The organism is Erythrobacter sp. WG, from assembly GCF_026586795.1.
GTDB lineage: Bacteria > Pseudomonadota > Alphaproteobacteria > Sphingomonadales > Sphingomonadaceae > Erythrobacter.
Genome location: NZ_JAPFGY010000010.1, coordinates 1 through 103,216, shown reverse-complemented (window position 1 = coordinate 103,216; position 103,216 = coordinate 1). Strand labels below are relative to the sequence as shown.

The window sequence follows — 103,216 nt, the reverse complement described above, 5'->3', positions numbered from 1 at the left end:
CCCCCCCCTTTCTTGTGCCGCTGTCTGGCGATCAGAAGCGGAAGGTCGCCGTCCCGCGCACAACCTGCGCATCGGCATACTGGCGGCCGATGGTGGTGTCGTAGCCTGCGGTGAAGGTGAACGGACCCTTTCCGAAGGTCGCGCTCGCCCCCACTTCGCCCCACGCCTGATCGGGGCTGCGGAGCGTGAAGTTGGCGAACGGGCCGATCCCTTGCGCGAAGTTGGCGGCGAGCACGTTCGGGCCGTTCTGGAACTCCCACACCATCTTGGCGGTGGCGTTGAGCGTCAGGACCTCGCCGCGCTTCGCATAGTCGAAGCCGAAGCGGGCCTGGGTGCTCTTGAAGTTCCGGCGCGCGACCGCAAGGCCGAGCGTGCCACCATCTTCGTTGATCGTCTCGAGGTTGATGCTCGCGTAGCGGCCCTCGATGCCCGGCGAGATCGTGCCGATGCCGGTCACGATATCGTAGGACAGGCCGAGCGCACCCGAGATCAGCAGGTCGTCCGACGACGAGCGCAGGTTCTGCGTCGCGCCCAGGAACTGCACCGTGCGGCGGGTGTCGAAGCCGACGCTGCCGATGCTGAACTGGCCATCGAAGTTGACGCCGCCCTCGAGCTGGTGCCGCGCGTAGATCGAGGCCGCATAGGTCGAGCTTTCGGTCCGCTGTGCAAGCGGGGTATCGGCATCGAGCGAGCTGTAGTAGCCCGAGAAGCCCAGCATGGTGCGCTCGCCCGGATAGTACTCGACGCCGCCGGCGATATAGAAGCCTTCCATGTCGCGGCGCTGGTTGTAGCCCGGAAGCTCACCAACGTTGCCGGTGACATAGCCGCCCGACAGGAAGATCGCGATATTGTCGGGCAGGTTCGCTTCACGCATCTCGGTGTTCTCGGCCCCGTCCTGCAGCGCCATCACCGCGCCGCCGAGCGGCTGGCCCATCGGCGAAAGGCTCATCTGCGCCAGCTCCAGCGGCCGGCCGGTGATGGCGATCTTGCCGCCGGCCCGGTCCCGGTCGGCTTCGCGCAGACGGGCGTCGTTGAAGTTCTGCAGGAAGTTGACGCTCTGCGCCGAGATCGACAGCACCGCCTGCTCGTTCACCGGCGCAAGCGCGTTGAAGGTGCCGCGGATGGTGTCGACCGAGGCGAAGTCGAGCGCGTAGAGCCCGGCCAGCGCCGCGTTGGAGCGGTTCTGGTCGAACAGCTGCGCATAGGCCCGCTGCACCGGATTGTTGCCGTCGATCACCGTGCCGTAGCTCGCCGCGCGGATCTGCATCAGCACCGCGTTCGCCTGATAGGTGAACTGCTGGCTGAGGATCGGCGAGAGGCTCTGGGCGGCGAAGGTGCCGGTCACCCCGCCGGTGGCGGTGAGGATGGTGAACTGGCGGCCAAGGCCGTTGACCTGTCCGGCGATCCCGGTGCCGACGACCACTTGGCCCCCGACGCTGGCGCGGCCGGTCACCGCGATCCGGTCGGAATCGGCGCCCGCCACGTCGAGCAGGTAGGTCGTGCCCGAGGCGAGGACGAGGTTGCCGGCCACCGAAAGCGTACCGACCGTCCCGTTGGTGCCCGGTGCAATCGTGCCCGCGACGCTGTTGACGAACGGCGCGGTGATCGTGCCCGTGCCTTGCAGCATCCCGGAGAGGATGAAGATGTCGTTGACCGAGTTGAGGCGGCCGTTGACGTTGATCATGCCGCCGAGCTGCGTCACGTCGTTGAGCGCGGTCAGCTGGCCGTTGCTGGCGATGGTGAGGCCGGCAAGGCCGCGCACCGTCAGCTTGTCGATGGTCACGGCGCTGCTGAGCGTCGTCGTGCCGCTGTTGGCCAGCGTCACGTCGAAGTAGCGCGGCAGCATGCCCTGGAGCCGGTTGCCGGCGGTGTTGTTGGGCACGAAGTTGGTCGCACCCGGCAGGCCGTTGGCGATGGTCGGTGCGGGCAACGTGAGGGCGGTGTTGAACGACGTCTCTTCCGAACCCGTCAGCGTGGTGCCGCCGAGGGTGCCATTCGCGATCACCGCTCCGGTGCCGTCGATGGTGTCGGTGCCGAAGTTGTTGGTGATGTCATCGCCCATGCCGGCGCTGTCGCCGGTGGAGACGTTCCGACCGCCGACGCCGCCGGTGGTGTTGACGGTGCGGCCGGTCGCGAGGTTGCGACACTGGTTCGGGCCGATCGCCGCGGTGATCGTCCCCTGCACACAGATCTCGCCGAACTGGCCCGACGAGCCGAGGCTTTGTTCGCCGCGCAAGGACGGGGTGCCGTTCACCAGCTGACCGTTGGGGCCGATGATGAAGTAGTTGGGATCCTGAAGCGAAACCCAGCGGGTCGGATCTTCCCAGTTGCCGTTCCCGGCAACCGCGCCGACGTAGCGGTAGGGGTTGTTGGCCGCGATCCAGTCCCAGTAGAGGTAGAGCGGCTGGTAGAACGACGCCGTGCCGTAGCTCGAGAAGGGCTGCGTCCCGAAGAAGCGCGAGCCGCCCGACAGCACGCCGATCACCACCTGGCGGTCGAAGGTGCGGTCGAGGATCAGCGGGCCGCCCGAGTCGCCGCCTGCTGTCGTGCCTTCTCTCGGCAGCGGGTTGTCACGGAAGACGTTAAAGTCGAGGGTCGTGGCCGCGGCCGTACCGCGACGCGGATCGTCGAAGTCGACCCAGTAGAGGTTCTGCGGACGATTGACCGAGAACCCGCCGAACAGGACCGTGTCGCGGGTGTTGAACGAGGTCAGCGCGCCCAGCCAGTTCTCGGCCACGCGGCGGCGGTAGTCGACCGCGCCCGTGTCCCCGAGGTTGCCGACGCCGTTGCGCCCATAACCGCTCAGGACCACGTGATAGCCTGTGCCGTTTTCCGGCGTGGAGTTGGTCGGCGGAGTCAACGCGGACAGCAGCAGCGCCCAGGTCGGAATGTTGCGCGCCGGCGTGTCGAGCGAGGCGATTGCCACGTCGCCGTAGAGGAAGCCTTGCGCCGCCGGTTCGAGCGACAGGGGGTTATAGACGAGCCCGTTGACGGTGTAGAAGTTTTCCGCCGTGCTCGTGGTGAACGCCGCACGGTTCTGCGCGGTGGAGCCGAACAGCCAGTTGAGCAGCGGCGAGGTGCCGGCCGGCTGGCCGGGCTGCGTCGTGTTGTTCGAGTTGTTGAAGCCGAAGCCGATCGCCACGCCGCCCGACGCCGAGCCGTAGGCGGTGGCGGCGCGCGTGTTGACGCAGTGCGCGGCGAACAGCACGGTGCGCGGGTTGATCAGCGACCCGGTGCACAGGCCAAGGCCGACACCGCCCGCCGGGTTCGGGGTGGCGACGATCATCTGGCCGATGCCGTTGATGTTGACCGGGTCGAGCGCGGTGGTCGGCGTGCCCGGCTGACCGATGACGATCTGCGGCCGGTCGACCGTGATCTCGCCAACATAAGTTTCGAGCGTGGTCGAGAGCGCAGTCTGGCGGGCGCGGACCGCTTCCTCGGCGACAGCGAAGTCGGCCGCCGTCATGCCGTGACGGACATCTTCAACCTCGGTGATGTCGAGCCGGGGGTTCGTCGCCGGAGCGTTCGTCTCGGCATGAGCCGCGCCCGAGCCCAGCGCCACACCCAGCATTGCCACGCTCGTCATAAGCGCCGGACGCAGCCGGCGATCGTTCTTGATCATGATATACCTCAACCCTGTTACGAACCGGAATCATAAGGGGAAATCCGGTAAGGCTGCGCACACTAATCAGCAGCGATCACAGGGCAAGAGGCACAGAACATTTACTTCCGGGCGTGGCAATCCTGCATCATGTTAGATTCTTGCGGTGGCGTCAGCATCCGAGCGGGCTGAGGTTGTTGCCGAAACGGTGCTTAGCGAAGCACGAGAAACGTGGTGTATGCCGCGTAAAGCGCCACCAAGAGGGCACCTTCGACGCGCGACAGCCGCCATCCGCTGCGCAGTTGCACCAGCAGCAGCGCAGTGACGCCGAGCATGACCCAGATATCGAAGCCCGCGATCTCGGCCGGCACCGCGATCGGCTCGATCAGCGCGGTGATGCCGAGGATCCCGCACAGGTTGTAGATGTTGGAGCCAACAACGTTGCCCAGTGCCACGTCCTCGTGCTTGCGCAGCACCGCGACGATGCAGGCGATGAGTTCGGGCAGGCTGGTGCCGACCGCCACCACGGTGAGCCCGATGACGCTTTCCGAAACCCCCGCCGCGCTCGCCAGCACCACCGCACCCTCGACCAGCCACCCGGCGCCGAAGATGGCAGCGGTGAGCCCGGCCACGATCATGGCGCCGAGCACCAGCGGGCCGGCCTGGGGCGGAACCGACACGTCGGCCGCCTCGTGTTCGTGCCGCTCGCCTTCGGGGCAGGGCGCGGCGCTCTCCGATTTGTAGGCCCACCAGATGTACCCGACGAGGCAGGCGATCAGCGTGATGCCGGTCAGGGCGCCGAGCACGCCGTAAACGACCGCCCCCGTGCACAGCAACGCCGATCCCCCGAGTGCGATCGAATCCCTTCGGAACGACGCCGGATTGACCGACAACGGCAGGATCACTGCCGAGAGCCCGAGGATGAACAGGATGTTGGCGATGTTCGAGCCGACGACATTGCCGATCGCGATCCCCGGCGAACCCGCGAGCGCGGCCTGCACGCTGGTTGCGAGCTCGGGCGTCGAAGTGCCGAAGCCGACGATCGTGAGGCCTGCCAGCAAAGGCGAGATGCCTAGCCGAGACGCCATGCCCACAGCGCCGCGCACCAGCAGTTCCCCGCCGATGGCGAGCAGCACGAGACCTCCGGCGACTAGGGCTATCGATGACATCATGCCTGCGGTCATGGCAGCGCCCGTCCGTCCGCGCAAGCACAGGGTCGGGCGGTGGCGAAACGACTTTGCGCAAGGGGCGCGACAGGATATTCTGGCTCCGCGAAAGGCGGTCCGATGGCTGGCCGCCCGGAGACCTCGCGGGGGCGGGGAGGCAAGGGGGGACATCATGCGCACATCTCTTCTGGCGGCGATCTCGGTCGGCGCGCTCGCGGCAGGCAGCCTGTTCGTGGCCGGCACCGCGTCCTCGCAATCCTCGGGCAGGGCGCCGCTTCGTTATGCGATGGATGCAGCGACCATGAGCGGCTTCGGCGCGATGGGCGCAGGCGGCGGGGGCATGGGCGCGATGATGAGCATGATGCAGGGCGGCGCGCCCAAGCCGATCCGCACGCTCAATCTCCATCACGGGGCGAGCACGGCGCCCGCCGCACCCCTGACCGCGGGACAGGCGCAGGCCGACCATTTCATGCCGCAGGGCGCAGGTCTCGGCACCTCGGTGCGCCTCCTCCCGCTTCTGCGCCAGCCAGGCACACCGATGGAGGGAAGCTTCGAGCAGCCCAGCGGGCGGCTCCTCCTCTACTGGGGCTGCGGCGAGCGCGCGGCGCCGGGCCAGCCGGTGGTGATCGACTTTGCCAAGCTCGCCAAAGGCCAGGTGCCGCCCGGCCTCTACATGAATCCCATCGACCTGCCCGACGACTGGCGGATTACCGACACCAACAGCCGGACCTACACCTCCTGGCCGAGTGGACGGGAGACCCGCCAGGTGCCGTCGGCCGCCTCGCTGCTCGGCGCGCACCGGATCGCGTCGAACTATTCCAAGGAGATCAGCTTCAATCTCGCCGAGGACTTCATGCCGCCGCTCGCCGCCACCACGCGGGCGACCCGCGCGGGGGGCTACAACCTTGCTTGGGGCGGTCTCGACCGCGCGACCGGATACTATGCCTGGGCGATGGGCGCGAAGGACGAGCGCGGAGGACGGCCGGTCGAGATGGTGTGGTGGGCGTCCTCGCAGCAGCAGGCCTTCGGCGGGCCGCTGTGGGACTGGATCTCCCCGGCCGGCGTCCGCCGCCTCGTCGAGGCGGGGACGGTGATGCCGCCCGAGCAGCGCGAATGCGCGATCCCCGCCGAAGTCGTCAAGGCGGCGGGCGATGCCATGATGGTGAACCTTCAGGCCTACGGACCGCAGGTCGACTTCGCCTATCCGCCGCGCCCCGCCGATGCGAAGAAACCCTGGAACCTCGAATGGATCGCCCGCGTCCGGTTCCGCTCGGCGACCACGGTGCTGCCGGGGATGGACATGGGCGATATGGACGCGGGCGAGATGCGCGAGGCGCGCGGCGCCGCCGCGCCGCCGCCCGCGCCGCGCAAGCCCAAGTGCCGCGGTCTCAAGGGACTGGCGGAGCGCGCGGCTGGGCTGTGCGAATAGCCGCGCTGCGGCTCAGATCGTCAGGCCCAGGAACTCGGCAATCAGCGCATTGAAGCTGGCAGGCTCCTCGAAATAGGGCGAATGCCCCGCGCCAGGGAGCACCGTCATCCGCCCGTCGGCAAAATGCGGCAGCAGCCCGGCAAGCGCCGCGGGCGGCCAGATCGGATCGTGCTCGCCAGCGATGATCAGGACCGGCGCCGCGATCGCGGCGAGCTGGTCAAGCGGTACAAGCGCGTCAGGCCCGAACAGCTTCTCGGCCAGCGCGGGATCGGCGGGAGGATTGTAGGCACCAAGCTGGCTGTAGAGCGAGGTCATCAGCGGCGCGGCGGCGATGAACCCCTCCGTCAGCGCGAGCGCAGCGGGCCCGCGCTGGCCCATGCGAACGCGCGCCTGCGCGAAGGATTGGAGGCCGGGCGGGTGGGCGATCCCGGCGAGCGTGCAGCACAAGACAAGGCTTTCGACGAGATCGGGCCTGGCGAGGGCGAGGCGCACCCCGGTCCATCCGCCGAGCGACTGGCACACGACCTTGGCGCGCGTCGCGCCGGCAGCGGCGAGCACCGCCACGGCGGCCTCGATCATCTGCTCGGGAAGTCGGGCTGGATCGGCGGCATCGGATTCGCCGAAGCCGGGCAGGTCGTAGGCGATCACGTGGTGTGCTGGCGCGAAGGCGGCGAATTGCTGCCACCACGCCGCCCGGTTGGCGCCCGCGCCGTGGATGAACAGCACGCTCGCCTGATCCTCGTGCGGGCGTCCCTGTGCCGACCAGCGAATCCCGTTTGCTACCCCCTCCACTGCCCCAATCCTCCCGACGCGGTGCGACCCCGCGAATCACGTAGCAGGCGCTACGTCGGTGCGCCAGCCTTTCGCGCAGGAAAAAGGGGCGGGAGGATCCGATCCTTCCGCCCCTTCGCAAACATGCCCTGCGGGCCGGATTACATCGAGTAGTACATGTCGAACTCGACCGGGCAGGGGGTGGTCTCGGTGCGGATCACCTCTTCCCACTTGAGCTCGCAATAGCTTTCGATCTGGTCCTTGGTGAAGACGTCGCCCTTCAGCAGGAATTCGTGATCGGCTGCCAGCGAGTCCAGCGCCTCGCGCAAGCTGCCGCACACGGTCGGCACTTCGGCGAGTTCGGCCGGAGGCAGATCGTAGAGGTTCTTGTCCATCGCCTCGCCCGGGTGGATCTTGTTCTCGATCCCGTCGAGACCTGCCATCAGCAGCGCCGAATAGGCAAGATAGGGGTTGGCCATCGCATCGGGGAAGCGGAATTCCACGCGCTTGGCCTTGTCGCCCGCACCATAGGGGATGCGGCACGAGGCCGAACGGTTGCGCGCCGAATAGGCGAGCAGCACCGGCGCCTCGAAGCCCGGCACCAGCCGCTTGTAGCTGTTGGTGGTGGGGTTGGTGAAGGCATTCAGCGCCTTGGCGTGCTTGATGACGCCGCCGATGTAGTAGAGGCACATTTCCGAAAGGCCCGCGTATTCGTTGCCCGCGAACATCGGCTTGCCGTCCTTCCAGATCGACATGTGGGTGTGCATCCCCGAGCCGTTGTCCTGCTTGATCGGCTTGGGCATGAAGGTCGCGGTCTTGCCGTAGGCGTGGGCGACCTGGTGCACGACGTACTTGTAGATCTGCATCCGGTCGGCGGTCTGTACCAGCGTGCCGAAGGTCAGACCCAGCTCGTGCTGCGCGGCGGCGACCTCGTGATGGTGCTTGTCGCAGGGCAGGCCCATCTCGAGCATGGTGGTGACCATCTCGGCGCGGATGTCGACGGCGCTGTCGACCGGCGCGACCGGGAAGTAGCCGCCCTTGGCGCGCGGGCGGTGGCCCATGTTGCCCTGCTCGTATTCCTTGCTGGTGTTGCCCGGCAGCTCGATGTCGTCGATCGCGAAGCCGGAGCCGGCGTAGCCGTCCTCGAAACGCACGTCGTCGAACATGAAGAATTCGGCCTCGGGGCCGACATAGACCGTGTCACCGATACCGGTGGATTTGAGGTAGGCCTCGGCGCGCTTGGCGGTGGTGCGCGGGTCGCGGCTGTACCAGTCGCCGGTCGAAGGTTCGACGATGTCGCAGTTGATGACCAGCATCGGGGTGGCGCTGAAGGGATCGATCCAGGTTTCGGACAGGTCCGGCTTCAGGATCATGTCGCTTTCGTTGATGACCTTCCAGCCGGCGATCGACGAGCCGTCGAACATCAGGCCATCCTCGAGCTCGTCCTCGCCCATCACGCTGGCGACCATCGTGAGATGCTGCCACTTGCCCTTCGGGTCGGTGAAGCGCAGGTCGACCCACTCGATCTCCTCGTCCTTGATCTTCTTGAGGACGTCTTGCACTTTCGACATTGGTTTTGCCTCCGAGGTTGTTCTTGGCCGGCCCGCCACCGCGGCGCGCCGGAAACGGGAAGGGTCAGATCGCGTCGTCGTTGGTCTCGCCCGTGCGGATCCTGAGCGCGCTCTCGATCGCGGTGACGAAGATCTTGCCGTCGCCGATGCGGCCGGTCTGCGCCGCGGCGGCGATCGCCTCGACCACGCGCTCGGCCTGATCGTCGGCCACCACCACCTCGAGCTTCACCTTGGGCAGGAAGTCGACGACATACTCGGCGCCGCGGTAGAGCTCGGTATGGCCTTTCTGCCGCCCGAACCCCTTGGCTTCGGTAACGGTGATGCCGGACACGCCGATCTCGTGCAGGGCCTCCTTCACCTCGTCGAGCTTGAAGGGCTTGATGATCGCCTCGATCTTTTTCACGTCGTCCCCGTCCGTTCGGCCCGGTGCGCGAGGGGCCTTGGATGCTGACCGCTTCTTAACAAGAACCGTGCCAAGCTCTTAGATGATGGCTGCGTACGATCCTTGCCGCCCGAAGACTCAGGGGCCGGGAAGTCTTTCGCCGTTGCGGATCGGGTAGCAAGATTATGGTGCAGTGCGCAATGGTGCACAGCAACTCAGCGCATGCTGCCTACATTTTGGGCAGAGGTGAGGGATTCTACAGGGAGAGACCCGTCGCCTCGGGCAATCCGCACATCAGGTTGAGGTTCTGGATCGCCGCCCCGCTCGCGCCCTTGCCGAGATTGTCGAGCACCGCCACCAGCCGCGCCTGCGTGCCATCGGCAGTGCCGAAGACGTGCAGCCTCAGGCCGTCCCACGGCACTGCGTCCTTGCTAAGCAGCAGTTCGGACGGCGCGGGGGCAAGGGGCGCGACGGTGACGATCACGCTTCCGGCGTAGAAAGCGCAAAGAGCGCCGTGCAGCGCCTCAGCCTGCGGCTGTCCCGGCAGCGCGGCGAGCGGTAGGGGCACGTCGACCACCATCCCGCGGTGCGCCGGGATCACGCTCGGCGAAAAGACCGGCGCATGGGCGAGGCCGGCACAGGCCTGCATTTCGGCGAGGTGCTTGTGCCCGAGCTGGAGACCGTAGGCGCGAAAGGCGATGTCTGGCTCGGCGGCGAAGCGGTCGATCAGGGCGTTGCCGCCCCCGGAATAGCCGCTGACGGCGTTGACGGTGTAGGGCCAATCGGCCGACAGCAGCCCGGCGCGGACGAGCGGCGCGACCAGCGCAAGGAAGCCGGTGGGGTAACACCCAGGGTTGCTCACAAATTGGGCAGAGGCGATCGCCTCGCGCCCGATCAGCTCAGGAAACCCATAGGTCCAGCCCTCGGCCACGCGGTGTGCGCTCGAAGCGTCGATGAGCGGCGTGCCCGATCCTTGGGCAAGCCGCACCGCCTCCTTCGCCGCCTCGTCGGGCAAGCACAGGATCGCGATGTCGGCGGCATGGAGCGCGTCCCGGCGGGCGGCCTCGTCCTTGCGCCGGTCGTCGTCCAGAAGGATCAGGTCGAACTCATCACGCCCCTGCAAACGCTCGCGGATCTCGAGCCCGGTGGTCCCCACGGCCCCGTCGATGAACAGGCGTGTCGCCACGTCCTCAGCCTTCCGCCGGGGCGAGTTCGGCCGCCCGGCACCAGCCGCTCGGGCCCTGCGGTCCGGGGCAGCCCCACACCCACTCGCCCGCGACGTCGAGCAGTTCGAACCGGCTGCCCGCGGGAAGCGTCGCGAAGACCTCGGCATCGCCGCGCGGGGTGAGCCTGAGGCCCGCCCCGGCGGGGCCGACGGCGTGGACATGGGGGATCACGTAATGCGCGGCGAGGTGGCTTCCTGCCAGCGCGATATGGGCCAGGTCCCCGCGCAGCGGCAGCGTGCCGGGCGCAGGCTTCTCGACCGGGCCCTTGAGGCCCAGCACGCCCGCCGGCACTGCATACTCGCTTTCCACGCGGCTCGCGCTCATTCCCGTTCCGTCGCCTTCGCTGCTCGCCGCCCGCTCTCCCCGGAGCGCGGCGTGGCAGGCCCGTTAGCGGCAAGCGGGACGCGGGGCAAGGTCAGGCCCCACTCTCACTCGGCGTAGCGGGCCCGGATCGCATGCCATGCGGCCCTCAGGCCGAGACCGCGCCCGCCGCGCGCGCGGCCGGGCTTGGGGGCGGGGGTCCAGGCGAAGGTGTCGAAATGCACCCAGTCGATCCCCTCGCCCACAAAACGGTCGAGGAACAGCCCGGCGACGCTTGCCCCGGCGAAGGGGTTGGCGGCGGAGTTCGCCATGTCGGCGACATCGGAGGCGAGGTATTCGCGGTAGGATTCCGGCAGCGGCAATCGCCAAGCCGGGTCGTCGTGCGCCTTGCCAGCGGCAAGAAAGGCCTCGGCGGTTGCGTCGCGGCGGGCGAAGAGGGCGGGGAGATCAGGGCCCAGCGCCACCCGAGCCGCCCCGGTCAGCGTGGCGAAATCGACAATCAGATCAGGTGCTTCCTCCGAGGCGCGGGTCAGCGCATCGCCGAGGATCAGGCGCCCTTCGGCATCGGTGTTGTCGATCTCCACTGTCAGCCCCTTGCGGCTCCTGAGGATGTCCCCGGGCCGGAAGGCGCTTCCGGAGATCGCATTTTCCACAGCCGGAACAAGCAGATGCAGCCGCACCTTCAGCCGCGCCTCCATGACCAGCCCGGCGAGCGCGATGGCATGGGCGGCGCCGCCCATGTCCTTTTTCATCAGGCGCATGCCCGAAGCGGGCTTGATGTCGAGCCCGCCGCTGTCGAAGCACACCCCCTTGCCGACCACCGCCAGCACCGGGTGCGTAGGATCCCCCCAGGTCAGATGCATCAGCCGCGGCGCATGGTGGCGGGCGGCCGCACGGCCGACGGCGTGGACCATCGGGTAGTCCTGCTCGAGCTGATCGCCGCGCACCACGGCGAGCTGGGCCTTGCAGGCTTTCGCGAGCCGCTCGCACTCGGCCTCGAGCGCGGCGGGGCCCATGTCCTCGGGCGGCGCGTTGACCAGCTCGCGCACCAGCAATTCCGCTTGAGCTTCAGCAACTTGGCTCTCGATCTGCGCCACCTGCGCGGTCAGCAGCACGCGCGGGCCGGCGCCCTTGTCCTCGCTCTTGTAGCGCACGAAGCGGTGCTGGCCGGTGATCCAGCCGAACATCGCCGGGCCCGGCCCCGAACCGCCGGACTCGCTCGCCAGCCGATAGACCCCCTCGGGCAGGTCCTCGGCGAGCTTGGCGAGGCACCACGAGGAGAGGCTTTCGGGGTTCGCCACCCCGCTCACCACGAACCAGGAATCCCCATCGGGAACAATGGCATAGCTGTAACCCGCGCCCTCGAACTTCTGCGCCGCCAGCGCCGCGCGCTGGCCCGGGGAGAGCCCCTTGGCGAAGGCTTCGAACCCCTCCTTGTTCACGAGATGGATGGCAATGGCGTCCTCGCCGCGGTCGGGGCGGATCAGTGCTTTGGCTTCGCTCATTCCCGTTCCATAATCACGCGCTGCACGATGTCACCAGCAGATTCGGGGGATGAGGGGAGAGCTGCGATGTTTCACGTGAAACACGAAGGAAAGGCCGGGCTGGCGGGGGTCTGGCAGGGGTCTGGCAGGGGTCTGGCGCCCACTTTGCGGCGGCTGGGACGGGGCGAAGGGGCGCTTTGCGCGGGCTGGCCCGCGCTTGCCGCCATCGCGCTGCTTGCGGCCTGTTCGAGCCCGGACGAGATCGCCGACAAGGCCGGGCTCGCCGCCACCCCGGCGGCCGACGCCGCCGCCACGCCGGCCGCGCCGCCATCCCCCGCCGCGGGCGCCGTCGCGTTCACCGACAACGAGAGCAAGGGCAGCGGCGACAATGCCGCCAAGCGCGACTTCGCCTATTCCTGGCCCGCCGAGGTTGCCGCCGTGCCCGAGCTGGTCACGCAGTTCACCGCCGAGCGCGACAAGCTCCTCGCCGACCAGAAGGCCGAGTGGCAGGATGCGCTCAAGGAATTCGGCGACAGCGACTGCGTGGCCTGTGTCAACCGCGACCTCCAGAAGACCTGGGAGGTGGTCGCCGACCTGCCGGGCTACCTGTCGCTGTCCCAGGCCTTCTACGAATATTCGGGCGGCGCGCACGGCAATTCCGGATCGGGCGGGCTGGTGTGGGATCGCACCGCAAAGCAGGCGCTCACGCCCGAGGACCTGTTCGCCTCGGAAAAGGCCATGCAGGACGCGCTCGGCACGCGCTTCTGCAAGCTCCTCAAAGCCGAGCGGCGCAAGCGGCTGGGCGCGGACGTGGGCGAGGACAGCGTCTTCCCCTGCCCGCCGATCAAGGACCTGACCGTGCTGCTCGGCTCTGCGGGCAAGACCGGGTTCGACCGCATCGGCCTGATCGCCGATCCCTATGTCGCCGGGTCCTATGCCGAAGGGCAGTACGAGATCACGATCCCCGTCACCGCCGAGGTGCTGAGCGCCGTGAAGCCCCGCTACCGCGACGCTTTCGCCAAGGGCGAGTAGCTTTTTCGTGCATCCGCGCTATATGGCGCGGATGCACGATTACCAACTCGTCGACGGCGATGAGACCGTCTATCGCGACGGCTCCATCAAGCTGCACACCGCCGCAGGCTTCGAAGGGATGCGCAAGGCGGGGCGCCTCGCCGCCGAGATCCTCGATGCCTGCGTGGAGCTGGTGCGGCCTGGGGTGACGACGGGCGCGATCGACGATGCGATCCGGGGCATGATGCTCGATGCCGGCGCGATCCCCGCGACGCTCGGCTACCGCGGCTATGCGCATTCCTCCTGCATCTCGATCAACCACGTGATCTGCCACGGCATTCCGGGCGACAAGGTGCTGAAGGACGGCGACATCCTCAACATCGACGTGACCCCGCTGGTCGACGGCTGGCACGGTGACACATCGCGGATGTTCTACGCGGGCGAGCCGACGCTGAAGGCGCGGCGGCTGGTCGAGGTGACCTATGAATGCCTGATGCTCGGCATCGCCGCCGCGCAGCCCGGCGCGCGGCTCGGGGATATCGGCGCGGCGATCGAGGCCCACGCGGCGCAATATCGCTACGGCGTGGTGCGCGAGTTCTGCGGCCACGGCCTCGGGCGCCTGTTCCATGACGCCCCCGAGGTCGTCCACGCCGCGCGGGCGGGGACCGGGCCGGAGCTGAAGCCGGGGATGTTCTTCACCATCGAGCCGATGATCAACCTCGGCAAGCCCTGGGCCAAGGTGTTGGGCGACGGCTGGACCGCGGTGACGCGGGACAAGAGCCTCTCGGCGCAGTTCGAGCACTCGATCGCGATTACCGAGACGGGGAACGAGATCTTCACGAAGAGCCCGACCGGGCGGGACTGCCCGCCTTACGTGTGAGGACGGCCTCGCCGTATCGTCTCCCCGGGCTTGACCCGGGGCCCCGCTTGCTTCTTCCTGACTCCATGGATCGCTACCAGCACGGCGGCTGGGTCTACATCATGGCCAACCGCTATCGCGGGACGCTCTACGTTGGATCTACCGCCGATCTGGCGTCGCGCGTCTCCCTGCATCGCGAGGGGCATGGTTCTCGCTTTTGCGCCGAGCATGGCCTGACCCGCCTTGTCTGGGCCGAACGCTTCCCGACGATGCAGGAGACGATGGACCAGGAGAAACGGCTGAAGCGCTGGCATCGCGCTTGGAAGATCGAGCTGATCGAGAAGGCGAACGCGAATTGGCGCGATCTTTACGACGATCTGCTCTCCTGAAGAAGCGGGGCCCCGGGTCAAGCCCGGGGAGACGCGCAAATTCTAAGGCACTTCATCGCCTCCCCGGCCTTGAGCCGGGGCCCCGCTTCCTTTCTTCCCGCCGGGAGGCCTAGTTCTCCCGCGCAGCCCTGATCGCTGCCCCTGCCGCAAAGGGCGCTATCGCCACCAGCAGCAGGCTGATCGCGCCGACGAAGCCGAGGCTTGCCGCGTCCTGCCGCGCCAGCGCGCCTGCGCCGAAGATCAGGATGGGCAGGGCGAGCGGGATCAGCATCAGGCCTGAGAGCGCCGCGCCCGCGCGCAAGGACGCGGTGAGGGCGGCTATCATCAGCCCGATGGCGGCGAGGCCGGGCGTGCCCGCGACGAGGCCCCCCAGCAGCAGGCGGAAGGTCTCGCCCTCGATCTTGAGGAGGGCGGCTGCCGGGAAGGTCGCCAGCAGCAGCGGTGGGCCGAAGCTCAGCCAGTGGGCGAGGAGGCGCACCGCCATCATCGCCTCCTCGGCAAGGCCGCGCAGGCGGAGCTGATCGAAGAAACCGAGCGCGATGTCGCGGGCCACCAGCTTTTCCAGCGGCAGGATCGCCGCGAGCAGCGCCGCGATCCACACCACGCCCCCGCCGGTCTTCGCCATGAGGTTTGCATCCGGCCCGACCGCGAAGGGGAAGAGCATCGCCACCGCGACGAAGAACACCACCGGCAGCGCCGCGCCGCTCCCGGTGAAGGGGAAGAACTGCGCAAGGTCGCGGCGGAGGAGCGGGACGATCATGCCTCCTCCTCCTCATCTGACCCGGCGGGGGCGAAGTCCTCGATCGCGAAGCTGGTCATGCCGGGCACGTCCATCGGCTGGTGCGAGGCGATCAGCGCGATCCCGCCACCCGCACAATGCGCGCGGACCAGATCGGCGACGAGGGCCTGCGAGGCGGTGTCGAGACCCGATAAGGGCTCGTCCAGAAGCCAGATCGGCGCTGCCTGCCCCAGCACCCGGGCGAGCGCCGCGCGCTTCCTCTGGCCGGTCGAGAGGTAGCGCACCGGCACCTCGGCAAGGCCCTCGAGCCTGAGGCGCGCCATGATCGCTGAGCGCGCGCTCGCCCCGTCCATGCCGAACCAGAAGGCCAGCGCCCGGCCCAATGGCAGGTCGGGATCGAGCCCGGTGCGCTCGTCGAGGAGGGCAAGGGCGCCCTCGCGCCGCACCTCGCCCGCAAAGGGCCTGGTCAGCCCAGCGAGCGCGCGGATCAGGGTCGTCTTGCCCGCCCCGTTCGCGCCCGTGACGTGGCACGCCTGGCCGGGCTCGAGGCCGAAGGACAGCCGCCGGAACAGCAGCCGCTCGCCCCTGCGGCAGGCGATGTTTGCGGCGATCAGCGATGCGGGCGAGGCTTGCATTGGCCCGCAGCCTTAGGGAAAAGCCCCCGAGCCGACAAGCGAACCCCTTTTTGCAGGAAGTGCCCTCATGTCCGTTGCCGAACTGACCCCCGACGACGTCGCCGCGCTGCTCGCCGCGCACCCCGAATGGATGCTCGCCCGCGAGGGCAAGGCGATTGCCCGGACCTTCCGGTTCAAGGACTTCTCCGAGGCCTGGGGCTTCATGAACCGCGTGGCCCTCCTCGCCGAGGCGCAGGACCATCACCCCGAATGGTTCAACGTCTACAACCGGGTGGAGGTGACGCTTACCACCCACGACGCGGGCGGGCTCTCGGCGCGCGACGCGAAGATGGCGGCGGCGATGGATGCCTTACTGGCCTAGCGGCCTGAGGCTGTTCCTGAGCTGCTTCCTGACCTTGCCCGGCATCCACCGCTTGGCGAAGGCCATGCGCCTGGAGGTCGGGCCCACGAAGTAGTCGAGCTTCGTGCCGTGCACCGCCTCCCAGACAGCCTCGGCGACATGGCTGACAGGGCTGATCTCGAGCCCTGCGGCCTTGACCCGGTCGCGGATCTGCTCGTTCGACTTGCGATTTCCCGTGCCGTTGAGGAGCGGGGTGTCGATGAAGGCGGGGCACACCGAGGCGACGGTGATGCGGTCAGGCGCCCATTCGGCATCGAGGCTCTCACTGACCGCGCGCACCCCGAACTTTGTGGCGCAATAGACGCTCATCCCCGCCGATCCCGCGATGCCCGCAGCGCTCGCCATGTTGACGAGGGCCGAGCCGGGGGCGGTGGCTTTCAGATAGGGGTAGGCCGCCTGCGCGCCGTAGAGCACGCCCTTCAGATTGATGTCGAGGCAGCGGTCGATCTCCTCGGGGTCGAGCTCGGCGAGCGACCCGCCGGTGCCGATCCCGGCATTGTTCACCACCGCGTCGATCCGCCCGCCTGCCGCCGCGGCGAAGGCGGCGAGGCTCTCGTCCCACGCCGCCCGGTCGCGCACGTCGAGGCGGCCCGCCCACTTGGCTTCGCCCGCGATTCCGACGAGCGTCTCCTGCATCCCGGCCTCGTTGATGTCGGCGACCCCCACGAACCAGCCCCGCGCCGCGAACAGCTGCGCGCTCGCCCGGCCGATTCCCGACCCGCCGCCGGTGATGAAGATGGAGCGCTGTGTCATGGGGTCCCCTCTCGGATTGCTGTTTGCAACTTACCTAGAGCGGACTGACAGGCTTGTCAGCAGGGAGAGTGGGGCGATTGCATAGCGGCAGGTTTCGGTGCGGTGCAAATGGGGTGCGAATGACCGCAACGGGGTGGTTTTCTGCCGTTCTCGTCATCCCGGCGAAAGCTGGGACCCAGGTCGGCAAGCACCGCATTTTGTGGCCCTAGGCCCCAGCTATCGCTGGGGTGACGGGGAATGCTGGATTGGGCTCGGTTCCTGAACGGCAGCTTCCGGGCTGCAAACGCGACCAGCGGACCCGCCATCACATCGCCGGGTTGGCGTAGTAGTGCCAGGTGAAGATCGCCATCGCCCCCCTCTGCGGCGACCAGCCTTCGGCCAGCGCGCGCGTCGCCTTCTCCGCCGGGCGCTCCTCCAAGCCCAGCAGCCGCTTCACCCCCTCCTGCACCGCGAGGTCGCCCGCGGGCCAGATGTCGGGGCGGCCTTCGGCGAAGAGCAGGTAGATTTCCGCCGACCAGCGCCCGATGCCCTTGATGCGGGTGAGGAGCGCGATCGCCTCCTCGTCGTCCGCGGGCAGCGCGTGGAGGTCCAGTTCGCCGGCTGCCACCAGCGCGCACAGCGAGCGCGCATAGGACTGCTTCTGGCGCGACAGCCCGCAGGCGCGCAGGGTGTCGAAGTCGCGCTCCAGCAGGCATTCCGGCGTAAAGCCCTCGCCCAGCTCCGCCTCCAGCTTCCGCCACATCGAGGCCGCCGCCGCGACCGAGACCTGCTGGCCGACGATGGTGCGCAACAGGGTGATGAAACCGCGCTCGCGCAGACGCGGCTCGGGGTAGCCGACCCGCTCCAGCGCCGCCGCCACCGCCGGCTCTCGCGCGCCCAGCGCATCGAGATCGCCGCGCAACTTTTCCGCCGTCAGTCCCATGGGCACTTTCCTCAACTTGCCTTGCGCGGCCAAGTCCCTTAGCAGCCGTGCCGCAAACGCACAGCGCCTTGTCGTGCGCTCAATCCATCGAAGAGGAACCGAGCTCCATGCCCAGACTGGTCGTCACCACCCGCGAAGGCGCCACCAGCGAGATCGAGGTCGCAGACGGCCTCACGGTGATGGAAGCGATCCGCGACAACGGCTTCGACGAGCTTCTGGCGCTGTGCGGCGGGTGCTGTTCGTGCGCGACCTGCCACGTGGTCGTCGACCCGGCCTTCGCCGACAGGTTGCCGAAGATGAGCGAGGACGAGGACGACCTCCTCGAATCCTCCGATCACCGCGTGGCCACCAGCCGCCTGTCGTGCCAGATCCCCTTCACCAGCGATCTCGACGGGCTGCACGTCACCATCGCCCCGGAAGACTGAGCGCGTCGGGACGTCGGTTTTGGACGCCGAGCTCGCCCGTTTCCTGCGCGACGAGCTGGGCCACGTGCCGGAGGGCTCCGCCGCGGCCGGGCCGTGGACGGTGAAAGGCCCGGTCTGGCTGTGGCAGGGCAGCGACGGCGCGCCGGCCAAGGGCTCGTGGTATTTCCTGATCATCGCCGGCGAGACCGCGCAGGCGATCCGTTCGGCGGCGGCGAGGGCCGATGCCTGGGGCTCGGTGCGGATCGAGGCGACGATCGGCGCGACGACCTGGCGGACCTCGCTGTTTCCCTCCAAGGCGCATGGCGGCTGGATGCTTCCGCTCAAGGCCGCGGTGCGCAAGGCCGAAAAGCTCGCCGAGGGCAGCGACGTGGAGGCGGTGCTGGCGCTGGCTTGATGCGGCCAGCTGCGCAAGGCCTCCTTGCCTAGGTCATTGCCCCGCGCGGCCTCAGCGCCTACCTTCGCCCCCATGAACATCACCCGCCCCTTTGGCGATACCCTCGCGCTTATCGGCAACACCCCGCTCGTCCGCCTTGCGGGCCCTTCCGCAGAGGCCGGCTGCGACATCTGGGGGAAGTGCGAATTCGCCAATCCCGGCTCTTCGGTCAAGGATCGCGCCGCCCTGTGGATGATCCGCGACGCGGAAAGCCGGGGCGAACTGAAGCCCGGCGGCACGGTGATCGAAGGGACGGCCGGCAACACCGGCATCGGCATCGCGCTGGTCGCCAATGCGCTGGGCTACCGGACGATCATCGTCATGCCCGACAACCAGTCCAAGGAGAAGATGGACACCCTGCGTGCGCTGGGAGCGCAGCTGGTGCTCGTCCCGCCGACCAAATATTCCGATCCCGGCCATTTCCAGCACGTCTCGCGCCGCATGGCAGAGGAGATGCCGGGGGCGGTGTGGGCCGGGCAGTTCGACAATGTCGCCAATCGCAAGGCCCATATCGAGGGCACCTCGCAGGAAATCTGGGAGCAGACCGGCGGACGGATCGACGGCTTCACTTGCGCGGCGGGCACCGGCGGGACGATCGCCGGGGTGGGCATGGGGCTGAAGGAGAAGAGCCCCGACATCCGCATCGCGCTTACCGATCCGCACGGGGCGGCGCTCTACAACTACTTTGCTCACGGCGAGCTGCGGGCAGAGGGCTCCTCGGTCGCCGAGGGGATCGGGCAGGGGCGGATCACCGCCAATCTCGAGGGCGCGCCGATCGACACGCAATACCGGATCAGCGACGAGGAGGGCCTCGTCTGGGTCGCCCGGCTGCTGCGCGAGGAGGGGCTGTGCCTCGGCCTCTCCAGCGGGATCAACGTCGCGGGCGCGGTGGCGCTGGGCCGGGAACTGGTCGCCGAGGGGCGCGAGAGGCCGCAGGTGGTGACGATCCTGTGCGACACGGGCTTCCGCTACCTGTCCACCCTCTACAACCCCGAATGGCTGGCGGCGAAGGGCCTGCCGGTGTTCGACTGGCTGGCGCGCACCCCCGCGCCCGGCGTGGAGGCGGCGGCATGAGCCGGCTCTCGCTGCGCGAAAAGCTGTTGCGCCTCAACCAGCGCACCTTGTTCCATTCGGCCGCGAGCGAGGCGCCTGCCGCCGAGGTGGAGCTTCCCGCCGCCGGCCTCGCCCGGGCCGAGGCGGTGCAGCGCGTGCAGGTCGGGCTGTTCGGGATCGGGGCGATGGTGCTGCTCGTCGGCCTCGCCAGCATCATCGGCGGGCAGGTCGAAAAGACCGACCGGCTGGCCGTGCCGGAGGCAGCGCCGACCACCGAGCCGGGGCCGCCCGCCGCCGGGGCCAACCCGCTCGCCGATGCGGGCGTGGTGCCCGACATGGCGATCCCGCCGAGCCCCTCGCCGAGCGTAGCGCCGCTCGACCTGCCCCCGCCGGGCGCGGCGCCCGGCAATGTCGCCCCGTCGCGCTAGCATCGCCGCCGCCGCGCTGATCGCGCTGCTGGCAGGGTGCCGGGCCGCGCCGTCGGAGACGGGCTCGGCCGCTGCCGCGCCGGCCGAGACGGCGCCCGCGACCCGCCCCCGGCTCGGGCTGTTGACGGGCCTTCCGCTCTATCATCCGCTCGGCGCGGACGTCGCCGCGATTGCCGCCGGCACCGCCGCGGTGCCATGGCAGCGCGCAGCCCTGGAGCGCGCCTTCACGCTCGAGCCGCTCGACACCCTCTCGCGCATTCCCGCGCTTGCCCCCGGCGCGCCGCCGACCGATCCGCTGGCAGGCCTTGCGCGCCTCGCGGTGATCCAGCCGCGCGGGCTGTCGCCCGCCGACAATGTCGCGCTCGACGACTGGGTGCGGGGCGGGGGGCGCCTGCTGATGGTGCTCGATCCGCTGCTGACCGGGGACTACGACCTGCCGATCGTGGACCCGCGCCATCCGCCGGGAAGCGCGATCATCCCCCCGGTGGTGGCGCGCTGGGGCATGAGCATCGCGGCGCCGCTTCCCGACACCGACGACGCTGCGGCAACGGGCACCGACACCCTGCCGGGCGGGGCGGGGCTGCCCTATGCCTGGCCGGGGAGCATCGCACTGCTGCCGGGCGCGGCGGGCAAGGCCTGTGTGCGGCACGCGGCGCGCATCGCGGTGTGCCGGGTGGGCAAGGGGCAGGTGACGCTGATCGCCGACGCCGCGCTGTTCGAACATCCCGAGCTCGCCGGCGAAAACGGCGCCGTGCTGCGCGCCGTGGTGCTGGAGGCGGTCGGATGAACGGTCTGCGGGAAATCGCGGGACGCCGGGGACTCGGCGGCCGGGGACGCGCGGGAAATCGCGGGGAAACGGCGGGACGATCCGGATTCGCACGGGGAGTCCGCAGGGCAGCAGCGTCTCTCGAAGGCGCAGCGGGGAGAATAACCTGATTTAATAACAGGCACTTACCGAAATTTCCCGCGAAATCCCTCAAAAAACCCTTCCATCCCCGCGCCTTCCCCGATATGACCGGGGTCCATCAGACACGCCTGAATGTCTTTCGCTGGGTCCGAGCGACCGGGCGACCGTGCCGCACACGTGCGGCCGGTGCGGGGGAGGCGTGTCCGGGGGGAAAGCGAGTGCATCAGTGCGCGCGAAGGGGCTGGTGGGCCCCTCGCGGGGGATAGAGGGGACGGCAGGCACGTGTCTGCATTTGTGGGATATAACGGCCAAGCCTACTCGCCCGCGGGCGAGAAGGGCCGTTTTGTCCTCCCTTCCGAGTTCCGCAAGGCGGTCAAGGAAAGCTCGGGCGGCAACCGCATCCTGTGCCTCACCTCGCACGGCAAGTTCGACTGCCTGATCGGCTTCGGCCTGTCCCGCCGCGACCAGTTGAACCAGCAGCTCGACCGCGAGGAGGAGCGCGCGATCCGCCTCGGCGATGCCTCCTTCGACCGCGACGTGCGCGCCCAGCAGCTGTTCGGCTTCCTCCAGGTGACCTTCGACGACAGCGGCCGCTTCGTCATGCCCGAGCACCTGCGCGGGCTCGGCCAGGTCGACGACGGGCTCTATTTCCACGCTGCCGGCGACTTCTTCTTCGTCTGGGCGCCCGAGGCGCTGAAGCGCATGGGGCCGGAATGGAAGGGCGCGCAGGCCGCCTGCGAGGCGCTGATGGCAAGCGCCCGGAAGGGGGCGGCGCAATGAGCCAGGAAGCCCCGCACATCCCCGTGCTGCTCGACGAGGTGCTCGCCGCGCTGGCCCCGCGCGAGGGGCTGACCATCGTCGATGCGACGTTCGGCGCCGGCGGCTACACGACCGCGCTGCTCGAGGCGGGCGCGCAGGTCCATGCCTTCGACCGCGATCCCGATGCCGTGGCCGCTGGCGGGGCGCTCGTCGCCCGCTACGCGGGGCGCCTCGCGCTCCACCCGGCGCGCTTCTCGGCGATGCGCGACGAACTCGCCGCCATCGGCATCGCCCAGGTCGATGGCGTGGTCATGGATATCGGCGTCTCCTCGATGCAGCTCGACCAGGGCGAGCGGGGCTTTGCCTTCATGCACGACGGCCCGCTCGATATGCGCATGAGCCGGGAGGGGGAGAGCGCGGCGGATTTCCTCAACACCGCCGACGTCGAGGTGATCGCCGACGTGCTCTACCGTTACGGCGAGGAGCGCCAGTCGCGCCGGGTCGCCCGCGCGATCGTCGCCGCGCGCCCGCTGGCGACCACCGGCGAGCTTGCCCGCGTGGTGCGCCGCGCGCTCGGCCACCGCCCGCACGACAAGAAGGACCCGGCGACCCGCACCTTCCAGGCGGTGCGCATCCATGTGAACGACGAATTGGGCGAGCTCGAGGCGGGCCTTGCCGCCGCCGAGGCGCTGCTGGTGCCCGGCGGCGTGCTGGCGGTGGTCAGCTTCCACTCTCTGGAAGATCGCATCGTCAAGCAGTTCCTGCGCAGCGCTTCTGCGGCAGGCCGAGCCGTCTCGCGCCATCTGCCGGGGGAAATCCCCGGTCCCGCGCCTACGTTCGCACAGGTTTCCAAGGCTATACGCCCGGGTGAGGCAGAGATCGCGCGCAACCCGCGCGCCCGGTCGTCCACCTTGCGTCACGCCGTTCGCACTCACGCAGCCCCGAGGAGCCTCGCCGCATGATGAACAGCTCTCAGGCCCGGTCGCTGGGATGGGTCGCGGTTCTCGCGATCTGTCTCGTCGTGGTGATCGTGCTCAGCTTCAAGGTGCACGCGGTGAAGAGCGAGGTGCTGCTCGCCGAACGCCAGCTGATCGCCTTGCAGCGCGAGAAGCTGCTGCTCGAGACCGAGTTCGAGACCCGCGCCAGCCAGCGCCAGCTCGCCGAGTGGAACCAGGTCGAGTTCGGCTACGACGCGCCGCGCGCCGGGCAGTTCCTCGACGGGGAGCGCCAGCTCGCGAGCCTCGGCGAGGTGCGCGGCCCCGGCGGGCCCGCGCCGATCCGCCTGGCCCGCGCCGAGAGCAGCGACGCTGCCGGCGGCCCGGCCGCCGCCGCGCCCGATGCGCCGATGCGCTCGCCGGTGTCGGGCGCGAAGGTCACGCTTGCCTCGGCGGGGAGCGAGAAGGATGCGGGCGCGGTCTTCACCCAGGCCTTCGGCGACTTCCTGATCGAAGCCTCGCCGATCCGTCCGGCCCGGGCCGAAACGCCGCGCTTTGCCAACACCGCCCCGGCCGCGGGCAAGGGTGGCGGCGAATGAACATGATGGCGGCCTTCCCCGCCCGCCTCTCCGCTCCTGCCCATCACGCCGCGATCCCTGTCGTCCCCGCCGGGCGCCTGCCGGGCGTCACCCTGCGCGCCCAGCTGCTGTGGTCGGCGCGGCTGCGGGTGCTGTGGCTGATCGCCGGCTTCGCGCTGATCGCGCTGATCGCGCTCCTGCGGATCGTCTCGCTGGGGCTCGGCGGGCAGGCCCCGCAGCGCACCAGCCTCGAGGAGGCGATGGTGCCGCCGCGCGGCGAGATCACCGATCGCAACGGCGCCCCGCTGGCCCGTGCCTTTCCGGCCTATGCCCTGTGGTTCGAACCCTCGGCGATGGGCGACACGGGCTCGCCGCTGGTCCATTCGCCCGAAGAGGTCGCCGCAGGCCTCAAGAAGATCTTCCCCGATATCGACGAGGCGCGCATGGCCCGCCGCCTCGCCTCGGGCAAGCCCGGCTATCTGCGCCGCCGCATCCTGCCCGAAGAGGCCAACCGCGTCTTCGCGCTGGGCGAGATCGCGCTCGAGATCCCGCGCGAGAGCGACCGCTACTACCCGCAGGGCACTCTGGCCGCGCATGTGCTGGGCTACGTGGTCGAGAACAAGGGCGGCAAGATCGGCATGGAGGAGGTGCTCGAGGAGCGCCTCAGCAGCCGCGCCAGCCGCACCGATCCGGTGGCGCTGTCGATCGACGTCAGGGTGCAGGGCGCGCTCGAGGACGAGCTGCGGCGCGGGATGCTGGCGACGAATGCGCTGGGCGCGGCGGGCATCGTGCTCGATGTCGACACCGGCGAGGTGATGGCGATGGCCTCGCTCCCCGAGTTCGATCCCAACACTGCCGGCGCGGCCGGGGCGCCCAATGTCTTCAACCGTGCCACCAACGGGGTCTACGAGCTCGGCTCGACCTTCAAGCCGCTGACCGTCGCCGCCGCCATCGATGCGGGCGTGGTGCGCGATCTCGGCCGCCAGTGGAACGCCGCGCCCGTCCCGGTCGGGCGCCGCACGATCAAGGATTCGCACCCCTTGGGGCCGAGCCTCAACGCGCCCCAGGCGCTCGTCCATTCGTCCAACACCGTGACGGCGCGGATCGCCGATGAACTGGGCCCGGAAAAGCTGCGCCGCGCGATGATGGACCTTGGCATGGACCGCCGCCCGTTCATCGAACTACCCGGCAAGGGCAAGCCGCTGTGGCCCAAGGGCGCCTGGAGCCGGGTCACCAACATGACGGTCGGCTTCGGCCACGGCCTTGCGGTGACCCCGCTGCACCTCGCCTCCGCCTATGCGGCGATGGTCAACGGCGGCATCTGGCGCCCGGCGACGCTGATGAAGCTCGCACCGGCCGATGTTCCGCAGGGGCGGCGCGTGTTCAAGGAATCGACCTCCTCGAAGATGCGCCAGATGCTGCGGATGATCTCGCTCTACGGCACCGGGCGCAGCGCCAATGCGCCGGGCTACCGGATTGGCGGCAAGACCGGCTCGGCCGAGAAGGCGGGTGCGGGCGGCTACAACAAGACCGCGCTGGTCTCCTCCTTCGCCGCCGCCTTCCCGATGGATGCGCCGCGCTACGTGGTGGTGGTGGTGGTCGACGAGCCCAAGGGCACCGTCGCTTCGAGCTTCCAGCGCACCGCCGCCTTCACCTCGGCGCCGATCGTCGGCAAGCTGGTGCCGCGCATCGGCCCGATGCTCGGCGTGCAACCCGACGACACGCGCGACGTCGATATCTCGGACCTGCGCTATCTGGTCGACCGGAGCGGCGGGGAATGAGGCTGGGGGACCTGCTGCGGACCGCCGGGCTGGCGGGGGACGGCGATACGCCGGTGACCGGCTTCGCCATCGATCACCGCAAGGTCGCGCCGGGCACCGTGTTCGGCGCCTTCAAGGGCGCGAGCGTCAATGGCGAGGACTTCATTCCGGCAGCGATTGCGGCGGGCGCGGTGGCGGTGGTCGCCCGCCCGGAAGCGCAAGTCGAGGGTGCGCTGCACATCGCCGACGCCAACCCCCGCCGCGCCTTCGCGCGCCTCGCGGCAGGCTTCTTCGCGCCCTATCCGCAGACCATCGTCGCGGTGACGGGGACCAACGGCAAGACCTCCACCGTCGAGATGACCCGCCAGATCTGGCGCATGGCGGGGGAGCGCGCGGCGAGCATCGGGACGCTCGGCGTCACCACCCCCGACGGGAGCGTCTCGACCGGTCTCACCACGCCGGACATCGTGACCTTCCTCGCCAACATGGCGGGCCTCGCGCGCGAGGGTGTCTCCCACGTTGCCTACGAGGCCTCGAGCCACGGGCTGCACCAGTACCGCAACGAGGGGCTGACGCTGGCGGCTTCCGCCTTCACCAATTTCAGCCGCGACCATCTCGACTACCACGGCACGATGGAGGCCTATTTCGCGGCCAAGATGCGGCTGTTCACCGAAGTCGTCGCACCCGGCAGCCCGGCGGTGATCCATGATGCGGGTGACGGGTCGGAATGGACCGCCAAGGCGATCGCGCAAGGCCAGGCACGCGGCCTCAGGGTGCTGACGGTCGGCGAGGGCGGCGCCTTCCTCAAGCTGACCGCCCGCGAACCCGGGCAGTTGGGACAGGTTCTTCACATCGAACATCAAGGTGAGGCGCGGAAAGTGAACCTGCCGCTGATCGGCGCCTACCAGGCCGCCAATGCGCTGGTCGCGGCAGGACTCGCGCTGGCGACAGGCGTTGCGCCTTCCGCCGCCTTCGACGCGCTCACCCGGCTCCAGCCGGTGCGCGGGCGGCTGGAGCGCGCCGCGCTCAACGCCGCCGGGGCGCCTGCCTATGTCGACTACGCCCACACGCCCGACGCGCTCGAGGCCGCCATCGCCGCGCTGCGCCCGCACGTCGCCGAAGGCGGCCGCCTGATCGTGGTATTCGGCGCAGGCGGGGACCGCGACGCGGGCAAGCGCTCCGAGATGGGCGCCGTCGCCGCGCGCGCCGCCGACCTCGTGATCGTCACCGATGATAACCCGCGCTCGGAAGACCCTGCCGCGATCCGCGCCGCGATCCTTGCGGGCGCGGGCGAGGGGGCGCGCGACATCGGCGACCGGCGCGCCGCGATTGCCGCCGCCATCGCCGAGGCGGGCGCGCGCGACATCGTGCTGATCGCCGGCAAGGGCCACGAACAGGGCCAGATTTTCGGATCGGGAGAGACCATGCGGATCGAAGCTTTCGACGACGTCGAGGTGGCGCGCGCCTGCGCCGGAGGCCAGTGCTGATGAATATGCCGCTTGCGCACCCCATGCTGCACCAATGGCCGGTTACGCCGCGCGACGCGCTGCCGCTGGCGCTGTGGACCGCCGCCGAAATCGAGGCAACTTGCCGAGGAATCGCCAGCCACGACTTCCAGGCCTCGGGCGTCGAAATGGATTCGCGCGACGTGAAGCCGGGGGACGTCTTCGTGGCGCTCAAGGGCGAGGCGATGGACGGTCACAGGTTCCTGCCCCAGGCCTTTGAAAAGGGCGCGGTTGCCGCGATCGTCGATCGGCCGGTGGATTACCCCCACGTGCTGGTGAAGGACACCACCGAGGCGCTTCATGCCCTTGCTCACGCCGCGCGCGACCGCGCTGTCGAGGCAGTGCGGATCGGGATCACTGGCTCGGTCGGCAAGACCGGCGTGAAGGAAGCGATCTTCGCCTGCCTCGACCGGGCGAGCCGCGGCGCGGCGCATCGTTCGGTGCGCAGCTACAACAACCATGTCGGCGTGCCCTTGAGCCTCGCCCGGATGCCGGCGCGTGCGAAATACGGCGTGTTCGAGATGGGGATGAACCACGCGGGCGAGATCGCGCCGCTCGCCGCCCACGCGCGGCCGCACGTGGCGCTCATCACCACCATCGCGCCCGCGCATATCGAGAACCTCGGCAGCCTTGAGGCGATCGCCGACGAAAAGGCGCAGATTTACACCGGACTTGTCCCCGGCGGTGTCGCCATCGTCCCTGCCGACAGCGAATGGGCCGAGCGGCTGATCGGCCACGCCAAGGCCTGCGGGGCCAAGGTCGTGACCTTCGGCCGTGCCGCCACTGCCGATGTGCGGCTGCTCGACGCGATCCCGGCGGCGGGCGGCGGCTCGCTGATCACGGCGGACCTCGGCGATCGGCGCATCTGCTACCATCTCGCCGAGCCTGGCGAGCACTGGGTGGTCAACTCGCTGGGCGTGATCGCGGCGGTGCGCGCGGCGGGCGGCGACCTTGCCAGCGCCGGCCTCGCGCTTGCCGAGATGGGCGGCCTCAAGGGCCGGGGCGCGCGGCACAGCATCGCTGTCGCCGGCGGGAGCGCGCTCATCATCGACGAAAGCTACAACGCCAACCCCGCCTCGATGCGCGCGACGCTCAAGACGCTCGCCGCGACGCCTGCAACGCGCCGCATCGCGGTGCTCGGCAGCATGAAGGAGCTCGGCGACTTTGCCGAAGCGTTCCATCGCCAGCTCGCCGCGCCGCTGGCCGAGGCGGGCGTCGACCACGCGATCCTCGTCGGCGACGAGATGCGCGCGCTGGCGGACGAGTTGGGGAAAGGTGCCAGCGCCTCGCTTGGCAAGGGCCTCACCTTCGCCCATTGCGAAACGCCTGCCGAAGCCATCGCGGCGCTCGGGCAATTCGGTCTCGCAGGGGGGGATGCGGTGCTGGTCAAGGGTTCCAATTCCGTCGGATTGGGCAGGCTTGTGGCACATTACACCGAGGACGCCCGCACGGGAGGCTGACGCCCGCGGACGGCGGGCACCAAAGGAAGACCGAATGCTCTATCTGCTTGCCGAGTGGCTTGGCTTCGAAGGCATCCTCAATCTGGTGCGCTACCAGACCTTCCGCGCCGGGGCGACGCTGGTCACCGCGCTGCTGATCGGCCTTCTCATCGGCCCGCGCTTCATCAACCTCCTGCGCGTGCGGCAGGGCAAGGGCCAGCCGATCCGCGAGGACGGGCCGCAGACGCACCTCGCCAAGCGCGGGACGCCGACGATGGGCGGGCTGATGATCCTCGTCTCGCTGTCGCTTGCGCTGCTGATCTGGATGGACCTCGCGAGCCCTTTCGTCTGGGCGTGCTTCGCGGTGACCATGGGCTTCGGGCTGATCGGCTTCCTCGACGACTATGACAAGGTCGCGAAGAACAGCCATGCAGGCGTGCCCGGCAGGGTGCGGCTCGCCGGCGAGTTCGTGGTGGCGGGGATCGCCGCCTGGCTGATCGTCAGCCAGATCAACACCAATCTCTACCTCCCCTTCCTCACCGGGGTGAGCATCCCGCTCGGGCCCTTCTACTATGTCTTTGCCGCCTTCGTGATCGTCGGAGCGGGCAATGCGGTGAACCTCACCGACGGGCTCGATGGCCTGGCGATCATGCCGGTGATCATCGCGGCGGGCACCTTTGCGATCATCGCCTATCTGGTCGGCCGGGTCGATTTCAGCTCCTACCTCGGCATTCCCCACGTGCCGGGAGCGGGGGAGCTGGCGATCTTCTGCGCGGCGATCATCGGGTCGGGGCTCGCGTTCCTGTGGTTCAACGCGCCGCCTGCCGCGGTGTTCATGGGCGACACGGGCTCGCTGGCCTTGGGCGGCGCGCTGGGCGCGATCGCGGTCGCCTCGCACCACGAGGTCGTCCTCGCGATCGTCGGCGGGCTGTTCGTGCTCGAGGCGGTGAGCGTGATCGTCCAGGTCTTCTGGTTCAAGCGCACCGGCCGCCGCATCTTCCGCATGGCGCCGATCCATCACCACTTCGAACAGCTCGGCTGGAGCGAGAGCAAGGTCGTGATCCGTTTCTGGATCATCGCCATCGTGCTCGCGCTGATCGGCCTGTCGACGCTGAAGCTCAGGTAAGGGGGGCAGCGCGGCGTGATCACCTCCCCGGCCTTCAAGGGAAAGCGCTTCGCCGTGCTTGGCCTTGCCCGTTCGGGCGCGGCCGCGGCCGAGGCGCTGCTCGCGAGCGGGGCCGAGGTGATCGGCTGGGATCGCCAGCCCCACGCGCGCGAACCCTTCGAGGGGCGCTGCCGGCTGATCGATCCGCTGGAACTCGACCTCACCGGCTTTGCGGGCGTGGTGGTGTCGCCCGGCGTGCCGCTCAACACCCACCCGATCGGGCCGCACGTTTGGCAATACGGCCTCCCCGTCATCGGCGACATCGAGCTGTTCGCGCGGGCCCGCGGCAGCCTGCCGCCGCACCGGGTGGTCGGCATCACCGGCACCAACGGCAAGTCGACCACCACCGCGCTGGTCCACCACATCCTCCAGAGCGCAGGCGTGCCGAGCGTGATGGGCGGCAATATCGGCGAGCCGATCCTCGCGCAGGAACCGCTTCCCGAGGGCGGGGTCTATGTGCTCGAACTGTCGAGCTTCCAGATCGACCTCACCTTCAGTCTCGACTGCGACGTCGCCGCGCTCACCAACATCACGCCCGATCATCTCGACCGCTACGCCGACTTCGCCGCCTATGCCGCCGCGAAGGAACGGCTGTTCCAGATGCAACAGGGGGGCACCGCGATCATCTGCGACGAGGACGAGCCCACCCGCGCCATCGCCGACCGGCTGGTGGCGGCGGGCCGGGGCATGGTGCGGGTGAAGACCGGCGACCTCGCGGCGGCAGGGCTGGCCGAAGGGCGCTCGCCGTCGCTCGCCGGGCCGCACAATGCCCAGAACGCCGCCGTCGCGGTCGCGATCTGCCGACATCTCGGCCTGACCGACGCGGCCATCGCGCAGGGCCTTGCCACCTATGCCGGCCTGCCGCACCGCATGGAGCGGGTTTGCGAGGCGGGGGGCGTCACCTACATCAACGACAGCAAGGCGACCAACGCCGCGTCGGCCGCTCCGGCGCTCGCCGCCTTCCCGCCCGACCCGGCGGTCAACGGCGGCGCGCCCCGCATCCACTGGATCGTCGGCGGCTTGCCCAAGGAGGACGGATTGGGCGCCTGCGCCGATCACCTCGGCAATGTCGCGGCGGCCTACACCGTGGGCGAGGCCGGGCCGATGTTCGCCGAGCTGCTCGAGGGCCGGGTGAGGGTCGAGCGCTGCGAGCTCATCAGCGAGGCGGTGCGCCGCGCCGAGGCCGCCGCGCGCCCCGGCGAGGTGGTGCTGCTCTCGCCCGCCTGCGCCTCCTACGACCAGTTCCGCGACTACGAGAAGCGCGGCCACCACTTCCGCCAGATGATCGGCGCGATCACCGGCTGCGAGACCAGCGCGCCCGCCGGCGGCGGTGAGGAGCGGCCATGACCTTTCCCGCCTATACCCCCGTCGCCCGCACCAGCGGCGGCTATCTGCCCCCGGCCACCGTCCAGCGTCGCTGGCGCGACCGGCTGCGCGTGTGGTGGCGCGAGATCGACAAGGTGCTGCTGCTGCTGATCCTCGTCTTGATGGGGATCGGCATCATCGCCGTCGCCGCCGCCTCCCCGGCGAGCGCCGACCAGCTTTCGACCGCGCGCGAGCGGGTGCCGGACTTCATGTTCTTCCAGCGGCACATCGTCTTCCAGGTGATGGGCCTCGGGGTGATGATCGGCCTCAGCTTCCTCGACCGCGACCAGGCGCGGCGGATCGGCATTCTCGTCGGCGCGATCATGCTCGCGCTCCTGTTCGTCGTGCCGATCATCGGCGAGGAGAAGAACGGGGCGAAGCGCTGGATCAATGTCGGCATGAGCCTCCAGCCCTCCGAGTTCCTGAAGCCCGGTTTCGCGATCATCTGCGCCTGGGTGCTGAGCTGGAAGCTGCGCGATCCGGGCCTGCCGGTGATCTGGTACGTCTCGGCCTTCTTCGGCCTCATCGCCGGGCTGCTGATGCTCCAGCCCAACCTCGGCGATGCGATCCTGTTCGGCGGCATCTGGCTCGTCATGGTTCTGCTCGCCGGGATGCAATGGCAGCGCATCGCGGCGCTCGGCGGGATCGGCGCAGGCGGGCTGGTGCTCGCCTACATGTTCTACGACAACGCCCGCCACCGTATCGACGGCTTCCTGGGCGGGGGCACCGCCTTCGACCAGGTCGACCTCGCCCAGCGCACGATCACTGCCGGCGGGTGGACCGGCACCGGCCTGTGGCTCGGCATCCGCAAGATGAACCTCCCCGAGGCGCACACCGACTACATCTTCTCGGTCATCGGCGAGGAGTTCGGCCTGCTGATGTGCGCGGCGATCGTGCTGCTCTACTGCGCGCTGGTGATGCGCGCCCTGTCGCGGCTGGTGGGCGAGGACAACCTCTTCGCCGTGCTCGCGGCGGCAGGCCTCATCACCCAGTTCGGCGGCCAGGCCTTCATCAACATCCTCGTCAACTTGAAGCTGTTCCCCTCCAAGGGCATGACCCTGCCGCTGATCTCCTACGGCGGTTCATCGACACTGGCGGTGTGCTTCACCCTTGGGCTATTGCTGGCGATCACCCGGCGCAATCCCTTCCTCGCCCGCGAGGGCGGAACATTGCGCGACCTGATCGAACGCAAGGAAGAACGCCCATGACGAGCGAACCCCGCAGCGGAGCGACCCGGCATTACGTCCTGGCGGCAGGCGGCACCGGCGGGCATCTGATCCCCGCCTTCGCGCTCGCCGCCGAACTGCACCAGCGCGGCCACCACGTGGCGCTGATCACCGATGCGCGCGGGGCGGGCATTCCGGGCAAGCCCGATTACCTTCCCGCCCATGTCCTGCCGGCCGGTCGATTCGGCAAGAACCCGCTGGGCTGGATCGCAGGCGTGCGCGCGGTGCTCGAGGGGCGGCGCATGGCGCTGCGCCTGTTCGAGAGCTTCCAGCCTTCGGCGATCGTCGGCTTCGGCGGCTACCCCGCGCTTCCCGCGCTGCTCGCCGCGACCGCCGCGAAGCTGCCGAGCATCGTGCACGAACAGAACGCGGTGCTCGGCCGGGTCAACCGCCTGCTGGCGGGCCGGGTCGACGCGATCGCCACGTCCTATGACGAGGTCGACCGGCTGAGCCCCAAGCACGCCGCCAAGGTCCATCTCACCGGCAACCCGGTGCGCGCCGAGGTCCTCGCCTTGCGCGATCAGGACTTCCCGGCCTTCAGCGAGGAGAGCCTGCTGCGCATCCTCGTCACCGGCGGCTCGCAGGGTGCGCGCGTGCTCTCCGAGGTCGTGCCCGACGGGCTCGCCATGCTGCCGCCCGCCTTGCGCCAGCGACTTCAGGTGACGCAGCAGGCCCGGCCGGAGGATCTCGAGGCAGTGCGCCGCCGCTATGCCGAGCACGACATTCCGGCCGAACTCGGCACCTATTTCGAGGATATGCACGAGCGCCTCGCCGACGCGCATCTGTTCATCGGCCGCGCAGGGGCTTCGACCATCGCCGAGCTCACCGCCGTGGGCCGCCCGGCGATCCTGATACCGCTGCCCATCGCCACCGACGATCACCAGGCGGTCAACACCCGCGAGATGGTCAAGGCCGGCGGCGCGCGGATGATCCGGCAGGAGGCCTTCCAGCCCAAGGAGCTCGCCAAGCAGATCCAGGTCATGGCAGTCAATCCGCAGAGCCTCGCCAACGCGGCGCATTGTGCCTTCAACTGCGGACGGCCCGATGCCGCGCAGGCGCTCGCCGATCTCGTCGAGGGGATGAGCGGGATCGATCTCATGGACGTGATCCGCGTCGGCGAGACCGCCCCCGCCGCGGGCGTCGCCGCGCGCACCGTTCCCGGCACGGCGCGCAAAGCCGCCAAGGAGCGCGCCGAACCATGAGAGGCGTGGGCACCGATATCGGCATCATCCACTTCGTCGGCATCGGCGGGATCGGGATGAGCGGCATCGCCGAAGTGATGCACAACCTCGGCTACAAGGTGCAGGGCTCCGACATCGCCGAGGGTCCGAGCGTCGAGCGTCTGCGCGCGCGCGGGATCACCGTGCACGTCGGCCATATGAAGGAAAATGTCGAAGGTGTGGCGGTGGTCGTCACCTCCACCGCCGTGCGCCGGACCAACCCCGAAGTCGCCGCAGCCCTCGAAGCCCGCATCCCCGTGGTGCGCCGCGCGGAGATGCTGGCCGAGCTGATGCGCCTCAAATCGACCGTCGCGGTCGCAGGCACGCACGGTAAGACCACCACCACCTCGATGATCGCCACGCTTCTGGACGCGGGCGGGATCGACCCCACCGTCATCAATGGCGGGATCATCGAGCAATACGGCTCCAACGCCCGCCTCGGCGACAGCGACTGGATGGTGGTGGAGGCCGACGAGAGCGACGGCAGCTTCCTGCGTCTGGACGGCACCATCGCGGTCGTCACCAATATCGATCCCGAGCATCTTGATCACTACGGCGATTTCGACGGGGTGAAGCGGGCTTTCGTCGAGTTCATCCACAACGTCCCCTTCTACGGCGCGGCGGTGCTGTGCGTCGATCACCCCGTCGTGCAGGCGGTGATCGGCGATGTGCGCGACCGCAAGGTCGTGACTTACGGGTTCTCGCTCCAGGCCGACATCTGCGGGGTCAACATCGCTTCCGAGGACGGGGGCAACCGCTTCGACGTGATCGTCCGCCAGCGCGGCGAACATGACCGCCGGATCGAGGGCGTCCACCTGCCCATGCCCGGCCGCCACAACGTCCAGAACGCGCTCGCCGCCATCGCCGTCGCCATCGAGATGGGCTGTTCGGACGACGTGATCCGCACCGGCTTTGCCCGTTTCGGCGGGGTGCGGCGGCGCTTCACCAAGGTGGGCACGCTCGCGCTCGATGGTGGCCATGTCACCGTGATCGACGACTACGCCCACCACCCGGTCGAGATCCGCGCCGTGCTATCCGCCGCGCGCGAGGCAGTCGCCGCCGGGGGGCGCGTGATCGCCGTCGCCCAACCGCACCGCTACACCCGCCTCAATGACCTGATGGGCGAGTTCCAGTCCTGCTTCGACGATGCCGATATCGCCTATGTCGCCCCGGTCTATCCGGCGGGCGAGGACCCGATCCCGGGGGCCGATCACGAAGCGCTCGTCGCGGGCATGAAGGCGCGCGGGCACCGGGCGGCGCGCGAGATCGCCGGGGCCGACGCACTGGCCGAGACATTGGCGGGCGAAGTCCAGCCCGGCGACATGGTCGTCTGCCTCGGCGCGGGCGACATCACCAGGTGGGCGGCGGGCCTCGCCCCGGCGATCGCCGCGCGGCGGGGGTCCGAGGCGGCATGAACCAGCCCGGCGATACCTATGTCTACGGCACCGGGATGGCCCCGACCTGCGCGGTCGAGGGTGCCGTCGCCGCGCCCGTGCCCTTGGACGGCATTCGCGGCAAGCTGACCTGCAAGGCCCCGCTTGCGCCCTACACCTGGTTCAAGACCGGCGGGCCGGCCGACTGGTTGTTCGAGCCTGCGGATCTCGACGACCTCAAGATGTTCCTCGAGCGGCTCGAGGGCGAGATCCCGGTGATGGCGCTGGGCCTTGGCTCCAACATGATCGTGCGCGACGGCGGCGTGCCGGGCGTGGTGGTGCGGCTCGGCAAGGCTTTCGCCGGCGTCGAGCGGAGCGGCGACATGGAACTGACCTGCGGCGGCGGGGCGAGCGGCATCCTCGTGGCCTCCAAGGCGCGCGATGCGGGCATCGCCGGGTGCGAATTCATGCGCGGCATCCCCGGCACGGTCGGCGGCTTCGTGCGCATGAACGGCGGCGCCTATGGGCGCGAGGTGGCCGACGTGCTGGTCGATTGCGCGGTGATCCTGCCCGACGGCAGCTTCGTGACGCTCACCGCCGCCGAGCTCGACTACGGTTATCGTCATTCTGCCCTGCCCGAAGGCGCGATCGTGGTCACAGCGCGGTTCCGCGGCCATCCGGGCGACCCGGCGACGATCGGCGCCGAGATGGACCGCATCGCCGCCGCGCGCGAGGCTTCACAGCCCTTGCGCACCAAGACCGGCGGGTCGACCTTCAAGAACCCGGACCCCGCCGTCTCGGGCGGGCGCAAGGCGTGGCAGCTGGTCGACGAGGCGGGATGCCGGGGCTTGAAGCTCGGCGGCGCGCAGGTTTCGGAGAAGCACACCAACTTCCTCCTCAACACCGGCGATGCCACCAGCGCCGACATCGAGGGGCTGGGCGAGCTGGTCCGCGACAAGGTCTACGCCGCGACCGGCGTGAGCCTCGAATGGGAAATCCAGCGGGTGGGGCGGCCGTGAGCGGCCACGCCCATCTCCCGTTCGCCTCGAGCGAAGTCGAGAGGCAGGAGAGCGGTGTCTCGACTGCGCTCGACACGAACGGAATTGAAGAATGAGTTTTGACAAACCCCTCCACGTCGCGGTCCTCATGGGCGGCTGGGCGAACGAGCGGCAGGTCTCGCTGACCAGCGGCGCGGGCGTGGCCGATGCGCTCGAAAGCAGGGGCCACCGCGTCACCCGGATCGACATGGGGCGCGATGTGGCCCTCAAGCTGCATGAGGCCAAGCCCGATGTCGTCTTCAACGCGCTCCACGGCGTGCCGGGGGAGGACGGGACGGTGCAGGGGATGCTCGACCTGATGGGTCTCGCCTATACCCATTCGGGCCTTGCCACCTCGGTGATCGCGATCGACAAGCAGCTGACCAAGCAGGCGCTGGTGCCGCACGGCATCCCCATGCCGGGCGGGCGGATCGTGACGCGTGACGAGCTGTATCAGCGCGACCCCCTGCCGCGCCCCTATGTGCTGAAGCCCGTCAACGAGGGATCGTCGGTGGGCGTCGCCATCGTCACCGAGAACAGCAATGTCGGCAACCCGATCAGCCCGGATGCGAACGGCCCGTGGCAGGAATTCGCCGAACTGCTCGCCGAGCCCTTCATCAAGGGCCGCGAGCTCACCGCCGCGGTGCTTGACGGCCCCGATGGCCCGCGCGCGCTCGGCGTCACCGAACTGGTCGTCAAGAACGGGTTCTACGACTACGAGAACAAGTACACCGAAGGGCGCACCGAGCACGTCTTCCCGGCGAAACTCCCGGCCGAAATCACCGCCCTGTGCGAGGCCTATGCTCTCAAGGCGCATCAGGTGCTGGGCTGCCACGGCACCAGCCGCACCGATTTCCGCTGGGACGAGGAGGCGGGCGAGGACGGGTTGTTCGTGCTCGAGACCAACACCCAGCCGGGCATGACGCCGCTCAGCCTCGTCCCCGAACAGGCGGCGGGCTGTGGCATTTCCTATGCGGACCTCGTCGAGATGCTCTGCGCCGAGGGTCTGCGGGTTCACGCTCTCAAGAAGGGAGGCAGCGGTGGCGCAGCAGATCCGGCGTAACACGGCCTCGGGCGTCCGCCGCGCCGCCTCGGCGCAGAACCGCGCCGTCGTCGCCCGCAAGGCGCGCGGTTCGGCGAGCGGGGGTGTCGACAAGGCGATGGGCGTGCTGCCCTTCACCGAAGAGCAATGGAGCCGCATCTGGCTCGCCGCGATCATCGGTGGCACGGTCGGCATCGCCTTCGTCATCGCCAGCCTCGCCGGGGTGCCCGCGCTCGCACAGGCGCAGGTGGCGAAGATCGCCGCCGATGCCGGGTTCGAGGTGCGCAACGTGCGCGTCACCGGCACCGTGCGCATGGACGAACAGCAGGTCTATGCCCGCGCGCTCGCCACCCGCAGCCAGGCGATGCCCGACGTCGATATCGCCGCCTTGCGCGAGGAACTGCGCGCGCTGCCGTGGGTCAAGGATGCGCGGGTCTCGATCCAGCTGCCCCACACGCTCGCCATCGACATCGTCGAGCGCGAGCCGCACGCCGTGCTCGAAAAGCCCGACCGGCTGGTGCTGATCGACGCCACCGGGGCGGAACTGGAACCCATCGCGGCGGAGAAGGCCAAGGGAATGCTGCGGCTCGCTGGCCCGGGGGCGGGCAAGCAGGCCCGCGCCCTCGAAAGCCTGCTCGCCGCCGCGCCTGCCCTGGCGCCGAAGGTCGAGGCCGCCGAATGGGTCGGCAATCGCCGCTGGAACCTCACTTTCACCACCGGCCAGCTGCTCGCTCTGCCCGAAGGCGAGGTCGAGGCGGCAACCGCGCTCGTCAAGTTCGCGCGGCTCGACGGCAAGAACCGCCTGCTCGGCGGCAAGGTGCTGGCCTTCGACATGAGAACGCCGCCGCGCCTTTACCTGCGCCTGCCCGAGGCGGTCGGCAAGCCGAAGGACGCGGCGAATTCGGCCGAGGGGAACCCGACCTGATGGCCTCCAGACCCGCCAGCCGCCCGCCTGCGCCCCAGCGTCGCCTCGCGCGGACCTATGCCGCCGTCAACATCGGCTCGTTCCGCATCTCGGCGATGATCATGGGCGAGACCGAGACCGGCGAGTTGCAGGTGCTCGGCTCCGGGCACCGCGCCAGTGCCGGGATCAAGCGCGGGTACGTCACCGACATGGCGGCCGCCGCCCACGCGATCCGCGACGCGGTCGAGCGCGCCGAACGCAGCGCTGCAACGCCGGTGCGCTCGGTATGGATCGCCTGCGCCGGGGCGGGGCTCGCCAGCGACGTCGTCTCGGTCGACATCGAGATCGGCGGGCGGCGGATCGAGGACGAGGACGTCGAGCAGCTGCTGGTCGCGGCGCAGGGCATGATCCAGCCCGACGGGCGCAAGGTCCTGCACGCCCAGCCCGCGCACTATACTCTCGACGGCGCGCACGGTGTCGCCAATCCGCGCGGGCTCCATGCCGAGCGGCTGGGGGTCGACATCCACGTGATGCTCGCCGACGGGGCGCCGGTCAGGAACCTCACCGAGGCGGTGCAGAACGCGCATCTCGAGGTCGAAGGCGTGGTCGCCGCGCCGCTTGCCGCCGGGCAGGCCTGTCTCACGGTCGAGGAACGCGAACTGGGCGTCGCGCTGGTCGAGATCGGCGCCGACATCACCAATGTCGCGGTCTTCGCGGGCGGGATGCTGCTGGGCCTTCACGCCGTGCCGATGGGATCGGGCGCGATCACCGACGCGATCGCCTCGAGCTTCGGCATCCGCCGTTCGCAGGCCGAGCGGCTCAAATGCGTCGCGGGCTCCGCGGTCGCCAGCCCCTCGGACCACCGCGAGCTGATCCCTGTCAGCCCGCCGGGCGAGGGCGGGGACGGCGCGCCGGTCGGCCCGCTGGCGCGCGGGGCGGACGACAAGAACCGGATCGTGCGCGCAGAGCTGATCGCGGTGGTGACCCAGCAGCTCGGGCTGCTCACCGCCGAGGTCGGCAGAGCATTGAAGGCGATCGGTTTTTCAGGGGCGCGGGCGGGACAGGTGGTGCTGACCGGCGGCGGGGCGGAGCTCGCCGGCATGGCCGACTTTATGCAGGGCGCGCTCGGCCAGCCGGTCCGGCTCGGCCGCCCGCCGCAGCTCACCGGGATGCCCGAGGCGCACCATGCGCCGGGCTTCGCGACGCTTGCGGGCCTGTGTCTCTATGCCGCCGATGATCCGATCGACATCCGCAAGGTGGGCACAGGGCGCGGCGGCGTGTACCGTGCGCTGTCGCGCGAAAGCGGCTGGTGGGCGCTGGTGATGCGCCTGTTCCGGGCGCTGAAGGAGTATTTCTGAGGGGCAGACCCGCTGTGGATAAGGGGTTTGCCGCTATAAAATGATGACACCGATTGTGTCACAGACGCTATAAGCGGGGGAATAGGATCAGAAAGCCGCGACCCCGCGCCTGGAGGACGAGCCCATGAGCATCAATATCGGACCCGCGGCGAGCGACGATCTGCGCCCCCGCATCACCGTCATCGGCATCGGCGGTGCCGGCGGGAACGCCATCGCCAACATGATCGCGGCCGAGATCGAGGGTGTCGAATTCATCGTCGCCAACACCGATGCGCAGGCCTTGAGCACCTCCCCGGCCGAACGCCGCATCCAGCTCGGGCCCGACATCACCGGCGGCCTCGGCGCGGGCGCGCGTCCCGAAGTGGGCAAGGCTGCGGCGGAAGAGACCGTCGCCGAGATCGAGAAGGCGCTCGAAGGCGTCAATATGTGCTTCATCGCTGCGGGCATGGGCGGCGGCACCGGCACCGGCGCCGCGCCGGTCATCGCGGAAGCCGCGCGCCGTATGGGCGTGCTGACGGTGGGTGTCGTCACCAAGCCGTTCCTGTTCGAAGGCACCCGCCGGATGCGTGCCGCCGAAGCCGGGATCGAGGAGCTCCAGCGCCAGGTCGACACGCTGATCGTCATCCCCAACCAGAACCTGTTCCTGGTCGCCAAGGCCGAGACCACCTTCAAGGAAGCCTTCCAGCTCGCCGACGAGGTGCTCCAGCAGGGCGTGCGTTCGATCACCGACCTGATGGTCATGCCCGGCCTTATCAACCTCGATTTCGCCGACGTGCGCAGCGTGATGAGCGAGATGGGCAAGGCGATGATGGGCACCGGCGAGGGCGAGGGCGAGAACCGCGCGCTGGAAGCCGCCGAACAGGCGATCGCCAATCCGCTGCTCGACGGGGTGAGCATGGCCGGCGCCAAGGGCGTCATCATCTCGATCATCGGCGGCGAGGACATGCGCCTGCTCGAGGTCGACGAGGCCGCCAACCACATCCGCGAGCTGGTCGACGAGGATGCCAACATCATCTGGGGCTCGGCCTTCAACCCCGATCTCAAGGGCAAGATCCGCGTCTCGGTGGTCGCCACCGGCATCGAGCAGAGCGCGATCGGCCAGTCCGAGCGCTCGCAAACCGTCTCGCTCGGCGGGGCGCGTGCGCCCAAGCGTCCGGTGCTGGAGCTGTCCGAGGACGGCGGTTTCGACGAACTGCCGAGCGCCCGGCCCGCGCCCTATGCCGCGCCGATGACCGCGTCCGCCGCGCCGACGCTCGATCTCGGCGCCGCCGCGGCGGCCGACGAGGACGACGAGGATATGCTCGACCTCGCCGAGGTTGCCGAGGATGAGGGCGAGGGTGAAGCCGCCTACGGGTCGGCTGCGCCCTTCGAGCTCAGCGGAATGAAGGCCGGTGACGGCTATGGTGACGAATACGAGGACGACGTCGACGATATCGTCGATCCGCTCGCCGGGCTGCGCGGCGCTGACGAGGCGTCGGGTTACGGCCAGGGTGCGGGCGGCGACGACGATGCGCTCGATCTCGACGAGAGCTACGCCGACACCCGCGAACCTGCCGGCGGCGCAACGCGCCCGCCGGTGCAGGACGACCTCCTCGCCAGCGCCGATCGGCTCGCGGCCGAAGACCGCCCGGTCGAGGCGCGCCTCGGCGGCGGACGGCGGCGCGGCCTGCTCGGCGGCGGCGAGGGCGGTGGCGCTGGCGCCGGCGGCGGGGCGACATCGGGTAGCACGCTGTTCGAACGCATGGCCAACCTCTCGCGCAGCACCGCGCGCGAGGAAGAGGAAGACGACGAAGGCGACAGCGACGATGGCCCGGCGCTCAGCATTCCCCGCTTTCTTGGACGCCAGAACAACCAGTGAACCCCGGCCCGGCGCGGCTCCCGGTCGGCCTGGCGCAGCGCGCCTCGCCTCGGATGGCCGCGAAAGCCAGGGACATTAGAGCACCCGCTATGCTGTCCCGCTTACCAGTCACCCCGGTTCTGGCCGCGTTCTGTGTCCTCATCCCCGCATTCGCGGAAGCGGCTGCGCAGGATGTCGTCTCCCGCGAGGTCGTGCAGCAGCTTCCCAGCGCCGAGGTGCAGCGCCTGAACCGCGCGCTGGTCACGCTGAGCAGGATGCCGCGCGATCGTGACACGCTGCTCGAGGCGGGACAGGCTGCGCTCGGCGTCGGAGATCTCGAAGCCGCGGTCGGATTCTTCGGGCGGGCGGCGGATGTCGATCCGGGCTACCCCGGTGTCGCGCAGGGGCTCGGCGCGGTCTACCTGCGCTCGGGCCGGGCGGGCGAGGCGCTGGTGCAGTTCGACCGGGCGCTGGCGGCCGGTGGCGACGAGCGGGCGCTGGCCAGTGACCGCGCGCTCAGCCTCGATCTGGTGGGGGATCAGACCGCCGCGCAATCTGCCTATTTCCGGGCGCTCCAGCTCGATCCCGCCGATGACGAGGCGCGCCGGCGCCTGGCGGTCAGCTTCGCCATCAGCGGCAATCGCGCGCGCTTCGAGGAGACGCTGCGTCCGTTGCTCGACCGCCGCGACATGGCGGCGCAGCGCGCGCGCGCCTTCGGCCTCGCGATCATGGGCGAGAGCGACCGCGCTGCCGCGATCGTCGAGCAGGTCATGCCGCGCGATCTGGCGACCCGGCTGGTGCCCTATCTCGGCTATATGCCGCGCCTCACCAAGCCGCAGCAGGCCGCGGCGGCGAATCTCGGAATCTTCCCGCGCGCCGCCGACATTGGCCGCGACGATCCGCGCCTGGCCCGTTTCGCGGCCGAGGAGCGCGGCGAGGGCCGCCTTGCGCCGTCGGGCCCGCCGCTTGGCACGCCGACGGCCGCAGCACCGGCCAGCGTCGTGCCTTCGGCTCCGGCACCAGCGCCGTCATCGGCGCAGACGAGGCGCAGAGGAAGGACGGCGGCAAGCTCCGCCCCGGCCCCGGCCCCGTCCCCGACCCCGGTGCCAGCACCAGCGAGCCAGCCCGCACGGGTGGCGACGGTGGCGCCGGTTGCCGTATCGAGCGTGCCGCCCCCTGCCGCATCCGCGCCCGCACCGGTCGGTCCGCCCGCGCCGACCCAGTTGGCTGCGGCCGCGCCGCCGCCCGTCGCTGCCGCTTCCGCGCCGATGCCGGCTGAGGCCAACGCCCCGGCGCTCGCACCCGCGCCCGCACCGTCCCCTGCGCCCAGACCCGCCGTGGCAACGCTGCGGGTGGCCGATGCCTTTGCCGATCTCGGCGCGCCGCCGCCCGACGTGCGTGCCGGGGCCGAGGCCGTCGACATTTCGCGAATCGTCCCGCGCCGGGAAATCGCGGCTGCTCCCGCTCCTGCCGCGTCCGCTGCCAAGACGGACGAGAAGGCCAAGTCCGCCGAGAAGGCCAAACCGAAGCCCAAGGAGCCGCCGAAGCCCAAGCATCCGAGCCGCGTCTGGGTGCAGGTCGCGACCGGGCGCAAGGTCGACGCGCTTGCCTTCGACTGGAAGCGCCTGTCGAAGACGGGCGGCGCATCGCTCGCCAAGCTGGAGCCGAACACCGCCAAGTGGGGGCAGACCAATCGGCTGCTGGTGGGGCCGATCACCAGCCGTGACAAGGCCGAGGCGCTGGTGCGCGAGCTGAAGAAGAAGGACATGGACGTGTTCCTCTATGTCAGCCCGGAAGGCGAGGAAATCCAGCCGCTTAAGTGATGCGCCGGCGCGCCGGCATGGTTTCTTTGCACAGGCTTTGCACAGCTCTGTCCGGTTCTCCCCAGCCACCCAGGCATGGGTGATTGCCAAGCCCCCCGCTTCGCGTCCACTTCTGCCCGCGATGCTTCGCCAGACCCCCGCACCCCCGCCCGCCGCCGCCGCACAGGCCCGGCCATGAGAGCAGCCGACATGGACTATTCCGCCGAGGACGATGCCGCCCCCGTCGAAATGCTCGCCAGCCTCTTCGCCGCGCGGGGATGGCCCTGCGAGTTCGTATCGGAGGACGAGATGACCGGCGAGGTGCAGGGCAGCTGGGCCAATTACCAGCTCCGCGCGATCTGGCGGGCGGAGGATTCGGTCCTCCAGTTCCTGTGCCTTCCCGACATCCGCGTCACCGACGACAAGCGCGCTGCCGCGTATGAGCTGCTGTGCCTCGTCAACGAGCAGATGTGGCTCGGCCACTTCGACATTTGGTCGAACGGCGATGTGCTGCTCTATCGCCACGGGGCGCTGCTGGGCGACCATGGGCGGCTCAGCCTCGATATGGCGCAGGCGCTGGTCGAGAGCGCGATCGACGAATGCGACCGCTTCTACCCCGCCTTCCAGTTCGTGCTGTGGGGCGGCAAGTCCCCCCGCGCCGCGCTCGAGGCGGCGATGGTCGACGCGGCGGGCGAGGCCTGAGCTTCCGATTTCCGTTCGCCCTGAGCTTGTCGAAGGGCTGCACTTTCTTCTAGCGCTGCGACCGAAGAAGAAGAGCGGGGCTTCGACAGGCTCAGCCCGAACGGATCGGAAAAGGCATGAACCACCTCCTCATCATCGGCTGCGGCAACATGGGCGGGGCGATGCTCGCCGGGTGGCTGGCGGCAGGCCAGCCTCCTGCACGGTTCTCGGTGCTCGATCCCATGCTGGCCGAGGCGCCGGAGGGCGTTGCGCTCCACCGCGATGTGTCCGAGGTGCCCGGGGTGCATGATGCGGTGCTGCTCGGCTTCAAGCCGCAACAACTCGGAGCGCTGACGCCAGGCTTGCAGGGTCTGACCGCGGGCCGGACGGTTTGTTCGCTGCTTGCAGGGATCACGCTTGCCCAGCTCGCTGTCGCTTTCCCCGCCGCGCGCGCGCGCGCTCGGGTGATGCCGAACCTCGCCGCCGCGATCCGCAAGTCGCCGGTGATCCTTGCCGGGCCCGGCCTCGCGCCGGACGAACGCAGCGCCGCGCACGACCTGTTCGATGCGCTCGGGACCGCCATGTGGCTGGAGGACGAGACGCAGTTCGATCTCGTCACGGCGCTGGCCGGATCGGGCCCGGGGTTCGTCTATCGCTTCATCGACGCCCTCGCCGGGGCGGCTCGCGATCTCGGGCTCGAGGAGGGCATGGCCGCAAAGCTCGCGCTCGCCACTGTCGAGGGGGCGGCGGCGCTGGCGGCCGGCGCGAATGCGGACCCTGCCACCCTTGCCGATCGTGTCGCGAGCCCGGGCGGGATGACCCGCGAGGGGCTCAACGTGCTCGACGCGGACCAGGCGCTGCGGCGCCTGCTGGCGGCGACGCTTGCGGCGACCCGTGACAAGGGCGCCGCGCTTTCGCGGAACGCTTAATCTTAACAGACGTTAAGCTGAACGATTGATGGGGTCCGACGTCCGGTTTCGCTTGAAATGCGCGACCGAAACCCCGATATTCCCGCCATGGAGAGCGCGGCCTTTCGCGCTCCGTCTTGGAAAGGCTAAGGGTTTCGCAATGGCTGACTGGAATGACACCTCGCGCAGTGCGCAGCGCCTCGGCTCCGTGCCGCGGGCCGGGGGCGATGTCGCCGGCCGCGCCGGTTATGACGAGGGCCTGCGCAAGTACATGCTCTCGATCTACAACTACATGACCTCAGGCGTGCTGCTGACCGGCATCGTCGCGCTCGGCGCGGCGGCGACGGGCCTTGCCTACGCCTTCGCTTCGGGTCCGCTGATGTGGATCGTGGCGCTGGCGCCGCTCGGCTTCGTGATGGCGATGAGCTTCGGCCTCAACCGCATGAGCACCGCCACGCTGCAGATCCTGTTCTGGTCCTTCGCGGTGGTGATGGGCCTGTCTATGTCGACCATCTTCCTGGTCTTCACCGGGGAATCGATCGCCAGCACGTTCTTCGCCACCGCCGGCGCCTTCGCGGGGCTGTCGCTGTTCGGCTACACCACCAAGAAGGACCTGTCGGGCTTCGGCACCTTCCTGATCATGGGCGTGTTCGGCCTGGTCATCGCGATGCTGCTCAACCTGTTCCTGCAGTCGGGCACGCTGGCGCTGGTCATCAGCATCCTCGGCGTGCTGATCTTTGCGGGTCTCACGGCCTACGATACGCAGCGGCTGAAGCAGCAGTACAGCGTGGTCCGTGGCACGGAGATGATGGGCAAGGTCGTGATCATGGGGGCGCTCAACCTCTATCTCGACTTCATCAACATGTTCATGTTCCTGCTGCGGATGTTCGGCAGCCGCGAGTGATCCGGGCTGCGGGCCTCGGCCTGCCGCAAGGATGTTGAAATATCGAATGCCCGGAGGCCCACAAAGGCTTCCGGGCATTTGCTTTGCGCGGGAAGGCGGCTATCGCGCCTTCAGCTTGGAGCAAGCCTCGCCCGCGCATCACCCTGCGGGCGGCTCCGGAACCGCAGCAGGAGAGAGTCTTTACATGAGCGCGTCCCCCCACACGCCGACCGCTTGTTCTTCGCAGGCTTCGGCCCGCGCGACCTTTGGCCTGACGATCACGGCGCTGGCCGGCGCGACGCTTCTCGCCGGCTGTGCGGCCAAGGCCCCGCCGCCGCCGCCCACCGTCGCCGCCCGCCCGGCGCCGGTGGTCGAGACCGTTCCCTATCGCCCGCTTCCACCGGGGGGCGCGCACTACGTGATGTCGATGCCCTCGCGCGGGCCTGACGGACGCCGCATCACGGTGAATAGCAACCTTACCGACGACCAGCTTGTCTGGAACCTGCGCTCCGCCTGGAATGTCGCCGCGCTCAACTGCCTGTCGCCCGAATATGAGCCGATCCTGACCGGCTATCGCGGCTTCCTCACCCGCAACGTGCGCTCTCTCAAGGCGGTCAACGACCGGCTCGAGAAGAGCTACACCAGCCGCTTCAGGGTCCGCCGCGACGCGATCGTGGCGCGTGATGGCTACACCACGCAGGTCTACAATTTCTTCGCCGAGCCTGCCGCCCGCGCCGGGTTCTGCCGCGCGGCGCTCGATATGGCGAACCGCGCGCAGGCGACGCCGCCGAGCGATCCGCTCGCCTTCGCGCGCGCCAATTTCGATGGGCTCTTGGCGCCTTTCGAGCAGTTCTTCGACGAATACGAGGCCTATCAGCGCGCCTCGGCCGAGTGGGACGCGAAGTGGGGCGCCCAATACGGGGCCTCGCAGCCGGGCTGGGTGGCGGTGCAGCAGGCCCGCGCCGGGGTTCTGACCGAGCAGACCAGTGCGCCCACGCAGGCCGTGCTCGATCCCGAGACGGGGCTTCCCGTTCCCGTGATCCCGGTGCGCGAGGGCGTCACCGCACAGCCCGTGGTGCAACCGATCGCGCCCAAGCCGACCGCGAAGCCGGCGCCGAAGCCGGCGGCAAAGCGGGGCACGTGAGCGGGCGCTTGCGGGGGCGCAAAATGGCCGTTGCATGGCCTTGCGCTTCCCGCTAATGCGCGCGCTCGCTCGCACCTGAACACGGGCCCGCGGGCGCGAAAACTGGAACGGGGCCGTAGCTCAGCTGGGAGAGCGCGTCGTTCGCAATGACGAGGTCAGGGGTTCGATCCCCCTCGGCTCCACCAGTTCAACGCAAACGGCCTTCCCCCGGCGGGGGAAGGCCGTTTGCGTTGAACTGGCGGGTTCTTTGTTTGCGCCCTCAGACGCCGGGCGCGGGCCGTCCGTACCGCTTGGCTTCCGCCGCATAAACGGCGACGGTCGGCCGGCCCTGCGGCGATGCTTCGCCCGCCCGCCCGCATAGACGCGCCCGCAGGGTGTCGCAGCGAGGATATTGCGCTCGCGCAGGCGAGCGCCTAACAACACGGCGCGTTTCGGTAACGGGAATGCGGTTCGATTCCGCAGCTGTCCCTGCAACTGTAAGCGGCGAGTGTCAGGTTGCGCCCCCTCATCTGAGGGCAGCCACTGGAGCGGCAACGCTCCGGGAAGGTGAGCACCCGATGCGTTGACCCGTGAGCCAGGAGACCGACCGGAGCGTGTCGCTCTATGCCGGGCTCAGGGATTGGCCAGGCGCGGAAACACTTTCGTCGTGAGCGACATCGCTGGGCTGCGTGGGGGGTGACCTCCCGCGGCCGTCATGTTGCTTATCGACGGGAGGAATCCGTGAAGAATCTTGCATTGTTGGGCAGCGTCGCGTGGGCGGCGCTGATGTGGGCTGCGCCGGCTACGGCGCAGGGCGTGGACGCGCGGGCGCGGAAGACGGCGGAGGATGCCGCGCCAGCGGGCGAGACCGCAGGCCGCGATGCGATCGTGGTCAGCGCCAGCCGCTCGGGCGTGACCGATCTCGCCGGAGCTTACCCCGGTTCCGTCAGCATCATCACCGCCGAGCAGCTTGAGCAGCGCCAGGTCCGCGACCTCGCCGACGTGCTGCGCGACATCCCCGGCGTCGCGGTCGCGGGCGTTCCCGGCCAGACCCAGATCCGCCTGCGCGGCTCGGAGGCGAACCACGTGCTGGTGCTGGTCGACGGCATCGAGGTATCCGATCCCTTCGCGGGCGAATTCGACATCGGCACGCTCTCCGCCGATATCGGCGCGCGGCTGGAGGTGCTGCGGGGCCCGCAATCGGCGCTTTACGGTTCGGACGCGATCGGCGGGGTGGTCGCCTACCAGACCGCGAGCGGGCGCGAACTGCCCGGACTGGCGGCGCGGATCGAAGGCGGCACCCAAGGCACCGTCAACGGCGCGGTGCGCTATGGCGCAGCGGGCGATGGCTGGGACGCGGCGCTCTCCGGCGTCGTCGTAAGCACCGACGGCCAGCCCAACGCCCGCAACGGCACCCGCGATATCGGGCGCGACAGCTACACGCTGGCGGGCAAGGGCAGTGTCGCGCTTGCCGAAGGCCTCACCCTGCGCGCCGCCGGGCGCTACATCCGTACCGAGGGCCTGTTCAACAACAGCAACAACAACCGCACCAGCCCGACCTTCGGCTTCATCGTCGACAGCCCCGGCACGCGCTTCACCAACGAGGCGCTCTACGCGCTGATCGGTGCCCGCGCGAACCTGCTGGAGGGTCGCTGGACGCATGACCTTTCGGCCCAGATCGCCGACATCACCCGCGACACCTTCGGGCCCTTCGGCCGCTCGAATTCGAGCGAGGGGGAGCGCTTCAGGGCGTCCTACGTCAGCGCCTTCGTGGCGGGGCAGCACACGGTGACCTTCGCCGCCGATTACGAGCGCGAGGCCTTTCGCAACACCACCCCCGGCGGTTTCGCCTTCAACGGGCAGCGGCAGATCGAACAGGTCGGGCTCGTCGGCGAATATCGCTACAGCGGGGAGCGGCTCGACCTGTCGGGCGCGGTGCGGCACGACATCAACGACCGGTTCCGCGACGCCACCACCTTCCGGCTCGGCGCGGGATACCGCGTGACCGATAGCACCCGCCTGCGCGCGGCGGCCGGATCGGGGATCAAGAACCCCGGCTTCTTCGAGCTCTTCGGCTTCGTCGACGGCCGCTTCATCGGCAACGCCGCGCTGCGGCCCGAGAAATCGCAAGGTTGGGAAGTCGGCCTCGATCAGCGGATCGGCGAGGGCGCGACCCTTGCCGTGACGTGGTTCGACAGCGAGCTTGAAGGCGAGATCTTCACCACCTTCCCGCCGCCGACCTTCATCGCCAGCCCGGCGAACCGCACGACCACGAGCAAGCAGCGCGGTCTGGAAGTGGCGCTCGCCGCGCGCCTCGGCGCGGGTGTCAGCCTCGATGCCGCCTACACCTACCTCGATGCCGAGGAGAACGGCCGCGAGGAGGTCCGCCGCCCGCGGCACGTCGCCAGCGGCGCGCTGACCTGGAGCGCTCCCGCCGATGCCGCCTCGGCGACACTGGTGGTGCGCTACAACGGCCGCGCGCTCGACGATGCCTTCACCGACCCGAGCTTCCGCCCGGTGCGGGTCCGGCTCGGCGACTACACGCTCGTCAACCTCAACGCGCGCGTGAAGCTGACCGAGCGGATCGGCGCCTTCGCCCGCGTTGAGAACCTGCTGGGCGAGACCTACGAGCAGGTGTTCAGCTTCGTCTCGCCGGGCCGCAGCGCGGCGGTGGGCGTCGAGGCGCGGTTCTGAGGGAGGCACCGACATGACGCAGACCGAAAAGAGCCTCGGCGCCATCGCGCTCCCTGCGGTCCTCGCCGTGAGCACGCTGACGGGCAGCACCGTCCTCGCCTGCATGATGCCCTTCGCCGCCATCGCCGCCATCGCCGCGCTCGCCATGCCCGCGCGGCGCGGGGCGGCGGCTGTGGGGCTGTGCTGGCTCGGCAATCAGGTGCTGGGCTTCGGCCTGATGGGCTTCCCACGGGACGGCGCGACCTTTGCGGCGGGGCTTTCGCTGCTGGGATCGAGCCTCCTCGCCTTTGTCGCCGCGCGCGTGGTGGCGGGGCGGGGTGCGAACGCGCTGCTGGCGTTCTGTGCCGCCTTCGCGGCCTTCGAGGCGATGCTGTTCGCCTATGCCCTCCCGTTCGGCGATCCGTCGCTGTTCGCGGCGGAGATCGTCGGGCTGATCGCGCTGAACGACGGGCTATGGTTCGCCGGCCTGTGGCTCGGCTGGCAGGTGCTGGCACCCCTTCCCGCGCTCGCCGCATGGCAGGCGCGATGAACCCGCCGATCAGGATCGTCTCGCTGCTTCCCAGCGCCACCGAGACTGCGGTGGCGCTGGGATTGCAGGACAATCTGGTGGGCCGTTCGCACGAATGCGACTTCCCCCCGGCGGTGAAGGCGCTACCGGTGTGCACATCGACCAAGCTGGAGAAGGGCCTGACCTCGCAGGCGATCGAGGACCGGGTAAAGGCGATCGTCGAGAAGGGCCTGTCGGTCTATGATGTCGATGCGCCGCTGCTCAAGTCGCTCAGGCCCGATGTGATCCTGACCCAGGCGCAATGCGCGGTCTGCGCGGTGACGCCAGCCGATCTGGAAGAGGCGCTGGCGACATGGGTCGGTGCGCCGCCCAAGCTCGTCTCGCTCGCGCCCGATGACCTTGCGGACGTGTTCGGCGATCTCGAGCGCGTGGCCGAGGCGGCAGGCGTGCCCCAGCGCGCAGCCGCAGCGGCGGCGCGGATGCGGGCGGGGCTCGGCGCGCTTCCCGCAGCGCCTGCCGTGCGCCCAAGGATGCTCGCGGTCGAATGGCTCCAACCGCTGATGGTCGCGGGCAACTGGGTGCCCGAACTCATCACCGCCGCCGGAGCCGAGCCATTGCTGGCCGATCCGGGCGTCCACTCGCACTGGATCGAGGCCGAGGCGGTGAGCTCCGCCGATCCGGATATCATCGCGCTGATGCCCTGCGGCTACCAGCTCGCCCAGACCCTGCCCGAGGCCCGCGCGTTACTGGCCGGGGCGCCGTGGCGCGACCTCAGAGCGGTGCGTGAGGGGCGGGTCTTCGCGGTCGACGGCCACCACCTCTTCAACCGCCCTGGCCCGCGTCTGGTGGAGAGCGCCGAGGTGCTTGCCTGCCTGATCCATACGCCGGATACCGTGCCGGAGCGTTTGCGGCCGTTCATCGCGAGGCTCTAACGCCAGACCCGTTCATATCGAGCGAAGCCGAGATACATTGCCATGGCCTCTCGGCTGCGCTCGAGGCGAACGGGCGAGGGGGAATCGCCATTCCCCTCGCATTTGCAGCAGAAAATGCGTAAGCGCCCGCGATGCATTTCCTCGACCAGGCCAAGATCTATGTGAAGTCCGGCGGAGGCGGCCCCGGGGCCGTCTCGTTCCGGCGCGAGAAGTATGTCGAGTATGGCGGCCCCGATGGCGGCAATGGCGGGCGCGGCGGGGACATCGTGTTCGAAGCCGTCGCGGGCCTCAACACGCTGATCGACTTCCGCTATTCGCAGCACTTCAAGGCCCCGCGCGGCGGCCACGGGATGGGCAAGGACCGCACCGGCGCCTCGGCCGAGCCGCTGGTCATCAAGGTGCCGGTGGGCACGCAGATCCTCTCCGAGGACAAGGAAGAGGTGCTCGCCGACTTCACCGAGGTGGGCCAGCGGCTCGTGTTCCTCGAAGGCGGCATGGGCGGACGCGGCAATGCCTCCTACAAGACCTCGACCAACCGCGCGCCGCGCCAGCACCAGCCCGGCATTCCGGGCGAGGAGGCGTGGGTGTGGCTGCGGCTCAAGCTGCTCGCGGATGTGGGGCTGGTGGGGCTGCCCAATGCGGGCAAGTCAACCTTCATCAACGCGGTCTCGAACGCGCAGGCGAAGGTCGGCGACTATGCCTTCACCACGCTGGTGCCCAAGCTCGGGGTCGTGCGCCACAAGGGCCGCGAATTCGTGCTCGCCGACATCCCGGGCCTCATCGAGGGCGCGGCGGACGGCGTCGGCATCGGCGACCGCTTCCTCGGGCACATCGAGCGTTGCCGGGTGCTGATCCATCTCATCGACATCACCGGCACCGAGGACGCCGACCCCGCCGAGGCGATGCGCATCGTCGAGGAGGAGCTCGCCGCCTATGGCGACAAGGAGCACACGCGGCTTGACGAAAAGCCCCGGCTGGTGGTGCTCAACAAGCTCGACCTGGCCGATGCCGAACTGGTCGAGGGCTTCCGCAAGGAGCTGCTGACGGCGGGCGCGGAGCAGGTCTTTGCGGTGTCGGGCGCGACCGGTGCGGGGATCCCCGAGCTCCTCGACGCGGTGCTTGCCTACCTGCCGGATCGCACCGCGACCGAGACCAAGGCGGTCGAGATCGAGGATGATGGCGACGCCCCCGAGTGGTCGCCGCTCTGAGCCAGCGATGCTGACGCGTCTCGCTGACATCACCACCGCACGGCGGATCGTGGTCAAGATCGGCTCTGCGCTGCTGGTCGGCGGCGGCCAGGCGCGCGAGGCGTGGCTTTCGGACATGGCGCGCGACCTTGCCAGCCTGCGAAGGGCAGGCGCGCAGGTGATCGTGGTGAGCTCGGGCGCGATTGCGCTGGGCGCGGCGCGGCTCGCCCTGCCCAAGGGCGGGCGCGGGAGCCTTGCCGATGCACAAGCCGCAGCTGCCGTGGGACAGATCGCGCTTGCCGACCTGTGGAGCCGCGCGCTCGGCGCACAAGGCATCACCGCCGCGCAGATGCTGCTGACCTTGGGCGACCTCGAAGACCGCCGCCGCTATCTCAATGCCTCGGCGACGCTCGACCGGCTGCTCGAGGCGGGCGTGACCCCGGTCATCAACGAGAACGACAGCGTCGCCACCGAGGAAATCCGCTTCGGCGACAATGATCGCTTGGCCGCCCGCGTGGCGCAGGCGGCCAATGCCGATGTGGTGCTGCTGCTTTCGGATGTCGACGGGCTCTATGACCGCGACCCGCGCGAGGACGGCGCCACGCTGATCCCGGTGGTCGAGGCCGTGACCCCCGAAGTCATGGCAATGGCGAGCGGAGCCTCATCCTCCGGCCTCGGCTCGGGCGGGATGATCTCCAAGCTGCAAGCGGCGCAGATCGCGACGCGGGCCGGGATCGCGCTCGGCATTCTCAATGGCACCCAAGCAGCCCCGATTGCAAAGGCGCTGGCCGAGGGCACGGGGACGCTGTTCCTTCCCGTGAGTGCCGCCTCGGCCCGCAAGGCATGGCTCGGCGGGCGGCTCGCACCGGCGGGCGAGCTGCGCGTCGACACGGGCTGCGCCGAGGCACTGAAGGGCGGAGCGAGCCTGCTCGCCGCGGGCGTTGTCGGCGTCTCCGGCAGCTTCCGGCGCGGCGATCTTGTCAGCGTGCTCAGCCTGCGCGGCGAGCGCCTCGCACAAGGCCTCGCCGAATATGACGCGGCCGAATTGCAGCGCATCGCGGGCAAGCGCGCCGAGGATCAGGCCGAGCGGCTGGGCTACGCGCCGCGCTCCTGCGTGATCCACCGCGACCATATGGTCCTGCTGTGACGCTCCTGGCGATCACCGGTGCGACCGGTTTCGTCGGCTCTGCGGTGCTCGATGCGGCTCTGGCCGAGGGGCACACGGTCCGCGCGCTCGCCCGGCGCGATCAGGCGCCGCGCGAAGGCGTGGAGTGGGTGCGAGGCGATCTCGGCGACAAGGCGGCGCTGGCGGCTTTGTTCGCGGGCGCAGATGCGGTGCTCCATGTTGCCGGGCTCACCAACACGCCCGATCCGGCGCGGTTCGCCCTCGCCAATGTCACCGGCACCGCCAATGTGATTGCCACGATGAAGGGCGCCGGCGTCCGCCGACTGGTGTTCGTCTCCTCGCTCGCCGCGCGCGAGCCGAAGCTTTCGGCCTATGGCGCCTCCAAGGCAAAGGCCGAGGCGCTGGTCGAGGCGAGCGGGCTCGACTGGACCACGGTGCGGCCTCCCGGCGTCTATGGCCCGCGCGATATCGACTATCTCGACATGTTCCGCACGGCCAAATGGGGCTTCGTCCCTCTTCCGCCGGGCGGAGCGAGCTCGATCATCCACGCCGACGATCTCGCGCGGTTGCTGGTGGGGCTGGCCACCGCCAATTCTGCCGCGACCCGCAAGCAAACCTATGAACCGGACGACGGACGCGAGGGCGGGTGGAGCCACAAGGAACTCGCCGCCGCGATCGGTCGGGCGGTGGGCCGCAGTCGCGTCTTCGCCCCGCACCTGCCGCGCGCGGTGCTTGACGCCGCCGCTGCCGCCGACCGCATGGCGCGGGGCGACCGCGCCAAGCTCACGCCTGACCGTGTCGGCTACATGGCCCATCCCAACTGGGTCTCGCGCTTCGACAGGAAGCCGCCACCGGGCCTGTGGCAGCCGCGCATTTCCGGCGAAGATGGTCTGAAGGCTACCGCCGAGTGGTACGTCCGGGAGGGGTGGCTCTAGGCGCCCCGCCTCACAAAAACGGCTCTAAGCCCGGCTTGTGGATGCCGCATTCGGTCTTGTCCCAGCCCTTCCAGCGGCCCGAACGCGGGTCCTCGCCGGGCAGCACCTGCGAGGTGCAGGGCGAGCAGCCGATCGAGGGGTAGCCTTGTGCGATCAGAGGGTGGCGGGGGAGGTCGTGCTGGATGAAATAGCCCTCGATCTGGCTCGCGTCCCAGTCGATCAGCGGATTGATCTTGAGCCGCCCCTGCGCATCCGAAGTATCCACCTCGAAGCGCGGCAGATTGGCCCGCGTCCTGGCCTGGAACGCCTTCCTCCCGGTGAAGCTCGCGTCGAACCGCGCAAGCGCCTTCGCGAGCGGCTTGACCTTGCGTATTTCACAGCAGCCGTCGGGGTCGTAGGACCATCTGAGGCCGGTCTCGTCCCGCTTGGCGAGGTCGTCCGGGTCCGGCCGCAGCACCACGAGGTCGAGCCCGAGCAGCGTCACGAGTTCGTCGCGATAGGCGAGGGTTTCGGCGAAGTGCTTGCCGGTGTCGAGGAACAGCACCGGCACGGACCGGTCCACAGACGCTACCAGGTGGAGCAACACCGCGCTCTCCGCGCCGAAACTCGAGACCACCGTGAGTTCGCCTGCGAGGCGGTCGCGGATCACGCTCTTGAGCATCTCGGCGGTCGACGCGCCCTCGAACAGGCGGTTGAGGCGCTGCGCGTCGTGGTCGGTGAACCGCGGGGCGAGATCGAGCGCGTCGCGGGTGCGGGTTTGCGCGGCGAGATTGAGTTCAGGCTTCATGGCGCTTCTCCGCTACCGTGCGGCGACCATCCGCCGCGCGTTGGTAGACGTTCTCCCACGTCGCGAAGGCGCGCGCGGCGTCCTCCTCGTCGAGGCGCTTGTCGGGGGCGAAGCTGTCGAAGCCGCAGCGGCGCATGTGCGAGAGCTGGTCGATCAGCACCTGGCCGACCGCGCGCAGCTCGCCGGTGTAGCCCGCCTCGCGCAGGATGCGGGCAGCCGAGTAGCCGCGTCCGTCGCCGAAGGCGGGGAAGTTGACCTCGACCAGCGCGAGACGGTCCAAGAACGGCAGCAGCACGCGGGCATCGTCACCCGGCTCGATCCGGACGGCAGCAGCGTTGGTCTGGTCGCAGCAGGAATCGACCGTGACGGTCGCATGATCGACCGGCTCGTCGTCGCGGAAGCGGAACTGCACCTCGTCGGGGCTCGTCCCAAGGTCATTACCCATAAAGCGCCTCCTTGAAAGGCTCCATGCCGATGCGGCGGTAGGTGTCGAGGAAGCGCTCGCCGTCGCTGCGCTTGGCAAGGTAGACATCGGTGACTTTCTCGACCGCGGCGATCACGCCGTCCTCGTCGAAGCCGGGGCCGGTGATCTTGGCGAGGCTCACGTCCTCGGCCTCGGACCCGCCGAGCGAAAGCTGGTAGTTCTCGACCCCCTTCTTGTCGACGCCGAGGATGCCGATGTGGCCCGCGTGGTGGTGCCCGCAGGCGTTGATGCAGCCGGAGATCTTGAGCTTCAACTCGCCCACCACCTCGGTGCGACCGGTCTCGGCAAAGCGCTCCGAAATGCGCTGGGCGAGCGGGATCGAGCGGGCGTTGGCGAGGCTGCAATAGTCGAGGCCCGGGCAGGCGATGATGTCCTCGATGGTGTCCATGTTGGGACTGCCGAGGCCCGCTTCGTCGAGCGCCTGCCACACCGCCGGAAGGTCCGCGATCCGCACATGGGGCAGCAGCAGGTTCTGCGTGTGCATCACGCGCAGCTCGTCGAAAGAGTGATCGCGGGCGAGCTTCGCCACTAGGCGCATCTGCTCCGAGGTCGCATCGCCGGGGATGCCGCCTGCGGGCTTGAGGCTGATGACGGCGGAGACGTAACCCGGCGCCTTGTGGGGGTGGGTGTTGCGCCGGACCCAACGGCCGAACGCGCTACCCTGACCTCCGTTCGCCTCGAGGATGGTCGAGAGGTGCTGTTCGAAGGGTGTCTCGACTTCGCTCGACACGAACGGGGGAGGGGCGAAGTGCGCCTTGATGCGTTCGAGTTCGGCCAGAGGCGGCTCGACGCCCACACTCAGCAGGTGCGCGAACTCCTCCTCGACCTGGCGCGTGTATTCCGCCGCGCCAAGCTCATGGACGAGGATCTTGATGCGCGCCTTGTACTTGTTGTCGCGCCTGCCGTAGCGGTTGTAGACCCTGAGCGCCGCCTCGGCATAGGTGATCAGCTGGTCCAGGGCCACGAAGTCGCGGATCAGCGGGGCCACCATCGGCGTGCGGCCCATCCCGCCGCCCGCATAGACCTCGGCGCCCACTTCAGCGCCGCGCTTGACGATGCGGATGCCGATGTCGTGCAGCCGCATCGCCGCGCGGTCCTTTTCGGACGCGATCACCGCGATCTTGAACTTGCGGGGCAGGTAGCTGAACTCCGGGTGGAAGCTCGACCACTGGCGCATCAGCTCGGCATAGGGGCGGGGGTCGACCACCTCGTCCGCCGCCGCGCCCGCGAAATGGTCGGACGAGATGTTGCGGATGCAGTTGCCGCTGGTCTGGATCGCGTGCATCTCGACGCTCGCCAGCTCGGCGAGGATGTCGGCGGCGTCCTCGAGCTTGATCCAGTTGTACTGGATGTTCTGGCGGGTGGTGAAGTGCCCGTAGCCGCGGTCGTACTTGTCGGCGATGTCGGCAAGTTTCTCGAGCTGCCGGCTGTCGAGCGTCCCGTAGGGGATGGCGACGCGCAGCATATAGGCGTGGAGTTGCAGGTAGAGCCCGTTCATCAGCCTGAGCGGCTTGAACTGGTCCTCGGTCAGCTTGCCTTCGAGGCGGCGGCGGGCCTGGTCGCGGAATTCGGCGACGCGGGCATCGACCATGGCCTGGTCGTATTGGTCATAGCGGTACATCAGCGGGTTCCAGTCAGGACGGGGAGGCGTTCGGTGCCGAGGATGTTGCCGAGTTCGCGCAGGGTCTTGCCCTCGACCGGCACGGTCTTGTGCGCGGCGCGGATCGCCTCGAAGGCGGCGCGGGTGGCGGGATCGTCGTAACCGGCAGGCGTGGGGTAGCCGACCTCGACCAGCAGGTCCCACTCGCCATCGGGGGCGGGGTTGGCGATCAGGCGGTAGGAGGTGAACAGGCCCTGCTCCACGGCCTTGGCGTCCATCGCAAACCAGTTGAGGTGGATGAAGGCGGTGAGGTTGGCGCGCTCGCCGGGGAGGGCCTTGAGGCGCGTCCATTCGACCACCATCGTGGTGCGCGCCTGTGCCGGAGCGGGCGCGGTTTCGGCAGCGGAAGGCGCGGCGGCGAAGGCGACGGCCGAGGCCAGCGTGGCGGCAGGCAGGCGCATCAGATCACCCAGTCCCAGCCGGTCTTCTGCGCGGTCGGCACGGCGAGATCGCGGCGCACCGTGGGGCCCAGCGCGCGCACGCGGTCCTTGATGTGGGCGGGGCGCACGTGGCCGGCGGCGTCGATGCTCGCCTCGATCACGTAGGGCACGTTGACCCGGCGCGCAGCTTCCTCGCGGGCGAGGATTTCTTCCGCGTCCTTGCCCACGTCCACGGCATCGTCGACGAACAGCGACCAGCCGGAGCCGTTCCACCAGGTGACGGCGCCGCTGCGCAGGTCGTTGCCGGTGAGGATTTTCATGCTTCCTGCTCTCCGTCACCCCAGCGCAAGCTGGGGCCTAGGGCCTCAATGAACTGCGTTTGCCGCTCCAGGTCCCAGCTTGCGCTGGGACGACGGCTTTGGTCGGACAGGCGCGCGGTGACGTCGCCGATGACGATGAGGGCGGGGCTCTTGACGCCGTTGGCCTCGACCAGCTCCGGCAGCCCCGCGAGCAGCCCGCGCAGCACCCGCATCTCGGGGCGCGCGGCGTTCTCGATCACCGCGACCGGCATCTCGGGGGCGAGGCCGTCGGCCATCAGCTTCTCGGCGATTCTGCCCGCGGTCGAGACGCCCATGTAGATCACCAGGGTGCGACCCTTGCCCGCAAGGCCCGACCAGTCCTGCTCGGCAAGGCCCTTGCACTGGCCGGCCACGAACGAGACGATGCTCGAAGCCTCGCGGTGGGTGAGCGCGATCTGCGCCGCCGCGCCCGCGCCCTGCGCTGCGCTGATGCCGGGGACCACCTCGACGGGGACGCCGGCAGCGCGCGCCGCCTCGGCTTCCTCGCCGCCGCGTCCGAAGATGAAGGGATCGCCGCCCTTGAGGCGCAGGACATCATGGCCTTGCAATGCCTCGCGGATCAGGAGCGCGTTGATGTCTGCCTGCGGCATGGTGTGGCGCGCGCGGCTCTTGGCGACCGAGATCAGGCGGGCGTCCGAGCGGGCGAGGCCGAGGATGTCCGGCCCGATCAGCCCGTCATGGACGATCACCCGCGCCTCGGAAATGAGGCGAGCGGCACGCAGGGTGAGGAGGTCCACCGGACCCGGCCCCGCGCCGACGAGATAGATGGTGCCGGTCTTTCGCATGGCGCCCAATTGGGCCGTCACGGCCGTGCAGGCCAGCGAGAATGGATTGCCGCGCGCGAAGCGCAGCTATTGCCGAGGGTCCGGGGACTTCCTCGTCTCCAGCGCCGCGAGCAGCCGCTCCACCGCCGCACCATCCTTGAGATGAATGTCGCGCTGCGGGTAGGGCAGGCCGACCCCGTGCTCCTTGAACAGCGCCCACAAGTGCTTGAGCACATCGCTCTTCACGTTGCCGACGCCTTCTTCGGGATCGTTGATCCAGCAATGGATCGTGAAGTTGACCGCATTGTCGCCGAACCCGTTCCACCACACAGAAGGGGCAGGCTGGAGCAGCACCCGGCGGGCCTTGCGTGCGGCGTCGAGCATCAGCGTCTCGGCGAGCGCCATGTCCGCGTCATAACTCACCCCCACCGGCACCTGCACCCGCACATTGCGCGAGGAATAGGACCAGTTCTCGACCTGGTTGATCATCAGGTTCTCGTTGGGGATCAGATATTCCCGCTCGTCCCGGGTGGTGACCGAGACTGCGCGGATGCCGATCTTGCGGATCTGGCCGAAGGTCTGCTGCCCGGTCTGATCGTTGACCGCGATCACGTCCCCCGGCTTGATCGACTTGTCCATCAGGAGGATGATGCCCGAGATGAGATTGCCGAAGGTCTTTTGCAGGCCGAAGCCGATGGCCAGGCCGAAGGCGCCCGAGAACACCGTGAGTGCGGTCAGATCGACACCGAGCAGGTCCACGCCGACGAGAAAGGCCATGACCCAGATGACGATGGTCGCGATCTTCTCGGCGAGCGCCGCCTGGGTTCCGTCGAGCCGGGTGGCGCGGCGCAGGGCGGAACGGGTGAAGCGGGTGGCGAACCATGCGATCACCACCACCAGCAAGACCGCACCGACCGCGAACAGCACGTCGAATGCCGACACCCGAAATGTGCCGATTTCGAGCGCGAAACTGTCCAGCCGGTTGACGATGCCGCCGACGGTCTGCGAGCGTTCGGCGAGATCCTCGCGCAGGATATCCGCGCCGCCGACTGCCTCGCTGGCGCGCGGCGTTGGCCGAGCGGCAGCCATCACGCGCGCGCCAGCGCCTGCGCCAGATCGGCGATCAAGTCCTCGGGGTCCTCGAGGCCGATCGACAGGCGCAGGGCGGGGCGCCCGCCAGTCGGGCAGGGCATGACCGAGCGGTAGGACTTCGGAGCAATCGGCAGTGCAAGGCTCTCGAACCCGCCCCACGAATAGCCGTTGCCGAACAGCGCGAGCGCATCGGAGACCCGCGCCGAGGCGGCCGGGTCCTCGCTCGCCAGCACGAAGGCGAAGAGCCCGCACCCGCCGGCGAAGTCGCGCTTCCACAGGCCATGGCCGGGATGCGAGGGGAGGAGCGGGCAGAGCACTTGCGAGACCTGCGGCTGCGCTTCCAGCCATTCGGCCACCTTCAGCGCCGAGGCGGTCTGCGCCGCGAGCCGCACGCCCATCGTCCTCAGGCCCCGCGCCGCCAAGGCCGCGTCGTCGGGCGAGACCACTTGACCCAGCTCGTGGCTGACGCGGCGCAGCGCCGTGTACCAGCGCTTGCCCGCGCTCGCCGAGCCCATCATCAGGTCGGAATGCCCGCCGACGTGCTTGGAGAGGCTCATCATCACGATGTCGCAGCCGTGGGTCAGCCCCGAAAAGCCGAGCGGGCTCGCCCAGGTGTTGTCGAGCAGGGTGACGGCCCCGTGCTCGCGGGCGATACCGGCGAGCGCGGGGATGTCGCAGACCTCGAAGGTGAGGCTTCCGGGGCTCTCGAGCCACACCGCCTTGACCGGCGCGGCGAACAGGGCGCGGTAGGCCGCGATGTCGCGCGGGTCGAAGAATTCGGTCGTCACGCCCAGCCGCGCCAGCAGACCCGTCGCCATGCTGCGGGTGGGGTCATAGGCGTTGTCGCTCATCAGCAGCCGGTCGCCCGGCGCAAGGACGGCGAGCATCGCGCCGGCGATCGCCGCCACCCCGCTCGGGTAGAGCACCGTGCCGTGCGCGCCCGGCTCGATCTGCGTCAGCGCCTCGGCGAGCGCCCACTGGGTCGGTGCGCCGCGACGACCGTAGAAGAACTGCCCGTCGGCATTGTTGCCGCCCGCCGCCTGCCGCTCGGCGTCGCTGGCGTAGAGATGGGTCGAGGCGCGCCACACCGGCGGGTTGACCACCGGGCCGGTCCACTCCTTGCGGCGGCCGCCGTGGACGAGGCGGGTGGCGGGCCGCAGGTCCTTGTGATCGCCGCCGTCGCTCATGCCTCGGGGCGCTCCGGATCGGGGCCTTGGGCCTTGGGCGTGGCGGGGTCCGCGCCCCATTCGCTCCAGCTCCCGTCGTAGAGTGCGGTATCCTGCTTGCCAAGGAGGTGCATGGCGAACAGCAGCACGCTGGCGGTGACGCCGCTGCCGCAGGTGGTGGTGACGGGCCGGGCAAGGTCGATCCCGGCCTCCGCGAAGGCCGCACGCAAGGCGTCGGGGCTCTTGTAGGTCCCGTCCGCCTCGAACAGCGCGGTGTAAGGCAGGTTGCGCGCGCCGGGGATGCGCCCGTTGGGCACGCCATGGACCGGGTCGACGCCCGTCCCATAGACCCGGTCGGCGCCGCGCGCGTCGAGCACCTGTTCGGCGCGGCTGTCGATATTGGCGAGCATATCGGCCTTGGTGCGCACCCGCTCGGGGGCGGAGAGGTTGGCGGGGGATGCCGGAGCGACCTCGGCCCCGCCGCTCTCCAGCGCGCGGCCTTCCTCGCGCCACTTGCCGAGGCCACCGTCGAGGATCGCGACGTTGGACCAGCCGCTCGACGTCAGCATGAACCACCCGCGAGCGGCGGTGCGGATCGCGCTGTCGTCATAGAGGACGATGCCGTCGCCGGGCGCCACGCCGAGGCTCGCCAGCCGCTCGGCGAGCTGCTCCGGGCGGGGCAGGGCGGCGGGCACCGGGGAGTTGCGGTCGACAAGGCTCGCAAGGTCGAGGAACCGTGCGCCCGGGATGTGCCCGACGGCGAACTCCTCGCCCGCGTCGCGCGCCGCGGCAGGGAGGTGAAGCGAGGCATCGAGCACCGCGATGTGCGGGTCGGCGAGGTGTTCGGCGAGCCAGTCGGAGGTCACGAGCGGGGCGGGGAGCGTGGTCATGGCCGCGAGCCTAGCGTGCAAGTGCGCCCGGTGCAAAGCGCGCCGGCGCTCAGGCTGCGGCGGAGGCGGGCGGCGGCGCGACGGGCTGTGCGACAAGCCCGGCAATGCTGCCGGGCGGCTGGTCGAGCGTGATCGGATGCACCCGCCCGCTCGCGCTGCGCGGCCCGACGACGAAGGTGCGGGTCAGCGCGGGCTGGCCGGCGCCCTCGATCGTGACGTGGACCAGCGGGATGAACAGCGGCGTGCTGCCCTGCCGCAGCGGAGCGATCGCGGACAGGGGGAGCTGAATCTCGCCGGTGACGCCCTGCGCCTGGTGCGGGCCGACCCGCGCGATGTCGCTCAGCCCCTGCGCCGCCCCCGCCGAGGGGCCGCTGCCCCCCGCCGCGCGCGCGCAGGCGAGCTGCACCGCGATCTTGAGGTCCTGCACCGCCCGGCCCGAACGGTTCGCGACGGTCAGCCGATAGCCGATCGTGAAGCGCATCAGGCTGCGGGTCGCCCCGGTAATCTCGAGCGCGAGGTCAAGGCGGGTGAGATCGGGCTGCGCCTCCGCACCTGCCGGGTCGATGGCCGAGGGCGCGGCGAGGCGCAGCACCCGGGGCCTGCGGCGCCGCCACAGGAGCGCGCCGCCGCCGAGCAGCGCCAGCCCGCCGAGCCCCGCCGCCGCCAGCGGCCACCACTCGGGCAGGGTGGCAGGCGCATCCGCGGTCTCGGCAGGAGCGGCGAAGTCGGGCAGGGCTTGGGGCGATGTGCCGGGTAGCGTCGGCGGTGCGGGGGGCGGAAAGACCGTGTCTTGGTTGCCATCCACCGCAGGCTGCGGCGCCGCTGTCGCCGTCGCGGCCGAGCTGCTCCCCGTTGCCACCGGGCCGGGAAGCGAGGTCGTGGGAGACGGCGCAGCGGTTGGTGCAGAGCGCACGGGGGCGGGCTGTGCGATGGTGGGGACCGGCTCGGGCGCGAGGGTCGGCAGCGGGCTCGGCGCCGTGGCGGGGCGCGGCGTGGGCGTTGCGGTCGGGATCGGGCGCGGGGGGATGGTGACGCCGGCGCGCTCGTCCTCGGGGCCGGCGGGCGGCGGGGTCGGCGTGGGGCTCGGCGGCGGCAGGGTGAAGCTTCCGGGGCTCTCCTGCGCCGCCAGCGGCACGGCGGCGAGGAGGGCGGCGGCGGCGAGACAACGGCGAAGGGCGGGGCGGGCGGGGGGCAGGGTCATGCGGTGATCTGGCTCGGTGGGTCGGCTCGGTCGGGCAGGGCGGCGCTGCTGTGCCGGGTCTGGGGTGAACCGGCGCTGTCCCACATAGGGGGCATCCCCGCACCTCGTCCAGCTTGGCGCTTGCGCGGCGGGTTGGATCGGGGCAACAGCGCGGCATGGAAAGCACACCCCCCTCCAACACGCCGCAGTTCCTGGGGCGCGACACCCCGCTGCCCGCCTCGCCCGAGGCGGCGGTGCTCGACTACGTGCCCAACCCGCGGCCCGGGCTCACCTACCTCGTGCGCTTCGCGGCGCCCGAGTTCACCTCGCTGTGCCCGGTCACCAGCCAGCCCGATTTCGCGCACCTCGTCATCGACTACGTGCCCCGCGACACCATCGTCGAGAGCAAGAGCCTCAAGCTGTTCCTCGGTTCCTTCAGGAATCACAATGGGTTCCACGAGGATGTGACGGTCGGCATCGGGGTCCGCCTCAACGCGGAGATGCGGCCGAAGTGGCTCAGGATCGGCGGCTACTGGTATCCGCGCGGGGGCATCCCGATCGACGTCTTCTGGCAATCGGGCAAGCCGCCCGAGGACTTGTGGCTGCCCGACCAGGGCGTGCAAGCCTATCGCGGTCGCGGCTGAAGCGGCCGGTTGCCGGAGAGGCGATGTTTCACGTGAAACACCGCCACAATGCCCTGCAAGCGGCCATCTGCGGCAGGCTGGAGGGGGTCTGGCCGGGGGCTGGCGGGGGTCTGGCGGGGGGGAAGGGCTGCGCGACACCCCGGCAAGCGCCGGCTCGCCCCAAGTCGGAAAACCGCCCTAAAGCCCCGGCGCGCTCAGTTCCAGCTGGATGAACTTGGGCACGCTCTTGTTCGCCTCGCGCCACTTGGCGAGCGGGAAGGCGCCCGCGCCCAGCGCCGCCAGCGGGATGCCCGCCTCGGCGAGCGAATAGGGCGAGATGCGGTGCCGGGTCATGAACCCGCCGGTACCGTCGGAAATGAGGTTGGTCTCGAACTTGAGGCCCTGGCTGTTCTCGGTGGCGTTGACCACCTTGCTCACCACCAGCTGCCCGTGGCCCAGATCGAGCACCACGTCGGTGCCCACCGGCACCCCGGCAAGGCCATTGATGCGCGCGCCGGTCTTGGACAAGTTCCTGAGGATCACGTCGTAATAGTGGTCCTCGTGGATCAACCCGACCTTGCGGAAGATGGTGATACGCTCGGAACGGTGGCGCGGCGGTCCGCTCGGCTTGAATTCGGCATTCTCGCCCTCGAACCGCGCGATCACCTCGTCCTGGGTCATGGGCTTGGAAAAAATGTAGCCCTGCACCAGGTCGGCGCCGCGTTCGCGCACCAGCTGGAGCTCGTCCATCGCCTCGACCCCTTCGGCGACCGTCTCCATCCCCAGCGCCTTGGCCAGGGCCACGATCGCGGCGATGATCGCAGGGTTGATGTCGCCGTTCTCGGTGCAGCCGCGCACGAAGCTCTGGTCGATCTTGATCTTGTCGAAATGACCGTGCTTCAGATAGCCGAGCGAGGAATAGCCCGTGCCGAAATCGTCGAGCGCGAGGCGCACGCCGAGTTTCTTCATATCGCGGAAGATCGCATCGACGCTCTCGAGGTCGCCCACGAACACGCTCTCGGTGATCTCGAGCTCGAGCCGCTGCGGCGGCAGGCCCGAAGCTTCGAGCGCGCCTGCCACCGTCTTCTTGAAGCCGGGACGCACGAACTGCTTGGCCGAGACGTTGACCGCGACACGGACCGTTTCGGGCCAGGCCATCGCATCGGTGCAGGCCTGGCGCAGCGCCATCTCGCCCAGCTTGATGATGAGATCGTCGTTCTCGGCGATGGGGATGAAGTGGGCCGGGCTGATGTTGCCCTCTTCCTCGTCGTGCCAGCGCAGCAGCGCCTCGAAGCACTTGACCTCGTTGGTCTCGGGATTGACCAGCGGCTGGTAGGCAAGCCTCAGGTCCCCCTTGTCGACCGCGTCGCGCAGGCGGTCGCCGATCTTGGCGGTCTTGGAGGCCGCATCGCGCAGCTCGCTGGTGAAGAAGCAGAAGATGCCGCTGCGCGTTTCCTTGGCGGAATAGAGCGCCATATCGGCCGCCCGCGTCAGTTCGTCGGCCTCCACCCCGTCGTAAGGGGCGATGGCGATGCCGACCGAGGTGCCGATGATCGCGCGCCGGCCGTTGATCTGGTAGGGCTGCGAGATCGATTGCACGATGCGGTTGGCAAGCTCGCCCAGGGCGCCGCGATCGTCCATGTCGGGCAGCAGGACCTGGAACTCGTCGCCGCCCAGGCGACCGACTTCGCCGGCATCCTTGACGATCGATTGCAGGCGGGAGGCGACCTGCTTCAGCAGCTCGTCGCCAGCCGGGTGGCCCATCGTGTCGTTGACCTGCTTGAAGCGGTCGAGATCGAGCATCATCAGCGCGCAGGACCGCTGGGACACCCGGAAGGCGGCGAGCATCGCGGTCAGCCGTTCCTTGAGCTTGCGGCGGTTGGCAAGCCCGGTCAGCTCGTCGACCTGCGACTGGCGCGCGACCTGGGTCTCGTAGGCATATTGCGCCGAAATATCGACGGCGCTGCCGCGATAGCCCTGGAAATTGCCCTGCGCATCCAGCAGCGGGCGGCCATTGATCCGCCACCAGCGGGTGTGGCCGCGCGCGGTGGTGACCTGCACGATCTGCTCGTCGAGCTTGGAGCGGGCGCGCAGCTTGAAGGCGAGGTTGCGCTGCGCGGTGGTGGCGTGTTCGTCCTCGACGTCCTGGAAGAGCTTGACGACCGGGCTGCCGATCAGCGTGTCGGCCTCGACGCCGAGATCGGCGAGCGCGCGCTGCGAAAGAAAGGTCAGCTTGTCCTCGGCGTCGGTCGCCCAGAACATCCCGATGCCGAGTTCCTCGACCTCGCCGAGCACGGCGCTGCGATCGGGCCGTGCGCCCGTCGGGGCGCTATGCCCCTTGTTGCTGTCGCGAGTGTCCTCGCGCGCCGATCTGCGAAACCCAAGTGCCATACTGGTCCTCGTGCCGGGCCGACCGCTCGCAGCGGACCTGCCCCTGTCGTTGCTCATAGGGGTTGCATGGTTGACAAACCGTTAGCCGGGCCCCTCCGGTAAGATCGGCCGGGGCAGGGGAACCCTTCCGGGCAGGCCGCGTTGTGTGGACGTGCGGCGGTTTGGCATATTCTTGCCGAGCCGCCGCAGGACGTGTAATTTTGCTCCGGTGCCGCCGTGCGGGGGGATACGCGCTGCGGGCCACGCCACATTGGGGGACGAGGCCATTTCTGTCACCGAGCTGCCCGTGAAGGGCGACGACCTGCAGGCCAATCCGGTGCGCACCCGCGCCGACTGGGAGGCGATGCGCGCCGCCGCGCTCGCCGATCCGGGCGCCTTCCACGGCGCTATCGCCGCGCGCAACATGCACTGGTTCGTGGCCGAGGTGGGCGCTGAGGGCGCGTGGCTCGCGAAGGGCGCGGACGGGCGCTGGCGCGGCTGGGACGGCGCGAGCGCGGCGCCGGTTGCGCCCGATCTGCCCGAAGGCTTCACCCCCTGGCACACCGGTTTCGACGGCAGCAATCCGCCGCATTGGCGCTGGTTCGTCGGCGGGCGCACCAATGCCGCCTTCTCCGAACTCGACCGTCACGTGCTCGCCGGCCACGGCGACGAGGCGGCGCTGGTCTTCGAGGGCGACCGCTGGGACATGAGCGCGAACGGCGGCAAGGGCGCCCCGATCGACTGCTTCACGATCAGCCGCAAGCGTTTGCTGCTGGAGGTGGCGAAGTGCGCCGTGGCGCTGGAGGCGCTAGGCCTCAAGGCGGGCGACCGCATGGCCTTGAACATGCCGAGCATCGTGCCGCAGATCTACTGGACCGAGGCGGCCAAGCGCTTGGGCGTCGTCTATACGGCGGTGTTCGGCGGCTTTTCCGACAAGACCCTCTCGGACCGCATCGCCGACACGGCGGCGCGGGTGATCGTGACCAGCGACGGGAGCTACCGGAACGCGCAGGTCGCCGCCTTCAAGAACGCCTACACCGACCCCGCGCTCGACAACTTCGTGCCGGTGACGACGGCGCTGGACATCCTTGGCGGGCTCGATCTCGATCTGGCGGCGGAAGACCACGCGACGATCCTTGCCGCCGTGCGCGAGGCGCTGGCCGGGGAGATCACGGTCGATCGCTCGGACGTGATGCGCGGCGTGGGCAAGGCGCTGATCCAACTGGGCGGGGAGGGCCGCATCACCAGCGCGGATGCGGCGCGGGTGCGGATCGCGATCGCCTCGAGCCTCGTGACGCTACCGCCGCGGGTCGAGGCGGTGATCGTGGTTCGCCACACCAACCAGCCCGACATGATCTGGCGCGAGGAGCGCGATCGCTGGAGCCACGAGCTGACCGACGCGGCCTTCGCCACGGTGCTCGAGAAGGCCCGCGCAGCGGGCTTCGCGGTGCAGTCGGAAGCCGAGCTGATGGCGCTGCCCGACGCCGATTTCGTGCGCGCGATCTGGGCGTCCTCGAAACCGATGCCGGTCGATGCCGACTACCCGATGTTCTTCATCTACACCTCGGGCAGCACCGGCAAGCCCAAGGGTATCGTCCACTCCCACGGCTATGCGGCGGGCGTTGCCGAGACGATGGCGGCGAGCTTCGACGCGCGCCCCGGCGACACGCTGTTCGTGGTCGCCGATCCGGGCTGGATCACCGGGCAGAGCTACCTGATCTGCGCGCCGCTGATGACGCGGGTGACGTCGCTGGTCTCCGAAGGCTCTCCCGTGTTCCCCCACGCAGGCCGCTTCGCCTCGATGATCGAGCGGCACAAGGTGCGCATCTTCAAGGCCGGGGTGACGTTCCTCAAGTCGATCATGTCCGACCCGGCGAACCTTGCCGAGCTCGAACGCTACGACATGAGCGGTCTGCGCGTGGCGACTTTCTGCGCCGAGCCTGTCTCGCCGAGCGTGCAGGCCTTCGGGATGGAGCACGTGACCCCGCGCTACATCAACTCCTACTGGGCGACCGAGCACGGCGGGATCGCGTGGACGCATATGTTCGCGAATGACGATTTTCCCCTGCGCCCCGACGCGCATGCCTATCCGCTCCCCTGGATCGTCGGCGATGTGTGGGTCGAGGATGAGGCGGGCGAGGGCGCGCGCTCGGGGGCTGTCGCCCCCTTCGCGCGGGCGGATGACGGCGGCGTGCCTTGGCGCAAGGCCGAAACGGGCGAGAAGGGCGAAATCGTGATCGCCGCGCCTTACCCCTACCTCGCGCGCACCATCTGGGGCGACATCGCGGGCTTCAAGGTTGCGGATGGCCGCGTCGCTCCGGAATGGCGCGGCGATGCCCAGCGCTGGGAGGAGGGCTACTGGAAGCGCTGGAAGGGCGCCTGGGCCTATACCCAAGGCGACTTCGCGATCCAGCATCCCGACGGATCGTTCTCGCTGCATGGCCGGAGCGATGACGTGATCAACGTCTCGGGCCACCGCATGGGCACGGAAGAAATCGAAGGCGCGGTGCTGCGCGACAAGGCGCTCGCGCCGGATTCGCCGGTCGGCAACGTGCTGGTGGTCGGCGCCCCGCACCGCGAGAAGGGGCTGACCCCGCTCGCCTTCGTGGTGCCTGTCGCAGGGCGCAAGCTCACGCATGAGGACAAGCGCCGCCTGTTCGATCTGGTGCGCACCGAAAAGGGCGCGGTCGCGGTCCCGGCGGACTTCATCGAGGTCTCGCAGTTCCCCGAGACCCGCAGCGGCAAGTATATGCGGCGCATGGTCCGTGCGCTGGTGGTGGGCGAGGATGTCGGCGACGTCACCACCTTGCGCAACCCCGAGGCGCTCGATGAACTCAAGCGCGTCATCGCCGATTGGCAGCGCAAGCAGCGCATGAGCGACGAGCAGGCGCTGTTCGACCGGCACCGCTATTTCCTTGTGCAATACAATACCGTCGCGCCCGGCAAGCAGGTCGCGACCGTCACGGTCACCAACCCGCCGGTCAATGCGCTGAACGAACGCGCCATCGACGAGCTGGTGCTGGTCACCTCCACGCTGGCACGCGATGACAGCGTCGTGGCGGTGGTGTTCACCGGCGAGGGCACCTCGTCCTTCGTCGCGGGGGCCGACATCCGCCAGATGCTCGAGGAGATCCACACGGTCGACGAGGCCATGGTGCTCCCCAACAACGCGCACCTCGCCTTCCGCACCATCGAGAGCATGAACAAGCCCTGCGTCGCGGCGGTGCAGGGCGTGGCGCTCGGCGGGGGCATGGAATTCGCGCTCGCGTGCCATTACCGCATCGCCGAGCCCGTTGCGCGTTTCGGCCAGCCCGAGATCCGGCTGAGATTGCTCCCCGGCTATGGCGGCACGCAGCGCCTGCCGCGCCTGCTCGCCGACCGGCGCGGGGCGGAGGGTGTGCGCGATGCGCTCGATCTCATTCTGGGCGGTCGGAGCATCACGGCGGAGGCCGCTGCCGATATCGGCCTCGTCGACGAGTTGGTGGACGGCGCGCAGGACGCGCTCTCCGCAGCCCATGCGGCGGTGCGGGATTTCGTGAGGCGCGGACCTGCGAGTGCGCTCGGCTGCGCCTTCGCGGAAAGGCAGGGCGCGACGGTGCGCTGGGAGGAGGCGTCGGAGGTCGATCTCGATGCGGTGCTGGAGGACGCGTTTCTGCAGCGCATCCTCAGGCAGCTCGCATGGGCGGGCCGCGATGTCGCGGGCGCGCGCGCGCTCGACGCGGTGCGCACCGGGCTGGAGCACGGCATCACCGCCGGCACCGAGCGCGAGGCGCGGCTGTTCGCCGAGGCGATCGTCGATCCCGAGGGCGGCAAGACCGGCATCCGGCAATTCATGGACAAGGTCGCCCCGCCGCTCCCGGTGCGGCGCGACGGCGTGTGGATCGATGCCGAGCACGAAATGCGCGCGCAGGCGCTTGAGGCGGCGGGCGATCTGCTGCCCGTCGGCGCGCCCTTCTATCCCGGCGTCACCCCGATCCCGCCGTGGCAATATGCCTTCGGCATCGCCCGCGATCCCGACACCGGCCAGCCCCGCTTCGGCCCGCCGGCGAGCCACGAGAAGGAGCTGATCGTCAAGGTGCCCGAGCCCGCGCCCAACGAGGCGCTGCTCTATATGCTGACCAGCGAGGTCAACTTCAACGACATCTGGGCGCTGACCGGCATCCCCGTCTCGCCCTTCGATGCGCATGAGGAGGACGTGCAGATCACCGGTTCCGGCGGCATCGCGCTGGTTGCCGCGCTCGGGTCAGAGACGCGGGCGCAGGGGCGGATCAAGGTCGGCGATCTGGTGACGGTCTATTCGGGGACCAATGACCTGCTCAGCCCGCTGGTCGGCAACGACCCGATGTATGCGGACTTTTCCATCCAGGGCTACGAGACCGAGACGGGGAGCCATGCGCAGTTCCTGACCGTGCAGGCGCCGCAGATGCACAAGGTGCCGCCCGACCTCACGCTGGAGCAGGCGGGGAGCTATGTGCTGAACCTCGGCACCATCGCGCGCTGCCTGTTCACCACCTTGCAGATTGCACCGGGGCGGACGCTGTTCGTCGAAGGCGCAGCGACGGGGACGGGGCTTGATGCTTTGCGTTCCTCGGTGCGGACCGGGTTGCAGGTGACGGGGCTCGTTTCCTCGGAGGAACGCGCGCAGTTCATCACCAAGGTGCAGGGCGCGGTCGGGGCGATCAACCGCAAGGATGCGCGTTTCGCCGACCTCTACACCGTCGTGCCCGAGGACAAGGCCGAGGCCATCGCGTGGGAAGCCGCAGGCGCGCCGCTGATCGAGGCATACAAGGCGCTGAACGGCGGCAAGCTCGCCGACTACGTGGTGAGCCATGCGGGCGAGACCGCCTTCCCGCGCTCGTTCCAGCTCCTTGCCGAGGGCGGCACGCTCGCTTTCTATGGCGCGTCGTCGGGCTACCATTTCAGCTTCATGGGCAAGCCGGGCACGGCCTCGCCCGAAGAGATGCTCCGCCGCGCGGCCCTGCGCGGGGGCGAGGCGGTGCTGATCTTCTACGGGCCGGGTTCCTCCGAATTGCTCGACGAGACGGGCCTCGAAATGATCGAGGCCGCCCGCCGCTTCAACGCCCGCAGCGTGATCGCCACCACCACTGACGGGCAGCGCGAGTTTCTGCAATCGCTGGGCCTCGAGGACGCGATCGAGGGGATCGTCTCCCTCGAATCGATCCGCCGCCGCGAGGGTGCCAATTTCCACTGGCCCGACACCATGCCGCGCCTGCCCGATGCCAAGGCCGATATCGAGGTCTTCAAGGCGGCGGTGCGCGACTATCAGGACCGGGTGATGAAGCCCTTCGGCTCGGCCGTGGGCAAGATCCTGCGCTCGCCCGACAACCCGCGCGGCAGCCCCGATCTGGTGTTCGAGCGGGCCGGGCAGGACACGCTCGGCATCTCGACCTCGCTGGTGAAGCCCTTCACGGGGCGGGTAATCTTTGCGGAAGACCTGACCGGCTGCCGCTTCACCTTCTACGCACCCCAGGTGTGGACCCGCCAGCGGCGCATCTACATGCCGACCGCGCAGATCTTCGGCACGCACCTGTGCAACGCCTACGAGGTCGCGCGGATGAACGACATGATCGCCGCCGGGCTCCTCGAAGTGACCGAGCCCGAGGTCGTGCCGTGGGACGGCCTTCCGGAGGCGCACCAGGCGATGTGGGACAACCGGCACACCGGATCGACCTACGTGGTCAACCATGCGCTGCCCGAAATGGGCCTCAGGAGTCGCGACGCGCTGCTCGAGGCGTGGGCCGCGCAGGGGGCAGCGCAGGTCGCGGCGCCCTCGGACACGGAACCGGAGGCTTGACTCGAGCGTTGCGATTTTTGAAACTTTCCATCTCTCCTCCCCAGAGATCGTTCGAAGCCTGAAGCGAAGCGAGGCGGTGCCTCTTTCGCGGTCATTGTGTGAGGAGAGTCCTATGGCGAAGTCCAAAGCCGCTGCTGCTGCGCCTGCCCTCCAGGGCGATGTCCCGGGCCGCCTTGCTGGCAAGATCGCGGTCGTGACCGGCGCGGCCGGCAATCTCGGCGGGCATATCGTCACGCATTATCTTGCAGAAGGTGCAACCGTCGTGATGACGGGCCGCACCCCGGAGCGCACGCAGGCGGCGGCCGAGGCGCTCTTGAAGGCGACCGGCGCGGACCCCTCGCGGCTCGCCTCGGTGGCCCTCGACGGCGGCGACATCGCCTCGGTCCGGGCGGCGATCGGTGAGGTGGTGAAGCAGTTCGGGCGGATCGACATTCTGGTCAACAACGCCGGGAGCGCGGGCCCCAAGCAGCCGATCGAGAACCTGCCGCTTTCGGCGGAGGAGCTAGCCGAGCTCCGGAAGCGCGGCAGCACCGACGGCGAGACCGTGGGCGATGCCCTGCGCAACATCTTCGGCGTCGCCTTCAACGTCGCGCGGGTCGCGGCCGAGCACATCCCCGAGGGCGGCTCGATCATCAACGTCTCGACCATCTTCAGCCGCACGCCCTATTTTGCGCGTGCCGCCTATGTCGTCCCCAAGGCGGCGATGAACGCCTGGAGCCGCGAATTGAGCCTCGAGCTCGGACCCAAGGGCATCCGGGTGAACCTCGTCTACCCCGGCCCGATCGAGAGCGAGCGGATCCGCACCGTCTTCGCCGCGATGGACACCGCGCGCGGGGACGAGGCGGGGACCACCGCGAACCAGTTCTTCGACATGATGAGCCTTGAGCGCGCGACAGGCGGCAACGCGAAGGCCAAGACCTTCCCCACGCCCGAGGACATCGCCACCACCTGCGTCTTCCTGGGCAGCGATGAATCCGCTGCCTACAACGGCCACGATTTCGAGGTCACCCACGGCATGACCGTGCGCAAGGAGGAGCGCGCGACCTATCTCGCGCGGCCCACGATGCGCTCGATGGACGGCACCGGCCTTGCCGTGCTGATCGCGGCGGGCGACGACTGGGAGGAGGCGCTCGAGATCGCGCAGGTGCAGCTTGCCTGCGGGGCGCAGGTCCTGCTCGGCCTGCCGCGCGCCGCCGACGTCGCCATCGCCGAGAAGCGCTGCGCCGCGATGGGCCTGTCCGACAAGCTCAGCATCATGCGCTTCAACCGCAAGGACCCGGCGGGAATGGAAGAGGCGCTGGAGGAATATACCCGCCACGGCACCCCCGTCAGCGGCGCGCTGTTCCTTCCCGCGCTGGGCGCGGGCGAGCTGGCCGGTGCGCTCGCCGAAGCGGGTGACGGTGTGGTCGAGGCGCTGATGGATGCCGAACTGGCCGGCAACATGGCGCTCGCGCGGACCATGAGCCGCTACTGGAAGCGTCACGATAATCTGCTCCAGCCGCCGCGCTTCGTCTTCGTCAGCCACAAGGACGACGGGAAGGGCAACGTCTACAATCACATCCAGCGCGCCGCCACGGAACAGCTCATCCGCATCTGGCGCGACGAGAGCGCGATCGACACCGCCCACGGCCGCCGCCGGCAGGCGGAGTGGGGCAACCAGATCGTGCGCTTTACCAATGCCGAAGCCGGGAACATCCGCTTCACCGCGGGCCATGCCGCGCGCATCCTCTTGAAGGAAAGCAAGCTCGGCGAGATCACGCTTTATGTCCCGGCGAACATCGGCGAGGCGACCGGAGCGAGGAAGGCGATGCCCGGCTTCTCCGAGAACATCACCGGGCTGCACCTCGGCAAGGTCGCGCTGATCACCGGCGGTTCGGCCGGGATCGGCGGGCAGGTGGCGCGGCTGCTGGCGCTCGCGGGCGGCAAGGTCATGATGGTCGCCCGCCGCGAAAGCGAACTTGCGGTGGCGCGGGCGCGGATCGTCTCCGAACTCGAGGACATCGGCTTTGCCGGTGTCGAGCGCCGGGTGCAGACCCTCGCCAATGTCGATGTCAGCAATTTCGAGAGCCTGAAGGGCGCGGTCGACGCGACGCTGAAGGCCTTCGGGCGGATCGACTACCTCATCAATAACGCAGGCGTGGCGGGCGCGGAGGACATGGTCGTCGACATGACCGTCGATGCCTGGAACTACACGCTCGATGCGAACCTCGTGTCGAACTACTTCCTGATGCACCACGTCGCGCCGCTGATGAAGGCGCAAGGCTCGGGCTACATCCTCAATGTTTCGAGCTACTTCGGGGGCGAGAAGTATCTCGCGGTGGCCTATCCCAACCGCGCCGACTATGCCGTGTCCAAGGCCGGGCAGCGCGCGATGGTGGAATCGATGGCGCGCTATCTCGGGCCGGAGGTGCAGTTCAACGCGATTGCGCCGGGGCCGGTCGATGGCGATCGCCTGTCGGGCACCGGGGGCAAGCCGGGGCTGTTCGAGCGGCGCGGCAAGCTGATCCTCGAAAACAAACGCCTCAATGCCGTCCACGCCGCCGCGATCAAGGCGATCCGGCGCGGGGTGCGGGTCGAGGCGGTGCTGGCGCGGCTCGCCCGCAACGACACCGTCAAGATGAGCCACGACACCAACAACCCGCGCGAATTGCGCGAACTCGCGCTGGCCTGCGCGCGTGAGGGTGACGGCACCTGCACCTGGGACCAGTATCTCCTGACCCCGCAGATCGCCGCCGCGCTGGTGGCGCGCCTCAGGCAGGCGGGCCTGTTCCTCGACGCGCCCGAGTGGAACGATCGCCCGGCCACGGCCGAGAGCGACGGCGACTGGCTGCTGCGCGTGCCGCCCGAGGACGCGCCCTTCCTTCCCGCCGACAAGATCGCCATCGAGGCCAACAAGGTCGGCACCGGGGTGCTCTCCAAGCTCTACCTCGGCAAGATGCCGACCGAGCACGACGTCGCGCAGGCGACCGTCTTCTTCCTCGCCGACCGTGCCGTCTCGGGCGAGACCTTCATGCCCTCGGGCGGGCTCTCCGTCGAACGCTCGACGACCGAGCGCGAGCTGTTCGGAAGCCCGAAGCAGGAACGGCTCGACCAGATGCGCGGCAAGACCGTGTGGATCATCGGCGAACATCTCGCCGATTACCTCGCCGAAACCGCGCGTGCCTTCATCGAGGATTGCCATGCGGCCAACGTGGTGCTGATCACCCGCACCGCCGAGGGCTTCGAGGCGATCAAGGCGCAGCTCGAGCGCGAGACCGCCGAGGCGCTCACCTCGCTGGTCGTCACCTCTGACATCGAGGCCGCGATGGACGAGGCGCTGATGGCCTGGGGCAAGCCGACGACGATCCTGTCCACCCCCTTCGAGGCGCTGCCGGGCAAGCTGTTCGACACCGCCGATCCGCTCACCCCGGAGGAGTTCCGCAAGGTCGTGGAGTGCAACCTCACCCACCACTTCCGCGTCAGCCGCCGCGCGTCCCTCTACGATGATTGCCAGCTGGTGCTGACTTCGCCGGATGTGCCGATGGGCGACAAGTCCCCGGCCTTTGCCCTCGCGAACTTCATCAAGACCACGCTCCACGCGTTCACGGCCACCTTGGCCGTGGAGAACGAGCGGCTGGTGCATGATGTGCCGGTCAACCAGATCAACCTCACCCGCCGGGTGCAATCGGAAGAGCCGCGCGATCTCGACGAGCATCTCGAAGAGGTGCGCCGCTTCGCCCGCGCGGTGCTGCTGGTCGGCGCGCCGCTGCCTGACGCGGAGGATTCGCGCTACCGCGCTCGGATCTACCGCGGCATGTCGATGACGGTGTGAGGCGGGGGTAGGGGGCATGATCCAGTACCTGCCCTTCGAGAAGCCGATCGAGGCGCTCGACAAGCACGCCGCCGAACTCGCCGCCCATGCGGAAGGGACCGAGGAGGCGCGGATGCTGGCGATGCGGGCGGCGAAGCTGCTCGAGGACACCTATGCGCGCCTCACCCCCTGGCAGCGCACCCTCGTCGCCCGCCACCCGCAGCGCCCCCGCTTCGAGCGGCTGGTGAAGGGACTGTTCAGCGAGTTCCTGCCCATCGCCGGGGACCGCACCTTCGGCGAGGACCAGGCGATCATCGGCGGCTTCGCGCGCTTCGAGGGGCGGCGGGTGATGGTGATCGGCCATGTGAAGGGCGAGGACACCCCGGGGCGCCTTCGCCACAATTTCGGCATGGCGCGGCCCGAAGGCTATCGCAAGGCGATCCGGTTGATGGAGCTCGCCGACCGCTTCGGCCTCCCGGTGGTGACGCTGGTCGACACCCCCGGCGCCTTCCCCGGCGTCGATGCCGAGGCGCGCGGGCAGGCCGAGGCCATCGCCCGCTCCACCGAAGCGTGCCTCGCCCTGGGCGTGCCGCTGATTGCGGTGATCATCGGCGAGGGCGGCTCGGGCGGCGCGGTGGCGCTCGCGGCGGCGAACCGGGTGCTGATGTTCGAGCACGCGGTCTATTCGGTGATCTCGCCGGAGGGCTGCGCCTCGATCCTGTGGCGCAGCGCCGTCCAGGCCGAGACCGCGGCCGAGGCGATGAAGGTGACGGCGGGCGATCTTCTGAAGCTCGGGGTCATCCACCGCATCGTTTACGAACCGCGCGGCGGTGCCCATCGCGATCCCGCCGAGACGGTCAAGCGCCTCGCGCTCGCCCTGCGCGCCGAATTGGACAGCCTTGCCGCCATGCCGCCGGACGCGTTGCGCCGCGAGCGCGAGGCATTCTTCCTGCAGCTCGGCTAGGCGCGCGCGGCACACCTCCTGCCCCGCGCCCGCACAGCACAGAAGCCAGGCGCGCCGCCTGGCCAGTGCCGGCAAGGCCGAGCTTGCGCGCAGCCCCCGCCACCGCGGCGCGCCCATGCAAGGCAGGCCCGCCCCATCCGCCTCTTTTTCCACCCCCCGGGCAATCCTGTTGACAAGCCCCCGAACCCATCGCTATTCGCGCCCTCCTACCCAGCCGGACGGCGATGCGACCCGCCCGGCACCGTGCCCAGATGGCGGAATTGGTAGACGCACCGTCTTCAGGTGGCGGCGCTCGCAAGGGCGTGGAGGTTCGAGTCCTCTTCTGGGCACCATTTGTTCTTCTCAGAACATCCCGAAAAATGTATGAAAGCCGCAGAAATCCAAGGGAATTGGCCCTTGGATGGTCTCGGATCGTCCCAGCAAATCCCGGGCTTTCCGAACGGTTTTGCGGGCCTTTTGCGGGCTCATGTGAAAACCACATTGAGGAAAAGGCCCACACATGGCGCTGACCGAAAACAGGCTTCGGACGTTAAAGCCAAAGGACAAGTCGTACAAGGTCGCCGACCACCGCGGCCTGTATATCGAGGTCACCCCGTCAGGCGGCAAGCTGTGGCGATTCCGCTACCGGATCGGCAACGTCGAGAAGAAGCTTGCGATCGGCCCTTACCCCGAGATCAATCTCAAGCAGGCGCGCAATGCCGCCGATGCGGCAAGGCATTCGGTCGCCGAAGGTGGCGACCCCGCCTTCGAAAAGCGCAAGAAGAAGATCCGCGATGAGTTCCTGTCGGCCCAGACCTTCGAGGCGGTGGCGCGGGAATACATCGAGCAGATGATGGTCAAGAACGGGCTTGCCCAGGCAACCCTTGTTAAGGCGAACTACTTCCTCGAGCAGCTGACGCCAGCCATCGGTAATCGCCCGATCCATGACATCGAGCCCTTCGAAGTGCTGGCGCCCCTCAAGCGGCTCGAGGCGACGGGTAAGCACGAAACGGCGAAGAAGTGTCGGTCGTTTGCCGGGCGCGTGTTTCGCTACGGCGTTGCCACCACCCGCTGCAAATCCGATCCCACAGCGATGCTAAAGGGCGCGCTTGTGACGCCGCGGGCGCAGCACTATGCCGCGATCCTCGAGCCAAAGGAGCTCGGCGGTCTCTTGCGCGCCATCGATGACTACACCGGCTACCTGGTCACCAAATACGCCCTCCAAATCGCGCCGCACGTGTTCGTGCGGCCGGGCGAGCTACGCCACGCCGAGTGGCGCGAGATCGATCTTGAGGATGGAGTCTGGAAGATCCCCGCTGGGAAGATGAAGGCTCGCCGGCCGCATGCGGTGCCGCTCTCCAAGCAGGTGGTCGGCTACCTCACCGAGCTTGCCAGCATGCTGGGGACCGACGGCTACGTCTTTCCCTCGGCCCGCAGCGGCATCCGCCCGATGAGCGAGAACACGCTCAATGCAGCGTTCCGGCGCATGGGCTATTCGAAGGAGGAGCTGACCGCGCATGGCCTCAGGGCCACCGCCTCAACCTTCCTCAACGAATCGGGCCTGTGGAATCCTGATGCGATCGAACGGGCGCTCGCACATGGCGACAGCAACGTCGTGCGCGGCATCTATCATCGCGGCAAGCATTGGGACGAGCGGGTTCGAATGGCGCAGTGGTGGAGCGACTACCTCGATGAGCTGCGCGAAGGGAAAAAGCGCCAGGCTGCATAGGACGAAGGGATCGCTTCAAGCCACACAGGAGTAGAGGCTGAGAGCCAGGGTGACCAAGGTCGCCGAGGCAAGCAGTGCCACCTCGATCCTGATTGCCCACCGGGCGAGCCATTCCCGCATGCTGCTAGCGCCTCAATTCGCGCGCGTCTTATCACGCAATTGCCTGTAGCGCTCAGCGATGGCTTCCCAAGTCGCAACGCCTGCCTCGTCACCTTCGGCAGCGAGGCGCTCAACTTCGCGTGCGATATGGTCTAATCCGTTGTCGCCGTGGTTGCGCTCAACCCAAAGTGCAGCCGCCCAAAGTTCCTGGTCGCGGGTTAGCACCACGGCTCGCGCCGTCCCGACCAAGTTCGGGCAAGGCCTTCACTGACGAGCTGGTCGCCCAGCGATCGGCCGCCACGGATCACCACTCGAAGCTTTCGACCAAACCGGTCTTCATCGCGGCCGCCAATCGTCCGGAGCTCGAAGGGTCCGACATTGAGCAATTCGACTAGGCGATAGGTTGCCTTCATCCCGAGCTGATACTCGCGGTCGCACTGGGGCTGGCCGATCTCAGGTGTGTCGATGTCGGCGATGCGGATCTTGACCCCATCGAGCCAAAAGGTGTCGCCATCCACCACGCAGGTCCGCCTGACCGAGCCGCATATGCTGAATTGAGCAGAAGCCCCCGCTTTGATGAGCGTTGGGCGCGCCTCAGACGCCTGGAGGCTCAGCGCAGCGGGCTCGGTAACCGGTCCAAACCAATTAATCGCCAAGGCACCTGCCGTAGCGAGGATCGAAAACAAGCCCAAACCCAAGAGCATTCCCTTTCGCAGATTGATTTGCCCCCGATGTGATCGGCGCTTCGCTTCAGGAAGTGGGCCGCGTGACTTCTCCCGCCAGTCTGAGGTTTATCGCAAAAGAGTGGCAGGGAAAGCGAGTAGGAAAAAATTCCCATGCGCGTCAACGCCATGCGGCAATCGAGCGCCATCTGTCGAGAACCGCGCGAACATACTCGGGTGTCTCGCCATTCCTCGGTATCCCGCGCGCTTTGGATACCGCGCCGGGCCCAGCATTATACGCAGCAAGCGCAAGATGGACGGCCTCAAACCGGTCCAGCATTTGCCGCAAGTATCGCGCTCCGCCATCGATCGAAGCCATAGGGTCATGACGGTTCATGACACCGAGTTCGCGCGCAGTCCCTGGCATCAGTTGCGCGAGCCCTGCTGCCCCCGCTCGGCTGACAGCCATCGGGTCAAACCGCGACTCCGCCCAGATCAAGGCGCGTAGCAAATTATCAGGGAGCTGATACCGCCGCTCAGCGTCGGAGATCGCGCGGGCGTAAAGGTTCTCGCGATAGGATACATCGCTCCGAACGAGAACTCGTGCCGGTGACAGCCCAATCGGGGGCAGGCCCGGTGGCGGAGCGGTCAGCTCGGGCTCAATCCTGGGCGTGGCATGTTGGTAGAGAACGAACTCATTTGCCAAGGACTGCGCCGAAAATGGGGCTGTCGCTCCAAGGCAGACGATGATCGCCTTGATGTGAGGTACGCCTTTGATCACCGGATGTGTCCTCTTGCCACGACTCGTATGAGAACATATGATGAACATGTGGCTGTAGGAAAGCGTGCGCTGGACTGCAGGTAGAGGAGAGGATCGCAATCGAGGGGGCAACTTGGCGTGCTGAGGAGCCTATCTTGTCCATCCCCTTGCAAACCGATCATGGCCACTCTCTTGCCGACACCGCTCGCCGCATCTGTGAAAGCCGCGGCGGCAAATGGTGCGGTACGAAGGGCATGGCATGTTGTCCGGCCCATGATGATCGAACCCCCTCGCTTGGGGTGACCCTCGGCCGAAAGGCAATCCTGTTTCACTGCTTCGCCGGCTGTGACCAGCAGAGCGTGCTCGCGGCTCTCGCAAGGGAAGGCGTCGATGCACCAGCCCTCTTCGCAGGGGGTTCAGAGCCAGTTGCGCCTCCCTCGAGCAGTGTACGCAGATCATCAATGGCAGCGCTCAACATTTGGCGGGAGGCCACGCCCCTGCCTGGGAGCCCAGCCAAGACCTACCTTGAAGGTCGCGGTATCCTGGCTGCTTCTCCGGCACTGCGTTTTCATTCGCGCACTCCGCTCGGACCGAAGGGCCAGACGCGGTTTATTCCGGCCCTCATTGCCGCAGTCAGTCTCGACGAAGGCCCAATCGCGATCCACCGCACGTTTCTGGCACAGGATCTGAGCGGCAAAGCCGCCTTCGCCAAACCCAAGCGGGCGCTCGGAACCTTGGGCGCGGCCGCAGTTCGCCTGTTCGCTCCTATCAACGGCCAGTTGGGGCTCGCGGAGGGCATCGAGAGCGCGATGGCGGCTTATGCGCTGACCGGCGTCCCGACCTGGGCGACCCTCGGGAACGAGCGCTTCGGCCTTGTCGCCATTCCTGAGAGCGTGACCGAATTGCACCTCTTCGTTGACCACGACGATGGCGGAAACCTCGCCAGGGAACGTGGCGTGGCCGCATACGCCGCTGAAGGGCGGATCGTTCGTATCCGAAGACCGTCGGCTGCCGGCAGCGACTGGAATGATGAGTTGCAGGAGTGGCTGCGCCGCAAAGCGACGCAATGAGAGGAGAGAGGGCTTCTTGATGTGCGGCTCACAGGCCCGTGAGCTTTAAACCGCATCAGGAGACTACCCATGATCCAATCAATCCCGCTCAAGAAGCTCGCCGCCAGTCCGAACAACGTTCGCAAATCAAGCGATCCCGCAGCCGATGCACAGCTCAAGGCTGACATCGCTGCACGCGGCTTGCTGCAAAACCTCGTCGTTCGGAAGGCAGCGCGTGGCAAATTCGAAGTCGAGGCCGGCGGGCGCCGCCTAGCAGCGCTGCAAGCGCTCGCTGCTGATGGGGCAATCACTCCCGATCAAGAGGTCACATGCCTGGTGATCGAAGGCGAAGAGAGCGAAGTGCGCGAAACCAGCCTCGCAGAGAACTTCCAGCGGCTCGCCATGAACCCCGCAGACGAAGCGCAGGCCTTCGCAGCGATCATCGAAGCGGGTGCCAGCGCAGAAGAGGTTGCACGACGCTTTGGCCTAACCGTCCGCTTTGTCGAAGGTCGGCTCCGGCTTGCTGCGCTCGCCCCTGACATCTTCGAGGCGCTCGCAGCCGGCGAGATCACGCTCGACATGGCAAAAGCCTATGGCGCGATCTCCGACACCGATCGTCAGGCACAGGTGTTCGCCGAGCTGCAGAACGCGTGGTATCATATTACGCCGGATACAATCCGGCGCATGGTGCTCGACGCCTCTGTTCGCGGTTCCGACCCGCGCGCCATCCTTGTCGGCCGTGACACCTACCTGGCCACCGGGGGCCGCATCGAGCGTGAGCTCTTCGATGATGATGCCAGCGAAAGCTGGATCGACGTCGGCCTGCTCGAGAACCTGGCTCATGCGGCGATGGAAGAAGCCGCAGCCCGAACGGCGAATGAACTAGGGATTGGATGGGTCCGGCCGACACTTTCCAACTACGTCGGACACGACCTCGTCGGAAGCTTGCGCAGATTACCCTCCGAGCCCGCCCCCCTGACCGAACAAGAAACACAGGAACTGACCGCGCTCGAAGCCGACTACGATCGCGTGGCCGCCATCCTGGAAGATGAGGAAAGCGACGAAGAAGAAATCGGGAAGGCCGAGAAGGAACTCGTGGTGATCGATGAGGCTATACGTGCCCTCAACGAACGCACTCCCGTGCTGGCCGAGGAATTGAAGCCCGACGCCGGCGCCTTTCTCGTTCTCTCCCGCAGCGGAGAACCGCAACTCGTCCCGCAGTTTTACACCGATGTTGTGCTCTCGAATGAGGGCGAAGGCGCAATCGAAGCGGTCGCTGAAGAGGGACAAGCGAAGCCCAAGAGCAGTGCGCTTTCGCAGCGGTTGCTTGACGAGCTTGCCATGCAGCGGCGGGACATCCTTGCCGTCCACCTCGCCAAAAACCCTGCTCTTGCTTTGGACTTCATGGTCTTCACGCTCGCCGATGCCGACCAGCATGACTGGCGCGCGAAAAGAGCCTCAACGCTTGTCGGATCCGTCGCGGCGGGCCCCGTCTCTGGCTTCGAGGCCAAGGATGCACCTGCGACTGCAGCAATAGCTGAGTTCGTCGGGTCACTCGATGAAACATGGCGCTCTGGCGAAACCGAGGTCGATCGCTTCATACAGTTTCGCGCGCTGTCGGAGGAAGCGCGGTCAGCATGGCTCGGCCATGTCGTGTCGCGGACAATTATCGCAAGCCTCGCCTTCGGGCGCGAGCGCTCTGTTCCGCTCCACGAGACCCTTGCTTCTCTGCTCGAAATCGAAACTGCGCATTGGTGGCGGCCGACCGCAGCGAACTATTTCGACCGTGTGCCGAAGGCGCGCATCCTGGAGGCGCTCGACGCTGTCGGCGGGCCGGACCTGGTGACCCGCTATGCCGGTTCGAAGAAGTCCGAACTCGCAAGCGCGGCCGAACGGATCTTCTCGGGGAACTTCATCGGCGAGGCGGGGAGCAAGGAGCGTGCCCTCGCTTGGGTCCCGGACCTGATGAAATTCGCTGCTCCTTCCGAAGCGGCGACGATGGCCGATGCCGACATTTTGAATTCGGCGGTCGATGAGGTGACCGAAGAAGCAGCCTGACCCTCTTGACAGGTAGTGCTCTTTCGGCTGGCGGCCTGTTCTTCTTGGACAGGCCGCCATTTCTCGATTTGTTGCTAGGGCGATTGCCCCGCTGTCCATGCTCTGAAGCCTTGGGTTGCCTTGACTGAAGATGATGCTGAGCCTTTGCACTGTTCCGTTCAGCAGCTAAACATAGTGGCAGCTCAGGCCTGTGGGCTGAGCGCGGCTCGCCCTCGGTCCGTGATGAACCAGTAGGCACCATCGTCGACGTCTAGCGGATCGGCAGCCTGTGCACATAGGTCCACTATGGCTCCAGGCACATAGTGCGGCGGCTGGGTCATGTCCTAGGTAGCCTTGAGATGCCGGAGGGGCAAATCGCTACACTGAGCGGCTGCCAGCCGAGGCCAACGCCAGGACGTGTTGCACCATCCGAAAACCGTAGTTCTGCGCTGCCAGAGCACAGAAGGCATAGATCGCAATGAGCGCTAAGCCATAAACAATCGCACGCCCGGTCTCGCCTGATGCCCACCAAGCGAGCCACGGCAGGAACAGCATCACTGAAGCGCTGATCGTGCCGATGTCACGGGCCGCGAGATACCTGCCGTGCGCGTCGAGCACCCCCACTTCGTCCCGAAAGTTGCGGTAGATTCGATAGAAGAGCCGGTTCTGCTCCGCGCCATCAGTCGGCAGTGGCCCAAATTCTTCAGCCAATCGCTGCATATCGACGTGGCTGCTCGCCGGACCGATCTGAGTGAACGCCCGACAGCCCGGAAGAGGATTGCGCCAGCGCCAGTAGATGAGGCGATCCCGCCAGTTCGGATTGATTATGCCCAGCAGGATCAGTGAAGCAATCACGATCAGTCCCAAGGCGGCCGTCCCCGGCGCTGCCAGCGCCTCAAGGCGGCTCGCCAACGACGGTCCATCCATTTTCAGGAGCCGGAGCGGCTCGCCGGCAACCCAAGCGAACGCTACCATATGCCCGATCATCGCCGCGCGGATCAGCCCGGCATTCTGCTCCTTCAGCGTTTTTCCGTCAGCCATCATCCTGCTTTCTCTTGGGACATCAGCGCGAAGAAGCGCTTTGGCGTCGCGATCAGCAGGACCGATGGTGGCGCCCGCTCGACGGCGAGGTCGGCGGCCGTCTGCCAGTCGGTTGGCGATGGTCCGGCATCTGCCAAATGGCTGTGCCAGGTGCCAACATCGAACAAAGTCTGGCCGCTCGCGAGATGGCGCGCTTCAATTGCCGCTTGTAGGCCGCTGGTCCCAAGCACGAACAAGCTGCCGCTACGCTTGCTGTCGACCGGTGCATCAAGCAGGTCAACGACGGTAACGGTTTTGAGTCGGGCGCTGGTCAAGCCGATCATAACCCCGCCGGTCTCGACACTCCCAAAGGCCACAGCCTCAGCCCTGATCCGATCGGCCACGCGCTGCGAGATGCGCAATTCCCAACCGTCGCTTCCCGCAATCTGCACAGCCTCGAATGATGGTACGGCCCACCGCGACCAATGCGTCGACGCACCGCGCTGATCACCGACGCCGATGACAATTAGACCGTCAGCACTGCTTTCCGACAAGGCCGCGTCCAGCTCAAGCGACAAGCCGGCTGTCATCGCCGAGAGGCGCGCATCTTCCATGGGCATCGTCAAGGACCCGCACCCTTGTCCTATCTGGATGGCCGACAGGCCTTCGGCAGGGTCGAACAGTAACTGGACAGCCCGGTGATCGTCGAGCGTCGCATAGAGCTCGGCGATGAGGTCGCTGTGCGTCGGATTATGTGCCTTCCCGTCCATCAGCAGGAACGCACCTCGTCCGCGGCCGAAAAGTGCGGCCTCGACCAATCTCGTCTTGAGCCGCGCATCGGCCGATGCGACCAGCGCCTCCCGGACGGCCAGCGAAGCTGTGGAATTGACCGCCGCACCTGTCCCTTTGGGAATGATTCGATCCCGTTCGCTGCCGAGACCTGTCACGAGATCCCCTCGATAGACTGCAGGAGACAGGCCGAATCCGGCAAGCTCGTGCGCGAGCGCTTCGGCTTTATTGGTGGCGACGTGATCGGGACCGAGCGCATGTCGCGCCATATTGTGTGGCCGAAGCGACGCCTGGTCGGACAGGGCGGCGACGGTCTGGCCCGCCCGCGCCGCGTGTGACGCAAGCTTGGAACCGACACTGCCGCAGCCGAGCAAGGCGATACTGGGTCGCTCCAAGGTCCCAGAGAGTGTCCTGAGAAGAGATTGGGTCAGCGATTGAAAGTGCATCGCGGGTCCCACCGGCTCGCACTCCCCTTCAACGAATAGGGAGGTTCTTTTCTCGTTCGCGCGGATCTCGAACACGTAGGGCAGCAACTCGATGTCGGACAGGGCACCGATGAGGCGCACCGGGCGGCGCACGCACAGCACCACGGCGACCGGCACCGGAACGGGACAAACCATGCCCGCGAAGCAACGCTCGAGGTTGGAGAGGAACGTCGCCAAGCCTCGCCCACAGCCCAGCTCTGTAGCCCTCGCCTGTAGATCACCCAAAGTTCGGATCGTTTCAGGCATATACGACTCGCTGATGAACGGTCTGCCATCAGGGCGTTTGTCCGGCCAGATGATCCCTATGACCGTATTGCCGCTTGCGGCGTCGTCGCTGATCCGTCGATAGGTGAAGCTCTGGTCTCCCTGCTTGCGCATCAGTGGGGTTCGCTCGCCTTTGCTGGACACCCACGCTTCCGCGCCCACGCTGAGCGTCCCGTTCTCGGCGCCGCACCGGATAAAGTGAGCCCGCCAAGCGACCCAGCCGCCTTGCTTGTTGACGACAGCGCGCGCTTGGTCCGCGTCGCACTCGACGACGTGCCGCAGGTCGCGGCGCAGCATCGGCTCCCAACCTTGCTGCGGGTCAATCAGGTTGCCGATCGCCGCCTTGCGCAGCCACGCCGCCAGCTGCCCCACGAGATGGAACACGCCATATTCGACTAGGCCGAACTGAAGGAAATACTCGTCCTGATCGCCGTCGACCAGGCACGGCCGCGGCCGTTCGGAGAAGGGCATCAGATGCGGAAAGTTGCGTGGGAAATCCTCCCGCAAAGAGAAGCGCGGCGATCGCCAAGGGTATCGGTCCGGGATCTCGACCTCGACGGGCTCGCATGTCCGCACACCGCTGGCGCTCATGCCGTCCGCCTTCATGTGCAACGGCATCTCGACATTCATGTCGAGCCGGATGCGACGCTGGCCGGCCGTAGGATTCAGCAGGGCGCCGCCCACGCACTCGGGATGGGCGAGGGCGACCCGAAGCAGATGCTCGGCCGGGTCACCCGAGATCGTTTCGGCCATGCTCACCCGTGAGCACGCGCCTGGGAGGCAGTGGCGCCGATCCCGAGGGCGGCGACCGCCGCCTTCGCAGCAGTCTTGACCGTTTTGGTAACGCCGCTGGAGGTGATATCATATTGCAGCGCCCGCTGCTCGTCGTTCCAGACGTCGGCCACGCAGAGGAAGCGATCAGCCGCATCGTCAACGATCGAGATATATTCGCGCTTCGCCCGGTCGCTGGGTGGATCCGCATCCTCGGGATCGATCGTTTTCGAGCTAGCTACGATGATCGCCCCCTTGCGAATCTGCGCAAGGGCGCTGCGTGCCCCTTCGCACACTTCAGCGTCTTCGCCACAGTCCGAGTAGCTGTCGTAGCTCAGGCTATGCCACGAGCAATGATGGGGCGCCTGGAGAATGTCGTAGCTCAGCCAGTCGGCTCGATCGCCGCCGTGCTTATTCCACAGCCGCTCCCAGATCGCCACTTCGGCATCGCCGCCAGTGAGGAAGCGGCACTTATCGGGGATGCCGCCGCCGCGGATGGAAAAGCGCAAGATCACGGACGAGCGATTTTTTGCGAGCAACTCGTCGAGTTCCTCGTCGTCGCCCTGCGGTAAGGGTGCGAAGAGGCCGGCTTCGAACGTGTCGGCCGCGACGCGGTTGAGCTTGGTGACCAGTTCGTCAGCCTTGACCACGATGGCAAGAATGTCATCAGTCTTGCCGTCCTCATCCTCACCCATGATCTGGATGCGATCGCCTTCGATCGTTGCGGTGCCCTTCTCGCGATACAGCGCAACGCGGCGCCGCGCTTCCTTCGCCCATGCCTTGGCATCATCACAGAGCGTATGCGTCTTGCTGGCTCGGCGGAACACGACTGGCGAAGACCACATCTCGCGGATGAGGATTTTGTCGTCGTCCTTCTTCCACTCGTCGGGCGGGCCGAGGTGGAAATGTGTTTCAAGTCCGCCGATATGGTCCTTGTCGGGATGGCTGAGCAGGAAGCCATCGACGAACATCCGGCCCTTTGCGTCGCGCTTCAACCGGCTGCGCAAATCGGCCATGACGTCAGGCGTATCGTCGTCGGCGTTGTCGGCAGCCTTGCGGACATGCATATCGATCAGCAGTGTCTGATCGTTATCGAAGGTCAGCAAGGTCATGTCGCCATTATCGACGGGGAAGAAGGTGATCGAGGCGGTCATCTAAAGTCCTTTGTGAAGGATGCCGGCCGAACTCGCGCGAGGGCGCGGCCGGATCCTAAGCGTTGGGGGTGTCTCGGCCGTCGGGCTCGCGTGCGACGCCCTTGAACGGCTTGCCGTCATTCTTGACGCCCATCAGGCGGCCGGTGTGTTCATTGCGCTTCTGCCAGTGCCCATCGGGCCGCTGGAACTGTGTGCGGCCCGACACCGAGCCTCGCCGGAACCCATCGCCAGTATTTTTCGCCATATCTTCAGACCCTTGCGCCTTCTGCCTTCCTTCGTCGTTGATCCCTAAGATCATCGCGTCCATTGAGTATGGGAATCATATCCCAACCCGTCAAGAAAGGCGATGGGATATTTTTTTCGAATCGAGTTGTTGGAGGGTTTTGTGGTACCAGAGACGGGCGAAACAGTACGCTGGGGCGTGCAACGACGCCTCGAGTTTATCGATTTTCGGTTGTTTTGGGACGGGCGGTTTAATCGCCGTGATCTTGCGGAGACCTTCGGAATATCTGCCCAGCAGGCATCATCCGACATCGCTCAATACACGGCTCTCGCGCCCGGGAACCTAGTCTACGACCAGACCCTTAAGGCCTATTTACGTGCGCCGACCTACGAGCCGAAGCTGATGCACGCTTCGGCCGAACGTTATTTGCTTCAACTCGTCGCTATAGAAAATCAATGGATGCGGCAGGAAGATACCTGGTTCGACAGTACTCCGCCGATCGAGAATGTCTCGCTCCTGCGAAAACGGACGGACGCCAGAATTTTGCTCCACATCCTCGATGCAATCAACAAGCGGGGCCAGTTGGAGATCAAGTACAAATCAATCACGGGCTCATCCGAACCGCGCCGGGTCATCGCACCCCACGCGCTCTTTCATGCTGTCGGCCGCTGGTATGTCCGAGCCTGGTCAACAGAACATTCGGATTTTCGCGACTATAATCTCTTCCGGATCGAGCAGGTCGGCGAAATCAAGGAGGCAGCGATCGATCCCACGCTCGATTTCGAATGGATGCATGAAATCGACATGGTTCTGGCGCCCAACCCGGCGCTGTCCCATAGTCAGCAAGCAGCGCTTGAGGTCGAATATGGCATGGCTGAAGGTCGACTCATCGTTACCAAGCGGCTGAGCCAGACCTTCTACCTGATGACCGAGCACAATTTGGATGTTGCGCCCGATACACTACCGCCTGGCAAACAACAGCTTGTGCTCCTCAATCGCGACGAGGTCGTCAGTGCCCGGACGATGGCACGCAAGCTGTCAATCGACGCGATTGAGCGAGCATCGCGTTGAGCATGGCCCTCGAAGGTAAAGGGATATCCGCTATCCTGCTTTTCGGCAGTCGTGCCCGCGAAGACAACAGCCGTGGGTCGGACACCGACTTGTTGCTCATCAGCCCTCCGGGCACCCCGCAGCATAAGTCGATAGGGCATCTCTCGATGTTCTTTTATCCGTGGGAAAAGCTGATGGCCGATGCCCGTGACGGGGATCTCTTCGTCTGTCATATAGCGCGCGAGGCCAAGCCAGTATTCGATCCGCTAAGCCAGCTCGATCAACTACGGTCTCAATTCAGACTGCGAACAAGTTATGCGCGTGAAATCGCGCATGCACGCGACCTCGGTTGGTTCCTTGATCGCCACGCCAGTGCGCTTAGCTCCAATATTGTCGTGCGGCGCATGGTCTGGTGTGTCCGCACAATTCTCATCGCAAGGAAAGCTGAACGTGGCACCCCCGTTTTCGCACCGCACGAACTGGCAGTTTCCGCTTCAGCCTCTGCCGCCGAGCTTCTCGCAGATCGCCACCAGCGTCGCTTGGATGCCGCTATGCGGCAGCGATTTCGCCAATACATGATGGAGGAGGCTGAGAGTCCGCCATTGCCAAGCGAAGCAACAATCGATGACTACCGCTCGCTTTTCATTGAGACCGGCAACAGGGTGGCTCTTCAAACGATCGAACTATGCACACGAACCCCTGCAAGTGACGGGGTTTACTAGCGTTAAATGTGTCAGATTGGGTAATCCTCAATTCACTCAAAAGCTGATCCATAGCCGAACTTAGCAGTCACAGCTTCAGTTAAGTATGCGACGCTCACCAGTCTCGCCAATGGTCACTCCGCTTCGCGGGTCGACGAGTTCCTGCGCCACGCTCACGTGAGCTGAAAGCATCGCTTACCGGTTAGAGGGGAGGGAGCCCTTCCTGTTTGCTCCGGGACAATCTCGTCCTGGTGCTCAGGAGACCTCTTATGGCCAAGTTCAAGCGCGCCGCCTGTTCGCGATCCCCAGCACAGAGAATAACCGATGCGATCATCGAGAAGCTCGAGCAAGGCACCAAGCCATGGATCAAGCCATGGCGCGGACAGCCCGTGTCACGACCGCTCCGCGCTTGCGGGACGCCATACCGGGGCATGAATACCTTTTGGCTGTGGTTGATGGCCGATGCCGCCGGATACTCATCTCCTTACTGGATGACCTACCGCCAGTGCCAGAAGCTCGGTGGGCAGGTCCGCAAAGGTGAGAAGTCGACCATCGCGATCTTCTATAAGACGTATGAGGAAGAGGTCGATGATGCCGCAGGTGGCACCGACACCGAGACACGCCGTGTCCTCAAGGCCTTCGCGGTCTTCAATGCAGACCAGTGCGATGGTCTGCCCGCGATGTACTATCCCGAACCTGCGATCGGTCTGATCGAGCCGGCTGGCCGGGAGGAGCGGCTCGATGGCTTCTTTGCGAATATCGGCGCCAGCCTTCGTCACCAGGGCTGCGAGGCATACTACGAACCCGTCGCAGACAGGATCACCATGCCGCCGAACGAGCTGTTCGACGCGTACGAACAGTACTATGCCACGCTCGCGCACGAACTTTCGCACTGGACCGGGCATTCGTCGCGCCTTGATCGCAACCTCAAGAACCGTTTCGGGAGCGAGGCCTATGCAGCGGAGGAACTGGTTGCCGAACTCTCGGCAGCCATTCTGGGGGCTGAGCTTGGCCTTCCGGTTGCCCATCTTGACCATCACGCGAGCTATATCGCGGCCTGGCTGGATCTCCTGAAGTCTGATGAGCGGGCAATCCTAACGGCGGCCGCAAAAGCTGAGGAGGCTGCGAGCCTGCTGCTGCGTCTTGGCGGCGTGGTCACGGCCGAAACGACCGAAGACCAACCTGCCCTCTCAGAAGCAGCTTGAAGGGGGAAGCACCCATGGCACGCTCCGTCAGCTACCCCCGTGGCTCCATCGTCGCTTTCCGTTTGTTCGATGAAGACGAGGACGACCGTGGCTGGGCCTACGACTGTCTTGTCGAGGACGTGATCAGCTCAGCACGAAGCGCTTTTCCATCGTTGCAGCGACAGGAAGGCTGGCGTGGGCGCGAAGACAGGATCCTGCTCCGCAACGCCTTCGCCGATTGCGGCATCTCGACCTATTGCGGCCTGGCAGCAATCTGGCTCGTCGAACGCGATGACAGCGCATACTGGGAGCGTTGCCCAGAGCAGCGACGCTCCGACTTCGCTAAACGCTGGATCACGCAGGTCTCAGACAGGTTCGTCGGTCTGTTCGGCGACCTACGTCTTGTCGGCCGATTTTCGAACGGGGAAGCAATCTTCGAGCGCTTAGGGTTTGCTTCCCAGAGCACGAGGCCTTGAGGCCGCAAAGTCGTTGGCGTGGTCTCGCGAGAAGTTCGGACCGAACGAGCCCTTCCGCCTCACACCTGAACGCCGGGAGAGGCCCTGGACCGGCCGGGTGCCAGCACAACCTGCGACCCGTCGGCCCGTGTGGCCCGCGCCAGCCTAGGGTCGCAGGTTTCCCGCTGCGCGGTGTGCCGTCACCCTGATCCCGGTCCTGATCGGGCTCCGGCGGACAGGATCGAGGCCATCAGGCCGTCCAGCTCCTGCCGAACGATCAGGAGACCACACCATGTACGACAGCTTTTTGGAGCAACTCGCAGGCCTCGACCTCACAGGTTTCACTATCCAATCCGCCCCGTTCAACACGACGGATTTCCCGGGCGAAGAAGCCATCGACCAAACATTGGGCGCGGTCTGGTCCGAGCTCTTCGCGATGTTTGCCGACACGGCGCTCGAGGTGGACGCCGAAGATATCGCCTGGGGCTTCGTCAATCTCTTCCACCGCGCGGCCAGCCGTAAATCAGCACAGCTCGATCGTGCCGCTGACGAAATCCGTGCCTTGCTGGCAGCCGCTGACGGGTCGGAAGTGCATTCTAGCAATCTCGAAGAACAGGTCGAGCGCGCACAGGCCGCAGAGGCCAGCATGATCGCCTTCGAGCAAATGCGTGAAGTGGCGGCCTTACTGTACCATGACGAAATCGGCTCGTGCTGGCGCCCGATATCGGGCTCGCGTGCGAACCACGCTGCCCATTTGACCTCGGCCGTCGTTGATGCCCGCGATTTCCTCAAGGCGCGCAGCGAACGGCGGCGCGCCGCACATAGCCCGGAAGGAACGCCGGTGGTCTTCGCCGGCGGCCGTTCATCCTTTGCCTCGAGTGATGAAGCCAAGGCATTCGCAGCAAATGTCTGGGCTACGCTCGACAAGGTCTATGACCGGATCCCTGACATGGTCCTCGTGCATGGCGGCGACAGCAAAGGCGTCGATCGGCTCGCCGCGAGCTGGGCCGAACGCCGCAACGTCCAACAGCTCGTCTTCGCCCTCGACCGGCGGCTCGGGGCGCGTGCTGGCTTCAAGCGCAACGAGCAGATGCTCAGCTTGAAACCGCGCTACCTTGTGGCCTTCCCGGGCAACGGGGTGCTCGAACGCCTCGTGATCGAGGCTAAGGCCCAGCGGATTACCGTCGTTGATCGGCGCGCAATCGCGACTGGCGGCGGCGGATGATCGCCGTCCCGCCACAGGTTCCGGTGCATCGGCATCACGCCCGTTCTATTATGGGCGTGATACACCGTCCCCGGCCTGAGCTTCAGCACCTTTGCCATCCATCTGACCTGCTGCTGGCCACATGCCTCTTCCAAAGAGATTCCTCGGACTGATGGCTCTTTCCGGCGCAGGAAAGCCGAATAGCTTTCGCTGCACAGCCCAGCTAGTGGGGACATTGGAATCGAGGAGGGTCTTGCGGTCCAGCTCTGCTGGCTGGGTGCCATCGAGAATCGCTGTGGCAATATCTGGCGCGAGGTAGTTCAACCGGATCAGGCGCGCAAAGTGCGTAGGCCTGCAACCTTGCTTCTTGGCAAGCTCTTCGATCGACAGATCGCGATGCTCGTCGACGAGGATCTGGGCTCTCCGCGCAGCCTTGATCAGTTCGACAAGCTTCGGGTTCGGGCGCGTGTCGTTCGCCTCGGTGCGCGGTATGATATGGAGGGAGGGCCAGCGCTCGGCGGTGATGACCCGCACGTCGATGTCCAGGACATAGCGGGCATCGCTGCACGGCCAATCTGCAGGCCTGCCCCTGAACGCCGTTTTGCCGTCCCATGCCATCAAGCGCCGCAGCTCGAGCGACCGGAAGGTGATCGACACCGTCTCTTCAGCGATCTCGACCTGGTGCACAAGGGCGGCAAACAGGTCAGGCAGCCATTCGGCTCTCGTAACCTCGAGCATCTGGCTGATTGCTTTGCCGCGATTGGCAAGCCGGTCGAGATCATCACCGAAGAGACCAAGCGTTTTGAGCGCGCCCCTGAGCTTCCCCCTGTCAGCGAGGAAGTCGCAAACCGCGGCCAGAACTGTCTTGTCGAGGTGATCGGCATTGCACCGATAGGCACGGCGATACTCGACCTGCGACCAGGCCGCGTTGCTCGACACATAGGCGCAGTATGTTCGCCCGCGCTGCCAGTTCAGGTCGAGCAGCATGTGCCGGCCCAGGTCATCCCACAGCAAGCCGGCGAGGAAATGGTGTGTCTCCTTGGCATGAGGCGAGCGCTTCTTACGCTCCTCGCTCAAGGCCTGCGCTGCCGCCCAGGTTGCTTCGCTGATCAGCGGCTCGTGGACGCCCTGGTAAGTGGTATCGTGACCGCGGATTTGCCCGACGTAGATCGGGTTGCGAAGAATGCCGTACACAGTGCCAGGCGACATCGGGGTGCCGCCGCGCGGAACACCCCGGCGCGACAATTTGACGGAACTGCAGTAGCCCGCCTCGCGGACGGCCGTCATGACCGACGTATAGCGTCGGGTACGAAGGAACTCGGCAAAGATGAAGCGGACGATATCAGCTTCTGCCTGATCGACGTGGATGCCGTCGCGACCTGCGACATAGCCGAACGGCGGAAGTCCGCCGTGAATGCGGCCATGCCGCTTGCGTGTTCGGATGCTGTCACGCACGCGCTCGGCGATCAGTTCGCGCTCGAACTGGGAAAAGGTCAGCAATACGTTGAGGATCATCCGCCCCATGCTGTCCGAGGTATCGAACGCCTGGGAAATCGACACCAGCGTGATCGATTGCCGGTCGAACATCTCGATCAGCCGCACGAAATCGAGCAGGCTCCTGGTCAGGCGGTCAATCTTGTAGACCACCACGGTGTCGATCTTTCCGGCTTCGATATCCTGCATCAAACGGGCAAGCGCCGGGCGCTCGAGACCACTCCCGGAATGCCCCCCATCGTCGTAGTGCTGGGGCAGTTCGACCCAGCCTTTGTACTGCTGGCTTGTGATGTAGGCGCTGCTGATTTCCCGCTGGGTCACCAGCGAATTTACATCATGCTCGAGCCGGTGGGTGGTGCTCTTGCGGGTGTAGATCGCGCAGCGCTTGATCGGCAGGTTCTCGTCACTCGGCATCGGTCCTCTCCTCTTGTGAGAGGCGGAACCTGCGCTACTTTCGAAGGCACGTCTTGAACGTATGGCCCTGGCCGATCGCGCAGGGACGTTCTGCGTTAAGATCACCCTCGACCTCACTGAAAACGCCAGAAAGAAAACAGTATTCGATGATGCACCTCGACGACCTGCTGACGCGCTATTTCCATGGCACAGATCTGTCTCGCGCCAGTCCCGACGTGCTAGCCTCGGGCATCGAGCACTGCCTCGTTGATCTCGGGCTTGAGCAAGATCGGGGGAAACGCTTTGCCCTCTGGGCGCTGCTGCACATGCTCGGCTCTGCGCCTGACCTCGACGTCGCGTTCAAGGATCCAAACGACCAGGAGGCCGCACGCACCTTCATGGACATGCTTGCCGCGGGCGAAGCGAGCGAGGAGCAAAAGTGAGCGGTTGGATCATTCGCTTGCCTTCAGATCATCCCAAATCCCAATCCGGCTTTCCCTGCGAACCTGTCTGACCCAGGTCAGCTGAGGACCTGCAACCCGTTCCTTTCCGGCCGTGTTGCCCGCGTCTTCGCCGCGGGCTGCCCGCACCACCCGTCATGAACAAGTTTCCCTTGTCCCTCAGGCCCGCCTGAGGCCCTGCGGTGCAGTCCTCCCATGCCCTGTCTCTCTTCGACGTTCGCAAGCCGGAAGTGGTTTTCGGTTTGAGATCGAAGGAGACTTTCCATGACCAATCTCGTTATCCTCACCGGCCGCATCGCACGCGATCCGGAAGCCCGCGAAACCAAGGGTGGCACCAGCGTCACGGGCATCACGGTTGTTACCGACCGCCCCGCCCGCGACAAGGACGGCAACACCTACAAGGACGAGAACGGATTCACCGCCAAGGACAGCGAGTTCCACCGGGTGACCTGCTTCAATGGCCTCGCCAAGACGGTCGGCCAGTACTGCTCGAAAGGCCAGCTGGTCTCGGTTCAGGGCCGCCTCCACTACACGCAGTGGGAAGATCAGGACGGCGTGAAGCGCTACGGATGCGAGGTGCTGGCCGACAAGATCGACTTTCTCTCGCGCGCCAGCAACCGCAGCGATGAAGACGACAACCGCGACGCGCCTCCGATCGACTGATCGGCCAATTGTTCGCGATCCAAGCACGGGGCTCTGCCGGCCAGGCAGGGCCCCGTTGCCTGTCAGTCTTGTGGGGATTTGGGCACCCCAGCGCTGCGGGCTTGTGGGCGCGCGCCGAGCTTCTCGATGCTGGCCGCCTCTCCCAGCTTACCAAGCGCCTCAGCAACCTGTCTCAGGCCCTTTGCTGAGAAGGCTTCAAGCCCGGTTCCAAGGATCACTTCACCAACTTCCTGGGCAGCCTTGCTTTCGAGGTCTCGCTGCCTTGCATCGAGCGCTTTGCGCTCCGCTTCGAGCTTTTGCAGGGCCGATACGGCGCTTGTGCTTCGGGGCATGTCTTGGTCCTTTCATTCCCCCCCGTGTCGCCTTCCTAGCGGCAAGATGCACGGCCCCACTGGGTGTAGGAAAGTTTGATTGCACCATGCCAAAAGGAATTCGCCTACTTCAGAGGTAGAGGGTCCTGGCTCACGGATATTCCAGCATGATGGCCTTGCCTTCACCGCCTCAAGGACGTGCGGGGCCCCACCATTTTGTCCGCTACCGGGCTACGCCCGGCTGCGAACAAAATCGTTTCCCCCGCCGCCGCTGCGCGGTCGCCTCTGGGCGATCCTGTGACCCGGCAAAGGCCAGACCATCGCCGCCACCTCCTGTCGTCTCACGACAGATTTCAGGAGGATTATCATGGCTCAATTCAACACATGCTCCCTGCCGTCGCGCAGCTATTTCGAGGCCCTGGAAGCCGCCGAACGGCGCGCCCTGCACAGCTTCTTCGATCAGCACGTCATTGAGGATGATGAGCTCGGCTACATTGCACTGGACGAAGGCGACTACAACGCCCTGCCGGCGCACCTGGCTGCACGCGTGGTGCACACGGTTCATGGGGCCATGCTCGACGAGTTCTAAGGCACAAAGAGGGTGGGAACCGGAAACGGTTCCTGCCCTTTTTTCTCGCTCGCCAGCTCTTGGGAACCAAGCGTAACGGGCCACCTCCACCTTGTGACGGCGCCCCGCGAAAAACGGAGCGGGGCTGAGGCCGCACTCTGTCCCGCGCATCATGCGATGCGCTCCTGAGGGTGCGGCGTGTTTGTTCCTGGGCCCCGCGCGCACGTGCGGACCGGCAGCGGGTCGGGCGGCGGGCAACGGCGATCGCGACCGCTGCCGCTAGTCTTGTTGCCCACGCACCCTTTGCCGCTGCCTCTTCCGCCGGTGCGATCTCTAGTTTGAGGCGCCCGAGCCTTGCCGCTACGCCGGCTCCGAAACCGCTCGGCCCACTTGCTCACGCTCCGGTTTGTAAGCGGGTGATGATCGTCCGATCATGAACCGTCCAAGGTACCGGTTCACCCTCGCGCAATTGGGGAACAGGGAGCACACCCTACCCCGCGAAACCGGGAGATATCCTTCTGTAATCATGACAGAATGTGGGTTTGTGCACAAATGACCCGCCAGCGAGTTATGCGGGTTTGCGGCGAGCAGCCTACCACTCACATCGACCTAAAAATCTGAAAAACAGATACATTGTTTTCATTGACCGCGAGTTGTTCACGATTTATTCTCATTACACCTTCCGCGAGGTGAGCCAGGTTCCGTCGGCGATAAGAGGAACCTGCATTATGCCCCGACTTGATCGGCTTCAAACCTTCCTCCCCGTCTCTGTGGCGACCTGGGCGCGTCACCGTGCAGCGGACAATGGCGAGAGCGTTAGCATCTTCATTCGCGACCTCGTCATCGCAGGCTGGCGGCTGGACGACGAGGTGAATTCGCGCGCCAACGGCTTTGATCCCGCCCGCCAAAGTGTCTTCATCGCGGTCGCACTCGACGCATTGCTGGCCAGCCATCCTGACAGCAGCTTGCGCGAGCGGACCCACGAGGCCTACCGGCGCCGGCTCGAGAAACTTGGCCTTGCTGTCAGCACCGCCATGGGGAGCAATTCCCATGAAGCATAATCTCGTGAACTTCACCCGCGGCAGCCAGTTGCTCGGCCATTTCGGCTTCATGTTTGCCGCTGGCCTGAAAGGCCCCTTGTTCGTCACTGCGCTCGTCGTTGTCGGCACCTGCTGGTATGAGGTCAGAGCGAGCCTCAGCGACCATCAACTCTACCTCGTCTGGATGCATCTCTATGCTAGCCTTTATGCCTTCATGGAGTTCGATCCCGGCAAGCTTGTGAACCTTGAAATGCTGAGCGGCGAGCTCGTCGGCATCCCCTTTTCCGTGGTGCGCGAGTTTCCGCCGATGCGTGCGGCCATGACTGCCTTCGACTCGGCCTTGCGGCACGGTTTGCTGGTCTCGGGGGTTCTTCTGGTCCCAGCCTTTGCGGTCTTCTGGTGGTTTGCCGAGCGGTTCGGAGGCAAGTCCAAGGAGCGCAAGCACGAGCGCGGCGCGATGCTCGTTTCCCTCGATGCACTCGAAGAGGAAGTCACCCGCTACAACCGCGCCCGGAGGGCTGAAGAACTGGGTCAGAAGTTCGGGTGGAAGTGGCGGCTTGCCAGCCCCACGGCGCTTGCTGAGGCCGGGCACTATGCTCCGGCTCATCTCGCAGGGGTAAGCTGGCCATGGAGGCTGGAGCAGAGCCACACGATGCTGATCGGGACCACCGGGACCGGCAAGACCGTGGCGCTCACCGAGCTAGTCTCCGAAGCACGGCTCCGCGGACAGCGCGCGGTGATCTTCGACCTCACCGGAGCGTTCATCGAGGCCTTCTACGAGCCCAAGCGCGACATCATTTTGAACCCGGTTGATGCCCGCTGCCCGCTCTGGAGCGTGTTCAATGATTGCTCGAGCGAAGCCGAATTCCATGCCGCTGCCGAAGCGCTCGTCCCCCACGACGGGGGTGGATCCGAGCAGTTCTGGGTGCTCGCAGCGCGCATGTTGTTCGTCGAGATGTGCCTTCATCTGAGGCGCAGCGGGACCGCATCCAACCAGGCTCTAGCGGACCGGCTGATGACCGCCGATCTATCCGAAGTGCATGCCCTGATGCGCGGGACGATCGCCGATCCGCTGACCGCTCCGGAAGCCGCCCGCATGGCGGAATCGATCCGCGCGGTGTTCAACGCCAATGCCAAGGTCCTGAAGCTTCTTCCGTCGAAAGGCACCCCCTTCTCGGTCCGCGACTGGGTCAAAGGTGATGGCGAACCGGGGTCGATCCTGTTCCTGTCAGCCCGCTATGTCGACATGAGCATTTCCTCGCAGCTCCTCACGCTCTGGCTCGATACGGCCATGAACACGCTCATGACGCTCGAGCGCACGCAGGACCTGCGGATTTGGTTTCTGATCGACGAACTTGGCGCTCTGCACCGTCTCCCCGCGCTCGAAAAAGGTCTGCAAACCGCGCGCAATTTCGGGGGCGCGATCGTCACCGGCGTCCATGCCTTTGCCAAGCTCAAGGAGGTCTACGGGGAGAACATGGCTATGACGCTTTCCTCGCTGGCGCGTACCAAGCTGATCCTCGCCACCGCCGACCGCGAGACGGCCACCTGGTGCTCCGATTTCATCGGCCATCGGCAGGTCCGCGACATGGAGGAAGGCTATAGCTACGGCTACAACAATGCCCGCGATGCGGTGAGCCTGACGCCAAGACGCCAGGTCGAGCCGCTGCTCATGCCCGACCAATTCATGAACCTTCCGCGGCTCTCAGCCTACCTCAAGTTCCCCGATGGATTTCCAGCCGCACCGGTGACGCTGATCCCGCGCTCCCGGGAGCGGATTGCCGAAGGCTTTATCCCGCGTGAGGCACCGGCGAACGACATTCACCGCGAGCGGGGCGGCCCGGTACCTCAGAGGCCAGAAGGGCCGTCAGATGGCGGAAACTCGCATCCCGCATCGAATGACGATGGTGCCGGCAAGCCGGTTGATGCCAAGCAGCTCAAACTCGATTTGACCGATCAGCCTCACGGTCGAACTGTGCCCGGCGAACAGCCCCGCGATGAGGGTCTCGCGCAGGAGAAAGCGGCGCAGCAGGCGCATGGCGCGCAGACAAAATCAGGGGCGAAGAAGGGTGGTGCCCTGTCGGCGTCTCTACCCGCTCCAGCCCTCACGACGGGGGAGGAAGCTACACCACGGGGCACCGTCCGAGGCCGCGCTTCTGCGCGAGGAGAGCATAGCGAGACGGCAGAGGAGGACCGGACGCAGCTCCCCAAGGCGCATCCGGGCAGTGGATCTCCGCGCGCAGACCCGGCGCAGAATGATCTGCGCGAGGGTGCTGTCAGTGATCCACCCGTCAAGGACTTCGGCGATTTCGAGCCTGATATGTGAGGTCGAAGTGAGGGGGAGAATGTCAGCTGCAGGGGAGGCACCCTGAGGTTGATGACCGATGCTTTCTGTTGCCAATGTCCGCTCGCCTTCAGCTGCTGCCAGCTATTTTGCGGCCGACAACTACTACACCGCTGCCGATGCCGATCGCTCGGGGACATGGATCGGCAAAGGGGCAGAACGCCTGGGCCTCAAAGGCGAGGTCAGTGCGGCGCAGTTCGATGCCGTGCTGCGCGGCGAGCTCCCCGGCGGGATCCAAGTCGGAAACGCGGGGCAGGCCCACAGACCGGGCACGGATCTCACCTTCTCCTTGCCCAAGAGCTGGTCATTGCTGGCGCTCGTCGGCGGCGACCAGCGCATCATCGCCGCCTATCGCGAAGCCGTCATCGCCACGCTTCGCTGGGCAGAAAAGAACGCGGCGCAGACCCGGACGGAAACCAAGGCGGGGTACGGCAGGACCCAGACCGATAACCTGACGATCGGTCTCTTCCAGCACGACACCAATCGCAACCAGGAGCCCAATCTCCACTTTCATGCGGTCGTCGCCAACGTGACGCAGGGCAGCGATGGCAAATGGCGGGCGCTGCGCAACGACAAGCTCTGGAGCATGAACACGCTCCTCAATGCCATGACGATGGCTCACTTCCGCATCGCCATCGAAAAGATGGGCTACCAAGCCGGACCGGTGGGCAAGCATGGCAACTTCGAAGCCGCGGGGATCTCACGCGAGCAAATCATGGCCTTCTCCACCCGGCGCGAAGAGGTGCTCGATGCCGTCGCTGAGCGCGGCGAAAACTCTCCCAAGGCACGCGACATCGCCGTGCTCGATACGCGCAAAGGCAAGACGCCAGTGGCCGATCGCATAGGACTTGTCGGAGCCTGGGAAGAGCGCGCGCAAGCGGTCGGTCTCAATCTTGGCGAGCTCATCGAAACGTCCCACACGCGCGCTGAGCTTCAAGGTCTGGCGAACCCGCGAGGCGCAACCCTTCTGCAGCGCGGCTTGGCCAAGCTCAGAGACTTTGCGCAGCGGATCAAAGGCGATCCCGCCGACCCTTTGATCCCTCCAAGCGTGCTCAAACTGGACGCGCCGACGATCGCCGCGGCGCAGGCAGTTGCGTCGGCGGTGCGTCACTTGTCGCAGCGCGAGGCGGCCTTCCCGCGCGAAGGATTGCTCAAGGCCGCGCTCGACTTTGGCCTCCCCACCAGCATCGATCACATAGAGGGCCGCGTGAATGCGCTGCTTGCCAGTGGCGCGCTCGTGAAGGGCAAGGGTGAGCACCGCGGGTGGCTCGCCAGCAAGGAGGCCTTGATCCTTGAAACCGCCATTCTCGCCGGTGTCGAGGAAGGGCGCGGTGCGGCATCACCCGTTCTCGACAGCGACGAGGCCCGCTCAAAGGTCCAGGCCGTGGCCGCCTTCAACCATGGGATCGCGCTAAACCGCAGCCAGGAGGATGCCGCTGCTCTCGTGCTCGCTTCCAGTGATCGCATTGTCGCCATCCAGGGCGTGGCGGGGGCCGGCAAGAGCAGCGTCATGAAGCCGGTCGCGCAGGTCCTGCGCGAAGAAGGCAAGGATGTTCTCGGTCTCGCGGTGCAGAACACCCTCGTGCAGATGCTCGAGCGCGATACCGGCATTGGGTCGATGACCCTCGCCCGTTTCCTGGGGCAATGGGACAAGCTGCTTCAGGAGCCCGGAAATGCCGCGCTGGTCGCCGAAGCGCGCATGTCGCTCGGATACCAAGTCCTGATGGTCGACGAGGCCTCGATGATCTCGAATGCCGACAAGGCCAAGCTAGTGCGCCTTGCCAATCTCGCTGAGGTCCAGCGCCTGATTCTGATCGGTGATCGCAAGCAATTGGGCGCCGTCGATGCTGGCAAGCCGTTCGATCTGGTTCAGAGCGCCGGGATTGCGCGCGCTACGATGGAGGTCAATCTTCGCGGGCGCGACCCTGAGTTGCGGCGCGCGCAGGCCGCAGCGCAGGCGGGGCGCATTGATGAAGCGCTGAAAGCCCTCGCACCAAACACCATCGAAACCACCGGCGACGGCGCGATCGTCGCAGCCGAGCAATGGCTCGCGTTGAGCGGCGAAGAGCGGGCGCGCACCGCGATCTATGCCTCAGGGCGGGCGCTGCGATCAGCGGTCAACGCTGCCGTTCAACAGGGCCGCCACGCCAACGGGGAGCTTGGTCCAGGCTCTGCCAATCTGCAGGTCCTCTCGCGGGTCAATGCCACCCGCGAAGAGCTGCGATATCTCCGGACCTATAAGCACGGCATGGTCTTGAACCTGCGGTCAGCAGACCGGGCGCAGAAGCTTTCGGCAGGAGACTACACGGTCACGGCCATCGACCATGAGCGCAAGCAGTTGACGCTCACAGACAGCAAGGGACGGCAGCACCGCTTCAGCCCGGCCCGCCTGCGGCCAGGCGACAACAATGACCGCCTCTCGCTGTTCGAGCGTCAGGCATTGCGGATCTTTGCCGGTGATCGGATCCGATGGACCGCTAATGACCACAAGCGCGGCCTGTTCAATGCGGACCAGGCAAGCGTAGTGGCGATCGACGAGAAGGGGGTCACTTTGCAGACCTCATCTGGCGCCTTCGCCAGCCTTCCCAAGAATGATCCAATGTTGAAACGTCTCGATCTCGCCTATGCGCTCAACGCACATATGGCGCAGGGGATAACATCGGATCGCGGCATCGCAGTGATGGACAGCCGCGAGCGCAATCTGGCAAACCAGCAGACCTTCCTGGTGACCGTGACCCGTCTGCGCGATGGGCTGACCCTTGTAGCCGACAATGCCGAAAAGCTCGGCCGCGCGATCAAGGCCAACAGCGGCGAGAAGACATCCGCGCTCGAGGTCACAGTGCGGCTCAAGACGGCTGCGGCGCGGGGCACTGCCAAAGGCAAGGACGGGATCGCGGCAGAGGCAGGTCCGAGCGACAAGCCCGAGCTGGGCAAAGAGCGGGTAAAGCCTTTCGAAATCGGGATTTAGACCGCCGCCAGCCTGGACGCGCACAGTCCTAGGCGGCACAATGGATCCGCACGAGCGATGAGGAGCACTGCCGGTGAAGGGCGTTTTCGAGATCAGCGGCAATTCGCGCTACGATGACCTCATCACCGAACGCTATCATTTCCCCTCGAACTATCTTGCGGTCGCAAAGCAGATCGAAGGCGACTGGATCCTCTACCGCGAGACCCGCGTTGCCGGCGGCCGAATGGCCTATGTCGCGACCGCTTTTGTCGAACAAATCGACCCTGACGAAGCCGACCCCACCCACTACTACGCCCGCGTGCGGGACTATCTGCCGTTTGATGGCATAGTCCCTTATCGCGACAAGGACGGGCGCTTTGCCGAGCGGTTTCTGCGTGAGATGGCAAGCCCGGGGGACGCTGGCCGCACGCTGCGCGGAAAGTCGCTCAGAACCATCGACAACGACGACTTTGTCGCGATCGTCAACCAGGGTCTCGCCGAAACCCTCGATCCCGACAATCGCATCCGGCTCGAGCTCGATGAACGCCACATCGATGACGTGACGGCCAACTTGCTAGAGCATGCGCCTGGTGAGCGCCGGATCGAACAGATCCTGGTCAACAAGAAGATCCGCGCGGCAAGCTTCCGCAACCGCGTTCTCGATGCCTACGACAGCACCTGTGCAGTGACGGGTCTTCGGATCATCAATGGTGGCGGCAAGGCCGAGGCCCAGGCCGCGCATATCTGGTCGGTCGCCGATGGCGGGCCGGATGTCGTTCCCAATGGCGTGGCGCTGTCAGCGACCGCGCATTGGCTGTTTGATCGCCATTTGATCAGCTTCGATGAGAACCACTGCCTTCTGGTGTCGCACAACAAGGTGCCTTCCGAGCTGCTCCAGCTCTTTCCGCCTTCAGGTCAGAAGATCAGATTGCCGACCGACCGCCGCGATCACCCGCATCCCGACTTCGTCGCCCGGCACCGTGCCCGCTTTGCTGGCCTCTGAGCTAGAGCGCTCGGCCGAACCAGATGACCCGCCCGACAATCTGGATGTCAGCCCGATCGACATCGTCCCAGCTCGGATAGGCAGGGTTATCGCTGCTGATCGTGATCTTGCGGCCGCCCGGCTTCAGGGTCACGCGTTTGACCACGAGGGCGTCGTCGGCGCGCAGCACATAGATGCCGTCCCGCAGCCGGGAACTTTGGTCGGAGGCATCGACCAGCACTTCGTCACCGCTGCTAAGCGTCGGCTCCATAGAATCGCCCGCCACATTTATGATCGAGAGACTGCTTCCCTTCGCCCGTGTCAGCCGCGCCAGCCAACGCTCATCAAAGCCAAACCGTGTATAGGCGCTCTCGCTCTCGGCAACCGCGCCGAAGCCAGCCGAAGCATCAACATTCAGCATCGGAACTTCAACGAGGCCGTCACGCAATGCCGGCGGCGGACCGCCCAGAAGCTGCTCATCGACCCCGAAGAAGCGGGCGAGCAGGCGCCTGTCGGCATCGTCGAGTTTGCGCGGCGATCCGCGCTTGATGAATTGCTGGATGTAGGCAGCATTGCGTCCCAACAGCCGCGAGATCTCCGAATATCCGAGCCGTCGCTGCTGGATCAGCCGATCCAGTTCCTCTCTGACGTTGTCCATGACCTGTTTCCTCTATCGGCCTTGGAGTGAAGGAAATCTCCTAGACTCAATGGAAACGTCCTAATAAGAACAAATCAGGAACACAAGGATCAAGTGAGTCGAGGCCCGCCATGAAACTGCTGGATCGCATCGAGCGCCACCTCAAAGAAACCGTATCCATCCGGCGGGGGCCGCCTTGCCTGGGTAGGCAGCGAGCGCTCTTAAGCGTGCTCTTAAGAGTGTGCTTAGG

89 protein-coding genes, 2 tRNA genes and 1 riboswitch are annotated in these 103,216 nt (G+C 67.4%); of the genes, 58 read left to right on the top strand and 33 right to left on the bottom strand.

Features of this window, described 5'->3' with window-relative positions; genetic code table 11:
* Window positions 1-31: 31 nt before the first annotated feature.
* The gene (locus OPU67_RS07340; RefSeq protein WP_267618777.1) at window positions 32-3,622 is read right to left on the bottom strand and encodes an autotransporter domain-containing protein; all 3,591 of its coding nucleotides are present in this window, start codon (window positions 3,620-3,622) and stop codon (window positions 32-34) included.
* A 191-nt stretch (window positions 3,623-3,813) separates the two neighbouring features.
* A complete protein-coding gene (locus tag OPU67_RS07335) occupies window positions 3,814-4,773 on the bottom strand; it encodes a calcium/sodium antiporter (RefSeq protein ID WP_267618775.1) in 960 nt (319 codons plus the stop codon).
* A 166-nt stretch (window positions 4,774-4,939) separates the two neighbouring features.
* Here OPU67_RS07335 and OPU67_RS07330 point away from each other — a divergent pair, with 166 nt between their 5' ends.
* Window positions 4,940-6,196 (top strand): hypothetical protein, encoded by a 1,257-nt coding sequence (locus tag OPU67_RS07330; protein ID WP_267618772.1) that lies wholly within the window; start codon window positions 4,940-4,942, stop codon window positions 6,194-6,196.
* Between the two features lie 12 nt (window positions 6,197-6,208).
* Here the strand turns inward: OPU67_RS07330 and OPU67_RS07325 are convergent, their stop codons facing one another.
* The 6 genes from OPU67_RS07325 to OPU67_RS07300 form a co-directional block, all read right to left on the bottom strand.
* A complete protein-coding gene (locus tag OPU67_RS07325) occupies window positions 6,209-6,988 on the bottom strand; it encodes an alpha/beta fold hydrolase (RefSeq protein ID WP_267618769.1) in 780 nt (259 codons plus the stop codon).
* A 140-nt stretch (window positions 6,989-7,128) separates the two neighbouring features.
* A complete protein-coding gene (gene glnA / locus OPU67_RS07320) occupies window positions 7,129-8,538 on the bottom strand; it encodes a type I glutamate--ammonia ligase (protein ID WP_267618766.1) in 1,410 nt (469 codons plus the stop codon).
* Window positions 8,539-8,602: 64 nt separating this feature from the next.
* Complete coding sequence (locus tag OPU67_RS07315) at window positions 8,603-8,941, bottom strand: P-II family nitrogen regulator (RefSeq protein ID WP_054119870.1); 339 nt, start codon at window positions 8,939-8,941, stop codon at window positions 8,603-8,605.
* Between the two features lie 235 nt (window positions 8,942-9,176).
* Window positions 9,177-10,106, bottom strand: coding sequence for an N-acetyl-gamma-glutamyl-phosphate reductase (argC, locus tag OPU67_RS07310; RefSeq protein ID WP_267618760.1), 930 nt, complete (start codon window positions 10,104-10,106; stop codon window positions 9,177-9,179).
* A gap of 4 nt (window positions 10,107-10,110) precedes the next feature.
* Window positions 10,111-10,470: a hypothetical protein gene (locus tag OPU67_RS07305; RefSeq protein WP_267618759.1), complete on the bottom strand. Its 360-nt coding sequence runs from the start codon at window positions 10,468-10,470 to the stop codon at window positions 10,111-10,113.
* 104 nt (window positions 10,471-10,574) lie between these two features.
* Entirely contained in the window at window positions 10,575-11,972 is a 1,398-nt protein-coding gene (locus OPU67_RS07300) for a leucyl aminopeptidase family protein (protein ID WP_267618758.1), read from the bottom strand.
* A 66-nt stretch (window positions 11,973-12,038) separates the two neighbouring features.
* Between OPU67_RS07300 and OPU67_RS07295 the strand changes: the two genes are divergently transcribed.
* From OPU67_RS07295 to OPU67_RS07285, 3 genes are all read left to right on the top strand, one after another.
* Entirely contained in the window at window positions 12,039-12,983 is a 945-nt protein-coding gene (locus OPU67_RS07295; protein ID WP_267618757.1) for a DUF3298 and DUF4163 domain-containing protein, read from the top strand.
* 31 nt (window positions 12,984-13,014) lie between these two features.
* Window positions 13,015-13,842: a type I methionyl aminopeptidase gene (map, locus tag OPU67_RS07290; protein ID WP_267618788.1), complete on the top strand. Its 828-nt coding sequence runs from the start codon at window positions 13,015-13,017 to the stop codon at window positions 13,840-13,842.
* Between the two features lie 65 nt (window positions 13,843-13,907).
* The gene (locus tag OPU67_RS07285) at window positions 13,908-14,210 is read left to right on the top strand and encodes a GIY-YIG nuclease family protein (RefSeq protein ID WP_267618755.1); all 303 of its coding nucleotides are present in this window, start codon (window positions 13,908-13,910) and stop codon (window positions 14,208-14,210) included.
* 109 nt (window positions 14,211-14,319) lie between these two features.
* Here the strand turns inward: OPU67_RS07285 and OPU67_RS07280 are convergent, their stop codons facing one another.
* Window positions 14,320-14,970 (bottom strand): heme exporter protein CcmB, encoded by a 651-nt coding sequence (locus tag OPU67_RS07280; RefSeq protein ID WP_267618754.1) that lies wholly within the window; start codon window positions 14,968-14,970, stop codon window positions 14,320-14,322.
* Complete coding sequence (gene ccmA, locus OPU67_RS07275; RefSeq protein ID WP_267618752.1) at window positions 14,967-15,584, bottom strand: heme ABC exporter ATP-binding protein CcmA; 618 nt, start codon at window positions 15,582-15,584, stop codon at window positions 14,967-14,969. Before ccmA ends, OPU67_RS07280 begins: the two co-directional genes overlap by 4 nt.
* A gap of 67 nt (window positions 15,585-15,651) precedes the next feature.
* Here ccmA and OPU67_RS07270 point away from each other — a divergent pair, with 67 nt between their 5' ends.
* Window positions 15,652-15,945, top strand: a complete 294-nt coding sequence (locus OPU67_RS07270) for a 4a-hydroxytetrahydrobiopterin dehydratase (RefSeq protein WP_267618751.1) — start codon at window positions 15,652-15,654, stop codon at window positions 15,943-15,945.
* On the opposite strand, the gene OPU67_RS07265 is transcribed toward OPU67_RS07270, so the two are convergent.
* Window positions 15,934-16,737: an SDR family oxidoreductase gene (locus OPU67_RS07265; RefSeq protein WP_267618749.1), complete on the bottom strand. Its 804-nt coding sequence runs from the start codon at window positions 16,735-16,737 to the stop codon at window positions 15,934-15,936. The genes OPU67_RS07270 and OPU67_RS07265 overlap by 12 nt on opposite strands.
* A 304-nt stretch (window positions 16,738-17,041) precedes the next feature.
* On the bottom strand, window positions 17,042-17,659 hold the full coding sequence (locus OPU67_RS07260) for a DNA-3-methyladenine glycosylase family protein (RefSeq protein ID WP_267618748.1): 618 nt from the start codon (window positions 17,657-17,659) through the stop codon (window positions 17,042-17,044).
* A gap of 107 nt (window positions 17,660-17,766) precedes the next feature.
* Here OPU67_RS07260 and OPU67_RS07255 point away from each other — a divergent pair, with 107 nt between their 5' ends.
* From OPU67_RS07255 to OPU67_RS07095, 33 genes are all read left to right on the top strand, one after another.
* Window positions 17,767-18,084: a 2Fe-2S iron-sulfur cluster-binding protein gene (locus OPU67_RS07255; protein ID WP_267618747.1), complete on the top strand. Its 318-nt coding sequence runs from the start codon at window positions 17,767-17,769 to the stop codon at window positions 18,082-18,084.
* Between the two features lie 19 nt (window positions 18,085-18,103).
* A complete protein-coding gene (locus tag OPU67_RS07250; RefSeq protein WP_267618746.1) occupies window positions 18,104-18,478 on the top strand; it encodes a DUF1905 domain-containing protein in 375 nt (124 codons plus the stop codon).
* A gap of 72 nt (window positions 18,479-18,550) precedes the next feature.
* On the top strand, window positions 18,551-19,591 hold the full coding sequence (locus OPU67_RS07245; RefSeq protein WP_267618744.1) for a cysteine synthase A: 1,041 nt from the start codon (window positions 18,551-18,553) through the stop codon (window positions 19,589-19,591).
* Window positions 19,588-19,998, top strand: a complete 411-nt coding sequence (locus tag OPU67_RS07240; RefSeq protein ID WP_267618743.1) for a hypothetical protein — start codon at window positions 19,588-19,590, stop codon at window positions 19,996-19,998. Before OPU67_RS07245 ends, OPU67_RS07240 begins: the two co-directional genes overlap by 4 nt.
* Window positions 19,979-20,785 (top strand): hypothetical protein, encoded by an 807-nt coding sequence (locus OPU67_RS07235; protein ID WP_267618742.1) that lies wholly within the window; start codon window positions 19,979-19,981, stop codon window positions 20,783-20,785. The genes OPU67_RS07240 and OPU67_RS07235 overlap by 20 nt, the downstream gene beginning before the upstream one ends.
* Before the next feature lie 402 nt (window positions 20,786-21,187).
* Window positions 21,188-21,685: a division/cell wall cluster transcriptional repressor MraZ gene (locus OPU67_RS07230; RefSeq protein WP_267618735.1), complete on the top strand. Its 498-nt coding sequence runs from the start codon at window positions 21,188-21,190 to the stop codon at window positions 21,683-21,685.
* Window positions 21,682-22,626 carry a 16S rRNA (cytosine(1402)-N(4))-methyltransferase RsmH gene (gene rsmH, locus OPU67_RS07225; protein WP_267618732.1) on the top strand — a complete coding sequence of 315 codons (945 nt, stop codon included), beginning with the start codon at window positions 21,682-21,684 and terminating at the stop codon, window positions 22,624-22,626. The genes OPU67_RS07230 and rsmH overlap by 4 nt, the downstream gene beginning before the upstream one ends.
* Window positions 22,623-23,198 carry a hypothetical protein gene (locus tag OPU67_RS07220; RefSeq protein WP_267618725.1) on the top strand — a complete coding sequence of 192 codons (576 nt, stop codon included), beginning with the start codon at window positions 22,623-22,625 and terminating at the stop codon, window positions 23,196-23,198. The genes rsmH and OPU67_RS07220 overlap by 4 nt, the downstream gene beginning before the upstream one ends.
* Before the next feature lie 2 nt (window positions 23,199-23,200).
* A complete protein-coding gene (locus OPU67_RS07215) occupies window positions 23,201-24,958 on the top strand; it encodes a peptidoglycan D,D-transpeptidase FtsI family protein (RefSeq protein WP_420708975.1) in 1,758 nt (585 codons plus the stop codon).
* Window positions 24,955-26,424: a UDP-N-acetylmuramoyl-L-alanyl-D-glutamate--2,6-diaminopimelate ligase gene (locus OPU67_RS07210; protein ID WP_267618721.1), complete on the top strand. Its 1,470-nt coding sequence runs from the start codon at window positions 24,955-24,957 to the stop codon at window positions 26,422-26,424. The genes OPU67_RS07215 and OPU67_RS07210 overlap by 4 nt, the downstream gene beginning before the upstream one ends.
* Window positions 26,425-26,447: 23 nt before the next feature.
* Window positions 26,448-27,902 carry a UDP-N-acetylmuramoyl-tripeptide--D-alanyl-D-alanine ligase gene (locus OPU67_RS07205; protein WP_267618719.1) on the top strand — a complete coding sequence of 485 codons (1,455 nt, stop codon included), beginning with the start codon at window positions 26,448-26,450 and terminating at the stop codon, window positions 27,900-27,902.
* Between the two features lie 34 nt (window positions 27,903-27,936).
* Entirely contained in the window at window positions 27,937-29,007 is a 1,071-nt protein-coding gene (gene mraY / locus OPU67_RS07200) for a phospho-N-acetylmuramoyl-pentapeptide-transferase (protein ID WP_267618717.1), read from the top strand.
* 15 nt (window positions 29,008-29,022) lie between these two features.
* Window positions 29,023-30,393, top strand: coding sequence for a UDP-N-acetylmuramoyl-L-alanine--D-glutamate ligase (gene murD / locus OPU67_RS07195; protein ID WP_267618715.1), 1,371 nt, complete (start codon window positions 29,023-29,025; stop codon window positions 30,391-30,393).
* Entirely contained in the window at window positions 30,390-31,619 is a 1,230-nt protein-coding gene (locus OPU67_RS07190) for an FtsW/RodA/SpoVE family cell cycle protein (RefSeq protein ID WP_267618713.1), read from the top strand. Before murD ends, OPU67_RS07190 begins: the two co-directional genes overlap by 4 nt.
* The gene (gene murG / locus OPU67_RS07185) at window positions 31,616-32,839 is read left to right on the top strand and encodes an undecaprenyldiphospho-muramoylpentapeptide beta-N-acetylglucosaminyltransferase (protein WP_267618711.1); all 1,224 of its coding nucleotides are present in this window, start codon (window positions 31,616-31,618) and stop codon (window positions 32,837-32,839) included. Before OPU67_RS07190 ends, murG begins: the two co-directional genes overlap by 4 nt.
* The gene (gene murC / locus OPU67_RS07180; RefSeq protein ID WP_267618709.1) at window positions 32,836-34,272 is read left to right on the top strand and encodes a UDP-N-acetylmuramate--L-alanine ligase; all 1,437 of its coding nucleotides are present in this window, start codon (window positions 32,836-32,838) and stop codon (window positions 34,270-34,272) included. Before murG ends, murC begins: the two co-directional genes overlap by 4 nt.
* A 35-nt stretch (window positions 34,273-34,307) precedes the next feature.
* Entirely contained in the window at window positions 34,308-35,249 is a 942-nt protein-coding gene (gene murB, locus OPU67_RS07175; protein WP_267618786.1) for a UDP-N-acetylmuramate dehydrogenase, read from the top strand.
* Window positions 35,250-35,340: 91 nt separating this feature from the next.
* Window positions 35,341-36,330, top strand: a complete 990-nt coding sequence (locus OPU67_RS07170) for a D-alanine--D-alanine ligase (RefSeq protein ID WP_267618707.1) — start codon at window positions 35,341-35,343, stop codon at window positions 36,328-36,330.
* Window positions 36,308-37,234 (top strand): cell division protein FtsQ/DivIB, encoded by a 927-nt coding sequence (locus OPU67_RS07165; protein ID WP_267618705.1) that lies wholly within the window; start codon window positions 36,308-36,310, stop codon window positions 37,232-37,234. Before OPU67_RS07170 ends, OPU67_RS07165 begins: the two co-directional genes overlap by 23 nt.
* Window positions 37,234-38,571, top strand: a complete 1,338-nt coding sequence (ftsA, locus tag OPU67_RS07160; RefSeq protein ID WP_267618703.1) for a cell division protein FtsA — start codon at window positions 37,234-37,236, stop codon at window positions 38,569-38,571. The genes OPU67_RS07165 and ftsA overlap by 1 nt, the downstream gene beginning before the upstream one ends.
* A gap of 124 nt (window positions 38,572-38,695) precedes the next feature.
* The gene (gene ftsZ, locus OPU67_RS07155) at window positions 38,696-40,429 is read left to right on the top strand and encodes a cell division protein FtsZ (protein WP_267618701.1); all 1,734 of its coding nucleotides are present in this window, start codon (window positions 38,696-38,698) and stop codon (window positions 40,427-40,429) included.
* Between the two features lie 89 nt (window positions 40,430-40,518).
* Window positions 40,519-42,231 carry an SPOR domain-containing protein gene (locus tag OPU67_RS07150; RefSeq protein WP_267618699.1) on the top strand — a complete coding sequence of 571 codons (1,713 nt, stop codon included), beginning with the start codon at window positions 40,519-40,521 and terminating at the stop codon, window positions 42,229-42,231.
* A gap of 174 nt (window positions 42,232-42,405) precedes the next feature.
* A complete protein-coding gene (locus OPU67_RS07145) occupies window positions 42,406-42,912 on the top strand; it encodes a YbjN domain-containing protein (RefSeq protein WP_267618697.1) in 507 nt (168 codons plus the stop codon).
* Window positions 42,913-43,028: 116 nt separating this feature from the next.
* Window positions 43,029-43,820, top strand: coding sequence for a pyrroline-5-carboxylate reductase family protein (locus OPU67_RS07140; protein WP_267618694.1), 792 nt, complete (start codon window positions 43,029-43,031; stop codon window positions 43,818-43,820).
* A 139-nt stretch (window positions 43,821-43,959) separates the two neighbouring features.
* On the top strand, window positions 43,960-44,703 hold the full coding sequence (locus OPU67_RS07135; protein ID WP_267618692.1) for a Bax inhibitor-1/YccA family protein: 744 nt from the start codon (window positions 43,960-43,962) through the stop codon (window positions 44,701-44,703).
* A gap of 184 nt (window positions 44,704-44,887) precedes the next feature.
* Window positions 44,888-45,826 carry a hypothetical protein gene (locus tag OPU67_RS07130; protein ID WP_267618690.1) on the top strand — a complete coding sequence of 313 codons (939 nt, stop codon included), beginning with the start codon at window positions 44,888-44,890 and terminating at the stop codon, window positions 45,824-45,826.
* A 109-nt stretch (window positions 45,827-45,935) separates the two neighbouring features.
* A tRNA-Ala gene (locus OPU67_RS07125) sits at window positions 45,936-46,011 on the top strand.
* A gap of 230 nt (window positions 46,012-46,241) precedes the next feature.
* A riboswitch (cobalamin riboswitch) is annotated at window positions 46,242-46,432 on the top strand.
* A gap of 114 nt (window positions 46,433-46,546) precedes the next feature.
* Window positions 46,547-48,499, top strand: coding sequence for a TonB-dependent receptor plug domain-containing protein (locus tag OPU67_RS07120; RefSeq protein ID WP_267618688.1), 1,953 nt, complete (start codon window positions 46,547-46,549; stop codon window positions 48,497-48,499).
* Between the two features lie 13 nt (window positions 48,500-48,512).
* Window positions 48,513-49,028 carry a hypothetical protein gene (locus OPU67_RS07115; protein ID WP_267618686.1) on the top strand — a complete coding sequence of 172 codons (516 nt, stop codon included), beginning with the start codon at window positions 48,513-48,515 and terminating at the stop codon, window positions 49,026-49,028.
* A complete protein-coding gene (locus tag OPU67_RS07110) occupies window positions 49,013-49,939 on the top strand; it encodes an ABC transporter substrate-binding protein (protein ID WP_267618684.1) in 927 nt (308 codons plus the stop codon). The genes OPU67_RS07115 and OPU67_RS07110 overlap by 16 nt, the downstream gene beginning before the upstream one ends.
* Before the next feature lie 131 nt (window positions 49,940-50,070).
* Window positions 50,071-51,147 carry an Obg family GTPase CgtA gene (gene cgtA / locus OPU67_RS07105; protein ID WP_267618683.1) on the top strand — a complete coding sequence of 359 codons (1,077 nt, stop codon included), beginning with the start codon at window positions 50,071-50,073 and terminating at the stop codon, window positions 51,145-51,147.
* Window positions 51,148-51,154: 7 nt separating this feature from the next.
* Entirely contained in the window at window positions 51,155-52,273 is a 1,119-nt protein-coding gene (proB, locus tag OPU67_RS07100; RefSeq protein ID WP_267618681.1) for a glutamate 5-kinase, read from the top strand.
* The gene (locus OPU67_RS07095; RefSeq protein ID WP_267618676.1) at window positions 52,270-53,187 is read left to right on the top strand and encodes an NAD-dependent epimerase/dehydratase family protein; all 918 of its coding nucleotides are present in this window, start codon (window positions 52,270-52,272) and stop codon (window positions 53,185-53,187) included. The genes proB and OPU67_RS07095 overlap by 4 nt, the downstream gene beginning before the upstream one ends.
* Window positions 53,188-53,197: 10 nt before the next feature.
* Here the strand turns inward: OPU67_RS07095 and OPU67_RS07090 are convergent, their stop codons facing one another.
* The 10 genes from OPU67_RS07090 to OPU67_RS07045 form a co-directional block, all read right to left on the bottom strand.
* Window positions 53,198-53,974 (bottom strand): phosphoadenylyl-sulfate reductase, encoded by a 777-nt coding sequence (locus OPU67_RS07090; RefSeq protein WP_267618674.1) that lies wholly within the window; start codon window positions 53,972-53,974, stop codon window positions 53,198-53,200.
* Window positions 53,964-54,419 carry a DUF934 domain-containing protein gene (locus tag OPU67_RS07085; protein ID WP_267618673.1) on the bottom strand — a complete coding sequence of 152 codons (456 nt, stop codon included), beginning with the start codon at window positions 54,417-54,419 and terminating at the stop codon, window positions 53,964-53,966. Before OPU67_RS07085 ends, OPU67_RS07090 begins: the two co-directional genes overlap by 11 nt.
* Window positions 54,412-56,079: a nitrite/sulfite reductase gene (locus OPU67_RS07080; protein ID WP_267618671.1), complete on the bottom strand. Its 1,668-nt coding sequence runs from the start codon at window positions 56,077-56,079 to the stop codon at window positions 54,412-54,414. Before OPU67_RS07080 ends, OPU67_RS07085 begins: the two co-directional genes overlap by 8 nt.
* The gene (locus tag OPU67_RS07075) at window positions 56,079-56,519 is read right to left on the bottom strand and encodes a hypothetical protein (protein ID WP_267618669.1); all 441 of its coding nucleotides are present in this window, start codon (window positions 56,517-56,519) and stop codon (window positions 56,079-56,081) included. Before OPU67_RS07075 ends, OPU67_RS07080 begins: the two co-directional genes overlap by 1 nt.
* Entirely contained in the window at window positions 56,519-56,818 is a 300-nt protein-coding gene (locus OPU67_RS07070) for a DUF2849 domain-containing protein (protein WP_267618668.1), read from the bottom strand. Before OPU67_RS07070 ends, OPU67_RS07075 begins: the two co-directional genes overlap by 1 nt.
* Complete coding sequence (cobA, locus tag OPU67_RS07065; RefSeq protein ID WP_267618667.1) at window positions 56,815-57,642, bottom strand: uroporphyrinogen-III C-methyltransferase; 828 nt, start codon at window positions 57,640-57,642, stop codon at window positions 56,815-56,817. The genes OPU67_RS07070 and cobA overlap by 4 nt, the downstream gene beginning before the upstream one ends.
* 66 nt (window positions 57,643-57,708) lie before the next feature.
* Window positions 57,709-58,710 carry a mechanosensitive ion channel family protein gene (locus tag OPU67_RS07060; protein ID WP_267618785.1) on the bottom strand — a complete coding sequence of 334 codons (1,002 nt, stop codon included), beginning with the start codon at window positions 58,708-58,710 and terminating at the stop codon, window positions 57,709-57,711.
* Window positions 58,710-59,900: a cystathionine beta-lyase gene (gene metC, locus OPU67_RS07055; RefSeq protein WP_267618666.1), complete on the bottom strand. Its 1,191-nt coding sequence runs from the start codon at window positions 59,898-59,900 to the stop codon at window positions 58,710-58,712. Before metC ends, OPU67_RS07060 begins: the two co-directional genes overlap by 1 nt.
* Entirely contained in the window at window positions 59,897-60,769 is an 873-nt protein-coding gene (locus OPU67_RS07050; protein ID WP_267618665.1) for a sulfurtransferase, read from the bottom strand. Before OPU67_RS07050 ends, metC begins: the two co-directional genes overlap by 4 nt.
* A 49-nt stretch (window positions 60,770-60,818) precedes the next feature.
* The gene (locus tag OPU67_RS07045) at window positions 60,819-61,970 is read right to left on the bottom strand and encodes a hypothetical protein (protein WP_267618663.1); all 1,152 of its coding nucleotides are present in this window, start codon (window positions 61,968-61,970) and stop codon (window positions 60,819-60,821) included.
* Window positions 61,971-62,125: 155 nt separating this feature from the next.
* Here OPU67_RS07045 and queF point away from each other — a divergent pair, with 155 nt between their 5' ends.
* Complete coding sequence (gene queF, locus OPU67_RS07040) at window positions 62,126-62,593, top strand: preQ(1) synthase (protein ID WP_267618661.1); 468 nt, start codon at window positions 62,126-62,128, stop codon at window positions 62,591-62,593.
* Window positions 62,594-62,770: 177 nt separating this feature from the next.
* On the opposite strand, the gene OPU67_RS07035 is transcribed toward queF, so the two are convergent.
* Window positions 62,771-64,963: a putative bifunctional diguanylate cyclase/phosphodiesterase gene (locus OPU67_RS07035; protein WP_267618660.1), complete on the bottom strand. Its 2,193-nt coding sequence runs from the start codon at window positions 64,961-64,963 to the stop codon at window positions 62,771-62,773.
* Window positions 64,964-65,249: 286 nt separating this feature from the next.
* Between OPU67_RS07035 and OPU67_RS07030 the strand changes: the two genes are divergently transcribed.
* The 5 genes from OPU67_RS07030 (at window position 65,250) to OPU67_RS07010 (ending at window position 77,219) form a co-directional block, all read left to right on the top strand.
* On the top strand, window positions 65,250-70,757 hold the full coding sequence (locus OPU67_RS07030) for an AMP-binding protein (protein ID WP_324255352.1): 5,508 nt from the start codon (window positions 65,250-65,252) through the stop codon (window positions 70,755-70,757).
* A 112-nt stretch (window positions 70,758-70,869) separates the two neighbouring features.
* Window positions 70,870-74,568 carry an SDR family NAD(P)-dependent oxidoreductase gene (locus OPU67_RS07025; RefSeq protein WP_267618658.1) on the top strand — a complete coding sequence of 1,233 codons (3,699 nt, stop codon included), beginning with the start codon at window positions 70,870-70,872 and terminating at the stop codon, window positions 74,566-74,568.
* A gap of 16 nt (window positions 74,569-74,584) precedes the next feature.
* Window positions 74,585-75,511, top strand: coding sequence for an acetyl-CoA carboxylase carboxyltransferase subunit alpha (locus OPU67_RS07020; protein WP_267618657.1), 927 nt, complete (start codon window positions 74,585-74,587; stop codon window positions 75,509-75,511).
* A gap of 245 nt (window positions 75,512-75,756) precedes the next feature.
* Window positions 75,757-75,843 (top strand) — tRNA-Leu (locus tag OPU67_RS07015).
* A gap of 167 nt (window positions 75,844-76,010) precedes the next feature.
* Complete coding sequence (locus OPU67_RS07010) at window positions 76,011-77,219, top strand: tyrosine-type recombinase/integrase (protein ID WP_267618655.1); 1,209 nt, start codon at window positions 76,011-76,013, stop codon at window positions 77,217-77,219.
* A 132-nt stretch (window positions 77,220-77,351) separates the two neighbouring features.
* Here the strand turns inward: OPU67_RS07010 and OPU67_RS16370 are convergent, their stop codons facing one another.
* The 3 genes from OPU67_RS16370 to OPU67_RS07000 form a co-directional block, all read right to left on the bottom strand.
* Window positions 77,352-77,543, bottom strand: coding sequence for a DUF6961 family protein (locus tag OPU67_RS16370; protein ID WP_420708972.1), 192 nt, complete (start codon window positions 77,541-77,543; stop codon window positions 77,352-77,354).
* Window positions 77,537-78,022 carry a thermonuclease family protein gene (locus tag OPU67_RS07005; protein ID WP_267618653.1) on the bottom strand — a complete coding sequence of 162 codons (486 nt, stop codon included), beginning with the start codon at window positions 78,020-78,022 and terminating at the stop codon, window positions 77,537-77,539. Before OPU67_RS07005 ends, OPU67_RS16370 begins: the two co-directional genes overlap by 7 nt.
* Window positions 78,023-78,161: 139 nt before the next feature.
* Complete coding sequence (locus tag OPU67_RS07000) at window positions 78,162-78,809, bottom strand: lytic transglycosylase domain-containing protein (RefSeq protein WP_420708971.1); 648 nt, start codon at window positions 78,807-78,809, stop codon at window positions 78,162-78,164.
* Between the two features lie 392 nt (window positions 78,810-79,201).
* On the opposite strand from OPU67_RS07000, the gene OPU67_RS06995 reads away from it, so the two are divergent.
* The gene (locus tag OPU67_RS06995; protein ID WP_324255351.1) at window positions 79,202-79,810 is read left to right on the top strand and encodes a DUF7146 domain-containing protein; all 609 of its coding nucleotides are present in this window, start codon (window positions 79,202-79,204) and stop codon (window positions 79,808-79,810) included.
* Window positions 79,811-79,879: 69 nt separating this feature from the next.
* The gene (locus OPU67_RS06990) at window positions 79,880-81,847 is read left to right on the top strand and encodes a ParB/RepB/Spo0J family partition protein (protein WP_267618652.1); all 1,968 of its coding nucleotides are present in this window, start codon (window positions 79,880-79,882) and stop codon (window positions 81,845-81,847) included.
* Window positions 81,848-82,204: 357 nt separating this feature from the next.
* On the opposite strand, the gene OPU67_RS06985 is transcribed toward OPU67_RS06990, so the two are convergent.
* From OPU67_RS06985 to OPU67_RS06970, 4 genes are read right to left on the bottom strand one after another with little or no spacing between them, the layout of a single operon-like run.
* The gene (locus OPU67_RS06985) at window positions 82,205-82,870 is read right to left on the bottom strand and encodes a hypothetical protein (RefSeq protein WP_267618651.1); all 666 of its coding nucleotides are present in this window, start codon (window positions 82,868-82,870) and stop codon (window positions 82,205-82,207) included.
* The gene (locus tag OPU67_RS06980) at window positions 82,867-85,137 is read right to left on the bottom strand and encodes a Mov34/MPN/PAD-1 family protein (RefSeq protein WP_267618649.1); all 2,271 of its coding nucleotides are present in this window, start codon (window positions 85,135-85,137) and stop codon (window positions 82,867-82,869) included. Before OPU67_RS06980 ends, OPU67_RS06985 begins: the two co-directional genes overlap by 4 nt.
* A gap of 2 nt (window positions 85,138-85,139) precedes the next feature.
* Complete coding sequence (locus OPU67_RS06975; protein WP_267618648.1) at window positions 85,140-86,309, bottom strand: hypothetical protein; 1,170 nt, start codon at window positions 86,307-86,309, stop codon at window positions 85,140-85,142.
* A 55-nt stretch (window positions 86,310-86,364) separates the two neighbouring features.
* Window positions 86,365-86,616, bottom strand: coding sequence for a hypothetical protein (locus OPU67_RS06970; protein ID WP_267618647.1), 252 nt, complete (start codon window positions 86,614-86,616; stop codon window positions 86,365-86,367).
* 114 nt (window positions 86,617-86,730) lie between these two features.
* Between OPU67_RS06970 and OPU67_RS06965 the strand changes: the two genes are divergently transcribed.
* From OPU67_RS06965 to OPU67_RS06945, 5 genes are all read left to right on the top strand, one after another.
* Entirely contained in the window at window positions 86,731-87,603 is an 873-nt protein-coding gene (locus tag OPU67_RS06965; protein ID WP_267618646.1) for a WYL domain-containing protein, read from the top strand.
* A gap of 2 nt (window positions 87,604-87,605) precedes the next feature.
* A complete protein-coding gene (locus OPU67_RS06960) occupies window positions 87,606-88,304 on the top strand; it encodes a nucleotidyltransferase domain-containing protein (RefSeq protein ID WP_267618645.1) in 699 nt (232 codons plus the stop codon).
* A gap of 248 nt (window positions 88,305-88,552) precedes the next feature.
* On the top strand, window positions 88,553-89,488 hold the full coding sequence (locus OPU67_RS06955; RefSeq protein WP_267618644.1) for an ArdC family protein: 936 nt from the start codon (window positions 88,553-88,555) through the stop codon (window positions 89,486-89,488).
* 14 nt (window positions 89,489-89,502) lie between these two features.
* The gene (locus tag OPU67_RS06950) at window positions 89,503-89,943 is read left to right on the top strand and encodes a hypothetical protein (protein ID WP_267618643.1); all 441 of its coding nucleotides are present in this window, start codon (window positions 89,503-89,505) and stop codon (window positions 89,941-89,943) included.
* Window positions 89,944-90,214: 271 nt separating this feature from the next.
* On the top strand, window positions 90,215-91,147 hold the full coding sequence (locus OPU67_RS06945) for a DUF2493 domain-containing protein (protein WP_267618642.1): 933 nt from the start codon (window positions 90,215-90,217) through the stop codon (window positions 91,145-91,147).
* A gap of 48 nt (window positions 91,148-91,195) precedes the next feature.
* Here the strand turns inward: OPU67_RS06945 and OPU67_RS06940 are convergent, their stop codons facing one another.
* Window positions 91,196-93,034 (bottom strand): recombinase family protein, encoded by a 1,839-nt coding sequence (locus OPU67_RS06940; protein WP_267618640.1) that lies wholly within the window; start codon window positions 93,032-93,034, stop codon window positions 91,196-91,198.
* A gap of 149 nt (window positions 93,035-93,183) precedes the next feature.
* Here OPU67_RS06940 and OPU67_RS06935 point away from each other — a divergent pair, with 149 nt between their 5' ends.
* Together OPU67_RS06935 and OPU67_RS06930 are read left to right on the top strand one after the other, a co-directional pair.
* Window positions 93,184-93,456 carry a hypothetical protein gene (locus OPU67_RS06935; RefSeq protein WP_267618778.1) on the top strand — a complete coding sequence of 91 codons (273 nt, stop codon included), beginning with the start codon at window positions 93,184-93,186 and terminating at the stop codon, window positions 93,454-93,456.
* 282 nt (window positions 93,457-93,738) lie between these two features.
* Window positions 93,739-94,137, top strand: a complete 399-nt coding sequence (locus OPU67_RS06930; RefSeq protein WP_267618638.1) for a single-stranded DNA-binding protein — start codon at window positions 93,739-93,741, stop codon at window positions 94,135-94,137.
* 62 nt (window positions 94,138-94,199) lie between these two features.
* Here the strand turns inward: OPU67_RS06930 and OPU67_RS06925 are convergent, their stop codons facing one another.
* Complete coding sequence (locus OPU67_RS06925; RefSeq protein ID WP_267618636.1) at window positions 94,200-94,469, bottom strand: DUF6437 family protein; 270 nt, start codon at window positions 94,467-94,469, stop codon at window positions 94,200-94,202.
* A 346-nt stretch (window positions 94,470-94,815) separates the two neighbouring features.
* Between OPU67_RS06925 and OPU67_RS06920 the strand changes: the two genes are divergently transcribed.
* From OPU67_RS06920 to OPU67_RS06900, 5 genes are all read left to right on the top strand, one after another.
* Window positions 94,816-95,037 carry a hypothetical protein gene (locus OPU67_RS06920; RefSeq protein ID WP_267618635.1) on the top strand — a complete coding sequence of 74 codons (222 nt, stop codon included), beginning with the start codon at window positions 94,816-94,818 and terminating at the stop codon, window positions 95,035-95,037.
* A gap of 707 nt (window positions 95,038-95,744) precedes the next feature.
* Window positions 95,745-96,077 (top strand): hypothetical protein, encoded by a 333-nt coding sequence (locus OPU67_RS06915; RefSeq protein WP_267618634.1) that lies wholly within the window; start codon window positions 95,745-95,747, stop codon window positions 96,075-96,077.
* Window positions 96,067-98,382 (top strand): type IV secretion system DNA-binding domain-containing protein, encoded by a 2,316-nt coding sequence (locus OPU67_RS06910; protein ID WP_267618632.1) that lies wholly within the window; start codon window positions 96,067-96,069, stop codon window positions 98,380-98,382. Before OPU67_RS06915 ends, OPU67_RS06910 begins: the two co-directional genes overlap by 11 nt.
* A 58-nt stretch (window positions 98,383-98,440) precedes the next feature.
* Complete coding sequence (gene mobF / locus OPU67_RS06905; RefSeq protein ID WP_267618631.1) at window positions 98,441-101,368, top strand: MobF family relaxase; 2,928 nt, start codon at window positions 98,441-98,443, stop codon at window positions 101,366-101,368.
* Window positions 101,369-101,441: 73 nt separating this feature from the next.
* Complete coding sequence (locus OPU67_RS06900; RefSeq protein WP_267618630.1) at window positions 101,442-102,350, top strand: HNH endonuclease; 909 nt, start codon at window positions 101,442-101,444, stop codon at window positions 102,348-102,350.
* A 1-nt stretch (window position 102,351) separates the two neighbouring features.
* On the opposite strand, the gene OPU67_RS06895 is transcribed toward OPU67_RS06900, so the two are convergent.
* A complete protein-coding gene (locus tag OPU67_RS06895) occupies window positions 102,352-102,987 on the bottom strand; it encodes a S24 family peptidase (protein ID WP_267618629.1) in 636 nt (211 codons plus the stop codon).
* Window positions 102,988-103,216 lie beyond the last annotated feature (229 nt).

What these genes read in the sequence shown, in the direction of transcription:
- OPU67_RS07145 (WP_267618697.1), top strand. Translation starts at nt 42,406, where the DNA reads ATGAGAGCAGCCGACATGGACTATTCCGCCGAGGACGATGCCGCCCCC.
- OPU67_RS06975 (WP_267618648.1), bottom strand. Translation starts at nt 86,309, where the DNA reads ATGACCGCCTCGATCACCTTCTTCCCCGTCGATAATGGCGACATGACC.
- OPU67_RS07000 (WP_420708971.1), bottom strand. Translation starts at nt 78,809, where the DNA reads ATGTTCATCATATGTTCTCATACGAGTCGTGGCAAGAGGACACATCCG.
- proB (WP_267618681.1), top strand. Translation starts at nt 51,155, where the DNA reads ATGCTGACGCGTCTCGCTGACATCACCACCGCACGGCGGATCGTGGTC.
- map (WP_267618788.1), top strand. Translation starts at nt 13,015, where the DNA reads ATGCACGATTACCAACTCGTCGACGGCGATGAGACCGTCTATCGCGAC.
- OPU67_RS07285 (WP_267618755.1), top strand. Translation starts at nt 13,908, where the DNA reads ATGGATCGCTACCAGCACGGCGGCTGGGTCTACATCATGGCCAACCGC.
- OPU67_RS07060 (WP_267618785.1), bottom strand. Translation starts at nt 58,710, where the DNA reads ATGGCTGCCGCTCGGCCAACGCCGCGCGCCAGCGAGGCAGTCGGCGGC.
- OPU67_RS07050 (WP_267618665.1), bottom strand. Translation starts at nt 60,769, where the DNA reads ATGACCACGCTCCCCGCCCCGCTCGTGACCTCCGACTGGCTCGCCGAA.
- mobF (WP_267618631.1), top strand. Translation starts at nt 98,441, where the DNA reads ATGCTTTCTGTTGCCAATGTCCGCTCGCCTTCAGCTGCTGCCAGCTAT.
- OPU67_RS06945 (WP_267618642.1), top strand. Translation starts at nt 90,215, where the DNA reads ATGTACGACAGCTTTTTGGAGCAACTCGCAGGCCTCGACCTCACAGGT.
- OPU67_RS06995 (WP_324255351.1), top strand. Translation starts at nt 79,202, where the DNA reads ATGGCAGCGCTCAACATTTGGCGGGAGGCCACGCCCCTGCCTGGGAGC.
- OPU67_RS07220 (WP_267618725.1), top strand. Translation starts at nt 22,623, where the DNA reads ATGATGAACAGCTCTCAGGCCCGGTCGCTGGGATGGGTCGCGGTTCTC.
- OPU67_RS07080 (WP_267618671.1), bottom strand. Translation starts at nt 56,079, where the DNA reads ATGTACCGCTATGACCAATACGACCAGGCCATGGTCGATGCCCGCGTC.
- OPU67_RS06935 (WP_267618778.1), top strand. Translation starts at nt 93,184, where the DNA reads ATGCACCTCGACGACCTGCTGACGCGCTATTTCCATGGCACAGATCTG.
- OPU67_RS07070 (WP_267618668.1), bottom strand. Translation starts at nt 56,818, where the DNA reads ATGAAAATCCTCACCGGCAACGACCTGCGCAGCGGCGCCGTCACCTGG.
- OPU67_RS06930 (WP_267618638.1), top strand. Translation starts at nt 93,739, where the DNA reads ATGACCAATCTCGTTATCCTCACCGGCCGCATCGCACGCGATCCGGAA.
- cobA (WP_267618667.1), bottom strand. Translation starts at nt 57,642, where the DNA reads ATGCGAAAGACCGGCACCATCTATCTCGTCGGCGCGGGGCCGGGTCCG.
- OPU67_RS07280 (WP_267618754.1), bottom strand. Translation starts at nt 14,970, where the DNA reads ATGATCGTCCCGCTCCTCCGCCGCGACCTTGCGCAGTTCTTCCCCTTC.
- OPU67_RS07245 (WP_267618744.1), top strand. Translation starts at nt 18,551, where the DNA reads ATGAACATCACCCGCCCCTTTGGCGATACCCTCGCGCTTATCGGCAAC.
- OPU67_RS07235 (WP_267618742.1), top strand. Translation starts at nt 19,979, where the DNA reads ATGTCGCCCCGTCGCGCTAGCATCGCCGCCGCCGCGCTGATCGCGCTG.
- rsmH (WP_267618732.1), top strand. Translation starts at nt 21,682, where the DNA reads ATGAGCCAGGAAGCCCCGCACATCCCCGTGCTGCTCGACGAGGTGCTC.
- OPU67_RS07305 (WP_267618759.1), bottom strand. Translation starts at nt 10,470, where the DNA reads ATGAGCGCGAGCCGCGTGGAAAGCGAGTATGCAGTGCCGGCGGGCGTG.
- OPU67_RS06920 (WP_267618635.1), top strand. Translation starts at nt 94,816, where the DNA reads ATGGCTCAATTCAACACATGCTCCCTGCCGTCGCGCAGCTATTTCGAG.
- OPU67_RS07085 (WP_267618673.1), bottom strand. Translation starts at nt 54,419, where the DNA reads ATGGGTAATGACCTTGGGACGAGCCCCGACGAGGTGCAGTTCCGCTTC.
- OPU67_RS06960 (WP_267618645.1), top strand. Translation starts at nt 87,606, where the DNA reads ATGGCCCTCGAAGGTAAAGGGATATCCGCTATCCTGCTTTTCGGCAGT.
- OPU67_RS07130 (WP_267618690.1), top strand. Translation starts at nt 44,888, where the DNA reads ATGAGCGCGTCCCCCCACACGCCGACCGCTTGTTCTTCGCAGGCTTCG.
- ccmA (WP_267618752.1), bottom strand. Translation starts at nt 15,584, where the DNA reads ATGCAAGCCTCGCCCGCATCGCTGATCGCCGCAAACATCGCCTGCCGC.
- OPU67_RS06910 (WP_267618632.1), top strand. Translation starts at nt 96,067, where the DNA reads ATGAAGCATAATCTCGTGAACTTCACCCGCGGCAGCCAGTTGCTCGGC.
- OPU67_RS07110 (WP_267618684.1), top strand. Translation starts at nt 49,013, where the DNA reads ATGGCAGGCGCGATGAACCCGCCGATCAGGATCGTCTCGCTGCTTCCC.
- OPU67_RS07240 (WP_267618743.1), top strand. Translation starts at nt 19,588, where the DNA reads ATGAGCCGGCTCTCGCTGCGCGAAAAGCTGTTGCGCCTCAACCAGCGC.
- OPU67_RS07340 (WP_267618777.1), bottom strand. Translation starts at nt 3,622, where the DNA reads ATGATCAAGAACGATCGCCGGCTGCGTCCGGCGCTTATGACGAGCGTG.
- OPU67_RS07295 (WP_267618757.1), top strand. Translation starts at nt 12,039, where the DNA reads ATGTTTCACGTGAAACACGAAGGAAAGGCCGGGCTGGCGGGGGTCTGG.
- OPU67_RS07020 (WP_267618657.1), top strand. Translation starts at nt 74,585, where the DNA reads ATGATCCAGTACCTGCCCTTCGAGAAGCCGATCGAGGCGCTCGACAAG.
- OPU67_RS07035 (WP_267618660.1), bottom strand. Translation starts at nt 64,963, where the DNA reads ATGGCACTTGGGTTTCGCAGATCGGCGCGCGAGGACACTCGCGACAGC.
- OPU67_RS07115 (WP_267618686.1), top strand. Translation starts at nt 48,513, where the DNA reads ATGACGCAGACCGAAAAGAGCCTCGGCGCCATCGCGCTCCCTGCGGTC.
- murC (WP_267618709.1), top strand. Translation starts at nt 32,836, where the DNA reads ATGAGAGGCGTGGGCACCGATATCGGCATCATCCACTTCGTCGGCATC.
- glnA (WP_267618766.1), bottom strand. Translation starts at nt 8,538, where the DNA reads ATGTCGAAAGTGCAAGACGTCCTCAAGAAGATCAAGGACGAGGAGATC.
- OPU67_RS07205 (WP_267618719.1), top strand. Translation starts at nt 26,448, where the DNA reads ATGCTGCACCAATGGCCGGTTACGCCGCGCGACGCGCTGCCGCTGGCG.
- OPU67_RS06895 (WP_267618629.1), bottom strand. Translation starts at nt 102,987, where the DNA reads ATGGACAACGTCAGAGAGGAACTGGATCGGCTGATCCAGCAGCGACGG.
- OPU67_RS06915 (WP_267618634.1), top strand. Translation starts at nt 95,745, where the DNA reads ATGCCCCGACTTGATCGGCTTCAAACCTTCCTCCCCGTCTCTGTGGCG.
- OPU67_RS07010 (WP_267618655.1), top strand. Translation starts at nt 76,011, where the DNA reads ATGGCGCTGACCGAAAACAGGCTTCGGACGTTAAAGCCAAAGGACAAG.
- OPU67_RS06990 (WP_267618652.1), top strand. Translation starts at nt 79,880, where the DNA reads ATGATCCAATCAATCCCGCTCAAGAAGCTCGCCGCCAGTCCGAACAAC.
- ftsZ (WP_267618701.1), top strand. Translation starts at nt 38,696, where the DNA reads ATGAGCATCAATATCGGACCCGCGGCGAGCGACGATCTGCGCCCCCGC.
- OPU67_RS07255 (WP_267618747.1), top strand. Translation starts at nt 17,767, where the DNA reads ATGCCCAGACTGGTCGTCACCACCCGCGAAGGCGCCACCAGCGAGATC.
- OPU67_RS06955 (WP_267618644.1), top strand. Translation starts at nt 88,553, where the DNA reads ATGGCCAAGTTCAAGCGCGCCGCCTGTTCGCGATCCCCAGCACAGAGA.
- OPU67_RS07140 (WP_267618694.1), top strand. Translation starts at nt 43,029, where the DNA reads ATGAACCACCTCCTCATCATCGGCTGCGGCAACATGGGCGGGGCGATG.
- OPU67_RS07045 (WP_267618663.1), bottom strand. Translation starts at nt 61,970, where the DNA reads ATGACCCTGCCCCCCGCCCGCCCCGCCCTTCGCCGTTGTCTCGCCGCC.
- OPU67_RS07005 (WP_267618653.1), bottom strand. Translation starts at nt 78,022, where the DNA reads ATGCTCTTGGGTTTGGGCTTGTTTTCGATCCTCGCTACGGCAGGTGCC.
- OPU67_RS06950 (WP_267618643.1), top strand. Translation starts at nt 89,503, where the DNA reads ATGGCACGCTCCGTCAGCTACCCCCGTGGCTCCATCGTCGCTTTCCGT.
- OPU67_RS06940 (WP_267618640.1), bottom strand. Translation starts at nt 93,034, where the DNA reads ATGCCGAGTGACGAGAACCTGCCGATCAAGCGCTGCGCGATCTACACC.
- OPU67_RS07190 (WP_267618713.1), top strand. Translation starts at nt 30,390, where the DNA reads ATGACCTTTCCCGCCTATACCCCCGTCGCCCGCACCAGCGGCGGCTAT.
- OPU67_RS07025 (WP_267618658.1), top strand. Translation starts at nt 70,870, where the DNA reads ATGGCGAAGTCCAAAGCCGCTGCTGCTGCGCCTGCCCTCCAGGGCGAT.
- OPU67_RS07090 (WP_267618674.1), bottom strand. Translation starts at nt 53,974, where the DNA reads ATGAAGCCTGAACTCAATCTCGCCGCGCAAACCCGCACCCGCGACGCG.
- OPU67_RS07215 (WP_420708975.1), top strand. Translation starts at nt 23,201, where the DNA reads ATGATGGCGGCCTTCCCCGCCCGCCTCTCCGCTCCTGCCCATCACGCC.
- OPU67_RS07260 (WP_267618748.1), bottom strand. Translation starts at nt 17,659, where the DNA reads ATGGGACTGACGGCGGAAAAGTTGCGCGGCGATCTCGATGCGCTGGGC.
- cgtA (WP_267618683.1), top strand. Translation starts at nt 50,071, where the DNA reads ATGCATTTCCTCGACCAGGCCAAGATCTATGTGAAGTCCGGCGGAGGC.
- queF (WP_267618661.1), top strand. Translation starts at nt 62,126, where the DNA reads ATGGAAAGCACACCCCCCTCCAACACGCCGCAGTTCCTGGGGCGCGAC.
- OPU67_RS07265 (WP_267618749.1), bottom strand. Translation starts at nt 16,737, where the DNA reads ATGACACAGCGCTCCATCTTCATCACCGGCGGCGGGTCGGGAATCGGC.
- metC (WP_267618666.1), bottom strand. Translation starts at nt 59,900, where the DNA reads ATGAGCGACGGCGGCGATCACAAGGACCTGCGGCCCGCCACCCGCCTC.
- OPU67_RS07210 (WP_267618721.1), top strand. Translation starts at nt 24,955, where the DNA reads ATGAGGCTGGGGGACCTGCTGCGGACCGCCGGGCTGGCGGGGGACGGC.
- OPU67_RS07150 (WP_267618699.1), top strand. Translation starts at nt 40,519, where the DNA reads ATGCTGTCCCGCTTACCAGTCACCCCGGTTCTGGCCGCGTTCTGTGTC.
- OPU67_RS07335 (WP_267618775.1), bottom strand. Translation starts at nt 4,773, where the DNA reads ATGATGTCATCGATAGCCCTAGTCGCCGGAGGTCTCGTGCTGCTCGCC.
- murB (WP_267618786.1), top strand. Translation starts at nt 34,308, where the DNA reads ATGGCCCCGACCTGCGCGGTCGAGGGTGCCGTCGCCGCGCCCGTGCCC.
- OPU67_RS07135 (WP_267618692.1), top strand. Translation starts at nt 43,960, where the DNA reads ATGGCTGACTGGAATGACACCTCGCGCAGTGCGCAGCGCCTCGGCTCC.
- OPU67_RS07300 (WP_267618758.1), bottom strand. Translation starts at nt 11,972, where the DNA reads ATGAGCGAAGCCAAAGCACTGATCCGCCCCGACCGCGGCGAGGACGCC.
- OPU67_RS06970 (WP_267618647.1), bottom strand. Translation starts at nt 86,616, where the DNA reads ATGGACGCGATGATCTTAGGGATCAACGACGAAGGAAGGCAGAAGGCG.
- OPU67_RS07170 (WP_267618707.1), top strand. Translation starts at nt 35,341, where the DNA reads ATGAGTTTTGACAAACCCCTCCACGTCGCGGTCCTCATGGGCGGCTGG.
- ftsA (WP_267618703.1), top strand. Translation starts at nt 37,234, where the DNA reads ATGGCCTCCAGACCCGCCAGCCGCCCGCCTGCGCCCCAGCGTCGCCTC.
- OPU67_RS07075 (WP_267618669.1), bottom strand. Translation starts at nt 56,519, where the DNA reads ATGCGCCTGCCTGCCGCCACGCTGGCCTCGGCCGTCGCCTTCGCCGCC.
- OPU67_RS06985 (WP_267618651.1), bottom strand. Translation starts at nt 82,870, where the DNA reads ATGATGGCTGACGGAAAAACGCTGAAGGAGCAGAATGCCGGGCTGATC.
- OPU67_RS06980 (WP_267618649.1), bottom strand. Translation starts at nt 85,137, where the DNA reads ATGGCCGAAACGATCTCGGGTGACCCGGCCGAGCATCTGCTTCGGGTC.
- murG (WP_267618711.1), top strand. Translation starts at nt 31,616, where the DNA reads ATGACGAGCGAACCCCGCAGCGGAGCGACCCGGCATTACGTCCTGGCG.
- mraY (WP_267618717.1), top strand. Translation starts at nt 27,937, where the DNA reads ATGCTCTATCTGCTTGCCGAGTGGCTTGGCTTCGAAGGCATCCTCAAT.
- OPU67_RS06925 (WP_267618636.1), bottom strand. Translation starts at nt 94,469, where the DNA reads ATGCCCCGAAGCACAAGCGCCGTATCGGCCCTGCAAAAGCTCGAAGCG.
- OPU67_RS07270 (WP_267618751.1), top strand. Translation starts at nt 15,652, where the DNA reads ATGTCCGTTGCCGAACTGACCCCCGACGACGTCGCCGCGCTGCTCGCC.
- OPU67_RS07330 (WP_267618772.1), top strand. Translation starts at nt 4,940, where the DNA reads ATGCGCACATCTCTTCTGGCGGCGATCTCGGTCGGCGCGCTCGCGGCA.